The sequence below is a fragment of the Micromonospora arida genome, from assembly GCF_042873195.1.
GTDB classification, from domain to species: Bacteria; Actinomycetota; Actinomycetes; order Mycobacteriales; family Micromonosporaceae; genus Micromonospora; species Micromonospora arida.
This window is the reverse complement of the sequence record NZ_JBIALC010000005.1, coordinates 276,329-391,671: the sequence shown is the minus strand read 5'-3', so window position 1 is coordinate 391,671 and position 115,343 is coordinate 276,329. Positions and strand designations below refer to the sequence as shown.

92 protein-coding genes, 1 pseudogene and 1 riboswitch (2 of these 94 running past the window's edge) are annotated in these 115,343 nt (G+C 71.2%); of the genes and pseudogenes, 42 read left to right on the top strand and 51 right to left on the bottom strand.

From position 1 onward, the window contains the following. From ACFYP0_RS18600 to pseB, 7 genes are all read right to left on the bottom strand, one after another. On the bottom strand, positions 1-132 hold the 5' portion of the coding sequence (locus ACFYP0_RS18600) for an alpha-ketoglutarate-dependent dioxygenase AlkB (protein ID WP_355500862.1). Its footprint begins 504 nt before the window's first position; 132 of the gene's 636 nt are visible here — the first part of the coding sequence; its start codon is at positions 130-132; its stop codon lies beyond the left edge, outside the window. A 163-nt stretch (positions 133-295) separates the two neighbouring features. Continuing rightward, positions 296-1,483, bottom strand: a complete 1,188-nt coding sequence (locus ACFYP0_RS18595) for a PseG/SpsG family protein (protein WP_355500943.1) — start codon at positions 1,481-1,483, stop codon at positions 296-298. Then, positions 1,480-2,244, bottom strand: coding sequence for a glycosyltransferase family protein (locus ACFYP0_RS18590; RefSeq protein ID WP_355500859.1), 765 nt, complete (start codon positions 2,242-2,244; stop codon positions 1,480-1,482). Before ACFYP0_RS18590 ends, ACFYP0_RS18595 begins: the two co-directional genes overlap by 4 nt. Beyond that, a complete protein-coding gene (locus ACFYP0_RS18585) occupies positions 2,241-4,058 on the bottom strand; it encodes a class I SAM-dependent methyltransferase (protein WP_386996860.1) in 1,818 nt (605 codons plus the stop codon). Before ACFYP0_RS18585 ends, ACFYP0_RS18590 begins: the two co-directional genes overlap by 4 nt. Next, positions 4,048-4,896 (bottom strand): hypothetical protein, encoded by an 849-nt coding sequence (locus ACFYP0_RS18580; RefSeq protein WP_355500854.1) that lies wholly within the window; start codon positions 4,894-4,896, stop codon positions 4,048-4,050. The genes ACFYP0_RS18585 and ACFYP0_RS18580 overlap by 11 nt, the downstream gene beginning before the upstream one ends. Positions 4,897-4,906: 10 nt before the next feature. After that, positions 4,907-6,064: a DegT/DnrJ/EryC1/StrS family aminotransferase gene (locus ACFYP0_RS18575; protein ID WP_355500851.1), complete on the bottom strand. Its 1,158-nt coding sequence runs from the start codon at positions 6,062-6,064 to the stop codon at positions 4,907-4,909. Further along, positions 6,061-7,044 (bottom strand): UDP-N-acetylglucosamine 4,6-dehydratase (inverting), encoded by a 984-nt coding sequence (pseB, locus tag ACFYP0_RS18570; protein ID WP_124856169.1) that lies wholly within the window; start codon positions 7,042-7,044, stop codon positions 6,061-6,063. The genes ACFYP0_RS18575 and pseB overlap by 4 nt, the downstream gene beginning before the upstream one ends. 365 nt (positions 7,045-7,409) lie before the next feature. On the opposite strand from pseB, the gene ACFYP0_RS18565 reads away from it, so the two are divergent. Next, the gene (locus ACFYP0_RS18565) at positions 7,410-9,146 is read left to right on the top strand and encodes a hypothetical protein (protein ID WP_355500847.1); all 1,737 of its coding nucleotides are present in this window, start codon (positions 7,410-7,412) and stop codon (positions 9,144-9,146) included. Positions 9,147-9,248: 102 nt separating this feature from the next. On the opposite strand, the gene ACFYP0_RS18560 is transcribed toward ACFYP0_RS18565, so the two are convergent. Continuing rightward, positions 9,249-9,785 (bottom strand): GNAT family N-acetyltransferase, encoded by a 537-nt coding sequence (locus ACFYP0_RS18560; RefSeq protein WP_386996857.1) that lies wholly within the window; start codon positions 9,783-9,785, stop codon positions 9,249-9,251. A 73-nt stretch (positions 9,786-9,858) separates the two neighbouring features. Here ACFYP0_RS18560 and ACFYP0_RS18555 point away from each other — a divergent pair, with 73 nt between their 5' ends. From ACFYP0_RS18555 to ACFYP0_RS18540, 4 genes are read left to right on the top strand one after another with little or no spacing between them, the layout of a single operon-like run. Beyond that, the gene (locus tag ACFYP0_RS18555; RefSeq protein ID WP_091401397.1) at positions 9,859-10,110 is read left to right on the top strand and encodes an acyl carrier protein; all 252 of its coding nucleotides are present in this window, start codon (positions 9,859-9,861) and stop codon (positions 10,108-10,110) included. Further along, a complete protein-coding gene (locus ACFYP0_RS18550; RefSeq protein ID WP_355500840.1) occupies positions 10,107-11,387 on the top strand; it encodes an AMP-binding protein in 1,281 nt (426 codons plus the stop codon). Before ACFYP0_RS18555 ends, ACFYP0_RS18550 begins: the two co-directional genes overlap by 4 nt. Next, positions 11,380-12,135 carry an SDR family NAD(P)-dependent oxidoreductase gene (locus ACFYP0_RS18545; protein WP_356980162.1) on the top strand — a complete coding sequence of 252 codons (756 nt, stop codon included), beginning with the start codon at positions 11,380-11,382 and terminating at the stop codon, positions 12,133-12,135. The genes ACFYP0_RS18550 and ACFYP0_RS18545 overlap by 8 nt, the downstream gene beginning before the upstream one ends. A gap of 52 nt (positions 12,136-12,187) precedes the next feature. Continuing rightward, positions 12,188-12,604, top strand: coding sequence for a hypothetical protein (locus ACFYP0_RS18540; RefSeq protein ID WP_356980164.1), 417 nt, complete (start codon positions 12,188-12,190; stop codon positions 12,602-12,604). 177 nt (positions 12,605-12,781) lie between these two features. Here ACFYP0_RS18540 and pseI read toward each other — a convergent pair whose 3' ends face one another. Together pseI and ACFYP0_RS18530 are read right to left on the bottom strand one after the other, a co-directional pair. After that, on the bottom strand, positions 12,782-13,834 hold the full coding sequence (gene pseI, locus ACFYP0_RS18535; RefSeq protein WP_386996853.1) for a pseudaminic acid synthase: 1,053 nt from the start codon (positions 13,832-13,834) through the stop codon (positions 12,782-12,784). Between the two features lie 133 nt (positions 13,835-13,967). Next, a complete protein-coding gene (locus ACFYP0_RS18530) occupies positions 13,968-15,131 on the bottom strand; it encodes a glycosyltransferase family 2 protein (protein ID WP_386996851.1) in 1,164 nt (387 codons plus the stop codon). Between the two features lie 298 nt (positions 15,132-15,429). On the opposite strand from ACFYP0_RS18530, the gene ACFYP0_RS18525 reads away from it, so the two are divergent. From ACFYP0_RS18525 to ACFYP0_RS18505, 5 genes are all read left to right on the top strand, one after another. After that, positions 15,430-16,665 carry an acyltransferase family protein gene (locus ACFYP0_RS18525; RefSeq protein ID WP_355500827.1) on the top strand — a complete coding sequence of 412 codons (1,236 nt, stop codon included), beginning with the start codon at positions 15,430-15,432 and terminating at the stop codon, positions 16,663-16,665. Between the two features lie 92 nt (positions 16,666-16,757). Then, the gene (locus ACFYP0_RS18520; protein ID WP_355500824.1) at positions 16,758-17,180 is read left to right on the top strand and encodes a hypothetical protein; all 423 of its coding nucleotides are present in this window, start codon (positions 16,758-16,760) and stop codon (positions 17,178-17,180) included. Between the two features lie 133 nt (positions 17,181-17,313). Further along, a complete protein-coding gene (locus ACFYP0_RS18515; protein WP_355500821.1) occupies positions 17,314-18,084 on the top strand; it encodes a hypothetical protein in 771 nt (256 codons plus the stop codon). Positions 18,085-18,368: 284 nt separating this feature from the next. Then, positions 18,369-18,509: riboswitch (cyclic di-AMP (ydaO/yuaA leader) on the top strand. Positions 18,510-18,742: 233 nt separating this feature from the next. Continuing rightward, positions 18,743-19,591, top strand: a complete 849-nt coding sequence (locus ACFYP0_RS18510; protein WP_386996848.1) for a C39 family peptidase — start codon at positions 18,743-18,745, stop codon at positions 19,589-19,591. 125 nt (positions 19,592-19,716) lie between these two features. After that, complete coding sequence (locus ACFYP0_RS18505) at positions 19,717-20,463, top strand: alpha/beta fold hydrolase (RefSeq protein ID WP_355500815.1); 747 nt, start codon at positions 19,717-19,719, stop codon at positions 20,461-20,463. A gap of 4 nt (positions 20,464-20,467) precedes the next feature. Here ACFYP0_RS18505 and ACFYP0_RS18500 read toward each other — a convergent pair whose 3' ends face one another. The 4 genes from ACFYP0_RS18500 to ACFYP0_RS18485 all read right to left on the bottom strand — a co-directional run bounded on the left by ACFYP0_RS18500 (position 20,468) and on the right by ACFYP0_RS18485 (position 25,539). After that, complete coding sequence (locus tag ACFYP0_RS18500) at positions 20,468-22,138, bottom strand: CDP-glycerol glycerophosphotransferase family protein (RefSeq protein ID WP_355500812.1); 1,671 nt, start codon at positions 22,136-22,138, stop codon at positions 20,468-20,470. A 33-nt stretch (positions 22,139-22,171) separates the two neighbouring features. After that, positions 22,172-23,689: a bifunctional cytidylyltransferase/SDR family oxidoreductase gene (locus ACFYP0_RS18495; protein WP_124854626.1), complete on the bottom strand. Its 1,518-nt coding sequence runs from the start codon at positions 23,687-23,689 to the stop codon at positions 22,172-22,174. 145 nt (positions 23,690-23,834) lie between these two features. Next, positions 23,835-24,611: an ABC transporter ATP-binding protein gene (locus ACFYP0_RS18490; protein ID WP_036412239.1), complete on the bottom strand. Its 777-nt coding sequence runs from the start codon at positions 24,609-24,611 to the stop codon at positions 23,835-23,837. A 34-nt stretch (positions 24,612-24,645) separates the two neighbouring features. Then, positions 24,646-25,539 (bottom strand): ABC transporter permease, encoded by an 894-nt coding sequence (locus tag ACFYP0_RS18485; protein ID WP_124854625.1) that lies wholly within the window; start codon positions 25,537-25,539, stop codon positions 24,646-24,648. Positions 25,540-25,719: 180 nt separating this feature from the next. Here ACFYP0_RS18485 and ACFYP0_RS18480 point away from each other — a divergent pair, with 180 nt between their 5' ends. The 3 genes from ACFYP0_RS18480 (at position 25,720) to ACFYP0_RS18470 (ending at position 30,581) form a co-directional block, all read left to right on the top strand. Then, entirely contained in the window at positions 25,720-26,358 is a 639-nt protein-coding gene (locus tag ACFYP0_RS18480; protein ID WP_355500808.1) for a TetR/AcrR family transcriptional regulator, read from the top strand. A gap of 125 nt (positions 26,359-26,483) precedes the next feature. After that, complete coding sequence (locus ACFYP0_RS18475) at positions 26,484-28,595, top strand: DUF6077 domain-containing protein (RefSeq protein WP_355500805.1); 2,112 nt, start codon at positions 26,484-26,486, stop codon at positions 28,593-28,595. A gap of 228 nt (positions 28,596-28,823) precedes the next feature. After that, entirely contained in the window at positions 28,824-30,581 is a 1,758-nt protein-coding gene (locus ACFYP0_RS18470) for a CDP-glycerol glycerophosphotransferase family protein (protein WP_355500802.1), read from the top strand. Between the two features lie 106 nt (positions 30,582-30,687). Here ACFYP0_RS18470 and ACFYP0_RS18465 read toward each other — a convergent pair whose 3' ends face one another. After that, the gene (locus ACFYP0_RS18465) at positions 30,688-31,026 is read right to left on the bottom strand and encodes a DUF952 domain-containing protein (protein ID WP_124854622.1); all 339 of its coding nucleotides are present in this window, start codon (positions 31,024-31,026) and stop codon (positions 30,688-30,690) included. Between the two features lie 113 nt (positions 31,027-31,139). Here ACFYP0_RS18465 and ACFYP0_RS18460 point away from each other — a divergent pair, with 113 nt between their 5' ends. The 3 genes from ACFYP0_RS18460 to ACFYP0_RS18450 all read left to right on the top strand — a co-directional run bounded on the left by ACFYP0_RS18460 (position 31,140) and on the right by ACFYP0_RS18450 (position 33,735). After that, positions 31,140-31,451, top strand: coding sequence for a hypothetical protein (locus tag ACFYP0_RS18460; protein ID WP_355500799.1), 312 nt, complete (start codon positions 31,140-31,142; stop codon positions 31,449-31,451). A gap of 187 nt (positions 31,452-31,638) precedes the next feature. Continuing rightward, a complete protein-coding gene (locus ACFYP0_RS18455; protein ID WP_091401433.1) occupies positions 31,639-32,295 on the top strand; it encodes a response regulator transcription factor in 657 nt (218 codons plus the stop codon). Positions 32,296-32,304: 9 nt separating this feature from the next. After that, positions 32,305-33,735 (top strand): sensor histidine kinase, encoded by a 1,431-nt coding sequence (locus tag ACFYP0_RS18450; RefSeq protein ID WP_355500797.1) that lies wholly within the window; start codon positions 32,305-32,307, stop codon positions 33,733-33,735. A 10-nt stretch (positions 33,736-33,745) separates the two neighbouring features. Here ACFYP0_RS18450 and ACFYP0_RS18445 read toward each other — a convergent pair whose 3' ends face one another. The 4 genes from ACFYP0_RS18445 to ACFYP0_RS18430 all read right to left on the bottom strand — a co-directional run bounded on the left by ACFYP0_RS18445 (position 33,746) and on the right by ACFYP0_RS18430 (position 38,145). After that, entirely contained in the window at positions 33,746-34,702 is a 957-nt protein-coding gene (locus ACFYP0_RS18445) for a TAXI family TRAP transporter solute-binding subunit (protein ID WP_386996842.1), read from the bottom strand. A gap of 65 nt (positions 34,703-34,767) precedes the next feature. After that, positions 34,768-35,520, bottom strand: coding sequence for a hypothetical protein (locus tag ACFYP0_RS18440; protein ID WP_355500795.1), 753 nt, complete (start codon positions 35,518-35,520; stop codon positions 34,768-34,770). A gap of 106 nt (positions 35,521-35,626) precedes the next feature. Next, positions 35,627-36,424, bottom strand: coding sequence for a peroxide stress protein YaaA (gene yaaA, locus ACFYP0_RS18435; protein ID WP_386996840.1), 798 nt, complete (start codon positions 36,422-36,424; stop codon positions 35,627-35,629). 65 nt (positions 36,425-36,489) lie between these two features. Further along, positions 36,490-38,145, bottom strand: a complete 1,656-nt coding sequence (locus ACFYP0_RS18430) for an ArnT family glycosyltransferase (protein WP_386996837.1) — start codon at positions 38,143-38,145, stop codon at positions 36,490-36,492. Positions 38,146-38,318: 173 nt separating this feature from the next. On the opposite strand from ACFYP0_RS18430, the gene ACFYP0_RS18425 reads away from it, so the two are divergent. Then, the gene (locus ACFYP0_RS18425; RefSeq protein ID WP_124854636.1) at positions 38,319-39,359 is read left to right on the top strand and encodes an App1 family protein; all 1,041 of its coding nucleotides are present in this window, start codon (positions 38,319-38,321) and stop codon (positions 39,357-39,359) included. A gap of 143 nt (positions 39,360-39,502) precedes the next feature. Next, on the top strand, positions 39,503-41,527 hold the full coding sequence (locus ACFYP0_RS18420; protein ID WP_355500786.1) for a family 10 glycosylhydrolase: 2,025 nt from the start codon (positions 39,503-39,505) through the stop codon (positions 41,525-41,527). Positions 41,528-41,585: 58 nt separating this feature from the next. On the opposite strand, the gene glgB is transcribed toward ACFYP0_RS18420, so the two are convergent. The 3 genes from glgB to ACFYP0_RS18405 form a co-directional block, all read right to left on the bottom strand. Then, positions 41,586-43,688 carry a 1,4-alpha-glucan branching protein GlgB gene (gene glgB / locus ACFYP0_RS18415; RefSeq protein WP_386996834.1) on the bottom strand — a complete coding sequence of 701 codons (2,103 nt, stop codon included), beginning with the start codon at positions 43,686-43,688 and terminating at the stop codon, positions 41,586-41,588. Further along, positions 43,676-45,886 (bottom strand): alpha-1,4-glucan--maltose-1-phosphate maltosyltransferase, encoded by a 2,211-nt coding sequence (locus tag ACFYP0_RS18410; protein WP_356980179.1) that lies wholly within the window; start codon positions 45,884-45,886, stop codon positions 43,676-43,678. The genes glgB and ACFYP0_RS18410 overlap by 13 nt, the downstream gene beginning before the upstream one ends. Positions 45,887-46,198: 312 nt before the next feature. Next, the gene (locus ACFYP0_RS18405) at positions 46,199-46,426 is read right to left on the bottom strand and encodes a winged helix-turn-helix domain-containing protein (RefSeq protein ID WP_328650023.1); all 228 of its coding nucleotides are present in this window, start codon (positions 46,424-46,426) and stop codon (positions 46,199-46,201) included. A 454-nt stretch (positions 46,427-46,880) separates the two neighbouring features. Between ACFYP0_RS18405 and ACFYP0_RS18400 the strand changes: the two genes are divergently transcribed. Next, positions 46,881-48,182: a helix-turn-helix domain-containing protein gene (locus tag ACFYP0_RS18400; RefSeq protein WP_356980181.1), complete on the top strand. Its 1,302-nt coding sequence runs from the start codon at positions 46,881-46,883 to the stop codon at positions 48,180-48,182. A 182-nt stretch (positions 48,183-48,364) separates the two neighbouring features. Here the strand turns inward: ACFYP0_RS18400 and ACFYP0_RS18395 are convergent, their stop codons facing one another. Further along, a complete protein-coding gene (locus tag ACFYP0_RS18395; RefSeq protein ID WP_355500775.1) occupies positions 48,365-49,615 on the bottom strand; it encodes an HNH endonuclease signature motif containing protein in 1,251 nt (416 codons plus the stop codon). Positions 49,616-49,699: 84 nt separating this feature from the next. Here ACFYP0_RS18395 and ACFYP0_RS18390 point away from each other — a divergent pair, with 84 nt between their 5' ends. The 3 genes from ACFYP0_RS18390 (at position 49,700) to ACFYP0_RS18380 (ending at position 51,539) form a co-directional block, all read left to right on the top strand. Continuing rightward, on the top strand, positions 49,700-50,644 hold the full coding sequence (locus ACFYP0_RS18390) for an inositol-3-phosphate synthase (RefSeq protein WP_356980183.1): 945 nt from the start codon (positions 49,700-49,702) through the stop codon (positions 50,642-50,644). 101 nt (positions 50,645-50,745) lie between these two features. After that, positions 50,746-51,144 (top strand): fluoride efflux transporter FluC, encoded by a 399-nt coding sequence (locus ACFYP0_RS18385; protein ID WP_356980185.1) that lies wholly within the window; start codon positions 50,746-50,748, stop codon positions 51,142-51,144. Continuing rightward, the gene (locus ACFYP0_RS18380) at positions 51,144-51,539 is read left to right on the top strand and encodes a fluoride efflux transporter FluC (RefSeq protein WP_356980187.1); all 396 of its coding nucleotides are present in this window, start codon (positions 51,144-51,146) and stop codon (positions 51,537-51,539) included. The genes ACFYP0_RS18385 and ACFYP0_RS18380 overlap by 1 nt, the downstream gene beginning before the upstream one ends. Positions 51,540-51,596: 57 nt before the next feature. Here ACFYP0_RS18380 and ACFYP0_RS18375 read toward each other — a convergent pair whose 3' ends face one another. Further along, positions 51,597-52,505 (bottom strand): aldo/keto reductase family oxidoreductase, encoded by a 909-nt coding sequence (locus ACFYP0_RS18375; protein ID WP_357010436.1) that lies wholly within the window; start codon positions 52,503-52,505, stop codon positions 51,597-51,599. Positions 52,506-52,643: 138 nt separating this feature from the next. On the opposite strand from ACFYP0_RS18375, the gene ACFYP0_RS18370 reads away from it, so the two are divergent. Next, a complete protein-coding gene (locus tag ACFYP0_RS18370) occupies positions 52,644-53,093 on the top strand; it encodes a winged helix-turn-helix transcriptional regulator (protein WP_355500764.1) in 450 nt (149 codons plus the stop codon). A 9-nt stretch (positions 53,094-53,102) separates the two neighbouring features. Here ACFYP0_RS18370 and glgA read toward each other — a convergent pair whose 3' ends face one another. Then, on the bottom strand, positions 53,103-54,311 hold the full coding sequence (gene glgA, locus ACFYP0_RS18365) for a glycogen synthase (RefSeq protein WP_355500762.1): 1,209 nt from the start codon (positions 54,309-54,311) through the stop codon (positions 53,103-53,105). A 72-nt stretch (positions 54,312-54,383) separates the two neighbouring features. Here glgA and glgC point away from each other — a divergent pair, with 72 nt between their 5' ends. Next, positions 54,384-55,616, top strand: a complete 1,233-nt coding sequence (gene glgC / locus ACFYP0_RS18360; RefSeq protein ID WP_030489244.1) for a glucose-1-phosphate adenylyltransferase — start codon at positions 54,384-54,386, stop codon at positions 55,614-55,616. Positions 55,617-55,647: 31 nt separating this feature from the next. Then, positions 55,648-57,288, top strand: coding sequence for a phosphoglucomutase (alpha-D-glucose-1,6-bisphosphate-dependent) (pgm, locus tag ACFYP0_RS18355; protein WP_355500759.1), 1,641 nt, complete (start codon positions 55,648-55,650; stop codon positions 57,286-57,288). A 112-nt stretch (positions 57,289-57,400) separates the two neighbouring features. On the opposite strand, the gene ACFYP0_RS18350 is transcribed toward pgm, so the two are convergent. Then, the gene (locus tag ACFYP0_RS18350; protein WP_386996898.1) at positions 57,401-58,312 is read right to left on the bottom strand and encodes an NAD(+)/NADH kinase; all 912 of its coding nucleotides are present in this window, start codon (positions 58,310-58,312) and stop codon (positions 57,401-57,403) included. 99 nt (positions 58,313-58,411) lie between these two features. Further along, positions 58,412-61,519, bottom strand: a complete 3,108-nt coding sequence (locus ACFYP0_RS18345; protein ID WP_356980882.1) for a M14 family metallopeptidase — start codon at positions 61,517-61,519, stop codon at positions 58,412-58,414. A 417-nt stretch (positions 61,520-61,936) separates the two neighbouring features. On the opposite strand from ACFYP0_RS18345, the gene ACFYP0_RS18340 reads away from it, so the two are divergent. The 4 genes from ACFYP0_RS18340 (at position 61,937) to ACFYP0_RS18325 (ending at position 65,698) form a co-directional block, all read left to right on the top strand. Beyond that, positions 61,937-62,539 carry an acyltransferase gene (locus ACFYP0_RS18340; RefSeq protein ID WP_355501292.1) on the top strand — a complete coding sequence of 201 codons (603 nt, stop codon included), beginning with the start codon at positions 61,937-61,939 and terminating at the stop codon, positions 62,537-62,539. 117 nt (positions 62,540-62,656) lie between these two features. Further along, a complete protein-coding gene (locus ACFYP0_RS18335; protein ID WP_355501295.1) occupies positions 62,657-63,604 on the top strand; it encodes an NAD-dependent epimerase/dehydratase family protein in 948 nt (315 codons plus the stop codon). Then, positions 63,604-65,118 (top strand): lipopolysaccharide biosynthesis protein, encoded by a 1,515-nt coding sequence (locus ACFYP0_RS18330; RefSeq protein ID WP_356980879.1) that lies wholly within the window; start codon positions 63,604-63,606, stop codon positions 65,116-65,118. The genes ACFYP0_RS18335 and ACFYP0_RS18330 overlap by 1 nt, the downstream gene beginning before the upstream one ends. A gap of 67 nt (positions 65,119-65,185) precedes the next feature. Then, positions 65,186-65,698 (top strand): DapH/DapD/GlmU-related protein, encoded by a 513-nt coding sequence (locus ACFYP0_RS18325; RefSeq protein WP_355501297.1) that lies wholly within the window; start codon positions 65,186-65,188, stop codon positions 65,696-65,698. A 10-nt stretch (positions 65,699-65,708) separates the two neighbouring features. On the opposite strand, the gene ACFYP0_RS18320 is transcribed toward ACFYP0_RS18325, so the two are convergent. Continuing rightward, on the bottom strand, positions 65,709-66,902 hold the full coding sequence (locus ACFYP0_RS18320; protein ID WP_356980875.1) for a glycosyltransferase: 1,194 nt from the start codon (positions 66,900-66,902) through the stop codon (positions 65,709-65,711). Positions 66,903-67,139: 237 nt separating this feature from the next. On the opposite strand from ACFYP0_RS18320, the gene ACFYP0_RS18315 reads away from it, so the two are divergent. Then, positions 67,140-68,273 (top strand): glycosyltransferase family 4 protein, encoded by a 1,134-nt coding sequence (locus ACFYP0_RS18315; protein ID WP_356980873.1) that lies wholly within the window; start codon positions 67,140-67,142, stop codon positions 68,271-68,273. Next, positions 68,270-69,598 carry a glycosyltransferase gene (locus tag ACFYP0_RS18310; RefSeq protein ID WP_355501304.1) on the top strand — a complete coding sequence of 443 codons (1,329 nt, stop codon included), beginning with the start codon at positions 68,270-68,272 and terminating at the stop codon, positions 69,596-69,598. Before ACFYP0_RS18315 ends, ACFYP0_RS18310 begins: the two co-directional genes overlap by 4 nt. Here ACFYP0_RS18310 and ACFYP0_RS18305 read toward each other — a convergent pair. After that, positions 69,569-70,978, bottom strand: a complete 1,410-nt coding sequence (locus ACFYP0_RS18305) for a hypothetical protein (protein ID WP_355501306.1) — start codon at positions 70,976-70,978, stop codon at positions 69,569-69,571. The genes ACFYP0_RS18310 and ACFYP0_RS18305 overlap by 30 nt on opposite strands. Positions 70,979-71,439: 461 nt before the next feature. On the opposite strand from ACFYP0_RS18305, the gene ACFYP0_RS18300 reads away from it, so the two are divergent. The 3 genes from ACFYP0_RS18300 to wecB are packed head-to-tail and all read left to right on the top strand — an operon-like array spanning position 71,440 to position 74,763. Continuing rightward, positions 71,440-72,480, top strand: coding sequence for an SDR family NAD(P)-dependent oxidoreductase (locus ACFYP0_RS18300; protein ID WP_355501308.1), 1,041 nt, complete (start codon positions 71,440-71,442; stop codon positions 72,478-72,480). Then, a complete protein-coding gene (locus ACFYP0_RS18295; protein ID WP_355501311.1) occupies positions 72,474-73,601 on the top strand; it encodes a polysaccharide biosynthesis C-terminal domain-containing protein in 1,128 nt (375 codons plus the stop codon). The genes ACFYP0_RS18300 and ACFYP0_RS18295 overlap by 7 nt, the downstream gene beginning before the upstream one ends. Before the next feature lie 37 nt (positions 73,602-73,638). Continuing rightward, positions 73,639-74,763: a non-hydrolyzing UDP-N-acetylglucosamine 2-epimerase gene (wecB, locus tag ACFYP0_RS18290; RefSeq protein WP_355501314.1), complete on the top strand. Its 1,125-nt coding sequence runs from the start codon at positions 73,639-73,641 to the stop codon at positions 74,761-74,763. Positions 74,764-74,944: 181 nt separating this feature from the next. Here the strand turns inward: wecB and ACFYP0_RS18285 are convergent, their stop codons facing one another. The 7 genes from ACFYP0_RS18285 to ACFYP0_RS18255 all read right to left on the bottom strand — a co-directional run bounded on the left by ACFYP0_RS18285 (position 74,945) and on the right by ACFYP0_RS18255 (position 85,117). After that, positions 74,945-76,819 carry a nucleoside-diphosphate sugar epimerase/dehydratase gene (locus tag ACFYP0_RS18285; RefSeq protein ID WP_355501316.1) on the bottom strand — a complete coding sequence of 625 codons (1,875 nt, stop codon included), beginning with the start codon at positions 76,817-76,819 and terminating at the stop codon, positions 74,945-74,947. Positions 76,820-77,070: 251 nt separating this feature from the next. Further along, positions 77,071-78,321 carry a glycosyltransferase family 4 protein gene (locus ACFYP0_RS18280; RefSeq protein ID WP_355501319.1) on the bottom strand — a complete coding sequence of 417 codons (1,251 nt, stop codon included), beginning with the start codon at positions 78,319-78,321 and terminating at the stop codon, positions 77,071-77,073. 101 nt (positions 78,322-78,422) lie between these two features. Then, positions 78,423-79,526: an NAD-dependent epimerase/dehydratase family protein gene (locus ACFYP0_RS18275; protein WP_355501322.1), complete on the bottom strand. Its 1,104-nt coding sequence runs from the start codon at positions 79,524-79,526 to the stop codon at positions 78,423-78,425. Beyond that, positions 79,495-80,532, bottom strand: coding sequence for an MraY family glycosyltransferase (locus ACFYP0_RS18270; RefSeq protein ID WP_355501325.1), 1,038 nt, complete (start codon positions 80,530-80,532; stop codon positions 79,495-79,497). Before ACFYP0_RS18270 ends, ACFYP0_RS18275 begins: the two co-directional genes overlap by 32 nt. Positions 80,533-80,824: 292 nt before the next feature. Next, positions 80,825-81,292 carry a hypothetical protein gene (locus tag ACFYP0_RS18265; RefSeq protein WP_124854592.1) on the bottom strand — a complete coding sequence of 156 codons (468 nt, stop codon included), beginning with the start codon at positions 81,290-81,292 and terminating at the stop codon, positions 80,825-80,827. A gap of 24 nt (positions 81,293-81,316) precedes the next feature. After that, the gene (locus ACFYP0_RS18260) at positions 81,317-82,201 is read right to left on the bottom strand and encodes an aminoglycoside phosphotransferase family protein (protein ID WP_355501423.1); all 885 of its coding nucleotides are present in this window, start codon (positions 82,199-82,201) and stop codon (positions 81,317-81,319) included. A 456-nt stretch (positions 82,202-82,657) separates the two neighbouring features. Beyond that, on the bottom strand, positions 82,658-85,117 hold the full coding sequence (locus tag ACFYP0_RS18255) for a Tex family protein (RefSeq protein ID WP_356980867.1): 2,460 nt from the start codon (positions 85,115-85,117) through the stop codon (positions 82,658-82,660). Positions 85,118-85,234: 117 nt separating this feature from the next. Here ACFYP0_RS18255 and ACFYP0_RS18250 point away from each other — a divergent pair, with 117 nt between their 5' ends. Continuing rightward, the gene (locus ACFYP0_RS18250) at positions 85,235-86,746 is read left to right on the top strand and encodes a deoxyguanosinetriphosphate triphosphohydrolase family protein (RefSeq protein ID WP_355501331.1); all 1,512 of its coding nucleotides are present in this window, start codon (positions 85,235-85,237) and stop codon (positions 86,744-86,746) included. A gap of 83 nt (positions 86,747-86,829) precedes the next feature. On the opposite strand, the gene ACFYP0_RS18245 is transcribed toward ACFYP0_RS18250, so the two are convergent. The 7 genes from ACFYP0_RS18245 to ACFYP0_RS18215 form a co-directional block, all read right to left on the bottom strand. After that, complete coding sequence (locus ACFYP0_RS18245) at positions 86,830-87,978, bottom strand: MBL fold metallo-hydrolase (RefSeq protein WP_124854310.1); 1,149 nt, start codon at positions 87,976-87,978, stop codon at positions 86,830-86,832. Positions 87,979-88,102: 124 nt separating this feature from the next. Then, the gene (locus ACFYP0_RS18240; protein WP_356980863.1) at positions 88,103-89,107 is read right to left on the bottom strand and encodes a serine hydrolase; all 1,005 of its coding nucleotides are present in this window, start codon (positions 89,105-89,107) and stop codon (positions 88,103-88,105) included. Positions 89,108-89,219: 112 nt separating this feature from the next. Beyond that, positions 89,220-90,149 carry an SDR family NAD(P)-dependent oxidoreductase gene (locus tag ACFYP0_RS18235; RefSeq protein ID WP_355501337.1) on the bottom strand — a complete coding sequence of 310 codons (930 nt, stop codon included), beginning with the start codon at positions 90,147-90,149 and terminating at the stop codon, positions 89,220-89,222. A gap of 13 nt (positions 90,150-90,162) precedes the next feature. Next, positions 90,163-91,347 (bottom strand): zinc-dependent alcohol dehydrogenase, encoded by a 1,185-nt coding sequence (locus ACFYP0_RS18230; RefSeq protein ID WP_355501425.1) that lies wholly within the window; start codon positions 91,345-91,347, stop codon positions 90,163-90,165. Between the two features lie 270 nt (positions 91,348-91,617). After that, positions 91,618-92,382, bottom strand: coding sequence for a succinate dehydrogenase/fumarate reductase iron-sulfur subunit (locus ACFYP0_RS18225; protein WP_124854307.1), 765 nt, complete (start codon positions 92,380-92,382; stop codon positions 91,618-91,620). Then, positions 92,379-94,316, bottom strand: a complete 1,938-nt coding sequence (locus tag ACFYP0_RS18220) for a fumarate reductase/succinate dehydrogenase flavoprotein subunit (RefSeq protein ID WP_124854306.1) — start codon at positions 94,314-94,316, stop codon at positions 92,379-92,381. Before ACFYP0_RS18220 ends, ACFYP0_RS18225 begins: the two co-directional genes overlap by 4 nt. Before the next feature lies 1 nt (position 94,317). After that, positions 94,318-95,001 carry a succinate dehydrogenase cytochrome b subunit gene (locus ACFYP0_RS18215; RefSeq protein ID WP_084597936.1) on the bottom strand — a complete coding sequence of 228 codons (684 nt, stop codon included), beginning with the start codon at positions 94,999-95,001 and terminating at the stop codon, positions 94,318-94,320. 83 nt (positions 95,002-95,084) lie between these two features. On the opposite strand from ACFYP0_RS18215, the gene ACFYP0_RS18210 reads away from it, so the two are divergent. Continuing rightward, entirely contained in the window at positions 95,085-96,017 is a 933-nt protein-coding gene (locus ACFYP0_RS18210; RefSeq protein WP_356980860.1) for a LysR family transcriptional regulator, read from the top strand. A gap of 79 nt (positions 96,018-96,096) precedes the next feature. On the opposite strand, the gene hrpA is transcribed toward ACFYP0_RS18210, so the two are convergent. Continuing rightward, positions 96,097-100,161, bottom strand: coding sequence for an ATP-dependent RNA helicase HrpA (gene hrpA / locus ACFYP0_RS18205; RefSeq protein ID WP_356980858.1), 4,065 nt, complete (start codon positions 100,159-100,161; stop codon positions 96,097-96,099). A 143-nt stretch (positions 100,162-100,304) separates the two neighbouring features. Between hrpA and ACFYP0_RS18200 the strand changes: the two genes are divergently transcribed. Further along, complete coding sequence (locus ACFYP0_RS18200; RefSeq protein ID WP_355501346.1) at positions 100,305-100,697, top strand: cytidine deaminase family protein; 393 nt, start codon at positions 100,305-100,307, stop codon at positions 100,695-100,697. An 11-nt stretch (positions 100,698-100,708) separates the two neighbouring features. Here the strand turns inward: ACFYP0_RS18200 and ACFYP0_RS18195 are convergent, their stop codons facing one another. Further along, on the bottom strand, positions 100,709-101,068 hold the full coding sequence (locus ACFYP0_RS18195) for a YciI family protein (protein ID WP_124854301.1): 360 nt from the start codon (positions 101,066-101,068) through the stop codon (positions 100,709-100,711). Between the two features lie 118 nt (positions 101,069-101,186). On the opposite strand from ACFYP0_RS18195, the gene ACFYP0_RS18190 reads away from it, so the two are divergent. From ACFYP0_RS18190 to ACFYP0_RS18170, 5 genes and pseudogenes are all read left to right on the top strand, one after another. After that, positions 101,187-103,139, top strand: coding sequence for a multicopper oxidase family protein (locus ACFYP0_RS18190; RefSeq protein ID WP_356980856.1), 1,953 nt, complete (start codon positions 101,187-101,189; stop codon positions 103,137-103,139). A 60-nt stretch (positions 103,140-103,199) separates the two neighbouring features. Further along, entirely contained in the window at positions 103,200-104,246 is a 1,047-nt protein-coding gene (locus ACFYP0_RS18185; protein ID WP_356980854.1) for a FecCD family ABC transporter permease, read from the top strand. After that, positions 104,243-105,682, top strand: a complete 1,440-nt coding sequence (locus ACFYP0_RS18180) for an iron chelate uptake ABC transporter family permease subunit (protein ID WP_386996817.1) — start codon at positions 104,243-104,245, stop codon at positions 105,680-105,682. Before ACFYP0_RS18185 ends, ACFYP0_RS18180 begins: the two co-directional genes overlap by 4 nt. 19 nt (positions 105,683-105,701) lie before the next feature. Then, positions 105,702-106,472: pseudogene (locus ACFYP0_RS18175) on the top strand (ABC transporter ATP-binding protein); the annotation flags it as partial. Positions 106,473-106,723: 251 nt separating this feature from the next. Next, positions 106,724-107,671 carry an ABC transporter substrate-binding protein gene (locus ACFYP0_RS18170; protein WP_356980850.1) on the top strand — a complete coding sequence of 316 codons (948 nt, stop codon included), beginning with the start codon at positions 106,724-106,726 and terminating at the stop codon, positions 107,669-107,671. 271 nt (positions 107,672-107,942) lie between these two features. On the opposite strand, the gene ACFYP0_RS18165 is transcribed toward ACFYP0_RS18170, so the two are convergent. The 6 genes from ACFYP0_RS18165 to ACFYP0_RS18140 all read right to left on the bottom strand — a co-directional run. Next, a complete protein-coding gene (locus ACFYP0_RS18165; RefSeq protein WP_355501358.1) occupies positions 107,943-108,845 on the bottom strand; it encodes an endonuclease domain-containing protein in 903 nt (300 codons plus the stop codon). 327 nt (positions 108,846-109,172) lie between these two features. After that, on the bottom strand, positions 109,173-109,817 hold the full coding sequence (locus tag ACFYP0_RS18160; protein ID WP_112678528.1) for a hypothetical protein: 645 nt from the start codon (positions 109,815-109,817) through the stop codon (positions 109,173-109,175). 336 nt (positions 109,818-110,153) lie between these two features. Further along, on the bottom strand, positions 110,154-111,650 hold the full coding sequence (locus ACFYP0_RS18155; RefSeq protein ID WP_355501361.1) for an amidohydrolase family protein: 1,497 nt from the start codon (positions 111,648-111,650) through the stop codon (positions 110,154-110,156). 535 nt (positions 111,651-112,185) lie between these two features. Continuing rightward, positions 112,186-112,476: a hypothetical protein gene (locus ACFYP0_RS18150; RefSeq protein ID WP_355501364.1), complete on the bottom strand. Its 291-nt coding sequence runs from the start codon at positions 112,474-112,476 to the stop codon at positions 112,186-112,188. Positions 112,477-112,610: 134 nt separating this feature from the next. Beyond that, positions 112,611-113,807, bottom strand: a complete 1,197-nt coding sequence (locus ACFYP0_RS18145) for an amidase domain-containing protein (protein WP_356981003.1) — start codon at positions 113,805-113,807, stop codon at positions 112,611-112,613. A gap of 447 nt (positions 113,808-114,254) precedes the next feature. Then, positions 114,255-115,343 carry the 3' end of a DEAD/DEAH box helicase gene (locus ACFYP0_RS18140; RefSeq protein WP_356981001.1) on the bottom strand. It continues 1,425 nt past the right edge of the window, so the window shows 1,089 of its 2,514 coding nt (coding positions 1,426-2,514); its start codon lies beyond the right edge, outside the window; the stop codon is at positions 114,255-114,257.

Genomic DNA, 115,343 nt, shown 5'->3' with positions numbered 1-115,343 from the left:
CCAGCCGGGGAGGTGGTCGACCCAGGCGCCCCGGCTGAGCTGGTGCCGGCGGATCTGGCCGGGCAGCGGCCCCAGGGTCGGCCCGGCGTCGGCCAGGTCGAGCATCGACGGCTGGTAGGCGGCCTGCGTCATACGGCCACCCTAGCAGCATTTTCGTACACCCGTGCTAGCGCGAACGATGCCGGCCCGTTGCCACTCGGCAAGATCGTGCTCGATCCTGGATGTAGTGGCCTCCCGCGCGTTCGAGGGGACTGTTTCCAGGATCGAGCATGACCTTGACCTTGATCTGCCGCGGTCAGCCGGGGACGGTGGCGGCGCGTACGGCGTCGAACACCGCGTCCACCACCCGTGCCCGGCCCTGCCCGTCGACGGTGGACCAGGCGCGCGCGGCCAGCATCGCGCGCCGCTGCGGCGAGCTGAGCAGCCCGTGCAGGGTCCGTGCCGCCGTCGCGCGGGCGGCTCGTCCGGCGACGCCACCGGCGGTCAGCTCCGGCAGCTCACCGAGGCCGGCGGCCAGGCCGTGCCGCACCACCCGGGTGTACGACTCACGTTGGTTGTCGACCACGCAGACCAGTGCGCCGGGTGCGCCGAGGCAGCAGAGTTCCCAGGTGGACGTGCCGGCGGCGCTGACCACCAGGTCCGCTTCGGTGATCAGTGCCGGCAGCGAGGTGGTGGGCGGGACCGGTCGGATGGTCTGCCCCCGACCGGGGGCGACATCGTCGACCTCCGCCTCGATCTCGGGTCGACCGACGATGACCGTGAGGTCCATCGGATGACCGGTGGCCACCAGCACCCGGGTCAGGAGCGGCGCCGCGCCGACCGCGTCGGTGCCGCCGAAGAAGGCCAGCACCCGGGGGCGGCTGACCGCCGTGGCGGGCGGGGCGACCGGTGGCCGGGCGTTGATCACGGTGTCGCGCAGCAGCGCGTACCCGCTCCCGGCGAGAAGCCGACCGGGCAGCTCCGCCCCAAGACCCGACCCCAGCTCCGGCCCGGACTCCAGCCCTGGTAGCTCCGGCGCGGACCTCAGCCCCGGCCGGTCCGGCCCGGACCTCAGCCCCGGCAGGTCCGCCCCGAAACCTGACCCCAGCGCCGGCAGCTCCGCTCCGAAGTTCTGGTCGAGGTAGAGGTCCGCGACCTGGCCCCGGCTGTCGCCGTCGATGATGGCGAGGGTGTAGACGCCGGCGGCGCGCAGGGCGCCGGCTCCGGCCGGGTCCAGTTCGTAGGAGTCGAGGACGAACACGTCCAGGTGGTGTCGGCGGGCCACCTCGACCAGTTCGGCAGCCGAGTCCGGGCCGGGGAGCAGCGGGATGCCCCGCGCGGCCAGCTCAGCGGTTGCCCAGTCGAGCCGTTCGACGGTGCCGAACACTGTGACGTCGGCGCCCCGCGCGAGGAACTCCTCGGCGAGCGCCAGGCAGCGGACGAGGTGGCCGACGCCGCGCCGTGGCCCGGCGTCGCAGCGCAACCCGACCCTCGGGGTGCTCAGGACTCCTCCAGGTGCTTCTGTCGTACGTCGGCGTTGAGCGCCCGCAGCCGGGGCTGACCGTCGAGCCAGTCGGCGAGCTTGGCCAGCGGCACGCTGACGTCACCGAAGTGGTCGATGATCGCGCTGACCAGCGTCCAGTCCTGCTCGGTGTCGAGGGTGAGCCGCAGCGCGGAGCGGTCCGGGGTGAGCGTTACCCCGAGCACCCGGAACAGCTCCGGATGGGTGTACGCGTACGAGGTCACGTGCACCCGGTGGTGGTCGGTGGCGAGCCGGCCCAGCGTGCGCAGCGTCTCCGCTCGGATGATCTCGACGTCCAGCCCTCGGGGCAGGGTCCGGGCGATCGACGTGCTGGCGTAGTCCAGCCCGGGGACCGCGCGGTACACCGACGCGACCAGGGTGATGATCTCCGGGTCGAGCAGGGGGCAGTCGGCGGTGAACCGCATGACGGCGTCCCCCGGGTGCGCCGCGAGTGCGCCCACGAACCGGTCCAGCACGTCGTCGACCGGCCCGCGGTGGCACGGCACGTCGAGCCGCGCGCACTCGGCGGCCACCGCGTCGTCGACCGCGTCGGTGCTGGTGGCGACCACCAGGTCGGCAAGGACGCCGCTGTCGGAGGCGGCGCGTACGACCCGGCCCAGCACGGAGCGTCCGGCGAGCGGGCGGAGCACCTTGCCGGGCAGCCGGGACGAACCCATCCGCGCCTGCACGATGCCGACGATCCGTGGCCCCGCGTCGTCCGCGGGCACCGGTACGCCGGTCACTGCTGCTCCTCCTGCTTGGGGGCCAGCACCGCGGTGGCCCGACGTTTGGCGGCGCGGGCACCCCGCTTGGCCAGCCGGGCCGGGGTGATGGCGAGCCGGCCCACCCGGTAGCTGAGCGACCCGCTGAGCAGGCCGATCGTCGTCTCGGCCCGGCGCAGCGCCCGTTCCCGCGAGGTGAGCAACTCCTCGGTCCACGCGGTCAGCGCCGCCAACCGGGTGAGTTCCTCGCGCTGGCGCAGCCACGCCTCGCGTAGCTGCTGGTAGCTGTGCCCGCCCATCGGCGGGTCGGTCGGCGCGACGGCGTGCAGCTCGGTGGCGAGGCCGACAGTGCCGTCGGCGTCCAGCCCGTGCAGTGCTGCGGCGATGGCCGCCTCGGCCTCGACCGCGTCGCTGACGGTCGCGCGGTCGAGGTCGTGACCGGCGAGTCCGCCGAGCACCACGGTCAGGCCCGCGACGTCGAGAGTGGACGACCACGGGTGGGCGTACCCGCCGGTGAGCAGGCCCGCGGCGAAGCGCCACAGCCCGCGGGCGAGCACCACGTCGGCGGGCAGCGCGGCGGTGGCCCGCCAACTGGGGTCGAGCACCGCGTACCGCTCGCCCTCGACCACCACGTTGTCGGTGGCGGCCAGCGCCGCCGCGCCGGCGATCCGGCCGTCGGCGTCGGCCTGGTCGGCGAGCCAGCCCGCGTACCCGCGCAGCAGCGCGCGCAGGGTGGCCAGGTCGCGGCGCAGGGCCGCGTCGAGCAGCAGGGTACGCAGCAGCCCGCCGGACGGCACCGGTCCGGACAGCGCGTCCGCGTCCCGGTACGCGGCCTCGCGGCTGGCGAACGGCGCGATGGCCGGCGTCGTCGCTTCGGTGGCCGGGATGAGCCCCCAGCACCGACCGGAGGGGGCCTGCAGCACCTCCAGCACGCCGATCCCGGGGCTACCGGTCTGCACGAGGGCCACCGGCAGGTCCCGGTCGACGGTCGGCGTGGTCGGGTCGGCGGGCCGGTGGGCGAGCGTCAACCAGCCCGGTGCGAGGTCGGCGGCGCGCCCGGCGTGCAGTGCGTCCACCGCGAGCCGGGCCGGGTCCTGGAGCACCATGGCGCTGGTGAAACCTCCGGCGCAGGCGCCGTGCAGCACCGCGTCGAACAGGCCGGAGCCCGCGCCCCGGTCGAGGTGGTCGGCGTCCAGCAGCGCCGTCGGGGTGCTGACACCGGGGTACGCGGCCCAGCACGCGGTCGGCCGCAGCCCCGCGGCGCCGAGCCGCTCGCGCAGTTGGTCCCGGTTGGCCGGGTGGGCCCGGTCCAGCACGCCGCCGATCATCCAGGCGGAGTCGTCGCGGCGGGCGTACCAGGGGGTGGTGTCGACCAGCCGGTGCAGGCCCAGGGGGTTGTCCAGGCGCAGCAGCAACGCGCCACCCGGTCGCACCGCGGCGACGAGTCGTGCCAGCACACCGTCCCAGCCGAGCGGGGTGCCCTCCACCGACTCCACCGGGTCCAGCCCGGCAGCGGCGATCACCACGTCGTACGTCTCGTCGTCGGGCAGCCCGGCCGGGCCACCCACCACCACCCGGGCGGCCCGGTGCGCCAGCGCCACCGCGTCCGGGTGGCTGCGCAGCAGGCAGGTCACCTCGGCGTGGGTGAGCTGGTCGAGTAGCGCCGGGTCGTGTGGACCGGCCACCAGGACGCGGGCGCCGGGCGGCACCAACCGGGCGGCCAGCGCGGCGAGCGGCCCACCGCCTGCCAGCCGTTCCTGCGGCAGGTCCGACCAGGCCAGCATCTCGCCGCCCGGCAGGGTGATCCGGTCGGCGGGTGCCGTCTCAGTCGTCACGGTCTTCCTCTTCCTCCTGGAGGTGCGCCCAACCGAGCAGCTCGCGGAGCTCGGCTGGCGTGCAGCGGTGGTCGGTGCCCAGCTCGGCGCGGGCGATCTCGACCGCGGTGGGCAGGTCGACACTGGTGCCGTGCAGCTGCGGCCACTGCCGTCGGATCCGGGCGGTGCCGCCGAAGGTGGGGTCCTCGTTGGACAGGACCATCGGGTCGCCGTAGACCGCGGGCTCGCACCCCGCCGCGATGCCGTAGAAGATCGCGCTGGTCAGCCGGTTGGACGCCACTCGGCGGTGACGGCGCAGCTCGGTGAGCTGTCGGTCGAGGAACTCCGGGTCGGTGTCCTTCCACCAGTGTCCCCGGTAGCCGTGGCAGATCACCCGGAACCCGGCACGTTCGTAGAGCCGGCGCACGTTGCGCATCCGGTACTCGTGCCAGTAGAGGCAGACCGTGACGGGGCCGGGCTCGGTGTCCTGGATGAGGGCGATCAGTTTGCGGTGGTCGCCCTTGACGTGTTGTCCCTCCCAGCCGTGGAACGGGTACCAGATGGTGCCCTCCCGGTCCTCGGCCGGTGGTTCGTCGGGGCGCAGAGCCTGCAGGTAGACGAACGGCGCGCCGATGACGACCACGTTGCGTCGCCCCACCGACCAGGCCCGGCGGCGGGTCTGCTCCGACCAGAGCAGGCTGGGGGTGCGGTCGGCGTACGGGTGGCCGGGGGCCAGGCCGTCACCGATGTTCCAGCCATGCTGTACGTACCCGTTGATCCGGGGTGGGTGCCGGTCGCCGAGGCCGGCGTAGCGGGCCAGCACGTGGGCGTGGCCGTAGAAGTGGTTGGCGTGGTGCATCAGGTTCCCATCAGGCGGCGGAACGCACCGAGCTGCCCCGCACCGCGGCGGTCAGCGCGTCGATGACGCGGTCCTGGTCGGCGTCGCTGAGCCCCGGGTAGAGCGGCAGCGACAGCTGCTGGGAGTAGAACGACTCGGCGACCGGGCAGGATCCGCGCCGGTAGCCCAGGTCGGCGAAGGCCGGGTGCCAGTGCACCGGGATGTAGTTGACCTGGACGCCGATGCCGGCGGCGCGCATCCGGTCGTACACCTCGCGGCGACGCCCGTCGAGCACCCGGATCGGGTAGAGGTGCCAGGCCGGGTCGGCCCACGACCTGCGGTTGGGCGGAAGCACGCCGTCCAGGTCGGCCAGCGCCTCGTCGTAGCGGGCGACCAGGGCGCTGCGGCGGGCGGTGAACGCGCCGAGCCGACGCAGTTGGCTGCGGCCCAGGGCACAGAGCACGTCCGGCAGTCGGTAGTTCAGCCCGAACTCGTGCACCTCCTGGTGCCAGCCGCCCTCGTCCGGGAAACGCAGGTCGTCGTGTTCGCGGACCATGCCGACGCCGCGGAACCGGCGGGCCCGCTTCAGGATCTCCGGGTCCAGCGCCGCGACGGCGCCGCCCTCGGCGGTGGTCAGGTTCTTCGTGGGGAAGAACGAGAACGTGGTCAGGTCGGCGAGCGAACCGACCGGCCGACCGTGGTACGTCCCGCCGATCGAGTGCGCCGCGTCGGCGAGCAGCAGCGCGTCGCTGCCGTCGACCGACTTGCGCAGCGCGTCGTAGTCGGCGGGGTGGCCGGCGTAGTCGACAGCGGCGACGACAGCCGTCCGCGAGGTGACCGCGGCGGCGGCCGCAGCCGGGTCGAGGCAGAACGTCTCGTCGTCGACATCGGCAAAGACGATCTTCGCGCCGAGGGCGACCGCGCTGCTGGCGGTCGCCACGAACGTCATCGGCGAAACGACCACCTCGTCGCCCGGCCCCACCCCGGCCGCCGCGTACGCCACGTGCAGCGCCGCGGTGCCGTTGGAGACGGCGGCGACACCGACTCCGCCGGTCCACCGGGCGAGGTCGGCCTCGAAGGCGTCGACCTGCGGACCGGTGGTGAGCCAGTCGCCGCGCAGCACGTCGGCGACGGCTGCGATGTCGTCCTCGCTGATCGACTGCCGGCCGTACGGGAGCATCCCCGTCATCCGTTGATGCCGAGCATGTCGCGCAACTGCTCGACGGTGAGCCACTCGTCGTTGGTGTCCGACTGGTAGGCGAAGCCGTCCGGCACCGGGTCGCAGTCGGCCGGCGGCTGGTAGCCCCAGGTGGCGATGGTGGGCTGGACGATGAACCGGCCGTCGGCGCGCAGCGTCCGCCGGCTGTCGTCGGGCGCGATCATCTCCTCGTGCAGCTTCTCGCCCGGCCGGATTCCGACCTCGTGGGTGGTGGCGTCCGGGGCCACGGCCTCGACCAGGTCGAGGATGCGCATGCTCGGGATACGCGGCACGAACAGTTCGCCGCCCTGCATCTGGTCGAACGAGTCCATGACGAACTGCACGGCCTGGTCCAGGGTGATCCAGAAGCGGGTCATCCGCTTGTCGGTGATCGGCAGGCTCTTGCCCTCGGCGGCCAGCCGGCGGAACAGCGGGACCACCGAGCCGCGGCTGCCCACCACGTTGCCGTAGCGCACCACGGCGAACCGGGTGGGGTGCTGGGCGGCGTAGTGGTTGGCCGAGACGAACAGCTTGTCGCCGACCAGCTTCGTCGCGCCGTACAGGTTGATCGGGCTGGACGCCTTGTCGGTGGAGAGCGCGATGACCTTCCTGACGCCGGCCTCGATCGCCGCGTCGACGACGTGCTGCGAGCCGGTGATGTTGGTGGCGATGTACTCCGAGGGGTTGTACTCCGCGGTGTCCACCTGCTTCAGCGCGGCGGCGTGCACCACGTGGTCGACCCCGTGCATGGCCCGGGTGAGGCGGTGCCGGTCCCGGATGTCGCCGATGAACCAGCGCAGCCGCGGGTCGTCGCCGAGTTGCTGGCGCAGCTCGTACTGCTTGAGCTCGTCGCGGGAGAACACCACCACGCGGGCGGGGTCGGCCTCGTTGAGGATGTGCCGGAGGAACGTCCTGCCGAAGGAACCAGTTCCCCCGGTGATCAGAATGGACGATCCATTCAACTCACTCAATGTGGTGCTCCCGTGTTCGTGGATGAACGAGCCGCCCTGGGCCGGCCGACCGGGGTGACACGCTAGCCATGGCGGGTTAACTCCCCGGCGCTCGCGGGTGAACCACAACCTCTGCTCCCGTGAATGCCGAACACCGCGTAGGCGAACACTTCCGACCGCCCCGAATGTGGGCTGACCTGGCCGGATCGGGCCGCTACAGTGACCGCGCGAACGACCCGGCGGCCCGGCGCGCAGCCGGGTCCCACGTTCACCCGACATCCACACCGGCTCGGTGCGAGCGGGCCATCCCCGGGCGTCACCGACGCCGGTCGACGGGCCTGTCGGATCAGCGCGGGCCGGTCCGGCCGGCAATTCTGGAGGCGTTCATGGCACCCGGTAGTGACGTGATCGAACGGCCGGTCGTGGTGGCCGGGACGCCGAGTGGCCCGGCCACCCGACGTTGGCTGGTGCCGCTGCTGCTGGTCGTCGGCTGGGTGCTCAGCGTGGCCTGGCGGATGTGGTGGTCCCGGCACATCGTGCTGCCCATCGCGCACACCGACGAGGACAGTTACCTGAACACCGCCCGCGCGTTGGCCGGCGGCCCGGGGGGCTTCAGCAGCGAGAACGACCTGCTGCGCCGGGTCGGCTACCCGATGCTGATCTCGCCGGCGTTCCTCGGGGACCGGGACTTCACCGACAGCTACCGGATCGTCCAGCTGATCAACGCGATGGTGAATTCGACGCTGCTGCCGCTGGCGTACCTGTTCGGTCGCCGCCTGTTCCAGCTGCGCCGCTCGTACGCGCTGCTCGGCGCGGTCGCGGCGGCGACCCTGCCGGCCACCGCCTTCTACGCGGGCATCGCCATGATCGACGCGGTGATGGCGCCGCTTGTCGTCGCCTGGCTGCTCGCCGTGCACCGCTGGATCACCCGGCCCGGCCCGCTCGCCGCCGCCACCGTGGGCCTGCTGGTCGGCGGGTTTCACCTGCTGCACTCCCGCGGCCTGGTGATCGTGGCCGTGCACGCCGGGCTGGTGCTGCTGCTGTTCGTCCGCCGCCGGATCAGCCCGCCTGTGGTGCTCGCGGCGATGCTGCCGGTGCTCGCCATGGCGCTCGTCAACGAGGCCGCCATCCGCTACCTCGGCGGCAAGGTCTATCTGCTCGGCAGCACCCCCGGCGGCGGCACGTTCGAGGCGGTCACCTCCGCCCAGGGGATGGTCCGGGTGAGCGCCGCGGTCACCACCCAGCTCTGGTACCTCGTGGTGATCACGTTCGGAATGGCCGGGGTGGCCTGGGCCGGCGCGGTGCGCGAGCTGTGGCGCCCACGGCACGGCGACGCGGCCCGCTGGACGATGGGCGTGGCGCTGGTGGTGACCGTCGGGGTGGCCGGCGGCGCGTCGGTGATCCTGTCCGGCATCACCGGCAAGCCGCTGGACGCGATCTACGGCCGCTACGTGCAGATGCTGGCGCCGCTCTGGCTGCTGGTCGGGCTGGGGGTGCTGTTCACCGCCGGCTGGCGGGTGGTGCTGCGCCGGGCGGCGGTCGCGGTGGCGCTGCTGATCGGTGGCGGCGCGCTGGTCGCGGCCCGACTCGCGTACGTGGCCAGCCAGGGCCACCGGTTGCGCTACGGCGGGTTCAGCGCACCGGACCTGGCGGCGTTGACCGAGGGCTGGCGGGAGCTGAGACCGGTGGTCGGGTCGCTGGTCGGCATCGCCGGCTGCGTGCTGCTCGTCGCCACGGTCCGGATGCCCCGCCTGCGGCTGCCCGTCCTCGGCGTCGTCGTGGTGGTCAACCTCGTCACCATGCAGGTGATCGACCAACGAATCGTGCGACCGACCGCCGCGAGCACCGCGCCGACGCCCCGGGTTGCCGACGTCGGCGTACGCCCCGGCGAGCGGGTGTGGGCGTCGACCGACGTGCACTACACCCTCCGGTTCAACCTCAGCCACCAGGTGACCTGGGCCGACGTCCGGTGGTTCGGCGACAGGCAGCCGCCGGCCGCGGCGCAGGTCGTGTTCGCCCGCTGGGCACCGGGGCAGGTCGACGACTGGGACGGCGCGGCGTACGGCTTCGTCCGACTCGGCGGCAACCCGGAGCAGCACTGGGCCGCCTGGCGGCGGGCCTGACCCACCGCGCTTCGGTGGACTCCGCTATCCGTGAACGGCGGATGTCCACCGGGAGCACGGCCGATTAATGCTTCCTGTCCATTGCAGGAAATGGTCCGGCAATCAGCGTTGGCGGCGGTCTGCCCGAGCCAGGGAAATCGGGATGACGGTGATTGCCCGGCCGTCGGACAGCTCCTGTCGCGGGGTTCCCTCGACGAATCGGAAACGCCGGTTCATCTGTCGTACGACGGTATTGTGGCCGAGCACCTCCCCATCGAGTCGGTCCAGGTGCAGCCCGTCGAAGGCGTACTCGACGGCCTCCCGCATGACCCCCAGCCAGGCCGGCAGTGTCTCGCCCCGCCCGTCCAGCCCGTCGGCGTCGAGATAGAAGCCCCACGCGCCGGTACGGGGGCCGTCCAATCGCAGGTCGAAGAAGGTGACCACACCGCAGGGCCGGTCGTCGCGGACGTACACCAGCACTCGCCGGGACGGGTCGCCGCGGACCGCCGACCACCATCGGGCGTGCTCCTCGGCGGTGATCTCGTGACTGGTCTTGCTGACCTGTCGATTGGTTTCCTGATTACGCCAGGACAACATCAGATGAACGTCGTCCGTCGTCGCTTCGCGCAGCACGTGCGTCTCGCTTTCCTGGCCGTTCACGTCGGGTTCCGGCACCTTACCCGGGCCTACCGGGAAATCAGATATGCATTCGTTGGGTTGTAGACTGCGGCGCATGAACGAATTGAGTCGCGCGCAGATCCGCGACCTCATGGCTCAGGTGCTGAAGAATCAGGACAAGGAGCTGCCCGCGGACGACGCGGCGCAGTTGCGGGAGATCGGCTTCCGGTCGCTCGACTTCTCCGAGCTGGCCCTGCGGGTGGAGGACGAGACGGGGGAGGAGCTCAACTTCGACGCCCCCGGGCTGCGTCGCATCGCCACCGTCGGGGACGTCCTCGACTTCCTCGTCGAGCTTCAACACCAGTGACCGTCGCGACGTCGCGCCACCTGACCCCCGCCGGCCCGGAGCCAGCCGGTGCCGACAACCGGCTCGTCGTCGGTGGCGGGGCGCTGACCTGGCGTTCGCTGCCGACGCCCACCCTGCCCGACCCGGCGGCGGTGCTCGCCCGCTCGGCCGTGCACGCGCTCACCGCGGCGCGGCAGCACGCAGTGCACGGCACCGAACTGCTGCTCAGCACCGCGAGTCGGGTCGACGCGGTGATGCGCACCGAGCTGCTGACGGCCGGGTTCACCGTCGGCGTCCTCGACGACGACGGCGTCCACCCGAGCGCACCGGCTCGGCCGCGAGCCGCCGAGCCGGGCCGGCTCTGGCTGCTGACCTCGGGGTCCACCGGGCGTCCGAAGCGGGTCGGGCACACCCTCGACACGCTGACCACGGTGCGGGCCGACCAGCCTGAGCGGACCTGGCTCTGCCCGTACGCACCGGGCACGTACGCCTGGTGGCAGGTGGTCACCCTGTCGCTGACCCAGCCCGGCCAGCACCTGGTGGTGGTCGAGCCCGACGAGTTGGACGACTGGCCCACGGTCGCGGCCACCCACGGGGTGGACGCGGCCTCCGGCACTCCGACCTTCTGGCGGCGCACCCTCTACCGCGACGCCGAGGCGCTGGCCCGGGTGCCGCTGCGCCAGATCACGCTCGGCGGGGAACCGGTGGACCAGGCGATCCTGGACCAGCTGCGGGAGGTCTTCCCGACCGCCCGGATCTCCTGGATCTACGCGTCCTCCGAGGCGGGTGCGTCCATTGTGGTGCACGACGGGCGGGCCGGGTTCCCGGTCGACTGGCTGGACCGGGACACCCCTGGCCGGCCGACGCTCTCGGTCCGCGACGACGAGCTGGTGGTCACCTCCCCGTACCACGGGGCCGGTCTCGCCGGCCCGATCCGCACCGGGGACCGGGTGCAGGTGCTCGACGGCCGGGTGCTGATCACCGGCCGACTGGACTCCGACGAGATCAACGTCGGTGGCAGCAAGGTCTCCGCAGGTGTGGTCCGCGGCGTACTCACCGGTCATCCGGCGGTGGCCTGGGCCCGGGTGACCGGCCGCCGCGCCCCGGTGCTCGGGCGGATGGTGGTCGCCGAGGTGGTCCTGGCCGCTGCCGACCCGTCCGCCGCTGACACCGGTGTGCCGGACGAGGCCGCGCTGGTCCGCTGGTGCGCCGACCGGCTCCCCGAGCACGCGGTGCCGCGCCGCATTCGCGTCCTGACCGACATTCCCGTCAAGGAGACCCTGAAGAGCGATGTCTGAGCCAGCCGACACCCAGCTCGTCCCGCCCAGCTCCGTGGTTCTCGTCTCCGGCGGTTCCCGTGGTCTGGGCCTGGCCATCGTCACCGACCTGCTCGACGCGGGCGTACGCGTGGCCGCGTTCGCCCGCACCATCACCCCGGAGTTGGAGAAGCTCGCCGCCGAGCACCCCGATCGGCTGCACGTCGGCTCGGTGGACGTCACCGACCTGCGCGCCGCGCAGAGCTTCGTCCGCGACGTGGAACAGCGCCTCGGCCCGATCGACGGGATCGTCAACAACGCCGCCATGGGGCAGGACTCCCTGCACGCCCACACCGCCGCCGGCGACATCGCCCGGATCATCGAGACCAACCTGACGGCCCCGCTACAGCTGACCCGGCTGGTGATCCGCCGGATGCTCGCCAAGGGGCTGCGCGGGCGGATCGTCAACATCACCTCGATCTGCGGGCAGCGCGGTTTCCCCGGCCTCGTCGCGTACTCGGCCACCAAGGGCGGCATGGACGCCGCCACCCGCTCGCTCGCCCGCGAACTGGGCGGCCGGATGCTGGTCAACTCGGTCGCGCCCGGGTTCTTCGCCTCGGAGATGTCCGCCGTGCTCGGTCCGACCCAGCTCGACCAGATCGTGCGCCGCACCCCGACCGGTCACCTGACCGAGCCGGTGGAGGTCACCCCGGTCGTGCGGATGCTGCTGCGGGAGCACACCAACATCAACGGCCAGGTCATCGTGGTGGACGGTGCCGCCGCCATCTGACCTGCGGCCGGTTCCCCTGCCGGTGCGGCCAGCACGGCACGGCAGGGCGGTCGTGCCGCGTCCGGTGCCGGGGCTGCTCGTCGCCGCCGAGCAGCATCTGCGCATCGGGTCGCCGGCCGCGATGGCCGACGCGGTGACCCGCAGTCACCTCGACGATGGACGGTGCGTCGGCTGGTACGGCCCACCGGCGCCCGGCTGGCGGGTGGCCGTCGACGCGGAGCGCGCCGACGCCCCGGTGCCCCCGGCGCTGGCCCGCCGGTTCGGCACGGCGGACTTCTGGGCCCGCTGGACCCGGGCCGAATGCTGGTGCAAGTTGGCCGATGTGTCGGTGGCGGCCTGGTGGCGGCGCCATGGTCTGGGTACGCCGGCCGACGGGTCGGCGATCTGGCGGACCCTCTGGGTGGACGACCTGGTGGTCACCGTCGGCTTCGCCCCGACCCCCACCCCCAACCCCGCACCAACGGCGTAACCAAACCACCGACGCGCCCCCACCCCACCCCCACCCACGCCGCCGATCTTGCAGTTTGTGTTGGTTGGATGTCCCTAAAGCGCTGTTTGTCGGGACAGAAAGTGCAAGATCGGCGGCGTGGGCGTGGGGCGCGGGGGCGCGTGGGGCGCGTGGGGCGGGGGGTGGGTGGGGCGGGGGTTAGATCTGGTCCCAGCTCAGGGGGGTGCCGCGCGGGACGTCGGTGGCGAAGGTACGGCCCAGGACCCGGTCGATCTCCACGGGCGCCAGCCCGCCGGCCGGCCGGATCGAGCGGACGTTGTGCGCGGTCACCGGATCACCGGCCCGGACGTCCTCGACCACGAAGAGCGACCGGCGGAACCGTAGCCCCTCCCGCTCGGCGGGGGTCGGTCCGATCGCGGTGCCGCCCAGCGCCTCGTACGCGCGACCGGCCTCGGCAACCAGGGCCGTGAGTTCCGCCGGGTTCAGGGAGAAGTCCGAGTCAACGCCGCCGTCGGCCCGGTCCAGCGTCACGTGCTTCTCGATGAAGCAGGCGCCGAGCGCCACCGAGGCGAGGGCCACCCCGATGCCGGGGGTGTGGTCGGAGAGCCCGACCGGCACGTCGAAGGCGCCGGCCAGCACGGGCAACCGGCGCAGGTTGCTGTCGGCCGGCGGCGCCGGGTAGGACGCGGTGCAGGCCAGCAGGACGATGCCCGCCGCGCCGCCGGCCCGGGCGGTGCGTACGGCGGCGTCGATCTCGGCGACCGTCGCCATTCCGGTGGAGATCACCATCGGCTTGCCGGTGCTGGCCACCAGTCGGATCAGCGGCAGGTCGACCAGCTCCGACGAGGCGATCTTGTACGCGGGGGCGTCCAGCGACTCCAACAGCTCCACGGCGGTCGCGTCGAACGGCGACGAGAAGACGGTCAGGCCCCGCTCGCGGGCCCGTTCGAAGATCGGGGCGTGCCACTCGTACGGGGTGTGCGCGCGTTCGTAGAGGCGGTACAGGTTCTCCCCGCCCCACAGCTCGTGCCCGCTGGAGATCCGGAACGCCGGGGTGTCGACGTCGATGGTGATGGTGTCCGGCCGGTACGTCTGGAGCTTGAGCGCGTGCGCCCCGCTCGCGGCCACCGCGTCGACGATGGCCAGCGCACGGTTCAGATCGCCGTTGTGGTTGCCGGACATCTCGGCGACCACGAACGGTCGCTCCCCGGCACCGACCGCGTGCGGTCCGATCTTGATTGTCGCCGTCATTCCGACCTCTGCTCAGGTACGTCCGCACCGGGGTGCGGTGGTGCTGTCGTCGTCCACCCGGCGGGCGGACGACCTGGAAAACGAGGGCGCCGGGAGCCGCCCCGGCTCCCGGCGTGCTGCGGGGTGGGGTCGATCACGGCAGCCGGCCGACGGCCAGCGCGTCGCGCCGCTCCGGCGCGAGCCCACCGTCGCGCGTCGGCCCGGCGCTCGCCCCTCGCCTCGGGTCCTCGTCGGCGGCGAGTGAACCGCCGTCGGCGCCGACCGCCGGGCCGGGTCGACGCAGGCGACCAGCGACCCGGTGGGCCTGGCGCAGCGCCGAGTACGCGACCCAGTCACCGCGCCCGACGAGGCGGTGCTTGAGCCCGGTCACCCCCGGGGGCAGCGGGTAGCCGCCGGTGGGCAGGTAGCGACGGTAGTGCGCGGCGGCCCGGTGGAAGAAGTCGCGCCGCAGGTGTGGGTGCAGCCGGCCGTCGTTGCCCACCACCACCAGGTAGTGGCTGATCATCAGCTCGAACAGCTCGGCCTGCAACCGCTCGTCCGGGTGCTTCCGGGCGACCCAGTCCATCAGCCGCTCGTACTGGGCGAAGGCGTCGAAGTGCCGGCCGCTGCGGGTGGAGGTGATCGCGCCCTGGCGGCCCTGCCGGTACAGGTAGCAGACCCGGTCCAGCACGGAGATCTTCTCGGCCCCGATCAGCAGGGGATGGCTGAACGGGATGTCCTCGTACCAGCCGGGGAAGAACCGCAGCTCCAGCTCGTCCATGAAGTCCCGGCGGACCACCTTGTTCCAGGCGGTGTGCTGTACCCGCAGCAGCTGCGGTTGGTCGGCCAACCGGGTCACGCCGGTGATCCCGCGCAGCAGCGCGCTGCTCGCGTCGACCTCCCGCCGGCCGTCCTCGTGCATCCGCAGGTGGTCGAGCATCAGCACGTCGGGCTGGTGCTGGCGCAGCCGGTCCAGCACCGCCGCGATCGTGCCCGGTGATAACCAGTCGTCGCTGTCGACGAACCAGACGTACCGGCCGGTGGCCACGTCGAGCCCGGCGTTGCGGGCCAGCCCCAGACCCACGTTGCTGCTCAGGTGCACGACGCGCACGCCGTCGCGGCTGACCGCGTACGAGCGGAGCATGTCGCCGCAGCCGTCCGGGGAGGCGTCGTCGACGGCGATCAGCTCGACCGCGTCCGACTCGCCCGCCGGGATGTCGGCCCGGATCGACTCGAGGCACTGGTACAGGTACGCCTCGACGCCGTACACGGGCACGACGATGCTCAGCAGCGGTGCGGGCGTCGGCTCATTGACCACGTCCGCCACCTTCGACGACCCGGGTGGCCGGCCCCGGAACCTGACGTTGCCGCCGATGGTGGACTCTCTGAACTCCCGCCCAGCGGAGGGTTAACGCCGGCCAGCGGGCGGTTTCCGGGTCGGGGATCGCGGGCTCGTGGGGCGGGTGGGATGCGTCCGGTTCACCCGGGAGTGACCCGGTAGGGTGCCTCGGTGCGGCCCTGCCGGGTCGTCGTGGGCGTCGCCGTCGCGCCGTCCGACGCCGCGACGAGGAGGCTACGACCGTGCTGGTGACCCTGCCGAGCGCCGGGATCCCGGCATGACGAGCGTCGCCGCGACGTCGGCTGCCCGGCCCGCACCCGCCCCGCCCCGGCTGCCCTCGCTGACCGGGCTGCGTTGGATCGCCGCGCTGCTGGTCTTCGGCTTTCACGCCGGCACCATGCGGATCATCGCCGAGCCGGACTACAAGGCCGTCATCGACGCGTTGTTCACCCTCGGCCTCTCCGGGGTGCAGTTCTTCTTCATCCTCAGCGGTTTCGTGCTGGTCTGGTCGGCCCGCGAGGGGGACTCCCGGCTCACCTTCTGGCGGCGACGGATCGCCAAGATCTACCCGAACCACCTGGTGCTGTTCGCGGCGACGCTGGCGGTCGCCTGGTGGTTCGCCGACCCGGTCCTGCCGGCGGCGGCGTTGGAGAACCTGCTGTTGTTGCAGGCGTGGGACCCCCGGCCGGGCTGGTTCTACAGCATCAACACCGTCAGCTGGTCGCTGTCCTGCGAGTTCTTCTTCTACCTCTGTCTGCCGCTGGCGCTGCCACTGCTGCGCCGGGCCCGGCCGAAGCTGCTCTGGGCGCTGATCGTCGCGCTACCGCTGCTGATCCTCGCGCTCTGGCCGGCGCAGGAGTTGGTGCCGGAGGTGAGCCGCTGGTGGTTCACCCAGATCTTCCCGCCGGTGCGGTCGCTGGAGTTCTGGTTGGGCGCGGTGGCGGCCGAGTTGATGCGCCGGGGGCTCTGGCGCGGTCCCGGTCTGACAGTGGCCAGCGGGATCTTCCTGGTCACCTGGGTGGCGGCCGCGCAGTGGATCCGTGCCGAGCTGTGGACCACGCTGCTCGCGGTCGCGTACCTGTTGGTGATCACCGCGGCCGCGGACGCGGACGTGCGGGGTCGGCGCTCGCCGTGGCGGTCCCGGCCGGTGGTCTGGCTCGGTGAGGTCTCGTTCGCCTTCTACCTGGTGCACGTGCTGGTGATGACGAGCGTGCTGCGCTGGAGCGGCACCTGGGGGATCGGCTTCGCGGGCTGGCGTGGCCCGGCCGTGGTGCTCGGCTTCCTGGCGGCGAACCTGATCCTTGCCGGGCTGCTGCACCGCTTCGTCGAAACCCCGATGATGCGCCGGCTCGCGCCGCGCCGTGCGGCCCCTCCAGCGCCCCTCCCCCGACAACGCGCGGCCGGCGACGACGACGCACGAGACCCCGCGAGCAGCGCCCGCGGCGAGGTCGACGGACCTGCCGACGAGGTCGGTCGGTCCGACGGTCGATCAACGTACGTCGACCTGCGCTGACAACGTCCACCCTGGTCAACGGGGTCGGCGCGGCGTGATCCGACACGCCCGTGGTCGGTGCGCCCGGGTCGGCGCGACGGTAGCCTGGGGACGTGCTTCCGGTCGCGTTCACCTGTCCGCTGTGGTGGGTGGCGCGCTGGGCGACTCGGGTGCTGACCAGCCTCGCCGTCGTCGCGGCCCTGGCGCTCGGCGCAGGCCCGGCCACGGCCGCCACGCCAACACCCGGCCCGGTGCCGACGTCGAGCGCGGTGCCGGCCTCGGTCGCCGTCGGGTCTCTGGCGGTCTCCTACCGGCACTCCGAGGCGCACAGTGCGGCCCGCCCGGCCCCGGCGATTCCGCCGGAGGCCGCCGAGGGGTCGGTCCCGACATGGTCGGTCGACACGCTGATGGCGTTCCCCGGCGATCAAGGCACCATCGCGGCCGGCGTGCTGCCGGCCCGCACGGCCGAATCCGACCGGCTGTCCCTCGTCGACGCAGCTGGCGGTCGGGCTTCCCGGGCCCCACCCGGGCGCTGAGCCACCGGGACGACCGTCCCGGCACCGCGCCCTGTCGACCCACCCGCTCCCTGACCCGCCGCCCCTTGGCCCGCCATGGCCCGCCGGTCGGCGCGGCTCCCCATCGCACTGCTCTCTCCCCGAGGTGCCGACCATGGAGACCGTCGTCTTCTACCAGTTCGTGACCGAGGTGCCGCAAGCCGCCGCCATCTGGTCGACGCTGTTCCTGCTGACCCTGGGCCTGCTCGCCGTGCTGGCCGCCCGCCCCGAACGGGACCGGCCCACGGACGACCCGCTCCCGGCCGGGCCCACTCCTCGGGAGGTGGCCGCCGCCGAGGCCGTCGACCTGCGCCGCTACGCCGAGGAGGTGGCCGTCGCCGCGGCCGGCGCGGCCACCACCGCCAAACGCTGGCGTGCCGCCTGGCTGACTGCTCAGGAGCAGCTGGAGCAGGCATGGATCGGGTACGACGAGGCGGATGCCGTCGCGCGTCGCTTCGCTGGGGCCGGGGCGCTGCCCACCCCGCAGACCCCGCACACCCCCGCCGAGTACGCCGCCCGGGAACGCTATCTGCACCGGGCGGCGATGGCGGCGTACTGGCGGGGCGACCTGACCATGGCGCAGCTCGGCGACGTGTTCGGGCACCGGCGCGGCTGGGATCCCCGGCGACACCCGGTTGAACAGGAGGTGCTGATCAGCCGGGTGGTCCGGGATGCGCGGCTGGCCGACTACCAGGTGGCCGCCGACCGTGAGCGGGCCGCCTGGCGCGACGCGGAGTTGGCCGCCGAGTCGGCTCGTGCCCTCGCCGAGGAGGCGTACGCGGCGGCGGCCCGGCTCCGCCCGACCCTGGTGCCGGCGCGCCGCACGGTGGCCGGAGCGTTGCGTCCCGCCGTCGTGGCACGGTGGCGCCCGGCCCGGGTGGGTTGAGCCCAATCCGTGATGTGAGGCCGGTCACCCAATTGCGAAATCGGACGTCCGACGCGATCGGCAGGATTGTTCCCGCGATTGTGGCCGCGTTTTTTGCGGCCTGTCCGGTTGTCGCCCGCAGGCGTCGCCGTAACCGGTTGTCCCATCGAGTCACATCATCGGCAATACGCGCAGAAATTGTCGCGCCGATTGGGGTTTACGCAGGTGAACCTGGCTTGGCAGGGCGTTGAGACGCCAGTAGTGTCGTCCCGTCCGGTGCGGTAACCGATCGCAAGACGCGACGCCGCGCCGACCCGCTTAATCGTGATCAACGAACCGGGGACCCACCAGTAAGTCCGGGGTGAATCCGCGAGCCACGGCCCGCGGTAGGGCGTCTTCCCGCCCGAATCCGTCAGCTAACCCGGTAGGCGGTGTCGGAAGGAGTCCCATCCTCGTGCAGCACCTTTCCACCCCTCGGCTGTTCCCTCGCCTCCACGGCGCGGCGGTGCACCCGCTCAATCGTCGCGTGACGGTGAGCTGACCCCCCGGGTCATCGCCTTCCCCGCCCGGCCGCGCCGGGCGTTCCCCTGAGCGGTTCACCATCCGCGGACCACGGTCCGCGCGCTGGCGCCTGCCCGGATACCGGTCCGGCCCCGGTGTGCCGCTCACCCCCCGATCCGTGGAGGACCCCGTGAAGCACACCCTGCAGCGTCAGCTCCGCCGCCTCGCCACCCAGCGCCCGTACCAGATCGTCGTCGCCTCCGCCGCGGCCCTCGCGATCGCCACCACCACCGGCGCCCTGCTCACCACTGCCGACGACGCCCCGGCCGGCCAGCGCACCGCGACAACGGTCGCCGAGATGCGCAGCGACGTCGCCGCCTCCCGCGGCGAGGCGCGGGACGCGTCCCCCTCCGCCAGCGCCGCGCCGACCACGGCCGCCCCGGCCACCAGCGCCGCCTCGCCCGCCGCCAAGGCCAAGAGCAACCCCGACCTCACCCGTAAGCCGACGCCGCCGAAGCCCCCCGCGACGAAGGTGCTCGACTACGACTACGAGGCGCAGAACACCTACTACAACTGCGGCCCGGCGGCCACCCGCAACGCGCTCAGCGCCGCCGGGATCGACCGCACCCAGAGTGAGCTCGGCGCCGAGCTGGGCACCACCGAGATGGGCACCAACTCGGCCCTGGACACCACCCGGGTGCTCAACGCCGAGGTGAAGGGCTCCCCGTACCGGACCCGGATGTTCGCCGGCGCGCCCAGCCCGGCCCAGATGGACCAGCTCCAGGCCGACGTCGTCAAGGCCATCACCGACGGCCGTGGCGTGGTCGCCAACGTCGTCGGCGACGCCACCGACACTGCCGGCGGCTGGCACTCCTACGGTGGCGGTCACTACATCGCCGTCGTGGGTTACAAGGACAACGGCCGCACCGTGCGGATCGCCGACTCGGCGAACCCGGCCGACGCGTCGTACTGGATCACCACGATCAACCTGGCCAACTGGATCGCCAGCCGGGGCTACTCCGCCTGACCCAGGCAACGCTGGACCGCCGCGGGCGCCGTCCCCTACAAGGGGCCGGCGCCCGCGGCGTTTGTCCACGCGGTCCGTCATCGACGGCTCTCGTACCCGACCGTGAACCGTGGGAGACTGCGGCCGTGGTGGAGAAGACGGGTGGTGACGCCGGCCGCAGGCCGGTCCTGCTGCTGCTGCACGGCATGGGAGCGACCGGGGACGTGTGGTTGTCCTGGGCGCCCTACCTTGAGCAGCACTGGCCCGGGCGGTGGCTGGCACCGGACCTCGCCGGCCACGGCTGGGCGTCGCCGCTGCCGTCGTACTCCTTCGCGGGCTTCGCCCAGCAGATCGCGCAGGCCCTCGCCCCCGACGACCGGCTGGTCGTGCTCGGGCACTCGCTGGGTGGGGTGGTCGGCCTGGCGCTGGCCGCCCGCGACGCCGGGACGCCGGTGGACGCGGTGGTCGGGCTGGGCATCAAGGCACTCTGGTCACCCGCCGAGCTGACCCGTGCCGCCGAGGTCGCCGCCCGACCGGTGAGCTGGTTCGCCAGCCGCACCGAGGCGGCTCGCCGCTACCTGCGGGTCTCCGGGCTGGTCGGCCTGGTCTCGCCGGACCACCCGGTGGTGGACGCCGGGCTGCGCCAGGTCGACGGTCGGTGGCGCCTCGCCATGGACCCGACCGCCTTCGCCGTCGGCGAGCCCGACCTGGCCGCGCTGCTGGCGGCGACCGACGTGCCGGTGGTGCTGGCGCGCGGGGAGGACGATCCGATGGTCACCGACGAACAGCTCAAGGAGTACGGCGTACCGGTCGCCACGCTGCCCGGTCTCGGGCACAACGCGCACGTGGAGGACCCGTCGGCGGTGCTGGCGCTGCTCGACCCGTACCGCTGAGCGGTTACGCCGGTGTGGACGCGGTCAGTGCCTCAGCCGGTGCCAGCTCTCGGCGGGCCGCGCTCAGAAACGCCTCGGCGTACGCCTCGGCGGGGAAGTCGCCAAGGTAACGGCGACGGGTGGCCCAGCGCTCGGCAGCCAGCGGGTCGGTGTCCAGCAGGGCGGTCAGCACTTCGTCCACGTTGGACATGTCCCGCCGCAGCACGTAACCCGAACCGGCCAGCGGGAACCGCTCCACGAACCGGTCGCCCTCGTCGCCCATGTCGGTGACCGCGTACGGCTTGCCGGAGTAGAGGAAGTCCGAAATCACGCCGGACACGTCGGAGACCAGCGCGTCGGCGGCGTTGACGCACTCGGTCAGGCTCAGCTCCCGAGCCGCCGCGCCGACCACGTGCTGGCGGCCGGTGCGGGCCCGGTCGGCGACGAGCAGCTCGGTCAGGCGGCCCAGTTGGCGGGCCGATGCCGGGTTCTGCGTGGTGTACGGGTGGGCCCGCAGGATCACCGTCGCGCCGCGCTCCAACAGTCGGCGCAGCAGGCTCTCGGCCACCGGCAGCGAGCAGTAGTCGGCGTCGGCGTGGTGCCCGGTCCAGGTCGGCGTGTAGAGCACCGTCGGGTGCGCCAACCCTCGCGCGGGCTCCGGGCGTACCTCGATCGACTCGACCTGTGGGCGACCCACCACCACGAACTTGTCCGCCGGGATCTGCACTCCGGCGCGGGCGTACCGGTCGATCGCCGCCTGCCCGGCCACGAAGATCCGGTCGAAGATCCCCGACACCGGGTTGGCGCTCGGCGCCTTGTCGCTGTCGCCGTGGTGCAGCTGGATGTGGGTGAGCTGGGTGAAGCGGACACAGTGGCTGTTCTTCGCACCGTGGTTGACGTAGAACGCCGCCCGCAGGCTCGGCACCAACGCCTCGTCCATCGCCCCCAGGGTGGGGCAGTAGACCACCGGCGCGTCGGTGGCCGCCGCGATCGGGGTCAGGAACTCCGGCTCACGCAGCACGACCAGGAACGGCCGGCCGATCCGTTCCAGGTACGGCAGCCACATGGTGACCTGGTATTCCGAGCCGGGAGGCGCGGAGAAGTAGAGCAGGAACTCCGGCTGGTGCCGGCGCAGCGCGGCGGCCACCGACCCGCCACCGGCCCGCGGCCGGAACCGTCGCCGGGCCAGGTCCAGCGCGACCGCACCGGCGCCTGCCCCGACCAGCAGGCTGGCGGCCAGGGCCACACCGGCCGGCAGGGCGAGCGCGGCGGCGAGCGCCAGGGCGGCGAGCAGCCCGAGCAGGGCCGTGCCGAGCCGGTCGGCGATCAGCGGCGTCCAGGCGCGTACCGGCAGATTGGCCGTCCGGATCTCCAGACCGCCGGCGGTGCGCAGCGGCCCCACCAGCAGCACCAGCCCCAGCAGGACCAGCCCGGTGGCGACCAGCGCGAGGTTGAGCCCCTCGTCCAACCGCCGGGAGTAACCGACCAGGATCGCCGCGGCGATCAACGCGGTCTCCGCCACCAGCTCGGCGCCGGGCCGGATCCGCTGCTCGGCGGCCGAGGCGGCCAGCGCGGCGACGGCCAACGCCAGCCCCCAGCCGGTGGCGCCGGTGAGCGCCAGCACGACAAAGGCCAGCACGGCCAACCCGGTGGTCAGGCACCGGGCGGCCAGCTTTCGGACCAGGTCGCCGCGCATGTCGCTCCGTTCGTGGTTCCGCCGCCGTCGGCGTCAGTTCGCGGACGTCGCGCCGGCCGGCGTCTCGACCCGACCCGACCCGGACTGCGCCGGCACGCTCGGCGTGGGCCCGTCACCGGGTGCCCGGCGTACGTCGATCACCTGGCCGGTCAGATCGGAGATCAGCACGTCCAGCGACGACTGGGCGACGGCCTCCGCGGCGAGCAGGGTGTGCTCCGGCTCCTCGCCGAAGGCCCGCGTCCGCATCGGGGTGGCGGTGCGCTCCGGGTTGATGCAGTTGACGCGGACACCGACGTCGGCCCACTCGTCGGCGAGCGCCTGGGTGAGGTTGACCAGGGCGGCCTTGGTGGCCGAGTAGAGCGCGTAGCGGGCCCGGCCCCGGGTGTAGGAGCTGGAGGTGTAGAGCAGCAACTGGCCCTTGGTCTGCTGGAGGTACGGGAGGGCCTGGCGGGCGATGGTCACCGGGCCGACGAAGTTGACCTGGAGCAGCCGGTCCATGGTCTCCTCGTCCATCTCGGCGAGGGCGCCCTTCTCCAGGATGCCGGCGGTGACCACCACGTGGTCGATCCGGCCGGTGGCCTCGAAGGCGGTCGTCAGCGCGGCCTCGACGTCCTCGGCCCGCTCCACGTGGGTGCCCGTGCTGGAACGGCTGAACGGGAAGACCTGGGCGCCGTAGCGCCGGGCCAGCTCGGTCAACTCGTGGCCGATGCCGTAGCTGCCGCCGAACACCACGATGGTCCGGCCGGTCAGCTCCTCGCTGTAGCTGCGGTGGTCGGTCAGTCGGGGCGCCTGCGCGGCGGCGAGCTGGAAGAGCTTGTCCGCCAGGTGCACGTCGACCGGGTGGGTGACCTTGATGTTCTCGTCCGAACCGTCGATCACCTTGATCGGGGTGCCGGGAAGGTAGCGCAGCACCACGCCGCAGTCGTCGGTGGCGGCGAAGTCCGGGTCGTCCTCGGCGATCTGGTACGCCGCCCGGATCGTGGGGGAGCGGAACGCCTGCGGGGTCTGACCCCGGCGCAGCCGGGAGCGCACCGGGATGTCGGTGATGCAGTCGTTGTCGTCGACCTGGATGATCGTGTCCGCGGAGGGGATGGCCACGTCCACGGCGTCGTAGCTCCAGAGCGCGTTGACGCACTCGCGCACGATCCGGCCGCTGAGCAGCGGGCGCACCGCGTCGTGGAAGAGGATGTTGCAGTCTTCCGGGCCGACCGCGTCCAGGGCGATCCGGGTGGTGGCGTTGCGGGTGTCACCGCCCTCGATCACCTTGGTGACCTTGCGCAGGCCGGCCTTCTCGACGATCTGCCGGGCGTCCTCGACGTGGCCGGTGGCCATCAGCACGATGATCTCGTCGATCTCCGGTGCCGCCTCGAAGACCGCCAGGGTGTGCTCGATGATCGGCTTACCGGCGATCTTCAGCAGCTGCTTCGGGATGCCGAGGCCCAGGCGGGTCCCGGTGCCGCCGGCCAGAACCACCGCCACTGTCCGTGAGGGCCGCCATGGCGTCGGGGTCTCCGCTTCGGCGTCCGGGCCAGGGGTCTGGTCCTGCGTCATTGCCGGATCCTCACTCTCAGGGATGCGTTAACGGAAGTTTCCGCCCGAGCGGCGACGGAATGAACCTTAACGCGCGGACCGCGTCGCCCCAACGCGGGCGACGCGGTCCTCAAGTGCATGTCGATGCCGGACGTTCGCTGGAACTCTACTTGCTGTTCGCGTACGCCTCGTAAGCCCGGATGACCTCGTCGGTGGGGCCATCCATCCGGATGACGCCCGATTCCAGCCAGATCGTCCGTTCGCAGGTGTCCCGTACGGAGGAGAGCTGGTGGCTGACCAGGAACACCGTCCCCGCGCCCTCCCGCAGCTCCCGCACCCGCTGCTCGCTGCGCTTGCGGAAGCCCTTGTCGCCGGTGGCGAGCGCCTCGTCGATGAGCAGCACGTCGTGCTTCTTGGCGGCGGCGATGGAGAACCGCAGCCGGGCCGCCATGCCCGACGAGTACGTCCGCATCGGCAGGCTGGCGAAGTCACCCCGCTCGTTGATCCCGGAGAAGTCGATGATCCCGGCGGCCTGCTTGGCCACGTCATCGGGGTGCATGCCCATGGCCAGGCACCCGAGGACGACGTTGCGTTCCCCGGAGAGGTCGTTGAGCAGGGCGGCGTTGACGCCCAGCAGCGACGGCTGACCCTGGGTGTGGATGGCGCCCCGGTTCACCGGCAGCAGACCGGCGATGGCCCGCAGGATGGTGGACTTGCCGGAGCCGTTGCTGCCGATCAGCCCGATCGCCTCGCCCCGGTACGCGGTGAACGAGATGCCCTTGACCGCGTGCACCTCCCGGACGTTCGGCGCATGGGTGCGCTTGACCAGCCGGCGCAGCGCGGCCACCGGCGTGGTGCCGCCAGCGGCGCCCTGGTGCACCCGGTAGATGATGTGCGCGTCGTCCACGACCACGGTCGGGATGCGCTCCTGGGTTCGGGTCATCGTCGCGCTCGCCTCGGTGGGGGCGTCGAAGTGCTCAACCACGGCCGTACTCCTGTTCGCCGCGCCAGAAGTAGATGAACCCGCCGATGCCGGCCACCAGCGCCCAACCGGCGCCGACCAGCCAGAGCTGGGTCAGCGACTCGTTGAGCAGCGGCGCCTCCTCGAGCAGCGCGTACCGCGCCAGCTCGATGTAGACCAGCAGCGGGTTGTACTGCACCACTGTCGTCGCCCAGCCGGGCAGCCGGTCGAAGAGGGTGACGCTGTAGAGGACGCCGGAGCCGTACATCCAGGTTCGCATGATGAACGGCATGACCTGCTTCAGGTCGCTCGACTTGGCGCCCAGTCGGGCCACCAGCAGCACCACGCCGGCGTTGAACACGGCCTGCAGCAGCAGCGCGGGCACCATCAGCAACCACTCCCAGGTGAGCGGCTCGCCGGTGACCAGCACGATGCCGACCAGCACCACCATCGAGGCCAGCAGTTGCTGGAACTGGGTGATCGTGGTGGACAGCGGCAGGCTGGCCCGGGGGAAGTGCAGCGCCCGGATCAGCCCCAGGTTGCTGCTGATCGACTGGGTGCCGGCCAGCACCGCGCTCTGGGTGAAGTTGAAGATGAACAACCCGGTGGTCAGGTAGGCGATGAAGTTCGGGATGCTGTTCTGTGCGAGCACCACCCCGAAGATCAGGTAGTAGACCGCCGCGTTGGTGAGCGGGGTGAGCACCTGCCAGAGCTGACCCAGCTTGGCGTTGCTGTACGAGGCGACGAGCTTGGCATTGGCGTACGCGGCGATGAAGTGCCGGTAGGCCCAGAGTCGGCGGCTGTACTCGACGAGGCTGGGTCGCTCACCGGCGACCCGTAGCCCGTGCCGAGCGGCCAGCTGCGCCTGGGTCAGGCCCGTGTCGGGGTCGACCAGCGCGGTGGTGGCCATGGAAATGGCGCTCCGATCTTTCGTGCAGACGGGGGTTGCTCGCGACGATCGAATCCTAGTGGGAAATTTGCGCGGGGCGCCGCCTCGTCGCTGCGAGGACAGTAGTCCGAAACACGTCGGGACGCAACCGTACCGTCGTTGCGCTACGCTGTCCGGCGTGACCTGCGATAAGAGCCCTCGATGACCACCGAAAAGAGGCGGGCACCGGCCGGCGCGGCGGTGCTGCGCGACGAGATCACCACGGCGATCCGCCGGGCGCTGATGCAGGAGCTCGCCGCGGTCGGCTACGGCCGGCTCTCCATCGAGGCGGTGGCCCGGCGGGCCGGCGTCAGCAAGACGGCAATCTACCGACGGTGGAGCTCGAAGCTCGACCTGGTGCTGGAGGTCGTCGCCGCTGCGGCACACGGCAAGCTCCCCGCACTGGACACCGGCACGCTGCGCGGTGACCTCGCGCTGCTCTTCCAGGTGGTGGCGCACGCACTGCGGCACCCACTGGCGTCGCAGATCATCCCGGACCTGCTGGCGGAGGCCGCCCGCAACCCCAGCATCGACGCGACCCTGCGTCAGGTGCTGCACGCCCGGCAGCAGGAGATCGGCGGTCACCTGGTCACCCGTGCCGTGCAGCGTGGCGAACTGCCCGCCGACACGGAGCTGGACGCCGCCGTCGACCTCATCGTGGGGCCGCTCTACTGGCGGCTCGCCATCGCCCGTCTCCCACTCACCGACGGCTACCTCGACAATCTGGTCGAATCCGTGGCGGCCGGGCTCGGCGCCGCCAGCGTGCTGCCCCGTCCCCGGGCGGCCCCGATCTCCGGCTGACCAGCCCTCCGACACCCGGTCGCCGGCAGCACCGGCCTCCCCGCCCGATTCCGCTACGCTGCCCCCTTGACACCCGGCCGTCACCGTGCCGATGCCCCTCATCCGCCTGACGAGTAAGGACGCCCGTGGCCAACGTCGACAGCATCGCCGTAGCGCCCGCCGAACCGGATCCGACGCCGCGGACCGGGCAGGCATCCCGACCCGTCGGCGCTCGCGCGGCGCTGTCCCGGGTACGCGCGCTGGTGGCCGCCGCCCCGGCGATGCTCACCGACGGCGCGGTGATCGCGTTCGCGCTCTTCACGGTGCTCTACCACCTGGCCTTCCTGGGAGACCTGCGTCCGTCGGTGACCTTCCGGATCTGGCTGGTGGCCTGTGTGGTGCTCGCGGTAGTGGCCGTGCTGCGCGCCCGCCGCCGCGCCCGGACCGGCAGCGCCCCGGCCGACGACGTGCCGGCCGCTGCCGAGGAGCCCGTCAGCGCACGGCCCGCCACCGACCGTCGCCTGCTGATCGGGGTTCTGGTCGCCGCCACTGTGGCCGCCGTGTCCGCCGGGGTGGCCGGGACCAGCGTCAACCTCTCCTGGTGGATCCCGGCGGTGGCCGGCCTGCTCGCCGCCGTCGGTGGCCTCCTGCTGGTGCGCCAGGCCTGGCTGAACGGCCCCGCGCCCGCCCCGGCCGCCCCGGCGCCCACCCCGGCGCAGTCGGCGTACGCGCTGGTCGTCTCGGCCCTGGTCGGCATCTCCTCGTTCTTCATGGCCCGCAACACCCCGGACGACGTCTACTACGTCGGCAAGTCGGTGTGGATCGCCGAGCGCGACCTGATCCCGCTCAACGACTTCCTGTTCTCCGATAACGTCCTGCCGGCGATGGGCTCGCAACCGCCCATCCCGTCGATCGAGGTGTTCGACGGCGCGTTCGCCAACGTCGTCGGCATCCACGCCAGCTCGGCCCTCTGGTACGTGCTACTGCCGATCATGGCGGTGATCGCGGCGCTGGCCCTGTGGCGGCTGACGCACCGGTGGGCCCCGCGCCGTCCGCTGCTCGCCTTCACGGTGGCGATCGCGTACCTCTACCTCGTCGCCGGTGACGACGCCGCACTGGGCACGTTCCACCTGCTGCGGTTGCACGAGGGCAAGGGCATGTTCGTCTCGGCGGTCATCCCGCTGATGTGGCTGTACCTGACCGAGTGGTTCGACAACCGGTCGCGGCGCAGCCTGCTGCTCATCGTGGCACTCTCGATCACCGCGATCGGCCTCACCAACACCGCGGCGATCATCCTGCCGATGCTGGTCGGCGCCGCCGGGTTCGCCATGCTGCTGGTCGGCCGCTGGAAGGCGGCCGTGGTCGCGGCGGTCGCCGCACTCGCGTACCCGATCGGCTCGCTCGTGGTCTCCCGGCTGGTGCTCGGCGGGATGACCGCGACCGGTGCGGACGACGCCTTCTTCGACGCGGCGTACACCTACAAGCGGACACTGCTGTTCGGCGTGGTCGGGGTCATCAGCGGTCTGGCGCTGTGGTGCGGCGCGTTGCTCGCCCGTCGGCGTACGCCGGCCCTGCTCGCCGCCGGCGCCGCCCTTGCGCTGAGCGTGCTGTTCGTGCCCGGAGTGCTGGAGTTGCTGAGCGCGTTGAGCGGCATCTCGGTGGTGCTCTGGCGCGTGCCGTGGCTGCTCGCCCTGCCGACGCTGATCGGTCTGCTCTGCACCGTGCGCGTGCCGGCACCGACCCCGGCGCTGCGCCGGGCGGCGTCCGGGGGCATCGCGGTGCTGCTGGTCGCCTCGTTCGCGCTGTTCGCCACCCCGATGTGGTCGTCGAAGAGCTGGGTCGAGGTGCACCCCCGCCCCACCTGGAAGCTCCCGCAGCAGCGTCAGGCGATCGCGTTCTGGATCAAGGGTCTGGACCGTCCGCAGGGTCTGCTGCTCGCCCCGAAGACGATCATGCGCACCACGCCGATCGTCACCAGCGAGGTCCGGGTCGTCCTGCCCCGCGACTTCTACCTCGTCGAGTACGACCTCAACTCCCAGTTCGCCAAGGATCGACTGCTGCTCTCCGACTTCGCCGACGGCACCGCCAGCCCGACGCCGGCCGAGCTGACGCCGGCACTGGACCGCCTCGACGTGGGCACCATCTGCGTCTACAACGGCAACCAGTACGCCCGCGACACCGCCTCGCGGCTGGGCTACCAGGAGTTCGCCAAGCGCAAGGCACCCGGTGCGATGACCTGCTTCCGGCGGCTCGGCTGAGCGCTTCACCCGCGCCGAGCGCCGACCCCCGTCATGGGGGCGGGCGCGCCCCGGTGCGGAACTTTGCCCGAAATGGTGCCGGATACCCGAGCGACACCGAGCTGTCCCCTCGCGTTAAGGTCGCAGTCACACGCAGCCGGCCGCGACTGAGCCGCTGTGCGACGGGGGAGTGACGTCGGTCCATCACGGGCACTGCCCGCAACGAAACCTTGTAGGGAGCGAACTCGTTTGTTCGGCACGTTGACAGGACGCCTCGGGGTGGCCGCCCAGAGTGCGCTACTGGTACTGGCCTACCTGGTCATGCTCGTCGGTGGCGTATTCGGCTGGGTCGGCCTGTTCGCCGTCGCCGGGTTGGCCGCCATCATCGGCGAGTTCGCCGTCGCCCGCTGGTCACCTCCGTCGCAGTTGCTGTTGGAGAAGGTGGGCCTGCACTGGTCGTACCGACAGCTGACCCGCGACCTGGCCGCCGTGTTGCTGGTCGTCGCCGAGGTGCGGCTCAACGGCGGCGAGCTGACCCTGCTGCTCGTTCTGCCGGCGGCGGTGTGGGTCGTGTCGGTCTTCGCCGGTGCGCTCTCCACCATGATCGAGCGTCGTAACCCGCTCTCCGCCATGGTGCGCAACATCGATCTGGGCCCACTGTCCAGCGCCCCCCAGCCGCCCGTCTGGGCGGCGGCGGTAGCCGGTGACCGGATGCCCCTGCTCAACCTGCTGCTGGTGCCGGCCGGTGTGGCCGCCGCGGTGCAGCACGATCCGACGCCGTTCTTCGTGGCCGGCGCGGTGGCGGTCGTGGCGACCGGTCTGGTGGGCGCCATCATCGCGCTGACCTGGCTGCGGGGTCGGGGCGCGGGGCAGGGTCCGCTGCTACCGGCGGTTCAGCGTTGGCTGGACAGCTACCGGCCGGAGGTGGCGCTCTACTTCGCCGGCCCGGCGAAGGACGTCTACCAGGCGAACATGTGGCTCGCCCCGACCGAGGCGCTCCAGCAGCGCGCGGTCGTGCTCATGCGCAGTCGGGAGGCCTTCCTGGAGCTGGCCGACACCCGGCTGCCGGTGATCTGCGTACCGGCCGGGGTCGACTTCATGAACCTCGACCTGGGCGGCATCCGCGCGGCCCTCTACTCCGCAAACGTCGGCGCGAACATCCACATGCTCCGCGAGCCGGGTACGAAGCACGTCTTCGTCGGGCACGGCGACAGCGACAAGCAGGCCAGCGTCAACCCCTACAGCAAGGTGTACGACGAGGTCTGGGTCGCCGGCCTTGCCGGCCGGGAGCGCTACGCGCGGGCCGGCGTGGGGGTGCTCGACTCGGACATCGTCGAGATCGGCCGGCCGCAGCTCGCCGGGGTGCACACCTTCGGCGCCGAGTCGGTGGACCGGCCGTTCACGGTGCTCTACGCGCCCACCTGGGAGGGTTGGCTCGACGACGACCCGTACCACACCTCGCTGGTGCTGATGGGTGAGCGGATCGTCAAGGGGCTGCTCGCCACGAACCCCCGGGTCCGCCTGATCTACAAGCCGCACCCGCTCACCGGGTCGCGGTCCAGGGCGGCGAAGGTCGTGCACGAGCGGGTCGTCACGGCGATCCGCGCGGCCGGCGGCAACCCGGACGCGTCCTCGCTGGACGGCACCGCGCACCTGGTGGTCACCGGCCGCACGCCGGCGTTGTTCGACTGCTTCAACCAGACCGACCTGCTGATCAGCGACGTCTCCAGTGTGGTGTCCGACTTCGTGCAGAGCCAGCGGCCGTACGTGGTGGCCAACCCGGCCGGCCTGTCCGAGGACGATTTCCGCCGCGAGTACCCGACGGCGCGGGCCGCCTACCTGCTCTCCAAGGACTGCGGCGAGTTGGAGAAGATCGTGTCGGTCACCCGGGCCGGTGACGACCCGATGACCGAGGCCCGCCGGGAGCTGAAGACCTACCTGCTCGGCCCCGCCGAGGAGAACCCGATGGACCGGTTCCAGCAGGAGATCGACCGGCTCTGCCACTGAGCCCCGCCACTACGGCATCGTGCCCGACCCGACACTGTCGGGTCGGGCGCGTCCGTGTCAGCCAGTAGAGCGGCCCTCGGGTCAGCCCAGCAGAGCGGCCCCCGGGTCAGCCCAGCAGAGCGGCCACCGCGTCGGCGGCCGGAAGGTCCGCCGGCAACGCCCGTGCCGCCACCACCGCCGCGACCGGCAGCGGGCCGTACACGTGCGGGAAGAGCTGCCCGCCGCGCGACGGCTCCCACCGCAGCGCGTCGCCCAGTCGCTCCTCCTCGACGCTGAGCACTGTCAACCCGGTCGCACCGGTGAAGTACCGCCGCGCCGTCTCGACCACCTGGTCGGCGCCGGAGAGATGAATGAACCCGTCCTGCCGGTCCACCGCGGAGCCGGTGAAGGCGCCGGTGGCGAGGGCGTCGTCCCATTCGGCGCTCGACAGCAGTTTGTAGATCACCACAGCAGCGTACGGGGCCGTGGCCGGCGCGCCCGCCCGGTTTTCGTCGGTACCGCCGCGCCCGTCGCCTCCCGCCGGGCATGCTCAGGTCAAGGGCCGCGGAGGGATGGGCGATGCAGAGCTACGACGATGACTGGACCGACAGCCAGCGCGCGTTGTACGACGAGTGCTACCAGGCCGGCAGCGATTGGGTCGACGACCCGGACACGTCGTCCGACGACGTGCAGCACGTGATCAACCTGGCCGAGGCGGACGATGACGCCTTCCAGGATGGCGAAATCGACTATCCGGCCCTGGTCGACGCGGTCACCCAGGCCACCGGGGTCAGCGTCACCAGCGTGCCGGCCAGCCACGAGGACCCGGGCTTCCGCGGGTTCACCGACGGCGTTCGGGACGCCACCGCCGACGACACCTTCGGCCTTTAGGGCGTGTGTCGAAGCCCCTGGCCGGCCGCCGCCCGGCCGCCGCCCGGCCGCCGCCTCGGCTCGACCGAGGACTTCGACAAACGCCCGAAGCGGCCGGTAGCCCGCCCAGCGCGGGTGGGCGGCCTCCCGGTCCGCGCGCACTTCTGCCACCATTCGCAGAACAGCGCTGCGAGGGACGGGGGCACGGGTGCGGATCCTGCTGGTGGAGGACGACCGCCGGGTGGCCGCTGCGCTGTCCTCCGCCCTCACCCGCCGAGGGTACGAGGTCGAGCACGCCGCCACCGTCGCCGCCGCGCTCTCCGCCGCGCCCTGTGACCTGGTGCTGCTCGACCTGACCCTGCCCGACGGGGACGGCACGGACCTGTGCCGGGAGCTGCGTCGGCGCAGCAGTCAGCTCGGCATCATCGCGGTGACCGCCCGGGGTGAGGAACGTGACCGGGTGCTCGGTCTGCGCCTGGGAGCGGACGACTACGTGGTCAAGCCGTTCTCGATGGTGGAGTTGCAGGCCCGGATCGAGGCGGTGTTGCGCCGTGCCGCGAACGCCGCGCCCGAGCGGCACCTCATCGAGGCCGGGCCGGTCCGCATCGACGTGGCCGCGCGGACGGTGACCGTCGACGGCCGTGCCGTCACGTTGACCCGCAAGGAGTTCGACGTGCTGCTCTCGCTGGCCCGCCAGCCCGGGGTGGCGGTGCCCCGCGATCGGATCCTGCTCGACGCCTGGGGCACCACCTGGGCCGACCGGCACACCGTCGAGGTGCACGTCGGGTCGCTGCGCGGCAAGCTCGGTGACGCCCGCCTGGTGGAGACCGTACGCGGCGTCGGCTACCGGCTGCGCGACGCGTGAGGAGCTGACGTGCGCCGTCGCCTGGTGATCAGCTATCTGCTGCTGATGGTCCTCGTCCTCATCGCGTTGGAGACCCCACTGGCCGCCACCATGGCCAGCCGTGAGACCGAACGGGTCCGCGCGGACCGGCTCGCCGACGCCACCCGGTTCGCCTCGCTGGCCGGCCCGGCGTTGCGTGACGGCGGGCCCGGCCCGATCGAGTCGGAACTGACCAGCTACGACGACCTGTACGCGATCAGCGCCGCGATCGTCGACCGGGACCGGAACATCCCGGTCTCGTCGCCGAGGTGGCAGGCCAGCCCGGGGACCGCGACGGTGCTGGACGTCGCGCTGTCCGGGCAGCAGACCAGCGCCCCCGAGTCGGTCTGGCCCTGGACGACCGACCCGGTGGTGGTGGCGGTGCCGATCAACGACGGCGGTGAGGTGCTCGGCGCGGTGGTGATCGTGACCCCGGCCGGCCCGATCCGGCGAGCCGTCGTCGTGTGGTGGCTGCTGCTCGCCCTGGCCGGTCTGCTCGCCGTGCTGGCCTGCGTGCTCACCGCGTTCGGGCTGGCCGGTTGGGTGCTGCGCCCGGTCACCGAACTGGACGCGGTCACCCACGAGATCGCCGAGGGCGACCGGGGCGCCCGGGTGCAGCACCGGCTGGGGCCGCCGGAGCTGCGCCGCCTCGCGGCCAGCTTCAACCACATGGCCGACGTGGTCTCCGACGTGATGGACCGGCAGCGTGCCTTCGTCGCGCACGCCAGCCACCAACTACGCAACCCGCTCACCGCGCTGCGGCTGCGGGTGGAGGAGTTGGGGCCCAGCCTCACCGACCCGGACGGTCGGTCCGAGCACCGGCTGGCCCTGGAGGAGACCGACCGGCTCGCGCTGGTGCTCGACGCGCTGCTCACCCTCGCCCGGGCCGAACGCGAGGAGAACGAGCGCGTCACCGTGGACGCCGCCGCGGTGGCCGCCTCGCGGGTGGCCGCGTGGGCGCCGCTGGCCCGGCACCGGTCGGTCGCGTTGCGGCTGGCCACGACCGACGCCCCGGCGTACGCCCAGACCGTGCCGACCGCCGTCGACCAGGCGCTGGACGCGCTCATCGACAACGCGGTGAAGTTCAGCGGGGCGGGCGGAGCGGTGACGGTGACGGTGGCCCGCCGCGACGGCGGGGTGGCGCTGGAGGTTCGCGACTCTGGCCCCGGCATGACCGAGAGTCAGCTCGGGCAGGCGACCGAGCGGTTCTGGCGGGCCCCGGACGCGCAGAACGTGGACGGCGCGGGGCTCGGTCTGACCATCGCCGCCGTGCTGGTGGACGCCTCGGACGGGCGGCTCACCATGCGCCCGGGGGAGTCGCGGGGGCTGATCGCCGCCCTGTGGTTCCCGACGCCGACCCTTCCGGTGGAGCCGGCGGAGGAGGAACCGGCCGCCGACCTGCGGCCCTCCCCTGCGCGGTGAGGCCCGGCCGTCACGGTTTGGTGGCGCGGTACCAGGACGCGGCGCCGGGGTGCAGCGACAGCGGCGCGGTGACGATCGCCGAGCGAGGGCTCATCCGTCCCGCCGCCGGATGGGCGGCGGCCAGCTCGGCCCGGCGGTCCATCAGCAGCCGGGTCACCTCACGGACCAACGGCTCCGGCAGGTTGGCCCGGACGATCAGGTAGTTCGGGTTGGCCACGGTGGTCACCGCGTCCACCCCGTACACGGAGCGGGGGATGTCCCGGGAGACGTAGACCTGGCCGTAGCGTGAGCGCAGCGGCTCGGTCCACTCGCTGAGGTCCACGATCCGGATGGCGCTGGTGTCGGCCAACTCCTCGATGCCCCGGACCGGCAGTCCACCGGAGAAGAAGAACGCATCGATCCGCCCGGAGCGCAGCGCTGCCACCGAGTCGTCCAGTCCGAGCCGTTCCCGACGCACCTCGTCACCACGGAGGCGGGCCACCTCCAGCAGCCGGGTCGCGGTGATCTCGGTGCCCGAGCCGGCCGCGCCGACGGAGACTCGCCGGCCGCGCAGGTCGGCGACCGTGCGGACCGGGCCGCCGCTCGTGGTGACCAGGTGCAGTTGGTCGTCGTACACCCGGGCGATGGCGTCGACCGCTGGGCTTCCCGCCGTGCTGGTGGGCAGCACGTCGGCCTGGGTGAAGCCCAACTCGGCCCCGCCGGAGCCGACGAGCTGGACGTTCTCCGCCGAGGCGGCGGTGATCACCACGCTGGCCCGTACGTCGGGGAGTTCCCGGTTGAGGATGGCCGCCAGGGACTGCCCGAACGCGTAGTAGACGGCGGTGGGACTACCGGTGGCGATCCGGATCGACGTCGGCTCGGTCGGGGCGTCCCGGCAACTGGCGACGGCCAGGTTCGCGATCAGCAGCACCGCCGACAGGGTGGCCAGGCCGGCGCGGCGCGACGAGGTACGACTCACGCGGTGCACTGTGCGCCGTCGGGCGGGCGCGCGCAAGCTCGGGGTCGACGGCGTGCCGGACGGTCGGAACCCGATCAGCAGGCCGCGCGACCCGCCGGCGCCACGCCCGCACCCCGCGCCGACGCCGGGGTCACCCCGCGCGCCGTCGCCGTCCCGGGTTCCACCACCGGGCCGCGCGCCGGCTCCAACGCCGCACTGCGCAGGATCCGCTGCCGGTCCGGGCCGTCGGCCACGCTGACCAGGAAGCAACCGGTGCCGGGGCGGAGCCGGGCCGGCACGTCGAGCACGGCCGCACCCCGGATCAGCACCGCGGCCAGCTCCCGGTCGGTGAGCCGGACACCGAGGATGTGCCGGCGGACGTGCCGCCCGGCGGCCAGCAACGCCGAGCGCCAGGCTGCCTCGGCCAGGCGGGTCACCAACCGTCGGCGGGCCGGTGAGGCGCCGGGCAGCGGCCCGCCGAGCAGCTCGCGTCGCCCCTGCCACCAGCCCGCGTCCAACATCCGGGTGTACGCCCCCTGGTGTTCCCGGGGCACCCACAGCCGGTGCAGCTCGTAGCGGCGGCGCAGGCCGCCGACGGCCACCTCGTGGGTGACCGGGATGTCCAGCCGGTTGAGTAGTTGCCGCATCCGCTGCGCGGCGTCCTCCCGGTTGAACTCCACCCCGGCGGTGTGCTCGGCCCGGACCGCGCTGGGCCGGGCGGCGGTCGGTGGCGGCGTGCAACGCAGCAGGCAGGCAGCCTCGAACGCGTCGCCCAGTGTCAGCCAGCCCAGCGGGGATGGGGTGGTCGGGGTGTGGGGCCGGTCGAGCAGGGCGGGTTCGTGGGTCAACGGAGGCTCCCTTGTCGGAGTCTGGGTTGCCCTACCGTGGCCCCTGGCACGCCGTTACGGAACTCCTCCGGCCCAGCCTTGAGCAAATCTTGCGGCTGCGGTGCCGCTAAAGGTCGGTGACCACCAGATCCACCTGGCGCACCCGGCTCGCGGCGGTGGCCTGCTCCAGCACTGTGTGCTTCAACTCCCGCAGGGTGCCCACCAGCTCCGCAGCGGTGCGCGGCCGGGCGCCGGCGACGAGCAGGTCCCGGACCAGACGCCCCTTGGTCGCCTTGTTGAAGTGGCTGACCACCGAGCGGACCGGCACGCCGTCGACCTCCCGCTCGTGCAGAACCCGCACGGTGACAGTGCGCTCGGCCAGCTCACCGCGCGGCGTCCAGGTGGCGGCGTACGCGCCGGAGCGCAGGTCCAGCACCGGGCCGCGCCCGGCGGCGCCGTCCACCGCCGGCGTCAGCTCCCTGCGCCAGTACGTCGACAGCGCTCCGACGTCGGGCAGGCGGGCGCCGATCGGGCAGCGGTACGGCGGGATCCGGTCGGCCAGTCGAACCGCGCCCCACAACCCGGAGCTGATCAGGATCGACCGGCGGGCCGCCCGTTGCGCCGTGGCCGGCAACGAGGCCAGGTCCAACGCCTCGTAGAGCACCCCGGTGTAGAGCCGCTCGGCCGGCGCGGTGGCCGCCTCCCGCAGTCGGGCGTTGCGCCGCAGCTCGCCCCGCTGGCCTTCGCTGAGGCCGAGCGCCGCCCGTGCGGCCTCCTCGTCCGGCCCGGCGCTCAGCGCCACCAGGGCGTCCAGCACCCGCTCGCGGGCCGGGTTCAGCTCGGGCAGCGAGAGCCGGTCCGGGGCCCAGCGCCGTCCGGTGCCGGCGTCGGCCTTCCCCTCCGAGGGCGGCAACAGGATGAGCATGGGTCTCCTCGACGGGCGAAACGGCGGCGCCCCACGCGCCGGCCCGGCCAGCGTACGACCAGCCCCTACCGCCAGGGCCGCACCGGGGTGTCGGGGTGGTACACGCGATAGCCGCCGACCTCCCGCACCGGCGCGGCGTCGGCCCGGTCGGCGAGCAACCGGCGCAACCGCCGGTCCATCGGTGAGTCGACTTCCACCACGTAACCCGGCCGCTCGGCCCGCCCCACCTGCCGCCAGTACGGTCGGTAGCGGTTCTGCCCCGGCGACAGGTTTCCGTCGAGCACCCCGCAGACCACCGACTCATCCGTGTTGAAGATCAATCGGTTGCAGGTCCAGTAGTCCCCGTACACCTCGTGGGGTCCGTCGGCGCGCAGCGCGGCGGCCAACTCCCGGGCCTGGCGCTCCTCGGTCCGCGACGCCGCGGTGCCGGTGGCCGCGAACAGCACGGTGGTCACCAGGGCGGTCACGGTCAGCGCGGCCAGCACGGCGGCGGACAGCGCGCCGGTGAACCGCCCCAGCACGCTGTTGGTGCCCCGCCAGGCGGTCAGCGCCGCCACCCAGAGCGGCCAGAGCACCGCTGGCAGCGACAGTTGCAGCAGCGACAGGTACCGGGCGTTGTCCAGCGGGCTGGTCGCGGCGAGCGGACTGCGCACGTACGACAGCAGCGTCAACGCCGCGCCGGCGATCAGCGCGAGCTGCACGACCGGCCCGACCCGTTCCCCGCGCAGCCCTTCGGCCCCGCGTCCGACCCGCTCCCCACGCGGCGCTCCGGCGGCGCGACGGTACGCGAGCACCGCGAGTGCCGCGCCGGCCAGCAGCAGCACCGGGTACAGCACGCCGAACCACTGTTGCCAGCGTCCGCAGCCGTCCACCGGGCAGAGCCCGTGCGCCAGCGGCACTCCCTCCAGCAGGCCGCCCCGGATCCGGTCGGACAACGGCGGCTGAGGCCCGGCCTTGGTGCTGACCTCCCGGAACACCGACAGCGAGTCCTCACCGGGCCCGGCCCGCAGGTTGTCCACGATCATCGGGGCCACGCCGACGACCGCCCCCGCCACCAGCAGCAGACCGGACCAGCCGAGCAACTCCCGCCGTACCGCCCAGACCAGGGCCAACCCGGCCACCGCGAGGTACGGCAGGATCAGCCAGTCCGACCAGACGGCCAGGCCGACGAGCAGCCCGAACAGGCCGATCGCGAGCCGTCGGCGGTGGACCGTGCCGGTCGCCAACCCCACGGTGATCAGCAGCATCAGCAGCACCGCCGCCTTCACCTCCGGCCGCCCACCGACGACGGTGAGCTGGTCGCGCACCACCCGCTCCGGCCCGAGCGCGAGCAGACCCACCACGAAGGCGGCGAACCACGGGGTGCCGAGCCGGCGGGTCAACCGGTGGATCAGGTAGAGGAAGATCGCGTACAGCGCGAGCATCGGCAGGCGCAGCACCGGCCAGCTCGGCCCGGCCACCGCCACCAGGGGGGCGGCCAGGTACGACTCCAACATCCCCATGTAGTGCTGGCCGTAGAGGAAGACCGGGCGTTCCCGGCCCTGCCCGATGTGCAGCGCGGCGAGGCCGAAGGTCGCCTCGTCGCTGTTCGACACCGGCACCGTGAACAGCGTCAGGACCAGCCGGTAGACGACACCGGCGAGCCCGAACAGCAGCGCGACGAGCGCCGGCCGATCGAGTCGCGGGCGCCATCGCCCACGGTGCTGCTCTGGATGCGACACGACCAGCGCCCCCGTCGTCGTCCCGACCGGAGTGTTTCACGTTCGGCCGGGTCACCGAGGTGGATCAGCGCAGCCGGGGTGGGGCCGGATCGGCTCTGCGGCAGCCGGGCGGAGCGGCGCGGCCGGGGTCGGCTCGCGTGGCCGTGGCTGTCGACGTGTGGCAGGGTTGGCGGGTGCCACCCACTCCCGCCGGCCAACTGGCCGTTCCGAACCTGCACCGGGCTGCGCGCATCGAGGACGCCGTGCACCAGCTCGTCGAGCGTCGGCTGCGGCGCACCGGCTGGCGGGTCAACATCGTCGCGTACACCGGCTACGGCGCGCCGGGTTGGGTGCGGGTGATGTGTCGGGTGCTGCTGGGCCGTCCGGACACCCGCCAGCGGGGTCGGCTGGACAAGGTCCGCGGCTGGCGCAGCTTCACGACGCTGCCCAACAAGCACGTCACGGTGACCATCGAGGCCGGCGGGGTGCGCCACGAGACGCAGGCCGACCGCAGCGGCTTCGTCGACACCCTGGTCGAGGCGGATCTCCCGCCCGGTTGGGGTACGGTCCGGCTCAGTGTCCCGGACGCCGAGCCGGTCGACGCCCCGGTGCGCATCCTCGACCCGGAGGTCAAGTTCGGCATCATCTCCGACATCGACGACACGGTGATGGTGACCGCGCTGCCCCGGCCGCTTCTCGCCGCATGGAACACGTTCGTGCTCGACGAGCATGCCCGCAACGCCGTTCCCGGTATGGCGGTGCTCTACGAGCGGCTCGTCACCGCGCACCCCGGCGCCCCGGTCTTCTACCTCTCCACGGGCGCCTGGAACGTGGCACCGACGCTGACCCGGTTTCTGTCCCGGCACCTCTACCCGGCCGGGCCGTTGCTGTTGACCGACTGGGGTCCGACCGCCGACCGGTGGTTCCGCAGCGGGCGGGAGCACAAGCGGGTCACCCTGGCCCGGATGGCCAAGGAATTTCCCGACGTGAAGTGGCTGCTGGTCGGCGACGACGGGCAGCACGACCAGGAGATCTACCGCGAATTCGCCGCCGCCCACCCGCAGAACGTGGCCGGGGTGGCGATCCGTCGGCTCTCGCCCACGCAGTCGGTGCTGGCCGGCAGCCTGCCCGCCCCGGCGGGCTCGTCGTCGGCGGGACCGGTGGGGCAGAAGTGGCTGTCCGCCCCGGACGGCGCCGGCCTGTGGCAGCTGCTGCGCGACGCTGGCCTGGTCTGATCCTGTGACGCCCGCTGCCGGCAGCGTCTCGCGCCAAGAGCGGCCCGTGGGCGTCGCGTCCCGAACGGTTAGTGGCTGACCTCGAAGAGTGAAATCTGTGAAGGATACTTGCGTGGCAGTCCTGCAGCACTGAACATATTTTCGTGCGTAGAGACTTTCATCGATCCCTTCCCGGGCTGGCGCTGGTAGCGGCGCTGACGCTCGGCGCGGCCCTCCCCACGGCCGCCCCTCCCTCCCCAACCACGTCGCCGGGCACCGTGCCGGTGGCCGCCCAGACAGCCTGCGTGACAGATCCGGCCACCCCGAAACGGCAGTTCCGGGGCATGTGGATCGCCAGCGTGGCCAACATCGACTGGCCCAGCCGCACCGGGCTCACCGCCGCCGCCCAACAGGCGGAGTACCGGGGTTGGCTCGACCTGGCCAAGCAGCGTCGGATGAACGCCGTCGTCGTGCAGGTCCGTCCCGCCGCCGACGCCTTCTGGCCGTCGACGTACGAGCCGTGGTCGCAGTGGCTCACCGGAACCCAGGGAGGCAATCCCGGCTACGACCCGATGGCCTTCATGGTGGCCGAGGCGCACGCCCGCAACCTGGAGTTCCACGCCTGGTTCAACCCGTACCGGGTCGCGACCCACACCGACCTCACCAAGCTGGCCGCCAGCCACCCGGCCCGCAAGAACCCGGGCTGGGCGGTCGCCTACAACGGCCAGCTCTACTACAACCCCGGCATCCCCGCCGTCCGGGCCTTCGTGCAGACCGCGATGATGGACGCCGTCAGCCGCTACGACATCGACGCGGTGCACTGGGACGACTACTTCTACCCGTACCCGGGCAGCGGTGGGGGTTTCCCCGACCAGGCCACGTACGCCCAGTACGGCGCCGGCTTCAGCACCATCGCCGACTGGCGGCGCAACAACGTCAACCTGCTGGTGCAGGAGATGAGTGCCAAGATTCGGGCCGCGAAGCCGTGGGTGAAGCTCGGCGTGAGCCCGTTCGGCATCTGGCGCAACGCCGGCACCGACCCGCTCGGCTCGCGCACCACCGGCCTCCAGTCGTACGACGCGATCTACGCCGACACCCGACGTTGGGTGAAGCAGGGCTGGATCGACTACATCGCCCCGCAGATCTACTGGCAGATCGGCCACCCCGCGGCCGACTACGCGGAACTGGTCCGCTGGTGGTCGGAGACCGTCAACGGCACCACCGTGCAGTTGCTCGTCGGGCAGGCCACCTACCGCGCCGGGGCCTCCGGGCAGGATGCCGCCTGGCAGGACCCGGCCGAACTCACCGACCACCTGACCCTCAACCGCGCCTACCCCCGGATCCTTGGCGACATCCACTTCAGCGCCAAGGACGTACGCGCCGACCGCATCGGTGCCGTCTCCCGGGTGACGACCGACCACTACCGCCGGCCCGCCCTGGCACCGGCCGGGGTGGGCGGTGCCGCGCCCGCCGCGCCGAACCTCACCTCGGCGGTACGCGGCACCGGCGGGGTGACGCTGAACTGGCAGCGTGGCGCCGCCGGCAGCACGGCCTCGTACGCCGTGTACCGACTGCCCGGCGACGGCTCGGTCGACCCCTGCGACCTGGCCGATGCCCGCAACCTGCTCGGCACGGTGCGTGCCTCAGGGAGCACCGGGACGTTCACCGACGCCACCGCCGCGGCCGGCTCGACCTACCGGTACCTGGTGACCGCTCTGGACCGGCTGCACCACGAGAGCCCGGCCAGCAACGCGCGGGTGGTCACCGGCACCGGCGGCACGTTCAGCGTGATCGTGGACAACACCACCACTGGTGGCTTCACCGCCGCCGCCACCTGGGGCACCTCGTCGTACCTCACCGCGCGGTACGGCACGAACTACCGGTTCGCCGAGCCGCAGGCGGTCAGTGACCCGGCCTGGTTCAGCGCCACGCTGCCCGCCGCCGGCTCGTACCGGGTCGAGGTCTGGTACCCGGCCGACCCCGGCTACAACAGCGCCACGCCGCACCTGGTGGCCACCGCGAACGGGACCGTGACGGCCTCCGTCGACCAGCGCAGCGGCGGCGGCCAGTGGCGGGTGCTGGGCACCTACGACTTCGCCGCGGGGACGCGCCAGGTCGTCGGGGTCAGCCGCTGGACCAGCACCCAGGGGTACGTCGTAGCCGACGCCGTCCGGCTCACCCGCCTCTGAGCCGCGTCTGTTCCCCCGGAGCGTCTCGACGCTTCGGGGGAACGGTCCCGCTCACCCGTCAGCCCTGGCGGAGCCAGACGGCACCGAGCGGCGGCACCTGGAGGGCCGCCGAGGCGACCATTCCGTGCCACGGCACGTTCTCGGCCCGTACCTCGCCCAGGTTGCCCACCCCCGACCCGCCGTAGTGGTGGGCGTCGGTGTTGAGCACCTCCTGCCAGGTGCCGCCGGCCGGCAGGCCGATCCGGTAGTCGTGCAGCGGCGACGCGGAGAAGTTCGCCACGCACACCAGCGTCGAGCCGTCCGGGGCGATCCGGACGAACGACACGGTGTTGTTGGCGACGTCGTCGCCGGCGATCCAGCGGAACCCGGCCGGCTCGGTGTCCTGTGCCCAGAGCGCCGGGGTGTCCCGGTAGACCCGGTTGAGGTCACCGACGAGTCGTTGCACACCCGCGCGGGCCGGGTCGTGCAGCAGGTACCAGTCGAGGCCGCGCTCCTCGCTCCACTCCCGGTCGTCGGCCATTTCGGAGCCCATGAAGAGCAGTTGCTTGCCGGGGTGCGCCCACATGTACGCCAACAGCGCGCGGACGTTCGCCAGCCGCTGCCAGGTGTCGCCGGGCATCTTGCCGGCCAGTGAGCCCTTGCCGTGCACCACCTCGTCGTGGCTGATCGGCAGCACGTAGTTCTCGCTCCAGGCGTACGCCAGGGAGAAGGTGAGCTGGTGGTGGTGGTGCTGGCGGTAGATCGGGTCCTTCGAGGTGTAGAGCAGGGTGTCGTGCATCCAGCCCATGTTCCACTTGAACCCGAAGCCCAGCCCGCCGTCGGCGGTGGGGCGGGTGACGCCCGGCCAGGCGGTCGACTCCTCGGCGATCATGACGACGCCGGCGTGGTGCTTGTAGACGGTCGCGTTCACCTCCTGCATGAGCGCGATGGCCTCCAGGTTCTCCCGGCCGCCGTACTTGTTCGGGGCCCACTCGCCGTGGTTGCGGGAGTAGTCCAGGTAGAGCATCGAGGCGACCGCGTCGACCCGCAGCCCGTCGACGTGGAACTGGTCGCACCAGTAGAGCGCGTTGGCGACCAGGAAGTTGCGCACCTCGTTGCGGCCGAAGTCGAAGACGTACGTGCCCCAGTCGGGGTGCTCGCCGCGCCGCGGGTCGGGGTGCTCGTAGAGCGGCGTGCCGTCGAACCGCGCGAGGGCCCACTCGTCCTTCGGGAAGTGCGCGGGCACCCAGTCCAGGAGTACGCCGATGCCGGCGGCGTGCAGCCGGTCGACGAGGTGGCGGAACTCGTCCGGGTCGCCGAACCGGGAGGTCGGCGCGTAGTAGCCGGTCACCTGGTAGCCCCAGGAGCCGCCGAACGGGTGCTCCATCACCGGCAGGAACTCCACGTGCGTGAAGCCCAGCTCGGTGACGTACGCGGTGAGTTGTTCGGCCAGTTCGCGGTAGCTCAGGCCGGGCCGCCACGAGCCGAGGTGCACCTCGTAGACGCTCATCGGTTCCTGGTGCGGCTGCCGTTCGGCCCGCCGGGCCAGCCAGTCCGCGTCGTCCCACCGGTACGTCGAGTGGTGCACCACCGAGGCGGTGGCCGGCGGCACCTCGGCGTACGCCGCGAGGGGATCGGCCTTGTCCCGCCACTGCCCGTCGGCACCCAGCACCCGGTACTTGTAGCGGGCTCCGGCCCGGGCGTTGGGGACGAACAGCTCCCACACCCCGCTGGAGCCGAGCGACCGCATCGGCCAGCCGTCGTCGGCGCCCCAGCCGGTGAAGTCGCCAACCACCCGCACGCCCTGGGCGTTGGGCGCCCAGACGCTGAACGCCACGCCCTCGTCGAAGACCCGGGCGCCGAGCGCCTCCCACAGTCGCTCGTGCCGGCCCTCGCGGATCAGGTGCAGGTCCAGCTCACCGAGGGTCGGCGGGTAGCGGTACGGGTCGTCGTGCGCGGTGCCGTCGACCTCCACCCGGTAGTCGAGCACGACGCCGTCGACCTGCGCCTCGAAGACACCCACGTCGTGCACCCGCTTCATCGGGTACCGCTCGTCGCCGACGAGCAGCGCGACGTCGCCGGCGCCCCGGCGCATCGTGCGGATCGTGGTGGAGGACTCGGCGGGGTGCGCGCCGAGCAGCGCGTGCGGGTCGTGCGTCGCGCCGGAGATCAGCTGGTCCATCGGTCGTCCTTCGGGGCGGGAGCGGTCGGCGCGGAACGGGACGAGCGGGCGGCGGCCGAACGGGCGGCGGACAGCCGGGACGCCACCGTGGCCGGAGTCGTGGTGGCCGGAGTCACCGTGGCCGGGGTCGTCGTGGCCGGAGTCGTGGTGGCCGGGGTCGTCGGCGCGGTGCCGCTGGAGAGGTCGTCCGGCACCTCGGCGACGGTGAGGCCGGCCGGCTCGGCGCCCGCCGGCTGCGGCTGGGTCGGCGGGGTCGGGCGACGCACTGTCAACACGTGCGCGGGTTGCAGGTACGGGTCGAGCCGTACCGCGTTGCGCTGACCCCAGTCGTAGCTGGTGCCGGTCAGCTCGTCGTGCACCGTGAACCGTTCGTGCCAGTCGAAGCCGAGCTCCGGCATGTCGAGCGTCGTGTTGCCCCATTGCACGGTGCGCGGGTCGAACGAGCAGATCACGATGACCGTGTTGCCGGTCTCCGGGTCGTGCTTGGACCAGCAGAGCAGCGCCGGGTTGTCGATCTCGTGGAAGCGCAGGTTGCGGAGCTGGTGCAGGGCAGGGTTGTCCCGGCGTACCCGGTTGAGGGTGGTCAGGAACGGTGCCAGCGAACGGCCCTGCGCCTCCGCGGCGGCCCAGTCCCGGGGGCGCAGCTCGTACTTCTCGTTGTCCAGGTACTCCTCGGCGCCCGGCCGGGCCACGTGCTCGAACAGCTCGAAACCGGCGTACATGCCCCAGGAGGGGGAGAGCAGCGCGGCCAGCACCGCCCGGATCTTGAACATCGGCGGGCCGCCGTGCTGCAACGACTCGTGCAGGATGTCCGGGGTGTTCGGCCAGAAGTTCGGCCGCATGTAGTCGGCCGCCTCGATCAGCTCCTCGCAGTACGCCCGCATCTCGGCCGCCGTCGTGCGCCAGGTGAAATAGGTGTACGACTGCGTGAAGCCGATCTTGCCGAGGCCGTGCATGATCGCCGGCCGGGTGAATGCCTCGGCCAGGAACAGCACGTCCGGATCGGCCGCCTTCACCTCGGCGATCAGCCAGTGCCAGAAGTCGAACGGCTTGGTGTGCGGGTTGTCCACCCGGAAGATCCGGATGCCCTCGCCGACCCAGTGCAGCACCACCCGCAGCACCTCGGCCCGGATGCCCTCCGGGTCGTTGTCGAAGTTGACCGGGTAGATGTCCTGGTACTTCTTCGGCGGGTTCTCCGCGTACGCGATGCTGCCGTCGGCCCGGGTGGTGAACCACTCCGGGTGCTCGGTGACCCACGGGTGGTCCGGCGCGCACTGCAACGCCAGGTCCATCGCCACTTCCAGGCCCTGTGCCGCCGCCGCCTGGATGAAGGCCCGGAAGTCCGCCGGCGTACCCAGATCGGGGTGGATCGTGTCGTGGCCGCCCTCGGCGGCGCCGATCGCCCACGGCGAGCCCACGTCGGTCGGCCCGGCGGTGAGCGCGTTGTTCGGGCCCTTACGGTTGACCCGGCCGATCGGGTGGATCGGCGGCAGGTAGAGCACGTCGAAGCCCATCGCGGCCACCCCCGGCAGCCGCTCGGTGGCGGTCGCGAAGGTGCCGGACCGACCGCCTACCGCCCCTTCGGAGCGGGGGAAGAACTCGTACCAGGCCGAGTAGAGCGCCCGCTTGCGGTCAACCCAGATCGTGTACGTGTCACCGGCGGTGACCAGCTCCCGGACCGGGTGCTCCCAGAGCAGGTCGGCCAGCGCCAGCGCCGGGTCGACCCGCTGCGCCAGCGGCAGGTCGGTGTCGACCAGCGCGGTGAGCGCGTCGGCGACCCGGGGCCGGTCGGCGGTCGGGACGAGATTCCGGGCGGCGGCGAGCACCCGCGCACCCTCGGCCAGGTCGTTGGCCAGGTCCTCCGGCCCCTGCCCGGCGGCGATCTTCTTGGTCACCGCGTTCTGCCAGGTCAGGTACGGGTCCTGGAAGGCCTCCACGGAGAAGGTCCACGAGCCGACGGCGTCCGGCGTGATGGTGGCGTGCCAGCGGTCCTGGCCGGGCTCGCCGGGGCGCATCCGGGTGAACGGCCGGCTCGCGCCGGCCGGACCAGCCCACACCACGTTGCAGCCCAGCGCGTCGTGCCCCTCCCGGTAGGCGCGCGCCGACACCGGAACCGGCTCGTCGACCACCGCCTTGGCCGGGTATCGCCCGCACGAGACGACGGGGGAGACGTCTTCGATCGGGAACCGTCCAGTCACCCCGCCAACCTACTGCGCGAGATCCGTTCGCGCGCGGCCAAGCCCCGGACGCTGGCGGGTACGGGAAACTGGGCGGCGCGAAGCGGTCACGGTGGCCGACCCGCAGGCCGCAAGATCGCGCAACATCCTGGTTGTAGTGGTATCAGCGCGCCGGCGATGCCACTACATCCTGGTTCGAGCGTGACCTTGACGGCGGTGTGCACCCCGAGCCCGGGTTCCGGTCTCGGGCGGCGCTCGTCGTCAAGATTCGCGCAGTATCAGAGACGTTGTGGATCTCCGTCTGGCATGACCGTCGCGCGTGACCCCGCAGAGTCAGGCGGGCGGGTTCGGTGCCACGAACGAGCCCTTGCCCTGGTGCACCTCGATCCAGCCCCGCTCATCCAAGATCCAGAGAGCCCGCTTGATCGGGTTGTCGGACGAGTTGTACTGGCGGGCGAGTTCAGCGATGGTCGGCAACTTGTCGCCGGGCTTGAGGGTGCCGCTTCGGATTGACGTTGTGACGTCATCGACGACCTGCTCGTAGACAGGCTTGCGGGGCATGGTGGGACCACCTCTCGTCAGCCTGTACAGGGTCTCACCACTCGCGACACGGTCTGGACCCTGTGTTGACTCTGGCTACTTAGGGTCCTAAGTTGTGTTCTAGGTCCTCTCGTCAGCAGCGGAGTTCCTCAGCAGACGGGGTGAGTCCCCGTGCCTACCGCCCCTGACCCGCATCCCCATCACTTGCAGCACCCACCACCTCCATCAGCCACCATTCCGTCGCGCCGCTAGGAGGCACAGTTGGACGAGCGTTTGCCGGACGGGTCGTTGCCGCCCGCGTACCCCACTGCCGGTGCGCGGCCTCCGCAGCCGGACGGGGATCGGGTGCCCTGTTCGCCAATTCCGGAGCGGGCGCCGCTCACCCGGCGGCAGTACGCCTACGGACTCGTGATCGCTGTGGTCGTACTCGTGCTGTTTGTGGTTGGGGTCCTGCGGTGAGCGCGACGGGCCGGCGGTGAACGAGCTGCCGGTGGGTCGCCGGGTCGCACAGTGGCGGGTACGGCGGAACATGACGCAGCAGCAGTTCGCCGACCGGCTCGGCAAGTCGAAGAGTTGGGTGGACAAGGTCGAGCGTGGGGTACGCCGGCTGGAGCGTGTGTCCAACCTGCGGGAGGTCGCCGAGACGCTGCGAATCGACGTGGAGGTGCTGCTGGCGGCCCGGCCCGTGCGGCCGACTCCGGTCGCCGCCGGGGTGGACGGGGTCCGGACGGCGCTGGCCCGGTACCACCTACCGGACGCGGACCGCCCGCCGCTGGTCGAGGAGTTGCGGGCCCGGCTGGAGCATGCCGAGCAGAGCTACCGGCACGCCCGGTACCCGGCGTTGCTGGCCCTGCTGCCCGGCCTACTCGACGCCGCCCGCGAAGCGAACGCCGCCCGCCCCGGCGCGACGGACGCGCTGCTGGTGTCGGTGTACGCACTCATCGCGCTGGTACTGGTCAAGGTCGACCAGGGGGAGTTGGCCTGGCTGGCCGCCGACCGTGGAATGACCGTCGCCCTCGCGACCCAGGATCCGCAGGTGGCCGGCATCGCCACCGTGTCACTGAGTCAGGCCCTGCGGTCTCGTGGTCGGCGGCGGTCCGCCCTGGACGCCGCGCTCGTCGCAGCTGACCGCATCGGCGCGCACGGTAGCTCCTCGGCGAACGTGGCGCTGCGCGGGACGCTGCTCCTTCAGGCCGCCCTCGCCGCCGCAGGCGGGGGAGACGAACGCCTCACCCGCCAGTCACTCGCCCAGGCGGCCGCGATCGCGCAGGACGTCGGGCCGGACGGTGGCTGGGGTGGCAGCGGAGCCAGCACCGGCGGGGCTTCGAGTGGCGCTGGCCCCGGTGGCTCGGGTGGCGCTGGCCCCGGTGGCGAGGACTCAGGTGATGGGAGGTCTGGCAGTGCGGGCTGTGGCGGTACGGCCCTCGGTGTCGGGGGTTTCGGCCGGTCGGCGGTCGAGGCGGCCCAGGTGGTTGCCGACGCGGCCCTCGGCGATGTCACCACGGCGACGGCCCGGCATGAGCGGCTGGTAGCCGGCGGCGAGTGGCGGTGGCTGCCACCCGAGCACCGGGCCGCGTACCTGCTTGATGTAGCCCGCGCGTACGCCCTCGCCGGTGACATGCGCCGCGCGGGCCAGGCGGTCCTCGACGCGGAACGCATCGCCCACAGTGAGGTGCACGAACGGCCGGCGGCCCGGAAGCTGGTCGCGGTCGTGTGGCGGTCCGCCGATGCGCCGGTCGGCCTGGCCCAGCTCGCCGCAACCCTCCGCGTCACCTGACGCACGTCCCGTCGATTGGGCTGCGCGCGTTGTCCGTGCCGCGTTTATTCAGCGCAGCAGGCACGTGATGCGGGCGCCCCACGAACGGGCCAGCTCGACAACACAATCCAGCAGCGGGCAGCGGGCAGCGGGCAGCGGGCAGCGGGCAGCGGGCAGCGGGCAGCGGGCAGCTCCGTCTTCGGCTATGTGCGTGGGTGGTACTGGTTGCGGCGGGGGACCTGTTCGGGGTCGAGCCAGGCCGGTGGGATGAACTCCGGATGCCCGTCGCCGCCAAGCCGGACGGCCCAGTCGCCGTGGTGAAGGTGCCGGTGGTGGTGGCCGCAGAGGAGCACGGCGTTGTCGAGGCTGGTGTCGCCGCCGTCGGCCCAGTGCCGGATGTGGTGGCCGTCGCACCAACGTGGTGGGCGGTCGCAGCCGGGGAACGCGCAGCCGCGGTCGCGCAGCACCAGGGCGCGGCGCAGCGGGCCGGTGATGAGTCGGCGTTGCCGGCCGACGTCGAGTGGTTGACCGCTGCCGCCGAGCACGGCCGGCAGGATGCTCGCGTCGCAGGCCAGGCGGCGCACGGCCTCGGGGGTGAGGTGCGGGCCGATGTCGAGAGCGCCGGCGCCCAACTGCCGCGCCAACCCGTCGTAGCTGGTGGTGACGACGACCTGGGCGAGGTCGCCGCCGTTCTCGGGTAGCTCACCGCTGCGAAGGGCGAGCCGGCACACGTCGGCCAGGGCGTCGTGGCGGCGTTGCCCCGGGGTGCGGGTGTCGTCGGGCCCGGTGGGCGTGGTGAGCGGGTCGATGGCGGCGCGCAACACGGCGGCGGCTTCGGTGTCGAGGATGCCGGCGAGGCGTAGCCGACCGTCGGTCTGCTCGCTGATGGTGATGTGCCGGTCTCGGGCGGCCCGCGACTCCTGCGCTCGCAGCGCCGCCTCGGCGGCGGCGTCGGCGACGTCCGGGGCGACGTGGTCGAGGATCCGGGTGCCGAGCCTGCGCAGCAGGGCGGCGTCGAACTGCGTCGCCCAGCCGACGAGGACACCGACGGCCTTGTCGGCGGCCTCCGCGCCGGCGGCGGCGTGAACGGTCTCGACCGTCTCGGCGATGACCCGGACCTGCCCCACGTCGACCGCCCCACCGGCCAATGCGTCCCGCACCCCGGCCGGGGCTGCGTCGAGCGTCGCGGCCAGCTCGACCAGGCGGCGGGCAGCACCGACCCCGAGTCGCAACCGGTCGCGGAGCCACACCGCCGTCGAGGACGCGCCCTGCGCCGTCGCGGTGCCGCGACCGTCCAACTCGCGCACGAGACTCAGCTTGACCGCTGCCAGGCGCTGCTCCAGGCGATGCGTGGCATCCAAAGCTGCTACGAGATCGTGCTCGCTGACAGCCCAGGCGGCCGTGTCGAAGCAGGCCGCCACCGCAGCCTCCGCCTGCTCCAACGCATCGATCACGAGCAAAGACTAGAACAGGTGTACGACACCTTCCGGTGTTGGCGGGGGCACATCACCGAGCCGAGGGTGACGTAGCCTCCGGCCATGATCGAACGGGTGAAAGTCGCGGTTGTCGGGGTCGGTAACAACACGTCGGCACTGGTGCAGGGGCTTGCTCTCTACCGCCAGAGCGGCAGCCTGGTCGGGATCCGCCGGCCGATGATCGACGGGCTCGGGGTGGGGGACATCGACGTCGTGGCGGCCTTCGCCACCTCCGAGGAGAAGATCGGTCGGGACCTGACCGAGGCGATCTTCCTGGCGCCCAACAACTTCCCCCGGCTGGACTGCGACCTGCCCAGAGCGGGTGTGCCGGTCACGAAGGGCCTCGTCGACGCGAGCGAGGTGCAGCGGGTGGCGACGGCGCTGGCCGGTGCGGAGGTGCTGCTCTACTCGGCGCCGAGTGGCCGGCCGGAGATCGCCCAGGCGTACGCCGCGGCAGCTCACACGGCCGGTGTCGCCTTCATCAACACCACCTCCGACCCGGTCGCCCGTGATCCGCAGGTGATGAGCAGCTTCGAAGCTGCCGGTCTGCCGCTGCTCGGAGATGACCTGGCCAGCCAGTTCGGCACCTCGGTGCTGCACAACGCGCTGCTGCGGCTACTGAAGGAGCGGGGCCTCACCCTGGTCAGCTCCTACCAGGTCAATCTCGGCGGCACCGAGGACTTCCGCAACCTGGTCGAGAACCCCAACACCAAGAAGCAGTCCAAGCTCAACGCTTTGTCGGGGGCTGACAGCGTTGAGGTGGCTCCGCTCGGCTACCTGCCGCATCTCGCGTCGCAGAAGGTGGCTCACCTCAACCTTGAGGCGCAGGGTTGGGGTGAGACAGCGGTGAGTCTCGACGTGAAGCTGAAGGTGCACGATCCGAGCGGTGCCGCCGGCGTCAACATCGACCTCATTCGCATCGCGGCCAGCGCGCTACGGAACGGACGTGGTGGTCATTGCGCCGACGCGACGTCGTTGCTGAAATCTCCGCCTGGAACGGCGATCTGAGCACGTGCAGACCGCGTCAGGACGGGGTGGGGGTCGACCGTACGAGTGAGGCTTTTGCCAGCCGGCGAGGTGGCGGCGGACGACGGTGAGTGAATGGGCGAATGACAATCCTCGCGATCGTCGTCGGCGGTGGCATCGGTGCCACCCTGCGTTACCTGTTGGGGTTGGGCCTCGCGCCGTCCACGCCACCTGATTTCCCCTGGGTCACCTTCATGATCAACATGGTGGGCGCCTTCGCTCTCGGCGCGGTGATGACGCTGCTCGCGGCGCACCGGCTGCCCGGCCCGTGGGGCAAGCCGTTCCTCTCGACCGGACTCATCGGCGGGTTCACGACCTGGTCGCACTTCATCGTCGAGAGCGATCAGCTGATCGGGGCGCGACGCAGCGGAGTGGGCATCATCTACCTCGTCCTGTCCATCATCGTCGGAGTGATCGCGGCGGCGCTCGGTGCCCGCCTCGCGGAACTGCGGGTGGGGCGTCCGGCGGGACGGAGCGCCTGATGTGGGTGGGAATCGGGGTGTTCCTGGCCGGCGGGCTCGGGGCACTGAGCCGCGCCGGGGTCGACGCGCTGGTGAAGCCGTGGTGGAGCCGGCGGGTCACCGGCTCCAGCAAGGCCTTCCCGGCGAGCACCTTCCTGATCAATGTCTCCGGTGCCTTCGTGCTCGGCATCGTCACCGGCTACGCGGTAAAACACACCGCCGGAGGCGCGCAGGACTTCAACGCGATCGTCGGCGTCGGCTTCCTGGGCGCCTACACCACCTTCTCTACCGAGGAATGGCACACCCTGGGACTGCTGCGCAAGAACGCCTCTGTCGAGGCCTTCAACGTGCTCGGCAGCCTCTGCGCCAGCCTCGTACTGGCGGCGCTCGGCCTGTGGATCGGCAGCCTGCTCTAGCCCGCGCCAACCTGACCACCGCAGCGCGCCCGGGCGATGGACGACACCGACACGTCGTCAGTTGCCGATCTTGTCCAGGTCGACGAGGTCCTCGCCGGAGAGCGACAGGCCCGCGCCGGCGACGTTCTCGCGCAGGTGCGCGACTGACGACGTACCCGGAATGAGCAGGATGTTCGGCGAGCGCCGCAGCAGCCAGGCCAGGGCGACCGACATCGGCGTGGTGGCCAACCTGGCCGCCACGGCGGACAGGGCCGCGGACTGTAGCGGGCTGAAGCCGCCGAGCGGGAAGTAGGGCACATAGGCGACGCCCTGTTCGGCGAGCGTGTCGATCAGCTCGTCGTCCTGGCGGAAGGCCAGGTTGTACATGTTCTGCACGCACACGATCGGCGCGATCGCCTGCGCCTCGGCGACCTGCTGCGCCGTCGCGGTGCTCACACCCAGGTGCCGGATCAGGCCCTGCCGCTGAAGGTCGACGAGCGTCTCGAACGGTTCGGCGAGCGAGCCGGGTTGCGGGCCCTCGGCGTTACCGAGCCGTAGGTTGACCAGGTCGAGCACCTCGACACCGAGGTTCTCCAGGTTCTCGTGGACTGCCCGGCGGAGGTCGTCGGGATTCCGGGCGGGGGGCCAACCGCCCTGCTGGTCGCGGGTGGCGCCGACCTTGGTGACGATGTGCAGCGATTCGGGGTACGGGTGCAGAGCCTCCCGGATCAGCTTGTTGGTGATGTGTGGCCCGTAGGCGTCGCTGGTGTCGATGTGGGTGATGCCGAGCTCGACGACCTCGCGCAGGACGGCGAGCGCGCCGTCGGGGTCGGCGGGCGGCCCCATGACCCAGGGGCCGGCGAGTTGCATGGCGCCGTAGCCGAAGCGGGTGACGCTCAGGTCGCCCAGCATCCAGGTGCCCCCGGGAAGGGAAGGGGTGCCGCCGGAAAAGGTGCGGGCGTCGTCGGGAAGGGAGGTGGAGCGCATGGTCAGACCTCGGATTTCAGGTGGAGTGCGGCGCGATCGGCACCCCTCAGGTGCCTGCTTCACTATGGTCAGGTAACTTCCTGACAGGAAGTAGGCACTTTCAAGTGCGTAACACACCGACCGGTGGGAGCGGCGCGGATGGTGACGACGACGGCGGCCCAACAGAGAGCACAGACCAAGGCGGAGTACGACGCCTTCCTGGCCGGGTGCCCCAGCCGCAAACTGCTCGACCGGATCTCCGACAAGTGGGTCACGTTGATCCTGGCCGCGCTGGGCAGCGACGGCTCCCACCGGTTCGGCGCCGACTGCGCCGGCGAACCCCGCCCGCTGCGCTACTCCGAGCTGTCGCGCCTACTGGCCGGCGTCAGTCAGAAGATGCTCACCCAGACGCTGCGCGCCCTGGAACGCGACGGCCTGATCACCCGCACGGCGACACCGACCGTGCCCGTCACCGTCACCTACGAGCTGACCGCTCTCGGCCTCTCGCTGCACCAGATGATGCGCGGCCTCAAGGGCTGGGCCGAGACGCACATGGACGAGGTGCTCGGCAACCGCGCGACGTACGACACCCGCGCCTCGGCAGATTGACAGGGCGGGTCAGCCCGCCGCGCGGACCGAGCGGTACACGTCCAGGGTCTGCCGGGCGATGGCGTCCCAGGAGAAGTGCTCCACCGCGCGCCGCCGGCCGGCCAGGCCGAACCGCTCGGTGCGCGCCGGGTCCGCGAGCAGCGTGTTGATCGCGGCCGCCAGGTCGGCCACGAAGCGGTCCGGGTCCAGTGGGGTGCCGGAGCCGTCGGTGGCCTGCTCGATGGGCACCAGCAGACCGGTCTCGCCGTCGGCCACCACCTCGGGGATGCCGCCGGTGGCGGTCGCCACCACCGCCGTCTCGCAGGCCATCGCCTCCAGGTTGACGATGCCCATCGGCTCGTAGACCGACGGGCAGGCGAAGACCGTGGCGTGCGTGAGCACCTGGATCACGTCGGGCTTGGGCAGCATCTCGGCCACCCAGACCACGCCGGAGCGGTTGGCCCGCAGCTCGGCGACCAGCGCCTCCACCTCGGCGGCGATCTCGGCCGTGTCCGGCGCGCCGGCGAGCAGGACGAGCTGCGTGTCCGCCGGCAACTCCCGGGCGGCCCGCAGCAGGTACGGGAGACCCTTCTGCCGGGTGATCCTGCCCACGTAGACCACGCTGGGGCGGGAGGGGTCGACGCCGAGCCGGTCGAGCACGTCGGTGCCCTGATCCGGGGCGTACTGGATGGTGTCGATGCCGTTGTAGACCACCCGGACCCGGTCGGGGTTGATCTGCGGGTACGCGGTGAGCACGTCGTTGCGCATCCCGCCGCTGACCGCGATCACCGCGTCGGCGGCCTCCATCGCGGTGCGCTCGATCCAGGAGGAGAGCGCGTAACCGCCGCCGAGCTGTTCGGCCTTCCACGGCCGCAGCGGCTCCAGGCTGTGCGCGGTCACCACGTGCGGCACCCCGTGCAGCAGCTTCGCGGTGTGGCCGGCCAGGTTCGCGTACCAGGTGTGGCTGTGCACCACGTCGGTGCCGGCCGCGCCGGCGGCCATCTCCAGGTCCACGCCCATCGTGCGCAGCGCGGCGTTCGCGCCGGTCAGGCCCGGCGGTTCGGCGTACGCGGTGACCCCCGGCTCGGTGCGCGGCAGGCCGAAGCAGTGCACCCGTACGTCGGCGAGGCGGCGCAACTCCCGAGCCAGGTACTCGACGTGCACGCCCGCGCCGCCGTAGACCTCCGGTGGGTACTCGCGGGTGAGCAGATCGACGCGCAGCGGGGTGGGTGCGTTCATGACCCCGCACCCTAGTGCAGAAGACTCCCCGTACGAGTGGTGAAGTGGGACGCGGGTGGATAGCGTCGGGGCATGGCTGCCAAGGTGCTCGCGATCGTCCTGGCGGGTGGGGAGGGCAAGCGCCTGATGCCACTCACCACGGATCGGGCCAAGCCGGCCGTCCCGTTCGGCGGGATGTACCGCATGGTCGACTTCGTCCTCTCCAACCTGGCCAACGCCGGCTATCTCAAGATCGTCGTGCTGACCCAGTACAAGTCCCACTCCCTCGACCGACACATCACCAAGACCTGGCGGATGTCCACGCTGCTCGGCAACTACGTCACCCCGGTGCCCGCGCAGCAGCGTCGTGGCCCGTGGTGGTTCGCCGGCTCGGCCGACGCCATCTACCAGAGCTTCAACCTGATAAACGACGAGCAGCCCGACTACGTGATCGTCTTCGGCGCCGACCACATCTACCGGATGGACCCGCGGCAGATGGTCGAGGACCACATCGCCTCCGGCGCGGCGGTGACCGTCGCCGGCATCCGCCAGCCGCTGTCGACCGCCGACCAGTTCGGCGTCATTGAGGTCGGCGAGGACGGCAAGCGGATCCGGGCGTTCCGCGAGAAGCCCACCGACGCGGTCGGTCTGCCCGACGCACCGGACGAGATCTACGCCTCGATGGGCAACTACGTCTTCACCACCCGGGCGCTCTGTGAGGCGGTCGAGCGCGACGCCGAAGACAAGTCCAGCAAGCACGACATGGGCGGCAGCATCATCCCGATGCTCGTCGAACGCGGCGAGGCCAACGTCTACGACTTCCGCGACAACGAGGTGCCGGGCAGCACCGACCGTGATCGCGGCTACTGGCGGGACGTGGGGACGCTCGACTCGTTCTACGACGCGCACATGGATCTGATCAACGTGCACCCCGTCTTCAACATGTACAACTTCGACTGGCCGATCTACACCGAGCAACCGCCGTGGCCGCCGGCGAAGTTCGTCCACCAGTGGGGTGAGCGGGTCGGCCGCGCGGTCGGCTCGATGGTCTCCCCGGGTGTGGTGATCTCCGGCTCGCTGGTGGAGAACTCGATCGTCTCGCCGAAGGTGCGGGTGCACTCCTGGGCGCACGTCGAGGGCTCGGTGCTCATGGAGGGTGTGGAGATCGGCCGGCACGCCGTGGTCCGGCGGGCCATCCTGGACAAGAACGTGTTCGTCCCGGAGGGCGTCGAGATCGGCGTCGACCTGGAGAAGGACCGGCAGCGCTACACCGTTTCCGACAACGGCATCGTGGTGATCGGCAAGGGCCAGAAGGTCGTGCCGTGACCGACAGGCACTCCCCGAGGAGGATCCCGCAGTGACCCACCCCCGTGCCGGCCAGCCCGCCGAGCCCGCCGACCTGGTCGACGTGCCGCGCCTGGTGACCGCCTACTACGCCGAGCATCCGGATCCCGCGGACCCGGCCCAGCAGGTCTCCTTCGGCACCTCCGGCCACCGCGGCTCCAGCCTGCGCAACGCGTTCAACTCCGACCACATCCTCGCGATCACCCAGGCGCTCTGTGACTACCGGCGCGAGCAGGGGCTGGACGGGCCGCTCTTCCTCGCCCGGGACACCCACGCGCTCTCCGCGCCGGCCGCGGTGGACGCCCTGGAGGTGCTCGCCGCCAACGGGGTCACCGTGCTGGTGGACAGCCGCGACGGCTACACCCCGACCCCGGCGCTGTCGCACGCGATCCTCACGCACAACCGCGGGCGGACCAGCGGGCTCGCCGACGGCATCGTGATCACCCCGTCGCACAACCCGCCCGACGACGGCGGTTTCAAGTACAACCCCACCAACGGTGGGCCGGCCGACACCGACGTGACCCGGTGGATCCAGGACCGGGCCAACGCCATCCTCGCCGCAGGGCTCAAGGAGGTCCGCCGGATCACCTACGCGCGGGCGCGGGCCGCCGACACCACCGGGGAGTACGACTTCCTCGCCAACTACGTCGACGACCTGCCGGCCGCGATCGACATCGACGCCATCCGCGACGCGGGGATCCGCATCGGCGCGGACCCGCTGGGCGGGGCGAGCGTGGCGTACTGGGGTGAGATCGCCGACCGGCACCGCCTGGACCTGACCGTAATCAACCCGACGGTCGACCCGACCTGGCGGTTCATGACCCTGGACGGCGACGGCAAGATCCGGATGGACTGCTCCTCGCCGAACGCGATGGCGTCGCTGATCGCCGCGCGGGCCGACTACCAGATCTCCACGGGCAACGACGCCGACGCCGACCGGCACGGCATCGTCACCCCGGACGCCGGGCTGATGAACCCCAACCACTACCTGGCGGTGGCGATCGGTCACCTCTTCCGTACCCGCACCGAGTGGGGGCCGGCCGCCGCGGTGGGCAAGACCCTGGTCTCCTCGTCGATGATCGACCGGGTCGCCGCCGACCTGGGTCGCCCGCTGCTGGAGGTGCCGGTCGGCTTCAAGTGGTTCGTACCCGGCCTGCTGGACGGCGCGGTCGGCTTCGGTGGCGAGGAGAGCGCCGGGGCGTCGTTCCTGCGGCGCGACGGCTCGACCTGGACCACCGACAAGGACGGCCTGCTGCTCTGCCTGCTCGCCGCCGAGATCCAGGCCACCACCGGCCGCAGCCCGAGCGAGCACTGGGCCGAGTTGGCCGAGCGTTTCGGCGCGCCCGCGTACGCCCGGATCGACGCCCCGGCCACCCGGGAGCAGAAGGCCGTGCTCGGCAAGCTCTCCCCGGAGCAGGTCACCGCCACCGAGCTGGCCGGTGAGCCGATCACCGCGACGCTGACCACCGCCCCCGGTAACGGCGCGGCGATCGGCGGCCTCAAGGTCAGCACCGAGTCCGGCTGGTTCGCCGCGAGGCCCTCCGGCACCGAGGACGTCTACAAGATCTACGCCGAGTCCTTCCAGGGCCCCGACCACCTCAAGAAGATCCAAGAGGAAGCCAAAGCCCTGGTAGACCAAGCCCTGACCCAGTAACCCGCCCCCGAACGCCCGCCTTGATCATGAGGTTGTTGCCCTCCGCCTCGGCGTGTCGCAGCAACAACCTCATGATCGACGGCGACAGGACGGGCGAGCGGGGTGGGTGTGGTCAGCAGGGTGGGGGGATTTCCTGTTGGGCTCGTCGGCGTAGTTCCTCGGGGAGCAGCTCACGGAGCTGCTCGGGGAGGAACGGCAGGTCGAGCAGGGTCATCTTCAACTGGTTGCGCTCCTGGTAGCGCAGCGGGTCGAAGCGGACCACCAGGCCGGCCTTGCGGCGGTACGTGATGTCCACGGCCCCCTCCGTCGCCGCGTCGCGGAACACCAGCCCGTCCATCTCCACCACGACCGGCGACGAGTCGGGTCGGAGCTCCAACCGGATGTTCTCGTCCGGCGAGAGCACCACCGACCGGGAGATGCCGGCCATCGGCGCTGACGGCGTGATCACCACCGAGTCGGCGGCGGGGGAGATCAGTGGGCCGCCCGCGGCGTAGCTGTAGGCCGTCGAGCCGATCGGGGTGCTGACCACAACGGCGTCACTGCGGTAGTAGCCGTACTGCTGGCCGTCGATGGCGAGGGTGACGCTGACGAAGCCGGAGCCGGGCTGGCGCACCAGCGCGATGTCGTTGAACGCCACGACGTCGTCACCGCACACGTCGCAGGCCAGGCAGGCGTGCGACTCGATGGTGAAGTCCTTCGACAGCAGCCGGCTCAACGCGTCGGGCAGCTCCGGCGGCTCGATCTCGACGAGAAACCCCAGATGACCCAGGTGTACGCCGAGCACCGGCTTCGGGTCGCGGATGGCGGAGCGCAGCGCACCCAACATGGTGCCGTCGCCGCCGATGCTGATCAAGGCGTCGGCGCGGGTCGCCACCTCGTCCGCCGGCACCGGCACGATGCAGGACGAGACGCGGTGCTGGTCCTCCTCGCGCACCATCAGCGTCTTGTGGTGACGCTTCGCCCACCGTTCGATGATGCCGACCACCTCGGTGACATCCCGGGTGGGGTGCAGCACAAGTCCCAGCCCCGACACCCGTACAGCTCACCACATCGGCGGCGACCGTACCCGCCGTACACCGAAGGTGCGCCGACGGTCCGCGGACCGTCGGCGCACCTCGCCGCGTCAGGGGCGGGGCTGCCCGGTGAGGTGGGTCAGCGAGCGGGCGACCAGGTCGTCGCGGTCCGCCGGAGGCAGACCCTCCAACCCGAAGCCCAGGTACACCGTGTCCCCGGTGACCACCACCGAGCCCTCCTCGAACGCCTGCTGGCTGCGCGACCAGTCGTTGGCGTTGCCAGCGGAGCCGGGCGGTGGGCCGGCCACCGTCCAGCCACCCAGGTCGGCCGACTCGAACGAGGTCTCCGCCACGGTCGACCCGTCGACCAGCACCCGGGCGTCGTCCAGGAAGACGCCGAGACCCTGGGTGCCCCAGTCCGAGGCGTACGTGATCGACACCTCGACCTGCTTACCGGCGTAGCCCGACAGGTCGACCACGAACTCCTTCCAACCGCCCGACGACCCGCTCGCCGCGTTCCAGCTGCCGGTGCTCCCGGTGGGGGAGCAGTCCGCGCCCTGGTAGTGCGCAAGGAACGGATGCAACTGCTCCACCCAACCCTCGACGCAGCTGTCCCCGGTGACCGTGCTGGTCTTGCCGTTGGCGTCCGGCAGGGTCGTCCAGTCGTCGCTACCCACCTCGTGCGCCTCGACGAACATGAAGTCCCAGTCCTGCTCGATCTCGTAGGAGGTGAAGAAGCGCAACTCTCCGCTGCTCGCCCCGGTGAGATCCACCGTGCGCGTGAGCCGCTTGTACGACTCGTCGGTCTGCCCGCTGTACAGGTACCACTCACCCGTACGCGGATCGAACGGCGCGCCGCCCGGTCGGGTCCAGCCCACCGGCGCGGAACTGGCGAACTGCGGGAACTCGTCCGGCGGCAGGAAGCTCGACGTGGTCAGGAACGACGCGGTGTGCGCCTGGTTCTCCGCCGAGCCGGAGGCGTTCAGCTGCCCGTCGAAGCCGGTGAACGCCGCGTCGGTCCCGACGACCGGGAACGGCTCCCCGTCCGGGCTGGTTCCGCCGTCGCTCACGTAGGTGTGCGCGCCCAGCCAGTACTGCTGGAAGTCGTTCAACAGCGGCAGACAGCTGGCGGCCTCGGCGTCGGTGCACTCCGGTGGCGCGTCCGGGTGATAGACGTACGACCCGTTGGCGCCCTGTGCGAACAACGCGTACTGGCCGCTGACCAGCAGTTTGCCGCCCTCGTTCAGGTAGTCCCGAACGGCCAGCTCGGTTTCCAGTGCCGCCCTGGCCGTCGTGCCGGCCACCTGACCGGGGGAGCGCATGATCACGTCGTCGCCGGTTTCCCAGACCACCGCCTGGTAGTGCGACAGCACGCCGAGCGGGTGCGGCGCCCTGCGGCCCATCGCGTCGAAGTCGTACACGTCGCTGCTGCGCCCGGCGGCGCTCAGCGATGCCGCGACCTCGTCGGCGTACTTCGCGGTGGTGCCGGTCTGCGCCGGGCTGAGGCCGGTGACATCCTCCGCGGCGAGGACCAGCACGTCCCCTCCGACGTCGGTGTGCACCCGATAGGTGAAGTGTTCGCTGGCGACCACCCCGGACCGGGGTTTGTTGCCGGTGAACCAGACCTCCACCCGGTCGCCCGGCTTCGTGCCGCCCACCCTGCCGCGAAGCTCCGCGTAGTAGTCGTCGTGCGTGCCGCCGTACCGCTCACCGCCGCGCCACTCCCGGACCTCGACGGTCTTCGGCCGCCCGCCGTTGACCGTGTAGTGCATCTTGACGTTCTTCAGCGCCCGCCGGGTGATCGCGGCGACCTGCTGGGTGCGCCCGTACGAGGTGTCGAAGGCGTCCACCACGAAGTCCGGGGTGCTCCGTCCGACGACCGAGACCGGCTCGTCCGGGTCCGCCGCCGACTTGGCCACGGCCAGCGCGAAGGGCAGGTTCTTGCCCACCTCCCCAGCGATCAACTCCTCGTCGTCGGGGAAGATGAAGCCGCTGACGCAGTCCTCCGGGCGCCACTCGTCGTCGGGGTCGACCGCCGAGGCGGCCTCACACGTGGACATCTCCGGGGTGAAGCCCAGCGTGCCGTACCGAACGGTGGCGTGGCTGTCGGTGTCACCGTTCGTGGTGTACAGCTCGGCGGAGATGTCCGGGTCGTAGCCGGGCACCGCCGGGTGCGCGTCGTCACCGGCCATCGCCTTGTAGATCTCGTCGTCCGGGGTGGGAGTGCTCACCTGCCAACCGAGGCCGTAGAGCAGCAGCTCGGCCGCCGAGTGGTAGTTGACGAAGAACTCGAACCCGACCCGCTTGAAGAGCCGGTCCAGCGCCTTGGTCTCCGGCTCCGAGTTGGGGCCCGGGCCCCGGTAGGTCTCGCTGTTCGGCTCCGGTGACGAACCCTCGTTGTCGTACCCCCACTTGTAGCTGAAGTTGCGGTTGAGGTCGACGCCGTCGCCGGAGCCGACCTGCCCGTCGCCGTTGTTGTCCCGCAGGTTCTTGCGCCACAGTCGGTTGCCGGGGGTGAACGTGAAGTCGTAGCCGTCCGGGTTGGCCACCGGCAGGAACCACAGCTCGGTCGTGTCCAGCAGTCGGGTGATCTCCCGGTCGGTGCCGTAGCTGTCCAGCACGTGATGCATCAGCCGGCGGGTCATCTCCGGCGTGATCCACTCGCGGGCGTGCTGCGCGCCGGCGTAGAGCACGGCGGGCCGCTTCCCGTCCGCGACGGTCCGCGCGTTCTTGGTGACCTTCACGGCGACGATCGGCTGCCCCTGCTGGCTGCGACCGATCGTCTCCACCTTGGTCAGCTTGGGATACCGGGCCGCGGTGGCGTTCAGCTCGTCTCGCAGGCCGCCCGGCTCACCATAGGGACGGAAACTCGTCCAGCCGGCCGCGGCCTGCTCCCGCAGCGCCTGCGACGCGTCCTTGCCTCGCACCTTCTTCACCGACAGCGGTACGCCCTTGTCGGTCAACCGCTTCGCCTGCCGTCGGCTGAGGACCGTCTCGACCGTCGTCCGGCCGGCCGAGTCCGTCTTCGCGTCGTGGCCGAGGTCGACCCCCGCCGCGCGCAGCTGCTCCCGCTGTTTCGCGTCGACAGTGCCGACGTACACCTCCAGGCCGTCGCGGACGCCCGGGTCGGACGGCGGCCGCGCGCTGGCCGGTGGGGTCAGTGCCAGTGCGCCGAGCAGGGTGACCACGCCGGCGATCGCCAGTCGTCTCGGTCTCATCGCGCCTCCTTGGGTGAAGGACCTGTAGGCGCGAGCCTTCGGTGCGGCGTTATCGATGTCAATAGTTCGATGGGCGCAAGGTCGCTGCCCGTGTCGACGCGGCTGCCACACGTGACGGCTGCGGGCGATGCGGGTTGTCCGCCGCAAGATGCCTGCGCGGTGACCGAAGTCTGCCGGTCGTCGGGAAACGCTCATTACCACATCAAACCGACAAATAGCCCGTACGCTCGCTCGTGTCCGAAGTGGTGTCGCCGCAATCAGGCGAGGGAAGGGTTCGATGCGTCAGATCCACAATGTGGTCCAGCGGGAAGCGGTCGTTACTGGGCGGTGTAGCGCCTGATGCGCGTGTCGTCGCACCGCCCCGCGCGTGTGGTCGTGGGGGTCGCCCGTCTTCTGGACCTGATCTGGGTCAGCGGCATGCGGGTTCGCAGGGCCGTCCGCGGCCTGGCGAGCGCCGGCCGCTTCGCCGCCCGGGGTGACAACTTCACCTTCGACCCGGACGGCATCTACACCTACGAGACGATCGAGGTCGGCCGCAACGTCGACCTCGGTCACCGTCCGGTCATCATGGCCGCTCGATCCCGGATCCGGATCGGCGACAACGTCATGTTCGGGCCCGAGGTCACCATCCGGGGCGGCAATCATCGGATCGACCGGGTCGGCGCCCCGATGATCTCCGTCGAGAAGGCTCCCTCGGACGCGGCTCTGGACCGGGGAGTGACGATCGGCGACGACGTGTGGGTGGGCACCCGTGCCGTCATCCTGCACGGAGTGACGATCGGTCGGGGTGCGGTGATCGGGGCAGGCGCTGTGGTGACGCGTCCGGTGCCGCCCTACGCGGTCGCCGCCGGCAACCCGGCGCGAGTGATCCGGCTGCGCTGGCCGGTGGAGACGATCATCTCGCACGAACAGCAGCTCTACCCGCCGGAACGCCGGCTGGCCCCGGGGGAGCTGGCGGCGTTGTCGGACCTTCCGGGGTCTGAAGCCCGGCCAGTCTCGTCCGCAGCTGCCGGTCGCTGATGTCGCTCAGCCGGCCCGTCAGCATCAACTCGTAGTCGCACAATGACGAAGCGTGACGGCCGCTGTCGAGAGTCGTTGGACCGGATGACCACTCAACGGGGCGTGAAGGCGGGACGAATGCGACTACTCATCACCGGCGGCGCGGGATTCATCGGCTCGAATCTGGCCCGCGCGGCGGTCCTGCGGCGCACCGTCTCCGACATCCGGATCCTCGACGATCTCGCAACGGGGCAGATGAGCAACCTCGATGGTCTCGACGTCGACACCACTCCGGGTTCGATGCTCGACGACGAGGCGCTGGACCGGGCGATGACCGGCCGGGACGCGGTGGTGCACCTGGCGGCGCTGCCCAGCGTGCCGCGTTCGCTACGTGATCCGATCGCGTCACACCACGCCAACGCCACCGGCACACTGCGGGTGCTGGAGGCCGCTCGCCGGCATGAAGTGAACCACGTCATCGTCGCTTCGTCCTCCTCGGTCTACGGCGCGAACCCGGTGCTGCCCAAGACCGAACTCGCCTGGACCCGCCCGCTCAGTCCGTACGCGGTGAGCAAACTGGCCACCGAGGCCTACGCACTTGCTTACCAGGCGTCCTTCGGCCTGCCTACGCTCGCGTTCCGTTTCTTCAACGTCTACGGCCCGGCCCAGCGGCACGATCACGGCTACGCGGCTGTCATCCCCCGCTTCGTCTACGCGGCACTGCGCGGTGAGCCCGTCGAACTCCACGGGGACGGTCGGCAGTCACGCGACTTCACCTATGTCGAGACTGTCTGCGCGGTACTGCTCGACGCGGTGGAGCGTTCGGTCTCCCATCCGCAGCCGGTCAATCTCGCATTTGGCGCCCGGGCGGAGCTGCACACCGTGGTGTCCGAACTGGAGCGCATCATCGGCCGCCCGATCACCCGGCGGCACGTGGCGCCGCGCCCTGGGGACGTCCGGCATTCCGAGGCCGACAACAGGGTGCTCCGCTCGCTCTTTCCCGACGTGGTGCCGACCCCTCGCATCGACGGTCTACGGGCCACCGTGGAGTGGTTCGAGGCGCATGTGTTGAAGCAGCAGGCCTGATGGTCGACCGGCCTCCGGCCGCCGGTGCGGCCCCGACCGTCCTGGTCGGCGGCACCACCGCTGAAACCCCTCCAGAGGTACCGGCCGCGACGGCGGGGCCGGAGTTACACGAGGGCGACACGTCGATGGCGCGGCGGTCGCGTGGTCGCGCGCTGGTCGCCGGCATCGCCTCTTCGCTCGCCGGCAAGGCTGTCGGCCTGGTCGCGCCACTGCTGATCACCCCGATAGCCTTCGGCTATCTCGGGGCCGAGCGGTACGGCATGTGGATGGCCATCACCTCACTGACCGCGATGGCGCTGTTCGCCGACTTCGGACTCGGAAACGGCCTACTCACCAGGCTCTCTCGGTTGTACGCCACCGGTGAACGGCGCGCGGCAGCCCGGGAAATCGCTAGTGCCTACGCCGTACTTGGTGCACTGGCGATGGCCCTGCTGCTGGTGTTGCTGGTCACTGTCCGGCTGGTTCCCTGGTCGGCGCTGCTGAACGTCGCGGACCCTGTGGTGGCTCGGGATGCCCGAGCTGTGGTGTTGCTCTGCTTCGGCGCATTCCTGGTCAACATTCCGTTGGCACTCATCCAGCGGGTGCAGTACGCCCACCAGCAGATTGCGCAGAGCAACCTCTGGCAGGCCGCTGGCAGTCTTGGTTCGGCGGGCCTGGTGGTGGCAGCTGTCGCCACGGACGCCAGTCCGGCTCTGGTGATCGCGGCCGCGGTGCTCGCCGTGCCCCTGATGAACCTGGCGAACTCGATCTGCTACTTCGGTTGGCAGCAACCCGCCTTCCGACCACGCGTCAAGGATGTGCGTGCGCCGGTAGCGCGTGGACTGCTCAGGCTGGGTTCCCGCTTCTTCGGGCTCTCCTTGTTGAGTTCCATCGCCCTCAACCTCGACGGCTTCCTGGTCGGTCGGGTGCTCGGTCTGCACGCGGCCGCCAACTACGCGGTGATATTGCGGATGTTCGCGGTACTGGCCCTGTTCGTGACCCTGGTCAACCTGCCGCTGTGGCCAGCCAACGGCGAGGCGCTCGCTCGGGGCGATGTGGGATGGGTCCGGCGCAACACCCGACGGATGGTCTACCTGTCTGCCGCGGCGGTGACTCTGCCCGCGCTGTGCCTCGTCCTGAGCGGCAACGACATTCTGCAGTTCTGGGTACGGTCGGACGACCTCGAACAGGTGCCGACACCGCTCTTCGCCGCGCTCGCCGTGTGGTCGATTCTCGTTGCCGTCGCGGCTCCGCTGTTCATGGTGCAGAACAGCATCGGACTGCTGGGGCCGCAGTTCGTCGGTTGGGCGGCCTGCCTGGTCGTCGCCGTGCCGCTGAAGATCCTCCTGGCGGGCCGGGGTGGCCTGTCGGGTGTCGCGCTCGCCTCGGCGCTGTCGTACGGGGTCACCGTACTTCCAGCCGCCGTCGTCGGGTATCGCAAGGCGTTGGCCAGCGTTCCAGCGAAAAGGTCGAATTCGATCGAGATGGAGCATGATGTTGAGTACAGTCCGCGGCATCGTCGCAGCCCTGCGTGATCGGCGAGCGGCGGCCCGTGATCCGGAAGAGTTCGCGCGTTCGATCGGGGTGAACATGCGCGGACGGGTGCGCTTCTACGGCGTCAACCGGAGCATGTTCGGCTCTGAGCCATGGCTGATCACCTTGGGCGACAATGTCTACATCACGGCCGGAGTGCAGTTCCTCACTCACGACGGCGGAACTCTCATTCTGCGCAGAGAGCATCCCGATCTTGAGTGGACCGCTCCGATCAGCGTCGGTGACGACGTCTACATAGGCGTCCGGTCCATCATCATGCCGGGTGTGCGGATCGGGAATCGGTGCATCATCGGGGCTGGCTCGGTCGTGACCCGTGACGTTCCGGACGGCAGCGTCGCCGCAGGCGTACCCGCCCGCGTTCTCCGAAGCACGGACGAGTACCTCGCCGCGATGAAGGCCAAGTCACTCGGCTGTGGCCACCTGCCGGCTCAGGAGAAGGCTGCCGTGATCCGCGAGATCTACGGCGTATCGGGCCCGCGCGACCACCGGACGGTGCCGGCGACACCGAGGGGCGGCAACGGGACGCGCAGACCGCCGGCTCCAGCCGAGCCGACGGTCTGATCGTGCTGTGTTACTCACCGCTCCGTCGTGGAGCGACGGCCGGTTGGCCGCCCGCGTGGTCCTGGCCGCTCCGGACAGTGGCGCGACCGGTCACGAACGCGCTGACCGTCGGTGCCCAGGCGCGATAGTCGAACGCTGAGGCCCGTTCACGGGCGGAGTGGCTCATCTGCCACCACTGTGCGTCATCCAGGGCGAGTGCCCGGCGGAGTCCCTCCCGGACGTCATCGGCGCCCGGCCCCGCCAGCACGATGCCTTCTCGGCCATCGCTGATGTACGTCGCCAGATCGCTGGTGTGGTTGAGTAGAACCGGGCAGCCGGCGGCCAGGCTCTCTGGAACCTTCGACGGAAAGCCCGCCTCCGCGTAGCCCCCAGGGGGCCGGATCAGCACCGAGAAGTGCGCCGCGCGCAGTTCGGCGAGAACCCGGTCGCGCGACACCCGGCCCAGAAAGACGAGTTGGTCGCCGAGGTCCGCCACCGCCTTGTCGTCCAGGTCGGACACGGCGGTGGCCTGCTCCTGGGTCATTCCGGCTATTGTCAGCCGCACCCGTCGACGATCCGTCTCCGGCAGCCGACGGATGCCCTCCAGCACGCCCGCGAGATGGTCCTTGGACCCCGCGGTGCCGGCGTACAGCAACCGCAGACCGCCCTGCAGTGACGACGGCGCCGGCTGGTCGTAGTCGGCGCAGTCGACCTGGGGCGGAACGACCAGGGTGGCGCGATTCGGCCGTGCGAAGCGTCGTTGCAGTGTCGTGGAGATCGCGATGACCCGATCCGCCAAGCGCGCAGCGAGAAACGAGTGCCACCGGTGCCGGATGAAGTAGGGCGTCAGTCGCCCGTGGCGAAACTGTGCCGGGTCGTGCCGTTCGAGCACGTCAACCGTCAACGGGCAGCGCAGCGTCAGCCGCAGCACGGTCCAGGTGCTCAGGTTCCACAACCCCAGTGGAATGCAGACCCCGGTGAGATCGCCGGTGGGTATCCCCGCTTGTCGCAGGGCCCTGAGCACGCGCAGGGGGCGGCTCTGTCGGTGCGCCCATCGACGGAATCGGCCGCCTCCGCCGGCAGCGGAGAGCGTGATCAGCCGCAGCTCGGGTGGCAGGGCGACCGATTCCGGCTGGCGGTCGTTCCCGGGCCAGTCATTGATGATCAGGGTTGACGCACCTGGAGGGGTGGCGGAGCGGGCCAACTGGAGCAGTCGGTTCGACATCGCGTCACCGTGCGGGAACCGATACGCCGCCAGCATGACGACTCGTGGAACGGGCTCCATCGGGGCAATGGTCGGCTGAGCTGCAGAGGTGAGGGTCTCGTAGCTTTTCATGCTTTCCATTCGTATAAAGCGTGTCTCAGGCTTTTAGCGACTAATGCCGGTGTTACTGTACGCACCGAGACGGTTACGGAGGTCGGGGCGCGCCGCCGATGGCCCCTGGTCGACGATGGAGTGTCAGTGAAACCAGCCAGGCGGATCGACCAGAGCCCGAACGCGCGGCCCGTGCGGGCACGGCCGATCGTTGTGCAGCATTCGGCCGGCACGCCTGGTGCCAACGGGCCACTGACCGCCGTGCGGCGGGTGCTTGACTCGGCGTTGAGTGAGCAGTACGAGTTCGTCCGCATGCATCAGGTCGGCGGCAACGGTGGCCTCAACGTGCCCCTGTTGCGTCAATGGACCCAACTCCTGCGCCGGGTACGTCCCGATCTGGTGCACGTGCGCGGCCTGCAGAACGAGGGACTTCACGGGGTGCTCGCCGCCCGGATGGCCGGCTGCCCACGGATCCTGGTCACCGTGCACGGCACCGTGCGGGACCTGAAACACGGCGGCCGCACGTGGCGTCGCGCGATGCTGGCCCACGGTGCTGAGCCGTCCACTCTGCGGATGGCCAGCCACTTCGCCACCGTGTGTGAATATGCAGCGGGCCGGAGTTTCCTGCGGGCGTACGAGGACAAGTTCGTCGGCGTGATTCCCAACGGGGTTCCACTACCCGCCCATGTGGATGCAGATGCGAGGAACAGCCGACGCGCCAACCTCGGCCTGGCCCACGACGACCTGGTCATGATCGCGGTAGCGCGGCTGAACTGGGATAAGGGATTCGGGGTCCTGGCGGACGCGCTGCGCCGACTGCCGCCTCAGACTGGCCCCCGGGTCCTGCTGGTCGCCGGCGACGGGCCGGACCGGGTCGGGATCACCCAGGCCCTGGCCGGCGTGCCCGGTACCGAGGTACGGCTGCTCGGCAATCGGCTCGACGTGCCGGACCTTCTCTCGGTCGCTGATGTTTTCGTCTTCCCCACCCTGCACGAGAACCTGTCCAACGCCTTGTTGGAGGCAATGGCGCACGCGCTGCCCGTCGTGGCCTCGGCCGTTGGTGGCAACGTCGAGGTGCTCCGTCAGGGCGGTGGTCACCTCGTCAGGGCCGGAGATCCGGAGGCGTTCGCCGGAGCCCTCGGGCCGTTGCTCTCCGACGCTGCCGAACGTCGACACGTGGGGGAGACGGGCCGCAAGGTGGTGCAGGACGCATACAGCCTGCCGGTCATGCTCAGGTCTCTCGATGGCGTCTATCGGCGCATCCTGGAAGGAGCCGTGTGACCGACGAGCCGCATCCCCACGTACTGCTGCTGGGTTTTACCGTTGCGGACGACCTCTTCCAGCACATCGTGGCCCGAGACGTCGTCCTGCCTACCCAGACTCACACGTTCGCCTGGGCCCTGGTCGAGAGCGTTCGCGCGGCAGGATGTCCGGTACGACTGCTCTCCGCGGCCCCCGCGTCGACCTTTCCACGGAATCGGCAGATCCGCTTCAGGTCAGGGCGGTTCGAGCAGGCCGGCGTGCAGGGAGAGTTGCTGGGCTTCGTCAATCTGCTCGGCCTGAAACACGTGACGCGGTTCCTGGCGGCCGTACGTGCAGGTTCGCGCGCGTTACGCCAGCACGGCGACGACGTCCTGCTCATCCACGGCGTCCACACGCCTTTCCTGTGGTTCGGTGCCCTGGTCGCATGGCGAGGCTCCGCACGGGTTGTACCCGTCCTGACCGATCCCCCCGGGGTGGTACTCCCCGATGACGGCCGGATCGTCCGGGCGCTGCGCCGGCTGGATCACTCGTTGGTCCGCATGGCGCTGCGTCGGTGTTCCGGCGTCGTGGTGCTCACCGCCGCGCTTGCCGAGGATTTCGCGCCTTCGCTTCCGCGTCTTGTCATGGAGGGAATCTGCAACCCGCCGGCTGCCCAGGCAGCACCGTCTGACCCCGCTGGTTCGCTCGACACGGACGGGCCGTTGGTGGCGAGTCGAGCGCCGGTAGCTGGCTTCCGGGACGTGGTGTATGCCGGCGGCCTCACTCGGGCCTACGGCGTCGACCGCCTGGTCGAGGCGTTCCGCGGCATGGACGATCCCGATCTGCGTCTGTTCCTGTTCGGTAGGGGAGAACTGGAGGAGTGGCTGCGGACGCAGGCGAAGGCAGACCCCCGTATAGCCCCACCCGAGCTGCTTGACCGCGGTGGGTTGGTGCGGCGCCTCGCTCGCGCCTCGGTTCTGGTGAATCCGAGGCCGGTGGATCAATCGTTCGTCCGGTACTCGTTTCCGTCGAAGCTCATCGAGTACCTGTCCACCGGCATTCCGGTTGTGACCACCAGGCTGCCCGGCATCCCGGCCGACTACGATCCGTATCTCTGCTTTGCTGAGTCCGACACGGCCAAGGGTCTGCGCGACGCCCTGCTCCGGGTGCTCGCCATGTCTCCTGCGGACAGGGGCGCTCTCGGCAGCGCCGGAGCCGCATTCGTACGACAGACGCGGGGGCCTGCGGCACAGGGCGAGCGGATTCGGTCCTTCCTGGTCGAACTGATGACCGCTACCCACCGTCATGGCCGCGTGTCGACGGGGAAGGGTGAGCTACCGCAGCACCCGCTCGGGCGGCGCTGAGCCCTTCACGCTCCGGGTGAGTGCGGTCCACAGGTAAAGGAACAGCAGAGTGGCGAGACCGATCACCGCCGGGCGCGACATGCCGAGTTGGTTGTTCGCGGGAATGTAGGCGACGAGCAGACACATCTGAACGAAGATCAAGGTCGGCAGGATGCCGCCCGCGAGGTTCACCTCGCGCCAGAGCCGGGCGAAGAACCAACCCAGGAAGGCCATGAAGAGCACGGTTCCCGGGAAGGTGAGATCTGAGGCCAACCAGGGATAGATCGTCGACCAGTACATGCCTGCGGGCCATCCCGTCCGGCCCTCGGTGCGGACCGGGTAGGCCGGGTACTGGTCGGCCTCGATGCCGAGGTACTGGCTGCCGTACGAGGTGATCGCCGGAGTGCTGCCCAGCCCGTGGGACCAAACGAACGGCGTTTCGAGGTTGTACGCGAGGCCGAGATAGCCATGGGTTGGGTAGATCACCAGCGCGGCGAGACCCGTCGCGACCTGTTCACCGGCAACCCGCTCAACTGTCGGATTGGCACGGACGCGGTCGTGGGTGCCGAACTGGTCGACCCGATCGGCCTGACTGCTCATCATGTAGGCGCAGAAGAGCGCGAACACGACTGCCGCCAGCACTGTCGCACGCCGCCGCTTCACCCTCTGTGCGGCGCGGTCGCGATTTCGCGACGAGGCGATGAGCAGCCCGGCAGCAATCATCAGGACGAAGTCCCCGAGGCCCTTGAGTGTGCCGATGTAGAGAAAGAAGAGACTGTAGACCCCGATGCCGGCCAGCCCGACCAGTCGCAGACCACCCGACAGCCGTCGCCAGTGGACGACCAGCAGTGGGACAAGCGCGGTGCCGAGAACGCCGAGCAGGGTCAGTACCTGGATGACCGGGTTCGTCCGTCCGTTATCCTCCTGCTGCTGGTAGACAGTGAATTTGTTGAGGTACGCACCTGCGGGGTCTTGCAGGCTGGCGATGATGCTGCCCGGGCCGGTCGCCCCGTATTCGAACAACAGGGCCAGGCCGAAGAGCACGTAGTAGATGCCGCCAGCCAGGACCAGCCGACGCGCCCGCAGCACGTCGGTGGATCGCGTCGTGCTGGCCCTCGGCCGAAAATCGCTGCGGAAGAGCTGGGCGACATAACCGACGGCAAAGGCGCCGGTAGCGCTCATCACGAACAGCCACAGCGTGCCGGGGTTTGGTACCTCCTGCGCCAATGCCCCGGCCCAGAAGAGGCCGAATGTCCCCAGCATCCAACCGCCAGCCAGCAGCAGTGGCAGCCAGGCTCGTAAGGAGCCACGGAACAGGGCCAGCGGATTGTGGTTTGGTCCTGGCAACGCCGACGGCGGCGCGAATCGCCGTTTGGTGAGGTCTGGTGTTGTCGTGCTCATCCAGCTGTGCTCCCGCGTCAGTGGTCCGCTCCGCCGGGTGCCTCCCGGTAGTGGTCGTTCCGCTCGTCGCCGCTGTGCGCCGCCAGGCTCGCCGTCCGTGGGCACACGCAAAGACCAACGACGTGTCGCCTCTGGGGTAGGCCAGGTCGCAAACGGGGGCGTACCGGATGGGGCGTCGCCAGTGCGTAAGGGTGTTATAGCAAGGGTCGGTCCGTTACTTCGGATGTTTCATGAATTGGACGTCAGTTGGGCCGCCAGTAAAGGGGCGGTCGTTTCTTCTTTGTCATACTTTACGACGACTTAGCGGAGACGCGCGTATCTGTTGAGCCGACATGTCGTTGTCCCCGGTGCTGCAACCGGCCGAGACGGCCCTTGCTCCGGACGGATGCGTGGGCGATGCCCCGGCTCCTTTGTCGAGTCGTCGGGTAGCGGACCGGCGAATCGACGACACGGGAGGACCAATGACTTTCGCGACCACCGGACGCCGCGTGCTCATCACCGGCGGTACGGGTTCCTTCGGCCAGACCATGGTTCGCCGGCTCCTCGCACGCGGCGTCGGCGAGGTGCGGGTGCTCAGCCGCGACGAGGCCAAGCAGGACGCGATGCGTCGGCTGCTGGGTGACGAGCGGGTCCGCTACTACGTCGGGGACATCCGGGACTACGACTCGGTGCTCAAGGCGAGCCGGGGTATCGACTACATCTTCCACGCGGCCGCTCTCAAGCAGGTGCCGTCGTGTGAGTTCTTCCCACTTGAGGCGGTACGGACGAACGTGCTGGGCAGCAGCAATGTCGTCGAGGCCGCCGAGCGTAACGGTGTCGGCTCGGTGGTGGTCCTCAGCACCGACAAGGCCGTCTACCCGGTGAACGCGATGGGCATGAGCAAGGCGATGATGGAGAAGGTCGCCCAGGCGCACGCCCGGAACAACCCGAACAGCGCCACCACGGTCTCCTGCGTGCGGTACGGCAATGTCATGTACTCGCGTGGCTCGGTGATCCCGCTCTTCATCGAGCAGATCAAGGCGGGCCGGGCGCCCACCGTGACCGACCCGGGAATGACCCGGTTCGTCATGTCGTTGGCCGACTCCGTCGAGCTGGTCGAGCATGCGTTCCAGCACGCCCGTACCGGTGACATCTTCATTCGTAAGGCGGCGGCCTGCACCGTCGGCGACCTGGCCGAGGCGGTGTGTCAGCTCTTCGACGTGCCCGCCAAGCTCGATGTGATCGGCGTACGGCACGGTGAGAAGCAGGCCGAGACGCTGGCTAGCCGGGAGGAACTCATCCAGGCCGAGGACTTCGGGGACTTTCTCCGGGTGCCGCTGGACGGTCGCGACCTCAACTACGCGCTCTACGTTTCCGAGGGAGAGTTCGGCGACGGGCTGACCGAAGACTTCAACTCGTCGAACGCGCCGCAGCTCGGCGTACCCGAGATTGTCGAGTTGCTCAAGACGCTGCCCGAGGTGCGGGCGGAGCTGGCCCTGCGGGACCCGGTGTTGGCGTGCTGAGGCTCGCCGTCACGGGTGGCGGCGGCTTTCTCGGCTGGCACGTCCGGGTGCTGCTGCGCGTGCTCGGCTGGCCGGAGCCGACAGTGCTCAGCCGCGCCGATCTGGCCGACCCCGGCGTGACCGCGGCGAAGATCGCCGGCCACGACCGTCTGCTGCATCTGGCCGGCGTCAACCGTGGAGAGCCGGCCGAGGTCGCCGCCGGCAACATCCAGCTCGCCACCCAGCTCGCCGACGGGCTCAAGCACTGCGCGGACCCGCCGGCGCGGGTGGTCTACGCCAACTCGGTGCAGTCCGGCAACGGCACACCGTACGGCGACGCCAAGGCCGCTGCCGCCCGGGTGCTGGCGGACACCGGCGTCGACCTCGACGACGTGTTGCTGCCGAACCTGTACGGCGAGCACGGTCGGCCTTACTACAACTCGGCGGTGGCGACCTTCTGCCGGCTGCTCGCCGAGGGTGGGCGGCCCGAGGTGCACGCCGATCGCGAGCTGAGCCTGGTGCACGTCACCGACGCCGCGGCGCGTCTCATCGGGGTGCCAGGCGGCGGATCGTGGGATCCGGCCATGCCGGCGCTGCGCATCGGCGTCCAGGCTCTCGCGGACCGACTCACCGGGATGGCCGCGACGTACCGGACCGGGGAGATCCCGTCCCTGCTGAGCCGGCACGACGTACGGCTGTTCAACACGTACCGGTCGCACTGCTTCCCGGCGCATTACCCGATCACACTGCCCCGGCGGGCCGATGCCCGTGGCGAACTGGTCGAGACGGTGAAGGCACACGGCGGGGCGGGGCAGACGTTCTGCTCCACCACCCGTCCGGGGATCACCCGGGGTGAACACTTCCACCTGGCGAAGGTGGAACGGTTCGTGGTGCTGCGCGGCTCGGCCGAGATCAGCCTGCGCCGGGTCGGCGACTCCGAGGTGCTGCGGTTCCCGGTGAGCGGTGCCGAGCCGGCCCTCATCGACATGCCCACGATGTGGGTGCACAAGCTGGTGAACACCGGCACGGACGAACTGGTGACGATGTTCTGGACCAACGAGCTCTTCGACCCGGACCGGCCGGACACCTGGGCCGAGACGGTGGAGGCGGCCGCGTCGGCGCCACTGACGGTCAGCGCGTGAGGTCGACCGCTCACGTGACAGCAGAGAGAGGACGGGCATGACCCGGATCATGACGGTGGTCGGCACCCGACCCGAGATCATCAGGCTCTCCCGGGTGATCGCTCGACTCGACGACACGGTGGATCACACGCTGGTGCACACCGGGCAGAACTGGGACAGCACCCTGTCCGACGTGTTCTTCAAGGAGTTGCGCCTGCGGGAGCCGGATCGGTTCCTCCGCGTCGACACCTCATCACTGGGCCGGGTCCTCGGCGGGGTGCTTGTCGGCATGGAGGCGGCGATCGCCGAGGTGCGGCCGGACGCGCTGCTGGTGCTCGGTGACACCAACAGCTGCATCGCCGCACTGATGGCCCGCCGGATGCGGGTGCCGGTCTACCACATGGAGGCCGGCAACCGGTGCTTCGACCTGAACGTGCCGGAGGAGACCAACCGGCGCCTGGTCGACCATGTGGCCGACTTCAACCTCGTCTACACCGAACACGCACGGCGAAACCTGCTCGCCGAAGGGTTGCACCCGCGCCGGATCCTGCACACCGGCTCGCCGATGCGGGAGGTGTTGGAGCACTACCGGACGCCGATCGCCAGCTCGACCATCCTGAGTCAACTGGAACTCGCCCAGGGCCGCTACTTCCTCGTCAGCGCGCACCGGGAGGAGAACGTCGATCGCCCCGACCGGCTCCAGCGGCTGCTGGACTGCCTTGTCGCGGTTCGCGACCGGTGGGGCTTCCCGGTGCTGGTCTCCACCCACCCGCGCACCCGTAAGCGGCTGGAGGCACTGGCCCCGGATGCCACCGGACTCGACGGCATCGCCTTCCACGACCCGTTCGGGCTGCTCGACTACGTACATCTGCAGACGAAGGCCTACTGCACCCTCTCGGACAGCGGCACGATCAGCGAGGAGGCCGCCATCCTGGGCTTCCCCGCGGTGACGCTGCGCGAGTCGATCGAACGCCCCGAGGCGCTCGACGCCGGCGGCATCATCATGACCGGCCTGGACCCGCAGGGCGTGGTCGAGGCTGTCGAGGTGATGGTGGCGCAGGTCGCCGCGGAGGGGGTGCCCTGCCCGGTCGACTACCAGGTGCGCGACACCTCCCGACGCGTGGTCGACTTCATCCTCTCCACCGTGCGCCGACACCACGACTGGGCGGGCATCCGCCGCTGACCAGCAGCACCGACACCAGGGCCGGCCACCACGAACCTGTGGTCGCCGGCCCTGGTGTCGGTGCGCCTGGTCCCGGCCCGCGCGCACGGGGTGCGGTGACCGCGGGGCCCTTCAGCCAACGGAACGGGGTGACGCCGCCGCGGCGTCACCCCGTGCACCGCCGCCGCTGCGGCGGGGTCGATCAGTGCGATTGCAGGGGTACGCCCAGCGGACCCTTCGCCATCGGACCGACCGGCTGGGCGCAGAGCAGCGCGAGATGCTCGACGATCTTCGCCGTGTCGTCGTACGGGTCGAGCCCGCTGACCTCTATCGGGTCGAGCGCCGGGACGGCCACGTGCGACACCAGCGGATGGAACGGCCGGGTGTCCACCTCGCCGGTGCCGAGGAGGTCTTCGTGCAGCTTCTCGCCGGGGCGAAGGCCGGTGTAGACGATCGGAACGGAACTGGACGCCTGGTCGGCCATCTGTCGGGCCAGGTCGGTGATACGGACCGGGTCACCCATGTCGAGCACCAGCGCCTCGCCGTCCTGACCGATCTCGGCGGCCTGGAGCACCAGGTGGACCGCCTCCTGGACGGTCATCAGGTAGCGGGTGACGTCGGGGTGGGTGACGGTCAGCGGCCGTCCGTCCTCGATCTGCCGTTGGAACGCGGTCACCACCGAGCCGCGGCTGCTCAGCACATTGCCGAACCGGACGCTGAGGAAGGTCCCCGGGAACCGGGACCCGGCGTGTGCGGTCAGTCGCTCGGTGATCCGTTTCGAGTAGCCGAGGACGCTGATCGGGTTGGCCGCCTTGTCGGTGGAGATGTTGACGAACTTCGCCACATCCTGGCAGGCGTCCAGCACCGACAGGGTGCCCCAGACGTTCGTCTTGACCGCCTCGCCCGGGTGCCGCTCCAGCAGGGTCAGGTGCTTGAGCGCCGCCGCGTGGAAGATGACCTCCGGTCGGCGCTCCCGGATGATCCGCCGAATGCCCTCGTCGTCCCGCAGGTCGGCGAGGATCAGCTCGGGGCCGTCCAACATGGCCCGCCCGACGAGCGACATCTGGAGGCTGTGCAGCGCCGACTCGTCCCGGTCCAGCATCATCAGCTCACCAGGGTTGGCCTTCATCACCTGGCGGCAGAGTTCGGAGCCGATGGACCCGCCGGCGCCGGTGACGAGGATCCGCCGCCCGGTCAGGCTGTTGGTGCTCAGCGGCAGGTCACCGACCACCTGACGGCGGCCGAGCAGATCGTCGATCTGCACGTCCCGGACGTCGGTGACGGTGATCCGGTGGTCGACCAGGTCCCGCACCGGGGGCAGCACCTTGAACACCGCGCCGGCGTCAAGGGTCGCCCCACGGATCTGGCGGATCAGCGCGGCGTCCGCGTTGGCCACCGAGAAGATGACGGCGGTGGCACCGGTACGCCGGACCGAGGTGGCGACATCGTTCCGTCCGCCCAGGACGCGGACCCGACCGATGCGCAGGTCGCGCTTGTCCGGGTCGTCGTCGAGGGCGCCGACCGGTAGGTACCGACCGCGCGGGTCGCTGAGCATGGCCCGGAGCAGCCCCTGGCCGGCATCTCCCATCCCGAACAGCAGCACCGGCGTCGACGACCGGACATCCGGCCGCATGGCGAGGTCGCGGCGGTGCCGGTACGCGAACCGGGCGCCGAGCATGAACAGCAGGGCGAGCGCGCCGCCGACCAGAGGGGTGCTCGCCGGAACCGGTCGCTCGCTGGACGGCAGCAGGCCGAGCAGCACGATCCCAGCCGTCGTGATGGTGGTGCCGGCGAGGCCTTGGACCTCCTGCAGGCTGCCCAGCGGGTGTCGTCCGGAGTAGAGCCGACGCAACGCCGCCACTGCCACGTGTATGACCGCAGCGGCCGTCCCGACCGCTGCGGCTCGGCCGAACTGGCCGGGAGGAAGCTGGAACTCGGATCGGGTCCAAGCGGCCGCGACTGAGCCGCCGACCCAGGCGGTGGTGTCGGCCGCGAGAAATCCGATGGCCCGGCGGCGAGCCCTGGCTCGCCGCGTCCGCTGGTCCAGCCGCTCCGTGTGCTCCGTGTCCTGGGGCATGTACTGGCTCCCTGTCCCGTCTTCCGACTACTTCCGCCGCCCGGCAGAAGGAGCTTTGCGCTCCTTGTCCTTGTTACAGGGCGAAGCGGCACTGTTGGCCGTTTTCGGGTTATCTGAGCCGAAGATCCGGCTATCCTTTTGGCCGCCCAGTGAGCCTGGCCGCTGTCACGGTCAGAGCCGCCGCCGTCCGGTTTCGCCCACCGGTGCTGCGGCGTGAGCTGCCGGGTTCGGCGGCGCCACCGGCGCGCCGGTCACCGATCGGACGGGACGTGGTCCCGGACCGCCTTCTCCAGGTGCCTGGCGAGGGCAACGCTGCCGACCCGTTCCGAGAGTCGTTCCAGGTAGAACTGCCGGCCGCTGCGGCCCAGCTCTTCACGTTTCTCGGCGCCCAACTCGTACATCCGACGGATCGCGTCGGCCAGGGCGTAAGGGTCGCCGGGGGGAGCGACGAATCCGGCGCCGGACTCGTCGACGAGCCGGGCCGCGTCACCCGCCAGGGCGGCGACGATGGGACGGCCGCACGCGAGGGTGCTCTGCACCTTGCTGGGCATGATCGAGCGGAGGAAGGGCTGATCGCGCAAAGAGATCAACTGGACGTCCGCGAGTGGCATCAGCTCGACCATCCGCTCGATCGGCTGCTGGCCGAGGAAGACCACCCGGCCGGGTGCGTACCGTGCGGCCGATTCGCGTAGCCGCCGCTCTTCCACGCCGCTGCCCGCGAACACGAGCGTCAGGTCCGGGATGTCGGCGAGGTACTCCAGTGCGTCGACGGCGACATCGAGCCCTTGGAGGTTCCCCATGCTTCCCGCGTACATGACGACGAAGCCCTGCAGCCCGAGGGAGGCAGCCATCTGCGGATCGGGTGTTCTCGGGCGGAAGACCCGCTCGTCGACCCAGTTGTAGACAACCGACAGTTTGTCTCGCGGGACTCCGCGGCTGTTCAGGATGTCGGCCATACCCGGCGCGATGACGGCAACCGACGATGCGTTCCGATGCGCCGAGTCGCAGAACCGGTTGAGCAACCGGATTATCAGGTCGGTGCGACGGCCAGGGCGGACGTAGTCGCTCTCCGCCAGGGTGTCCGGCCAGAGGTCCTCCATGAGGATCACGTACGGGCGTCCGTGCAGCCAACGGGCCATCATCGCGGGCAGCGCCACAGTCGCCGGCGAGGAGTAGACCAGCCACACGTCGACTTTGCGGAGCAGGTCCAACCGGGCCGCTGCCGAGGCCGCGAAGCTGAGATAGTTGGCAGCCCGTCTGACTGCTGACCGGTCGTGGCTGGGCACCAGCGGCACCCGGTGCACCGAGACTCCGTTCATCTTCTCGAACCGGTACGGACGGATCCGGTACCCCGGAGACAGTCGGCCGGACGGATAGTTCGGGAAGCCGGTGAGCACGTGCACCTCGTGCCCAAGTGCGACGAGCGACCGACTGATGATCCCCGGCAGAACGGCAGAGCCACCCTCCGGGTCGTACCACTGCGTGATGATCCCGATTCTCACCGCGGTGTCACCGCAGCCGGAGCAGCCAAGGAACCGATCAGGCCAGCCGAGCCCGACACGAGGGCGAGAGTCATGGAGAACCTTCCTGTTTGGGGGCGGAGCTACTTCGTCAGATACCGGTCGGCCCCGGCCGCTCCGCTGGTGTCCTGCGGTTGCGAGTCACCTGTTCTCGGTCGCGCGAGGGCCTCGGCGCTCGGTGACGAGGCGGGTGTCGGCCCGGTCCCGGCGGTTCTCAGCCGCTCCCATGCCTCGGGGCGCAGCTGCGGTGCCAGCCCCTGGTCGGCGAGCCAGCCCGGCACCTGTCGCTTGCCGAACAGGAGCATCTCCACGCGACGGGCATGCGCGTTGGCGTTCAGACTCGTCCGCCCGTACGCGGTGAAGCAGCGCGTCGCGTACCGCGCCACCCGCGGTGGAAGGTGCAGTGGCTCGCGACCACCGAGAAGGCGGAGCAGGAGCCCGGTCGTCATGCCGTTGTAGGGCTGGAGAACGATGGGCGGTACTGATCCGTCGACGAGCCCGAGATGGGTGATCGCCGCGGCGACATCGTCGATGAGGACCTGGGGCGTTGGTGCGGTGCCGTCCCCGGCGACGCAGCTCGCGCGCGACTGTGCGAGCCGGATGAGGGCACGGGTGTTCGGCCGATCCACGTCGTGTACCCAGGTCGACCGGTAGATGACAGTGTCGATGCAGTCCTCGCGCCGCAGCAGGCGTTCACCGATTGCCTTGGAACGCGAGTACGGCGAGAACGGCATCGTCCGTGCTGTCTCGTCGAGCGCCATCTGCCCCTGCGCTGCCGCGGAACTGACGTGGACCAGTCGCCTGGCGTTGACCAGAGCGCTGGCTCGGGCGACCAGTGTGGGTAGCAGGGTGTTTCCGCCGTACAACTCCGCGCTGTCCGGGGCGGACCCGTTCGGTAGTCCGGCCGTGTTGATCACGATCTGGGCGCCGTCGAGCTGCGCGGCGAGTGCGTCGACGACATCCTCGTAGAGATCTGCGGGCACCGAATCTGCGCGAAGAGCGTGGGTGAGCGGCCACGACAAGCGCGGCGCGGCGACGGGCTGGACCTTGACGCCCCGGTTGCCCAACTCGGCGACGACCGCTCGACCGACGAAGCCGCTGCTGCCGAGCACCGCGACCTTGTCGATCGGCAGGCTCCTCGGGAGGCCGGCGAGGTCACCGGCTCGTTGAGCTGACAGTTCTGGCATGGATCGTCCTTCCTTCCGACGAAGGCTGTCGTCGCTGGGCGGCGAGCCACCCCGGGGCAGCGAGGTAGGCGGCGAGGATCGCGAGGGCCGTGGCGTCCAGTGCGGCGCGGGTGATCGGTCCGCTGAAGGACGCGGCAACCAGGCAGCCGGCCACCGCCGCCCCGGCGACGGCCGTCGCCACGGTGACCCGCTGGTGTGACCACCCGCCGTCGGTCAGCCGCTGGTAGGCATGGTGGCGGTGCGGGTGGTACCAGGCCTCGCCGTTACGGATACGGCACAGGAGCGTCCAGCCCGTGTCGGCGAGATAGAGGGCGAGTGGCGCCACGGCCGCTTCGGGCGGGGTGCCGCGAACGACGGCGTACGCGGCGATCGTGGCGAGCGCGCCGCCGAGGGCGTACGACCCGACGTCACCGAGAAAGACCTTGGCGACCCAGGCGTTCCAGGGGAGGAATGTCAGGGATGCGGCGGCGATCAGACTGCCGGCCGCGGTCAGCAGCGGGAGGTCCGTGAGCACTCCCAGTACGGCGTACACCACTCCGCCGAGGATCGCGTGCACGGCCGAGATGCCGTTGATGCCGTCCATGAAGTTGAAGGCGTTCACATACGAGGTCAGCCAGGCCGCCAAGGCGAGTACCAGAAGCACGTGGACGTACAACGCCTGCCCACCGGGCACCAGGACCAGGGCCGTGCCCACCCCGGCGAGCAACTGCAGAAGCAGCCGGCTGCGGATCGGGACACCCCGGAGGTCTTCCAGGAGCCCGATCGCCGCGAAGAAGAGCAGCGGTACGGCGATGGATCGTGCGTGCTCGTTCAGGAGAAGTGCGAGCCCTGCCGCGGCGGCCACTCCCACGCCACCGCCGCGCGGGATCGGTGTGCTGTGCGAGGAACGCTCCGACGGTATGTCGAGAACCGCGGCTGCTCTCAGCAGGCGAAGGATCAGTGGCTGCAGCAGGGTGCCGACGGCGAGTGCGAGCACGATTCCGCCAGCGAGCGGAACACTCAGCATGGCGTGGTTCCTGCCGAAAAGAAGTGAGGATCCTCTTTAATATGTACGAGATTCACCACTTGCGCCTTTAGGTTGAACCGGTGATATAAGGATGAATCAATAATAGAAGTCGCTTCTATGAGTAAACGACCGTTCCCGGTATTCGGTGTGGAGCACGCAGCTGAAACTGCTCACGTTGCCGTGGAAGACGTCCGGCAGCCCGGTGCGGGCGCTGACCTCTTGGTCACCCTGCCGGCGGCGGCGGACGTGACGGTGGCCGCCTACCGAGTGCGGGACGAGGCGGCCGGCCTGCTCACCCTCGTGGTGCGGCAGGCATGGTGGTGGAGCCTGGCCCGCCGGGGCCGTCGTTCAGCAACCGGGTGAGCAGGGTCCGCAGCGGGATCGACTCACCGTCGCGACCCCCCGCTCCGACGACCAACGGCGCCGGGCTGGGCTGCGGGTCGACGCCGAACAGTCGGGCCCGCAGACCGCCCGGCACGGTCAGCAGGTGGAACCGGCCAGCCACGTCCACCGCGCGGGTTTCGGCCCGATCGACGTACCAGCCGGTCAGCCCCGTGCGGTAGCGCCCACGCCCGTCGTATCCCCGGGCGACCAGGCGCGTGGTGGGCAGCCCTCGCCGGGTCGCCTCGGCCACGAACCAGGCCACCAGCTCCGCCGCCTCCGCGTGCTCGGCGGCCCGCCGCCGCGCGTCCGCGTCGGCGTGCGCCCGCACCGCCTGCCGCTGCTGATCCCGCCACTCCCGGGCGTCTCGCTCACCCACGACGCCGACGGTACGCGAGCCGACTCAGACGAGCACGGCCCGCAGCGTCTGCCGGGCGATGCCGGCCATCACCGGATTGGTCTCGACGTAGTACGGCAGCGCGTTGATCGCCTGCTCCAGGGCCCAGCCGCGCCCCCGCTCCCACGTCGCGTCGTCCACGCCCAACGCCTGCCGGTACGTCTCGCGGGAACCCGCGTCGAACAGGTTCCACGCCGGCATCAGGTCCACCGCGGGGTCGCCCACGCCGACCGCGCCCAGATCGATGACGGCGGCCAGCCGGCCGTGGCGGACCAGAAGGTTGCCCGGCATCAGGTCGCCGTGGATCCACACGTCGGCGGGGTCGTCGCGGCGCGCGTCCCGGCACCGCTCCCACACCTCGCTGAGCGCGGTGGTGTCGGTGAGCGCGCCGCTGACCGCGAGCGCGGCCCGCACGCCGGCGTCCTCGGCTGCCAGCCGCCCGCCGCGCCCGTTACCGGACCAGATCCGCCCGCCGGTGTCGATGCCGCGCAGTGCCGTCACCACGCCGGCCAGGTCCCGCGCGAAGACGTCGAGGTCGGCGATCCGGTCGGGCTGGGCCGTCTGCCCCGGAATGAACTGGTACGCCGTCCACGGCCCGGGGTACCCGTCGCCCGGCTCGCCGAGGCCGAGCGGTTCGGGCACCGCGACCGGCAGGTGCCCGCCGAGCAGCACGGCGTGCTCCTGCTCGCGCCGCAGCTCGGCGCGCAGCTCGGGATCGGTCGAGGGGAGCAGCGGAAACCGCAGCACGATGTCCGGGCCGAGCCGGAACAGGGCGTTCACCGTGCCGGTCGAGGGGAGCGGCCGGACCGGCAGGCCCCGCCACCGCGGAAACTGCTCGGCCACCAGCGCGGACACCACGTCCACGCTCACGTCCACCTGATCGGCGTGCATCCTCACCGCGAGATCATCACCCCGAACCTCACGGCCACGCGAGCGGATTTCCCCGAGACCGCGCCGTCCGCTCCTACGGCCCTTCGCCTCCCGCTCCGGCTCCAACCCGCACTGCGCGCTTGCCGGAGGGCCGCGCGAACTGCTTCCCGGGCCGGTCCGCTTCCCGGGCCGGTCCGCTTGCCGCGCCGGTCCGCTTCCCGGGCCGGTCCGCTTCCCGGGCCGGTCCGCTTCCCGGGCCGGTCCGCTTCCCGGGCCGGTCCGCTTCCCGGGCCGGTCCGCTTCCGGCGCCGCCACTCGCCGCCGGAGCTAACCGGACGGCTCACCTCGATGGCCCGATGACTCCACGGCCCGATGGATCCAGATCTTGGACAGTTTCCGTTTCATACGAACGGAAGTTGTCCAAGATCTGCTGTGGCATGGGCGTTTCGGTCGCTCGCTCACGCCGGTTGACCGGGGTCAGGCCAATCCGGCGCGCCGCAGGGCTTCCGCCATCGCGTCGTTGGCCGGTGCCGGCGCGCCCTGCCGCTGCTGCCCGCCGCGACCGCCCTGCGGACCACCGGCTGCGCCCCGACCGCCCTGCGGATCACCGGCTGCGCCCCGACCGCCCTGCGGCGCGCGCTGCGCCGGGCCTCGACCGTCCTGACCGCTCCGGCTGCCGCCGCCACCACCGGCGGCGGGCTCGTCGTCCAGGCGCAGGGTCAGCGAGATCCGCTTTCGGGGTACGTCCACGTCGAGCACCCGGACCTTGACCACGTCGCCGGACTTCACCACCTCGCGGGGGTCCTTCACGAAGGTCCGGGACATCGCCGAGACGTGCACCAGACCGTCCTGGTGCACCCCGACGTCGACGAACGCGCCGAACGCGGCCACGTTGGTCACCACGCCCTCCAGCACCATCCCCGTCGTCAGGTCGCTGATCTTCTCCACCCCCTCGACGAAGGTGGCGGTGCGGAACTCCGGGCGGGGGTCCCGGCCCGGCTTCTCCAACTCGGCGAGAATGTCGGTGACGGTGGGGAGGCCGAACCGGTCGTCGACGAAGTCGGTGGCCCGCAGCCCGCGCAGGATGCCGCTCTTGCCGATCACCGAGCGCAGGTCCTGCCCGGTGGTGGAGAGGATGCGGCGTACCACCGGGTACGCCTCGGGGTGCACGCTGGAGGAGTCCAGCGGGTCGTCGCCACCGGGGATGCGCAGGAAGCCGGCGCACTGCTCGAACGCCTTTGGCCCGAGCCGGGCCACCTTCTTCAGTTCGGTACGCGTACGGAACGGCCCGTTGGCGTCCCGGTGCAGCACGATGTTCTCGGCCAGGCCGGCGCCGATCCCGGAGACCCGGGTCAGCAGAGGTGCGGAGGCGGTGTTGACGTCCACCCCGACCGCGTTCACGCAGTCCTCCACGACCGCGTCCAGCGACCGGGACAGCTTCACCTCGGACAGGTCGTGCTGGTACTGGCCGACGCCGATCGAGCGCGGGTCGATCTTGACCAGCTCCGCGAGGGGGTCCTGGAGGCGGCGGGCGATGGAGACCGCGCCGCGCAGCGACACGTCCATCCCGGGCAGCTCCTGCGAGGCGTACGCCGAGGCGGAGTAGACCGACGCGCCGGCCTCGGAGACCATCACCTTGGTCAGGTTGAGCTGCGGATGCCGGGCGATCAGATCACCGGCGAGCTTGTCGGTCTCGCGGGACGCCGTGCCGTTGCCGATCGCGATCAGCTCCACCCCGTGCGCCCCGGCCAGCCGGGCGAGGGTCTCCACCGACGCGTCCCACTGCCGGCGCGGCTCGTGCGGATAGATGGTGTCGGTGGCGACCACCTTGCCGGTGGCGTCCACAACGGCCACCTTCACGCCGGTCCGCAGGCCCGGGTCCAGGCCCATCGTGGGCCGGGTGCCGGCCGGCGCGGCGAGCAGCAGGTCCCGCAGGTTGGTGGCGAAGACCCGGACGGCTTCCTCCTCGGCCGCCTGCCACAGCCGCATCCGCAGGTCTGCGCCGAGGTGGATGAGGATCCGGGTACGCCACGCCCAGCGGACCGTGTCGGTCAGCCAACGGTCGGCCGGGCGGCCCGCGTCGGACACCCCGAACCGGCCGGCGATGGCCGCCTCGTACCGGGTCGGGCCGGTCGGTACGGCGTCCGCCTCGCCCGCCTCCTCCGACTCCATGGTCAGGTCGAGCACGCCCTCCTTCTCGCCCCGGAACATCGCCAGGATCCGGTGCGAGGGCAGCTTCGGGTACGGCTCGGAGAAGTCGAAGTAGTCGGCGAACTTCGCGCCGGCCGCCTCCTGGCCCTCGCGTACCCGGGAAACCAGCCGGCCCCGCGACCACATCTGCTCGCGCAGCGTGCCGATCAGGTCGGCGTCCTCCGCGAAGGTCTCGATGAGGATGGCCCGGGCGCCCTCCAGCGCGGCGGCGGCGTCGGCGACGCCCTTCTCCTCATCGACGAACCCGGCGGCGGTGGCACGGGGGTCCTGACCCGGGTCGGCCAGCAGCGTCTCGGCCAACGGCGCCAACCCGGCCTCGCGGGCGATCTGCGCGCGGGTCCGCCGCTTCGGCTTGTACGGGAGGTAGATGTCCTCCAGCCGGGACTTCGAGTCGGCGGCCATGATCTGCGCTTCCAGTGCCTCGTCCAACTTGCCCTGGCCGCGGATCGACTCCAGCACCGCGGCCCGCCGCTCGTCCAGCTCGCGCAGGTAGCGCAGCCGCTCCTCCAGGGTGCGCAGCTGGGTGTCGTCGAGCAGGCCGGTGGCCTCCTTGCGGTAGCGGGCGATGAACGGCACTGTGGCGCCGCCGTCGAGCAGCTCCACGGCCGCCCGCACCTGACGCTCGGCCACGCCGAGCTCGTCGGCGATCCGCTGATGAACAGACTGGGTCACGATCTCGATCCGCCTTCGACTCGATCCGCCTTCAAAGAGCGGGTACGCCTGCATTCTGCCGGGCGTGCCCCGGCGCTGTCGCCGCGCCCGGCCGGGGCGGGGGAGCGAACGACCGCGCCCGGCCGGGGTGACCGGCGGCGGTCCCGTCGGGCCTGCGCTAGCGTGGCGATCATGGAATCTGCTGCGGAGCCGCGCGCCCGGCGGCTCTTCGGCGGCAGCGCCCGAGCCCTCGGCGACCTCACGGCCAACCCGTTCCGTGCCGACCGGGACCGGATCGTCGGCTCGCCGTTCTTCGCCCGCCTCGGTGGTGTCACCCAGGTGATCAGCCCGGTCGGCTCCGGGCTGCTGGTGCACAACCGGCTCACCCACAGCCTGAAGGTCGCCCAGGTGGCCCGAGCGGTCGCCGAACGGTTGAGCGCCGACGAACGGTGGCGTGACCTGCTGGACAAGCTCGGCGGCTGCGACCCCGACGTGGTGGAGGCGGCGGCGCTCGCCCACGACCTCGGCCACCCACCGTTCGGGCACCTGGGGGAGCGGGTGCTGGACCGGCTGGCCCGCCAGCGTCTCGGCCTTCCCGACGGTTTCGAGGGCAACGCGCAGTCGTACCGCATCGTCACCAGCACCGAGATCCGCGGCGCGGCCACCACCGGGTTGGACCTGACCGCGGCGGTCCGCGCGGCCATGCTGAAATACCCGTGGACCCGCCTGGACCACCCCGACCCGCACCCGCGCACCATGGACCCGCCGCCGCGTGGCGCCACCCCTCCGCCGGACGACCCGGAGAGCGGCTCGTCGAAGTTCGGCGCGTACCGGACCGAGCTGGACGACCTGCGGCAGGCCCGGGCGCCGTTCGCCGGTCGCATCCCGGACTGGCAGCAGACCGTGGAGGCGTCCGTGATGGACACCGCCGACGACATCGCGTACGCCATCCACGACGTGGAGGACTTCTACCGGGTAGGGGTGCTCCAGCAGGGTTCGGTCTCGGCGGAGTTGATGGCCTGGCAGCGCGAGAGCGGGCAGCTGCGGGCGATCACCGACGCGGCGCTGGCCACGGCCGCCCGGCGACCCGGGGCGGCGATCGAGCGGCTACGCCGGCAACTGCACCGCAAGGACGCCTGGATCGCCGACGACGACGCGTTCGCCGCAGCCGTGGAGCACGTCCGCGAGGAGTTGGTGGACGGGCTGCTCGCGATGCCGTTCGACGGCTCGATCGAGGCCGAGCAGTACGTGGCCCGGTTCTCCGCCCGCTGGTCCACCCGCTTCGTCGAGGCGATCACGGTCACCGAACAGCCGTCGGTGCGCTCCGGGCACGTGCTGCTGGGCTGCGCGCAGTGGCACGAGGTGCAGGTGCTCAAGTTCGTCCACCACTGGTTCGTGCTGGCCCGCCCGGATCTCGCCCTGCACCAGCGCGGCCAGGCCCGGCTGCTGGGCACCCTGGTCGAGGCGCTCTGGGAGTGGCTGCTCGACCCGGAGGAGGAGTCCCGGCTGCCCCGGCGGCTGCACGACCTGGTCGAGCTGGCCGAGGCGGAGCTGCACCCGCGTACCCCGGACCGGATCGGGCGTGCCCGGGGCCGAGCCATCGTGGACTTCGTCGCGCAACTCACCGACGGTCAGGCGGTGGCCATGCTGGACGCGCTCTCCGGCCGGTCCGGCGCGCTCTGGACCGACGCCTTCGTGCTCTGACCCGACGTCAGGCGACGCTGCGACGGCCTGCCTCAGGCGATGCCTGCCTGGCCTGACTCAGGCGACGGCCTGCCTGGCCTGACTCAGGCGACGGCCTGCCACCAGCCGTCGACGGCGGGCGGGTCGTCGACCACCACCCGCTCGCCCGGCCGGGGGACGGCGAGCCGCACGTCGCGGGCCTTCGCTTCGGCCCACAGCCGGTCGACCGGCTCGGACCAGTCGTGCAGGGCCAGGTTGAACGTCGCCCAGTGCACCGGCACGAACAGCCCACCGCGCAGGTCGAGGTGGGCGCTGACCGCCTCCTCCGGGAACATGTGGATCGTCGGCCAGGCCCGGTCGTACGCGCCGATCTGCATCAGCGTCACGTCGAACGGCCCGTGCTCGGCGCCGATCTCGGCGTACCCGTCGAAGTAGCCGGAGTCGCCGGTGTAGAAGACCTTGCGGTGCGCCCCGGCCACCACCCACGAACTCCAGAGCGTGCCGTCGCGGCGCAGCCCTCGGCCGGAGAAGTGCTGGGCGGCGGTGGCGGTGATCTCCAAGCCGGCCACCTGGTGCGACTCGGACCAGTCCAGCTCGATGATCCGTTCGGCGGGTACGCCCCAGCGGTCCAGGTGTGCGCCCACGCCGAGCGGCACCAGGAACGGCGCGGACTGCCCGGCGAGCAGCGCCCGCACGGTGGCCATGTCGAGGTGGTCGTAGTGGTCGTGCGAGATCAGGATGGCGTCCAGCGGGGGCAGCTCGTCGATGCCCACCGGTGGCTCGTGCAGCCGGCGCGGGCCGACCAGGCCCGAGGGGGAGCACCGCTCGCTCCAGACCGGGTCGAGCAGCACCCGCCGGCCCTCGATCTCGATCAGGGTCGAGGCGTGGCCGTACCAGACGATGTTGAGCTCGTCGGTGGTGTCGGTGGCCTCCGGCCCGCCGGCGCTGGGGCGCAGCAGCGGGACGGCCACGGTCGGACGCCGCTTCTGCTTGCCGAAGATCAGCTCGCGGACCAGGTTGCGCCCCGGCTCGGCGATCATCGTGCGGGTGCCGGCCCGGTTGTGGAAGGTGCCCTCGCGGAACTGCGGCGAGCGGGCCGCCCGTTCGGCCCGCGCCCCGCTGAGCCGGCCACCCAGCGCCGCCGGCACATCCCGGGCGACCCACGCCAGGCCGGCCAGCGCGGCCAGGCCAGCGGCGCCCCGCATCCGCCGCCCGAGCGACCGTTCGACGTCCGTGTTCTGCGCTCGTGCCATTGCCGTCCCTCCGACGTGTCCGCCCTACACGGTAGTCACCCGGACCGACCCGTGCCTCGGTGGTCGCCACGCCGGGTCGGTCGCCGGCAGCGGCGACCGACCCGGGACGGACTCAGTGGGTGCCCTAGCCGCCGTTGCTGGGGCGTCGGGCGGTGATCCGGAACGTCCTGCCCACACCCGCGATCCGGTCCACCGCGGCCAGGAACTTCGGGCCCATGGCGGCCCGGGCCTGCACCGCCGGGTGGGTCGCGCCGAAGTCCTCCGGGTTGGCCTGCCCGTCGGCGAAGAGGGCGTAGGTGAGCACCGCCGCGCCGGAGCGGTCGAAGATCACGCCGGCCTCGTGCCGGGCGTCGGCGTACCAGCCGGCCTTGGTGGCGATCCGGGCCCGCTCGTCGGAGGACATGGTGCGCCGAATGCCGTCGGTGAACGCCACCGGGGAGCGCAGGATGCCCAACAGGTACGTCGTCGAGGCGGGGGAGAGCAGCGTGCCGGCGACCAGGGCGCGCAGCAGGTCGTGCGTCTCCCGGGGGGTGCTGGTGCCGAGGAAGAACCGGTTCGGGTTGGCCACCGGCTGGACCTGGGTGTTCGGGAAACCCTTGGCGACCAGGATGGAGTTGATCTCGGCGGCCGGGGCGACCAGCCCGCACAGCCGCACTGCCGTGTCGTCCGAGACGGTCAGCAGGTTGGCCAGCACATGCCCGATGGTCACCAGGCTCGGGTACGCGCCGTCCAGGCTGAAGATGCCGTCACCGCCCGGTACGACGATCGTCGAGCTCACCTCGACCTGCTGGTCCAGGGTGAGCAGCCCACGGTCGACCTTGTCGAGCACCGCCGTGGCGACGGCGATCTTGTTGACGCTGTACGCCTCGATCCGCCGGTCCGCGTCAGCCTCGACCGCTACCACCGGCGCACCGGCCGGGTCGGCGACGCTGACGTACGCCTGCCAGTTGCCGCCGGCCTCGGCGCTGTGCTTGGTGAAGACGGAGGCGACCCGGCGGGCGGCCCGAGCGGGGGTGGTCGGCGACGCCTCGGTGCTCTCGGCGGCGCTGGCCGGGGCGGCAGCGCCCAGCACCGTGCCGGCGGTGGCCACAGTGCCCAACCCGAGTGCCGTTCTGCGGTTCAGTCGCATGGTCAATCGTCTCCCCGATCGTGGTGTGCCAGAGCGCTTGCTGGCCCACCACCCTAGGCGAGTTGATCGATGCACGATGCCCCCGAATTTGTCCCGAACAGTCCCGAACAGGTCAACCGAACCGTCGACGCAGCGCGGCGCCCACCGCCACCACCGGCCCGGACACGAGTTGCCGCAGGTCTGGCAGGTGGCCGCCGCGTACCGCCTCGCCGGCCGGGTTCGCGGCGAAGACCGAGCCGTCGTGCGCGGCGACCGACCGTCCACTCAGGCCCGCCGCCCGCATCAACGGCCCGACGAGGACGTCGTAGATCCCCGGCAGTACGGTGAAGCCGGCCCGCAGCACCACGTTGAGCCGGCCCACCGACACCTCCCGGCGGGGCCGGTCCACACAGTCCACGATGGCCCGGGCCACCCGCTGCGGGCCGGCGACCGGCGGCGGAGGTCGCCCGATCCGGCCCAGGTAGTTGGCCGCCTGCTGGTACACCGGTGTGTCCACGCTGCCCGGGTTGACCAGACACAGCCGGATCTCCGGGCTGTCGCGCAACTCCTGCTGCACCGTCCGGGCCAGACCCTGCAACCCCCACTTGCTCGCCACGTACGCGCTCATGTACGGCGCGGTGATGTGTCCGAGCACCGAACCGGTGAGGATCACCGTGCCGGCCCCGGTGGCCCGGAAGTGCCGCAGTGCCACCCGCACCGAGCCGGCCGCGCCGAGCAGATCGGTCCGTACCACCTGGTCGAAGACCCGTTCCGGCAACTCGTCGAAGCGACCGTAGGCCATCACCGCCGCCGTGTGCACCCACACGTCGACGCGGCCGAAGCGGTCGATCGCGGCGCCCGCGAGCGCGTCCAGCGCGTCCGGCTCGGTCACGTCGGTCGGCACGGTCAGCACGTCGACGTCGGCGCACTCCTTGCGTACCTCGGCCAGGGTCGTGGTGGCGCGAGCGGCGAGGACCAGGCGGTCGCCGCGCTCGGCGAACGCCCGGGCCGTCGCCCGGCCGATCCCGCTGCTCGCGCCAACGATCACGACCACCCGGCTCACGGCACTCTCGCACTCATGGTTCGAGCACGACCTTGATGCAGCCGTCCTCCTTCTTCTGGAACATCTCGTACGCCTGCGGCGCCCGGGCCAGCGGCAACCGGTGGGTACGCAGGTCCTCCACGCCCAGCGGGTCGTCGTCGCCGGAGAGCAGCGGCAGGATCTCGTCGGTCCACCGGCGCACGTGGCACTGCCCCATCCGCAACTGGATACCCCGGTCGAACATCTCCATCAGCGGCATCGGGTCCGCCTCGCCGCCGTACACCCCGGACAGCGACACGGTGCCGCCACGGCGAACCGCCTTGAGCGCGGCGTGCAGGACGGACAGCCGGTCCACGCCCGCCCGGTCGGTCATCGTCTGGGCCAGTTTGTCCGGCAACAGCCCGGCGGCGGTCTGGGCCAACTTCCCCGCCGGCGAACCGTGCGCCTCCATCCCGACCGCGTCGATCACCGCGTCCGGGCCGCGGCCGTCGACCAGATCGATCAACGCGCCCGGCACGTCGGACAGCTGGCTCACGTCGAGCACCTCGATGCCGTGCCGGCGGGCCAACTCCAGCCGCTCGGGAACCAGGTCCAGCCCGATCACCCGGCCCGCGCCGAGGTGGCGGCCGATCCGCGCGCAGAACTGCCCGACCGGACCCAGGCCGAAGACGGCCAGGGTGCCGCCTTGTGGGGTGTCCGCGTACTTCACCGCCTGCCAGGCGGTGGGCAGAATGTCGGACAGGTAGAGGTAGCGCTCGTCCGCGCCGGTCTGCGGGATCTTGATCGGCCCGAACTGGGCCTGCGGGACGCGCAGGTACTCGGCCTGCCCGCCCGGCACCGAACCGTAGAGCGAGGTGTAGCCGAACAGGGACGCGCCCTTGCCCTCGCTGGTGACCTGGGTGGTCTCGCACTGCGCGTAGAGCTGGCGCGAGCACATCCAGCAACTGCCGCAGGCGATGTTGAACGGCACCACCACCCGGTCGCCCGGCTTGAGCCCGTTCACCTCCGACCCGACCTCCTCGACGACGCCCATCGGCTCGTGACCCAGGACGTCACCCGGCTTCAGGTACGGCCCGAGCACCTCGTAGAGGTGCAGGTCGGAACCGCAGATCGCGGTCGAGGTGATCTTCACGATCGCGTCGGTCGGCTCCTCGATCCGAGGGTCCGGCACCTCCTCGACCCGTACGTCCCGCTTGCCCTGCCAGGTGAGCGCCTTCATGTCCCTCATCCCCTTCACGCTGCCGTCTCGAAAGACTGCTACCCGCGCTCGGGCACTTGAACCGGCGGCCTGTCCCTGGCGTGTCTCTCGGGCTGGCCTCGGGCTTGGCGGTGGTTGCGGTGCGAGTCTGGGGGCGGCCGTCCCCGGTGCAGGGATCAAGCCTGACCGCCCGGAGCCGCGGACGGTCGCCCCAGCCCCCCACCGCGAGCAGAGACCGCCGTACCCCCGGGGAAAGCGGGATACGGCGGTCTGGCGTGGTACGGCGGACCCTCAGGAACCGGGGGTGTTGTTGGCTCCCTTGGCGGTGGCCGCGAGGTAGTCGCGGTTGAGCCGGCCGATGGTGTTCAGCGGGATGCCCTTCGGGCAGGCCGGGGTGCATTCACCCGCGTTGGTGCAGCCGCCGAAGCCGGCCTCGTCGTGCGCGTCGACCATGCCGATCACCCGGGTGTAGCGCTCGGGCTGGCCCTGTGGCAGCAGCGAGAGCTGGGTGAGCTTGGCGGCGGTGAAGAGCATGCCGGAGCCGTTCGGGCAGGCTGCCACGCAGGCGCCGCAGCCGATGCAGGCCGCCGACTCGAAGGCGGCGTCGGCGTTGGCCTTGGCCACCGGGGTGGAGTGGGCTTCGGGTGCGCTGCCGGTCGGCGCGGTGACGTAGCCGCCAGCCGCGATGATCTTGTCGAAGGCGCCCCGGTTGACGACCAGGTCCTTGACCACCGGGAAGGCGCTGGCCCGCCATGGCTCGATGTCGATCGTCTCGCCGTCCTTGAACTGCCGCATGTGCAGTTGGCACGCGGTGGTGCCGCGTTGCGGCCCGTGCGCGTCGCCGTTGATCATCAGGCCGCACATGCCGCAGATGCCCTCGCGGCAGTCGTGGTCGAACGCCACCGGGTCCTCGCCCGCGAGGATCAGCCGCTCGTTGAGCACGTCGAGCATCTCCAGGAACGACATGTCCGGGGACACGTCGTCGACCGGGTAGGTCACCATCCGACCCTTGTCCTCAGGGCCCTTCTGGCGCCAGATGCGCAGGGTCAGGTTCACTTGTAGCTCCGCTGCGTGGGGTGGACGTATTCGAACTTCAGGTCTTCCTTGTGCAGCACCGAGGGCTCGCCGTCGGCGGTGAACTCCCAGGCTGCCACGTACGCGAACCGGTCGTCGTCGCGCTGCGCCTCACCGTCGGGGGTCTGGTGCTCGGCCCGGAAGTGGCCGCCGCAGGACTCCTCGCGGTGCAGGGCGTCGATGCACATCAGCTCGGCCAGTTCGAAGAAGTCGGCCACCCGGCCGGCCTTCTCCAGCGACTGGTTGAGTTCCTCGCCGGTGCCGGACACCTTGACCCGCTGCCAGAACTGCTCGCGCAGGGCACGGATCTCGTCGATCGCCTTGCGCAGCCCGGCCTCGCTGCGCTCCATGCCGCAGTGTTCCCACATGATCTGGCCCAGTTCGCGGTGGAACGAGTCCACGGTCCGGTCGCCGTCGACAGCGAGCAGCCGCTGGACGCGGTCCTCGACGTCGGTGCGCGCCTCGACGGCCGCCGGGTGGCTGGCGTCGACCTTCTCCAGCGGACCGGAGGCCAGGTAGTTGGCGATGGTGGTGGGCAGCACGAAGTAGCCGTCGGCGAGGCCCTGCATCAGCGCCGAGGCGCCGAGCCGGTTCGCGCCGTGGTCGGAGAAGTTCGCCTCGCCGATCACGAACAGGCCGGGGATGTTCGACTGGAGGTCGTAGTCGACCCACAGGCCACCCATCGTGTAGTGCACGGCGGGGTAGATGCGCATCGGCACCTCGTACGGGTCCTCGCCGGTGATCCGCTCGTACATCTCGAAGAGGTTGCCGTACTTGGCCTCGATGGCCTTGCGGCCGAGCCGGCCGATCGCGTCGGCGAAGTCGAGGTAGACACCGAGCTTGGTCGGCCCGACGCCCCGACCCTCGTCGCACACGTTCTTCGCGGCGCGGGAGGCGATGTCGCGGGGGACCAGGTTGCCGAAGGAGGGGTAGATCCGCTCCAGGTAGTAGTCCCGCTCGTCCTCCGGGATGTCCTTCGGGCTGCGGTCGTCACCCTTGGTCTTCGGCACCCAGACCCGGCCGTCGTTGCGCAGCGACTCGCTCATCAGGGTCAGCTTCGACTGGTGGTCGCCGGAGACCGGGATGCAGGTCGGGTGGATCTGCGTGTAGCAGGGGTTGGCGAAGTACGCGCCCTTGCGGTGTGCCCGCCAGGTGGCGGTGACGTTGCAGCCCTTGGCGTTGGTGGAGAGGTAGAAGACGTTGCCGTAGCCGCCGGACGCGAGGACGACGGCGTCGGCCATCTCGGTGCTGATCTCGCCGGTGATCATGTCCCGGACGACGATGCCCCGGGCCTTGCCGTCCACCAGGACCAGCTCCAGCATCTCGTGCCGGGTGTTCATCTCCACGTTGCCCAGGCCGATCTGCCGCTCGAGGGCCTGGTACGCGCCGAGCAGCAGCTGCTGGCCCGTCTGGCCCCGGGCGTAGAAGGTGCGCTGCACCTGGGCGCCACCGAAGGAGCGGGTGTCCAGCAGGCCGCCGTACTCGCGGGCGAACGGCACCCCCTGGGCGACGCACTGGTCGATGATGTTGACGGACACCTCGGCGAGCCGGTGCACGTTCGATTCCCGGGAGCGGAAGTCGCCGCCCTTGACGGTGTCGTAGAAGAGCCGGTGCACGGAGTCGCCGTCGTTGCGGTAGTTCTTCGCCGCGTTGATGCCGCCCTGTGCCGCGATGGAGTGCGCACGCCGCGGGCTGTCCTGGTAGCAGTAGGACTTGACGTGGTAGCCCTGCTCGGCCAGGGTCGCGGCGGCGGAGCCGCCGGCCAGGCCGGTGCCGACCACGATCACCGTCATCTTGCGGCGGTTGGCGGGGTTGACCAGCTTGGCCTCGAAGCGCCGGGTCTCCCAACGCTTCTCGACCGGGCCGGCGGGAGCCTTGGTGTCGGCGATCGGGTCGCCCTCGGTGAAGAGTTCCATGTCAGGACACCAATCCGGTGAGTACGGCGAACGGGACCACCAGGTACCCGGCGCAGAGCAGCACGGCGAAGATCAGAGCCGCGGTACGAGCCCTGCGCTCGCCACGGGGCGTCTGCTGGCCGAGGCTGCGGAACGCGCTGAACGCGCCGTGGCGCAGGTGGAAGCCCACCGCGAGGATGGCGAGCGTGTAGAAGAGCGTGACGTACCAGCGCTCCGGGGCGAAGTCGGCGACGACGTTGCCGTACGGCTTGCTGGCGTCGCCGACCGGGTTCAGCGTGCCGGTGGTCAGGTCCAGCAGGTGGTAGATCACGAAGAGCAGGATGATCACGCCACCCCAGCGCATCGTGCGGGCCGCGTAGCTGCCGTTGACCTTCTTGCGGTGGGCGTACTTGACCGGGCGGGCGGCGCGGGCCCGCCGGGCCAGCACGGTGGCGGCCACGATGTGGGCGACGACCGCCACGACCAGCACGGTGCGCAGGATCCACAGGAACCAGACGCCGGGCAGCAGTGGCTTGCCGATGTCGCGCAGCCAGTGCGCGTAGTGGTCGAACGAGGTCTCCCCCGTGAACACCTTCAGGTTGCCGAGCATGTGGGCGATGAGGAACAGCGCCAGCAGGATGCCCGTCACCGCCATGACGGCCTTGAGGCCGACGTTCGAGCGGATGGGCGACCGAGTTTTCGTCATTACCACGCAACCGACGCTAGGAGCACTTCGATCAGTCGTCCAATGCATCAAACTCGCAGTGTTGATAGCCGTAGGCTATGTAGATGCAGCTCCATCAGCTCCGGTACTTCGTCGCGGTGGCCGAAGTACGACATTTCACCCAAGCCGCCGATCTCGTAGGCATCACTCAGCCTTCTCTCAGTAAGCAAATTCACGCTCTGGAGACCGACCTCGGGGCGCCCCTGTTCGAGCGGGTAAGGGGCAACATCGCGCTCACGGCGGCCGGTGAGGTGCTGCTGCCGTTGGCCACCCGGATCCTCGCCGACGTGGACACCGCCACCCGCGAGGTACAGGAACTGGTGGGGTTGCGCCGTGGCCGGGTCCGGCTCGGCGCCACCCCGAGCCTGGCCACCTCGCTCGCCCCGCCGGTGCTGCGCCGCTTCCGCGACGCGCACCCCACGGTGGACCTCAAGGTCGAGGAGGGTGGCTCCCAGGACCTGGTGCGCGACCTGCTCCGCGGCGACCTCGACCTGGCCCTCATCATCATGCCGGCGCAGGGGGCCGACCCCGGGCTGCGGGTCGACCCGATCCTGCGGGAGAGCCTGGTGGTGGCCTCGGTGGGGGAGGTGGCGACCGCGTCGCTGACCGGGGAGCTGCGGATCACCGACCTGCGGGACCAGCCGATGGTGATGTTCCGGGAGGGGTACGACCTGCGCGACGCGACCATCCAGGCGTGTCGGGAGGCGGGCTTCGAACCCACCTTCGCTGTGGACGGCGGCGAGATGGACGCGGTGCTCAGCTTCGTCGAGGCGGGGCTGGGCATCGCGCTGGTGCCGGGCATCGTCCTGGCCCGTCGCCCGGGCGTGCGGATCACCCCCCTCGCTCCGCCCGGGGTGCGGCGGACCATCGCGGTGGCCCGCCGACGCGACATCGTGCCCACCCACGCGGGACGGGAACTCCGGCGGATACTGCTGGACTACATCCAGTCGGCGATCGACCGGGGCGAGCTGCCCCCGGGCGTCGAGCCACTGACCTGACCCGCCGGGGCCCGGCACCGCGAAGAGGCCGGACGGGGGCCGCCGCCGCGAAGAGGTCGGCAGCGGCCCAGCCGTCGGCTCAGCGGCCCTCGGCGTCGTCCATCGCCCGGTAGATCCGCTGCTCAGAGACGGGGTACGGGGTGCCCAGCGCCTGGGCGAAGACGTTCACCCGCAACTCTTCGATCATCCAGCGGATCTGCCGGACGGCCGTCTCCTGGCGGCGGGCCGGCGACAGGTTGGCGAGCAGGTCGGCGTACTCCTTCTGCACCACAGCGATCCGGTCCTGCTGCTGGCGGTCCCGCTGCGGGTTGCCGCCCAGCCGCTCCAGCCGACGCTCGATGGCGGTGAGGTAGCGCAGCAGGTCGGGCAGGCGCGCGTACCCGGTCTCGGTGATGAAACCGGCGTGCACCAGCCCGGCGAGCTGGCTGCGGATGTCGGCCAGCGCCGCCACCACGGCGAGGTTGCGGGTCGCACCGAGCCGCTGCTCGACGGCGTACGCGGCGGCGAGGACCTTGCGGACCCGGTCCATCACCTCGACGACGGTGTCGACCAGGTCGGCGCGGACCTTCTCGCGCAGGGCCGCGAAGCCGTCGGCGTCCCACGCCGGCCCGCCGGCCACACCGATCAGCCGGTCGATGGCGGCGCCCGCCGCATCCTCGATCAGCTCCTGCACGCCGCCGTGCGGGTTGCGGCTCAACGCCAGCTTCGCCTCGTTGTCCAGCCGCCCCTGCAGGAACCGCGCCGGGGACGGCACGGTCAGCCGCAGCAGCCGGCGGATGCCGGCCCAGTGCGCCGCCTCCGCCTCGGCGGGGGAGTCGAACACCTTCACCCCGACCGTGGCGCCCTCGTCGACCAGCGCCGGGTACGCGGTAACCGCGTAACCGGCGCGGACCTGCTCGATGGTGCGGGGCAGCGTGCCGATGCTCCACTCGCGCAGGCCCGTCCGGGCCACCTCCGGTGCGGCGGCCGCCACCACCTGGCGTACCTCCTGGCGGAGTTGGCGTTGCAGGGCCGGCAGGTCCTTGCCCTCGGCGACCGGCTTCTCGTCGTCGCCGAGGACCCGGAAGGTCACCCGCAGGTGCGCCGGGAGCTTGCCCGGCTCCCAGGCGTCGCGGGGCACGGTCACCCCGGTCATCCGGCGCAGCTGCCGGGTGAGCGCGTCCAGCAGCGACTCCTCGCCGGGAGTGATCGCCGCCAGGGCGGCCCTGGCGTAGTCCGGCACCGGGACGAAGTTGCGGCGGATCGCCTTGGGCAGCGAGCGGATCAGCGCGATCACCGTCTCCTCGCGCAGCCCCGGCACCTGCCAGTCGAAGGTCTCCGCCGGCACCTGGTTGAGCAGCGGCAGCGGAATGTCCACCGTGACGCCGTCGTCCGGCGTGCCCGGCTCGAACCGGTAGGTCAGTGGCAGGCGCACTCCGTCGGCCTGCCACTCGTCCGGGTAGTCGTCCTCGTCCACCCCCGGTCGGCCGTCGTTGATCAGCAGGTCACGGGTGAAGGTGAGCAGGTCGGGTTGCTCGCGGCGGGTCTTCTTCCACCAGCTGTCGAAGTGCCGGCCGGAGGACACGTCGGCCGGGATCCGCTGGTCGTAGAAGCCGAAGATGGTCTCGTCGTCGACCAGGATGTCCCGGCGTCGGGCCCGGCTCTCCAACTCCTCGATTTCGGCGAGCAGCCGCTTGTTGTCCGCCCAGAACTGGTGGTGGGTCTGCCAGTCGCCCTCGACGAGGGCGTGCCGGATGAACAGCTCCCGGCTCAGCGTCGGGTCGATCCGCCCAAAGTTGACCTTGCGGGAGCTGACCAGCGGGACGCCGTACAGGGTGACCTTCTCGTAGGCCATCACCGCGGCCTGCTTCTTCTCCCAGTGCGGTTCGCTGTAGCTGCGCTTGACCAGGTGTTGCGCCAGCGGCTCGACCCACTCCGGCTCGACCCGGCCGGCGATGCGCCCCCACAGCCGGGAGGTCTCCACCAACTCGGCGGCCATCACCCAGCGCGGCGGCTTCTTGAACAACGCCGACCCGGGGAAGAGCGCGAACTTCGCTCCCCGCGCCCCCAGGTACTCGTGTTTCTGGGCGTCCTTCAGGCCGATGTGCGACAACAGGCCGGGCAGCAGCGACTGGTGCACCTTCGGGGTGTCGATCTCCTCCGGCAGGTCCGCGCCACCCCGGCGGCCCCGGCCGGCGTCCGCGTCGTCCGAGGTGTCGCGCGCCGGCCGCCCGCCACGCCGGTCGCCGTCGGACGGGGTACGCAGCACCTGGCGCAGTTGGCTGACGATGTCCTGCCACTCGCGGATGCGCAGGTAGTTCAGGTACTCCGCCTTGCACATCCGGCGGAATGCGCTGGAGGACAGCTCCCGCTGCTGCTCGCGCAGGTAGCGCCACAGGTTGAGGTACGCGACGAAGTCCGACTCCTTGTCGGCGAACCGGGCGTGCGCCTGGTCGGCCTGAGCCTGCTTCTCCGCCGGCCGCTCCCGGGGGTCCTGGATGGAGAGCGCGGCGGCGATCACCAGCACCTCGGTGGCGCAACCGTTGCGTTCGCCCTCGACCACCATCCGGGCCAGGCGCGGGTCGACCGGCAACTGGGCCAGCCGCCGGCCGAGCGAGGTGAGTCGCTTCGCCGGGTCGGCCTCGGTCGGGTCCAACGCGCCCAGCTCGTGCAGCAGGTTGACGCCGTCGGTGATGTTGCGCTTGTCCGGTGGGTCGATGAACGGGAACGCGGCGAGGTCGCCGAGCCCGATCGCGGTCATCTGGAGGATGACCGACGCCAGGTTGGTCCGCAGGATCTCCGGGTCGGTGAACTCGGGCCGGGAGAGGAAGTCCTGCTCGTCGTAGAGGCGGATGCAGATGCCGTCCGAGGTACGGCCACACCGGCCCTTGCGCTGGTTGGCCGACGCCTGGGAGATCGGCTCGATCGGCAGCCGCTGCACCTTGAGCCGGCTGGAGTAGCGGGAGATGCGGGCGGTGCCCGGGTCCACCACGTACTTGATGCCGGGCACGGTCAGCGAGGTCTCCGCGACGTTGGTGGCGAGCACCACCCGGCGCGAGGAGTGCGCGGCGAAGACCCGGTGCTGCTCGGCGGAGGAGAGCCGCGCGTACAACGGCAGGATCTCGGTGCCGAGGAGCGTTCGCTTCTTCTGCACCAGCTTGCCCAGCGCGTCGGCGGTGTCCCGGATCTCCCGCTCACCGCTGAGGAAGACCAGGATGTCGCCGGGGCCCTCGGCGGCCAACTCCTCGACGGCGTCACCGATCGCCTGGATCTGGTCGCGGACGGTCTCCTCGTCGCCGTCGCCGTCCTCCTCGCCCTCGGCGAGCTCGACGAGGGGCCGGTAGCGCACCTCCACCGGGTAGGTACGCCCCGAGACCTCGACCACCGGCGCGGGCACGCCCTCCGGCTCGTCGGCCGTGGGTGGCCCGGCGAAGTGCCGGGCGAACCGGTCGGTCTCGATGGTCGCCGAGGTGATGATCACCTTGAGGTCGGGTCGTCGGGGCAGCAGCTCCCGCAGGTACCCGAGGATGAAGTCGATGTTGAGGCTGCGCTCGTGCGCCTCGTCGATGATCAGCGTGTCGTACTGGCGCAACATCCGGTCGGTCTGCAACTCGGCCAGCAGGATGCCGTCGGTCATCAGCTTCACCAGGCTGCGCTCGCTGACCTGGTCGGTGAAGCGCACCTTGTAGCCGACCACGTCGCCCAACTCGGTGCCCAGCTCGTCGGCGATCCGGTCGGCCACCGTCCGGGCGGCCAACCGCCGGGGCTGGGTGTGCCCGATCAGGCCGTGCACCCCGCGCCCCAACTCCAGACAGATCTTGGGGATCTGGGTGGTCTTGCCGGAGCCGGTCTCGCCCGCCACGATCACCACCTGGTGATCGCGGATGGCAGCGGCGATGTCGTCCTTGCGCTCACTGACCGGCAAGCCCACCGGGTACGTGATCACGGGCACCGCCGCCTGCCGGGCGGCGAGCCGCTGCTCGGCCCGGACCAGGTCGGCGGTGATCTCGGTCAGCGCCGCCTCCCGACGCTGCGGGTCGCGCAGCTTGCGGGCACCATCCAGTCGCCGCTGGAGCCGGCGCTGGTCGCGGAACATCAGAGGTGTGAGGCGGCGGTGCAACTCGCGAACGGGGTCGGACGCGACGGAGGCGGTTGGATTCTGCATGTCGTGCCCAAGGATAGGCAGCCCGGCGGCGCACCGCCCCTGGGTTACCGAGCGGCCGGCTCCCCGACGGCCACCTCCGGTCCCTTGACGGCCACGAGCGGGCCCTAGAGTTGGCGGCCGACGTCGAGCGCTGGGGGAGCCGGATGGAGATGCGCGACACCGACCGCGCGTTGGTGCAGGCCGCAACGGCGGTCTCCAAGCTGCGCTGCCGTAGCCAGCACCACACGGTCGCGTCGGCGGCCCGGACCGCGGACGGGCGGGTCTTCACCGGCGTGAACGTCCAGCACGCCACCGGAGGGGCCTGCGCGGAACTTGTCGTGATCGGCACGGCCGCCACGCAGGGCGTCACCGCGCTGGAGACGATCGTCACGGTCGCCGACCGTGGCCGCGAGGTCGTCGCGCCCTGTGACCGGTGCCAGCAGGTGCTGCGGGACTACTTCCCGGAACTGCGGGTGGTCGTCGGCCCGATGGACGCCCTGCGGGTGGTCCCGCTCGATGAGGTGCCGGCGGAGACCGGCAGCGGCTCGGCCGGCTGACCGGGCCCGGGTCAGTCCCCGGAGGCTGCCTCCAGCATCGACTGCGGCACCGGCACGCCCTCGAAGCGCAGGGTGCCCTCCGGTAGCAGCCACGACGTGACCCGCGCGACCAGGCGACCGGCCCGCACGGCGGGGTCGTTGGCGAACAGCGCGCGTGCCTCGTCCGGGGCGATGGACAGCACCACGAAACCCCGTAGCTGCTCGTCGTCTGGGTGCAGGAACGGGCCGGCCGCGAGCACGAGCCCCTGCTGCACGAGGCCCGCCTGATGGGCCAGGTGCGTGTCCCGCAACCGGTCGATCGCGTCCTGCGGCAGCTCCGGCGGATCCGACGGCCGGGTCAGCAGGACGACCGTGTGCTGGTCGAATCGCATGCTCCCACCCTATGAGGCGAATGTCCCTCTTCTGGGTGTCATCCGCCATCTGTCCGTCCTGTGGTCGTCCGCGAATCTCATTCTCATATCGAGGTTCGGAGCGATTGGGAGGTGCGGCATGGTCACCAGACGTCGGCTGCTCGCGGCCGGTGCCACCGGCGGCGCGGCGGCGCTGATGCCGGCGGGCTGGGCGGCCTCGGGCCGGGCGCTCGCCGCGGCAGCGTCGCTGGACGCCCGTGACATCCCGAAGTACGTCACGCCGCTGCGGATCCCCCCGGCCATGCCGACGGCGGCGACCGATCCCGAGTGCGACACGTACGAGATCGCGGTGCGACAGTTCCGCCAGCAGATCCTGCCGCCCTCGTGGCCGCGCACCACAGTGTGGGGTTACGGCTCCACCGCCCACCCTGGCAGCTTCGGCTACCCGGCGCCCACCATCATGGCCCGGGTGGGCCGACCGGTCCGGGTGACCTGGGTCAACCAGCTCGTCGACGACCGGGGCGACCACCTGCCGCACCTGCTGCCGGTCGACCCCACCCTGCACTGGGCCAACCCGGCCGGTGGCATCGAGTACCGGGACCGTCATGGGCAGTGGGACGGCAGCCCGCAGGGGTATCGCGGGCCGGTGCCCCAGGTGGTGCATCTGCACGGCGCGCACAGCTCCCAGGAGAGCGATGGGCACTCCGAGGCGTGGTATTTGCCGGTCGCCCGCGACCTGCCGCCCGGCTTCGCCGTGTCCGGCAGCGCGTACCGGGAGTTCCGGGCCCGGTTCGCCGAGCGGTCCGGCCTGCGCTGGGCGCCGGGCTCGGCCACCTTCGAGTACGCGAACGACCAGCGGCCGTGCACCCTCTGGTACCACGACCACACGCTCGGGCTCACCCGGGAGAACGTCTACGCCGGGCCCGCCGGGTTCTACCTGCTCGGCGGCGACGACCTGGCGGACGGCGTACTGCCCGGCCCGACGCCGACCCGGGATGATCCGCCGAACGCCTCGTACCACGACATCCCGCTGATGATCCAGGACCGCAGCTTCACCGCGGACGGCGAGTTGCACTACCCGACTCGGTACTCCGGCGGCGAGGGGCCGCCGACCTGGGTGCCCGGGTTCTCCGGCTCCACCATGGTGGTCAACGGCCGTACCTGGCCCACGCTGACCGTGCAGCGCCGGCGCTACCGGTTCCGGCTGCTCAACGGCTGCAACAGCCGATTCCTCCTGCTCAGCGTGACCGCGAACGCCACCGCCCGGCCGGCCCGGCCGGTGCTGCCGGTCTGGCAGATCGGCAGCGACGGCGGCTTCCTGCCGGAGCCGGTGCCGCACGAACGCGTGTCACTCGGCCCCGCCCAGCGGGTCGACGCGATCGTCGACTTCACCGACGTTCCGGCCGGCACCGAGCTGTATCTCGTCAACGAAGGGCCGGACGGGATGTACGGCGGCGGTCGCCCCGGGGTGGACTTCCCGCCGGCCGACCCGCAGACCACCGGGCAGGTGCTGCGGTTCGTGGTCACCGACGCGACCGGCGCGGACCCGAGCGTCCCACCGGAGCAGCTACGGCTCCCGTCACACCCTCGGCTCGGAGCGGCTCAACGGGTACGCCGGTTGTCGCTCAACGAGCGCAGGTCCGGCGGGTCGACGGTCATGCTGCTCGGCGTCCTCGACGAGGGTGGTCGGGGTCTGCCGTTGCGCTGGAGCGACCCGGCGACCGAGCAGCCCACCCTCGGCGACACCGAGGTGTGGGAGGTGCGCAACTTCACCCACCACGTGCACCCGGTCCACCTGCACCAGGTCCAGTTCGAGCTGCTCGGGCGGGGGCACTCCGGCAGGGCGCAGCCGGGCCCCGGGGATCGGGGGTGGATGGACACGGTGCTCGCGTACCCGTGGGAGGTGACCCGCATCAAGGCGCACTTCGACCTCCCGGGTCGGTATGCCTGGCACTGCCACCTTCTGGAGCACGAGGACAACGAGATGATGCGACCGCTGAACGTGCTGCCGCGCGGTGGCGCGGCGGCCGGGGACGGTGGCTCGTCGGACGGGGCGGGGAGACCCGGGACGGCATCGACAGACGCCGGTTAGGCCCCTTTCTGCAGCTCGGCTAAGGTTAGGCGAACCTAAGCATGAACGTGCAGGAGACTCGTGACGACCCTCGCCGCCCGGCCGACCCCGGCCCGTAACCGGTCCGGCACCCGTACCGGCCGCCGGGTGGCCGTCACCGTCGGGGCCGCGCTGGTGCTGCTGCTCACCGTGCTGGCCAGCTTCGCGCTCGGCAGCCGGCAACTCGGCGTCGACCAGGTCTGGCACGCGCTCGTTGCGCCGGACGGCAGCGACGCCAGCACCATCGTCCGTGAGCTGCGGATGCCCCGGACCGCGCTCGGCCTCGCGGTCGGGCTCGCGCTCGCCGTGGCCGGGGTGCTGTTCCAGGCGCTCACCCGCAACCCCCTCGCCGAGCCGCGCATCCTCGGCATCAGCGCGGGCGCGTCGTTCGGTGTGGTGCTCGCGATCTCCGTCTTCGGCGTCGGCACGCTCGCCGGGTACGTCTGGTTCGGCATCGCCGGGGCCCTGATCGCCGGGCTGCTGGTCTTCGCCATCGCCACCCGCGCCCGCGAGGGCGCCAGCCCGGTCACCCTCGCGCTGGTCGGCGCGGCGCTCGACGCCAGCCTGGCCTCCGGGGTGTACGCGCTGCTCAGCATCGACGCCCGCACCTTCGAGGAGTACCGCTTCTGGGTCGTCGGCGGGCTGGCCGGACGGGACCTGTCGGTCGCCGCGCAGGTGCTGCCGTTCGTCCTCGTCGGGTTGGTGCTGGCCGCGCTGGTGGCCCGGGGCCTGGACGCGCTGGCCCTCGGCGACGACGTGGCCCGTGGTCTCGGCCACCGGATCGGTCTGGTCCGCCTCGGTGGTGGCCTCGCCGCCGTGCTGCTGACCGGTGCCGCGGTGGCCGCCGCCGGACCTGTCGCGTTCGTCGGGCTGGCCGTGCCGCACCTGGCCCGCGCCCTGGTCGGCGCGGACCACCGCTGGACCCTCGCCGTCTCCGCCCTGCTCGGGCCGGCGCTGCTGCTCGCCGCCGACATCGTCGGTCGGCTCGTCGCCCCGCCGGGTGAGATCCCGGCCGGGATCGTCACCGCGCTGATCGGCGCGCCACTGCTGGCCGTGCTGGTCCGCCGCGCCCGGGTGGTGACCGCGTGACCACCACCCAGCGCCTCCCGGACCCCACCGACCCGCCCCGCCCGTCGAGCCCGGACGGCTCTCCTGACCCGGCTGCCCGCGCTGGCTCGGTGCCGGCTGCGGTGTCCGGCGCTGGCTCGGCGCCGGCTGCGCTGTCCGGCCCGGCTGCGCTGTCCGGCCCGGCTGCGCTGTCCGGCCCGGTTGCGGAGTCCGGCCCGGCGGGTGCGGCCGGCCCGGTTGCGGAGTCCGGCCCGGCGGGTGCGGCCGGCCCGGTTGCGGAGTCCGGCCCGGCGGGTGCGGCCGGCTCCAGTGCGGTGTCCGGCCCGGCGGGTGCGGCCGGCTCCAGTGCGGTGTCCGGCCCGGCGGGTGCGGCCGGCTCCAGTGCGGTGTCCGGCCCGGCTGGGCTCGCCGAGCCGGCCGGGCAGGCCCGGCTCGCGGGGCGGTCGCTGCTGCGGGTCGGCCCGGTCAGCCTGCTGATCCGCCGTCGCGCGGTACTGGTGGCCGCCGTGCTGACCGTGCTGCTCCTGCTGGCCGTCGTGCTCAGCCTCTCGCTGGGCACCCCGTACGTCGCCCCGGCCGACGTGCTGCGCGCCCTCTCCGGAGCTGGCACCCCGTACGACCTCGTCGTCTTTGATCTTCGGTTGCCGCGGGTCGTGCTGGCGGCCGTGGCCGGCGCCGCCTTCGGCGTGGCCGGCACGCTGATCCAGAGCGTGGCCCGCAACCCACTCGCCAGCCCGGACGTCATCGGCATCACCCAGGGCGCCGGCCTCGCCGCGACCGTGGCCCTGACCAGCGGAATGGCCGCGGTGCTGGTGGCGCCCACCGCGCTGGTGGGCGGGCTGCTCGCGGCGGTGCTGCTGTTCGCTCTCGGTGCCCGGCACGGGCTGGCCGCGCAGCGGTTCGTGCTCGCCGGGGTGGCGGTCGCGTTCGGCTTCCGGGCGCTCACCGAGGTGGTCATGCTCACCGCCGACCCCATCGACGGACTGCGCGCGCAGATCTGGCTGATCGGCACCCTGGCCGGCAAGGGTTGGACCGAGGCCGCCTGGATCGCCGGCACGCTGCTGGTGCTGCTGCCGGTGCTGGCCTGGGCCGGCTGGGCGCTGAACAGCACCGCCCTGGACGACGACACCGCCCGGGGCGTCGGGCTGCGCCCGGTGGCCCGTCGGATCGGCCTCGCCGGCACCGGCGTACTCGTCGCCGCAATGGTCACCGCCCAGGTCGGCGCCGTCGACTTCGTGGCGCTGGTCGCCCCGCAGGTGGCCCGTCGCCTGGTACGCGCCGAACGACCACCGCTGGTCTGCGCGGCGCTGCTCGGCGCCCTCCTGCTGGTGCTGGCCGACCTGGCCGGCCGGCGCCTGTTCGCACCCACCCAACTACCCGCCGGTGTGCTGACCGCCGCGATCGGCGGCCCGTACCTGATCTTCCTGCTGCTGCGTGGCCGGCGGCGGTCGTCGTGACGCCTCAAGGAGTCGTGTGATGCTCTCCACCCGCGACCTGGTCGCCGGCTACGACGAGCGGACCGTGCTCGACGGGCTCGACCTCGACCTGCCCACCGACGCGTTCACCGTGATCGTCGGACCCAACGCGTGCGGCAAGTCCACCCTGCTGCGCACGATGGCCCGGCTGCTCACCCCCCGCCGCGGCACGGTGCTGCTGGACGGCACCGCCATCCGCGAGCTGCCGACCCGGGAGGTCGCCCGCCGCCTCGGCGTCCTGCCGCAGAGCCCGCTGGTGCCCGAGGGCGTCACCGTGGCGGACCTGGTCGGGCGCGGCCGACAGCCCTACCAGCGGTGGTGGCGGCAGTGGTCGTCGGAGGACGGCGCGGCGGTGGACCAGGCAATGGCCCTCGCCGACGTCACCGATCTGGCCGACCGGCCGGTGGACAGCCTCTCCGGCGGTCAGCGGCAACGAGTGTGGATCGCCATGACCCTCGCCCAGGACACCGACGCCCTGCTGCTGGACGAGCCGACCACCTTCCTCGACCTGGCCCACCAGGTGGAGGTGCTGGACCTCCTGCACCGGCTGCGCTCCGAGCGGGGCCGCACAGTGGTCGCCGTCCTGCACGACCTGAACCAGGCCGCCCGCTACGCCGACCACCTGGTCGCCATGCGCGCCGGCACGGTGGTCGCCGCCGGCCCGCCCCGGGAGATCCTCACCGCCGACCTGGTCCGCGACGTCTTCGGGCTGGCCTGCGTGGTCGTGCCCTGCCCGGTGACCGGCGCGCCGCTGGTGGTGCCCGCGTACACCGGTGGCAACGCTCCCGCTCCCGCTCCCGCTGCCGCGTCGGGCGGCCCGGTCGCTTCGCCCGGTGGTGCGGGCGGCCCGGTCGCCGCGTCCGGTGGTGCGGGCGCCGCTTCCGGTGGTGCGGGCGGCCCGGTCGCCGCGTCCGGTGGCGCGAAGGACCCCGATTCGTCGACGGCGTCCGTACCGGACGCCCGACCCGCCACCGGCGACGCGGCCAACCCGCTCGCCGGTTCGCACCCCTCGAAAGGACTCTGATGCGTCGTCTCGTCGCAGCTCTCGCCGCGGCCGTCGCCCTCGGCGCCGGCCTCACCGCCTGCGGTGAGAGCGACCCGGTCGCCGGCTCCACCACCGGGGACACCCGGGAGATCACCCACGCCATGGGCACCACCAAGGTCCCGGCCGAGCCCAAGCGCGTCGTCGTGCTGGACACCGACAAGATCGACACGGCGCTCTCGCTGGGCATCACGCCCGTCGGCGCGGCCACCGCCGGTGAGGCGAAGAGCTGGCCCACGTACTTCGGCGCGGACAAGCTCGCCGGCATCAAGGAGGTCGGGGTGCTCACCGAGCCCGACCTGGAGGCCATCAACGCCCTGAAGCCGGACCTCATCCTCGGCAGCAAGTTCCGCCAGGAGAAGTTCTACGACGAGCTGGCCGCCATCGCGCCGACCGTGTTCACCGACAAGGTGGGCATCACCTGGAAGGACAACCTCCTCCTCGACGGCAAGGCGCTCGGCCGCGAGCAGCAGGCCAAGGACCTGCTCGGCGCGTACGAGAAGCGGGCCAAGGACTTCGGCGCGACGCTCGGCGACGCCGCCGCGCGCAAGGTCTCCATCGTGCGGTTCCTGCCCGGCAACATCCGGGTGTACGGCCCGGACTCGTTCTCCGGCATCGTCATCGGCGACACCGGCCTGGGCCGCCCCGACCGGCAGCTGCTCGCCAGCAAGGAGGACAAGCGCTTCGACCTGGTCAGCCCCGAGCGGATCAACGAGGTCGACGGTGACGTCATCTTCGTGACCGCGTACGGCGACAAGGCCGCCGCCGAGCAGACCAAGGTCGCCGGCGGGACGCTGTGGAAGGGTCTCGGCGCGGTCAAGGCCGGCAAGGCGTACCCCGTCTCCGACGAGGTCTGGATGACCGGCATCGGCGTCGGCGCCGCCAACAAGATCCTCGACGACCTGACCAAGTACCTCCCCGCCGCCTGACACCCCGCCGGGCGCTGCCGCGCGAAGGCGCTCCCCCCGCGCCCTCGTGCGGGGCACGCCCCGGGCACTCGTGCGAGGCGCGCCCCGCGCCCCGCGCACCCCGCGCACCCCGCGCATCCCGCGCAGCCCCGCGCACCCCGCGCACTCGTGCGAGGCACGCCCCGCGCGCCCCGCGCACTCGTGCGCCGGCACATGATCGTGCTTGATCCAGGAAATAGTGGCCTCCCAAGACGGGGGAGGCCACTATTTCCATGTTCGAGCGCGATCATCGTCACCGGGGGGAGCGCGAGCGTGCTCGTAGGGCGGCTCGGACCTCGGCGAGGAACCCGTCGAAGTCGTCCCGGAGGCGCTTGGCGGTCAGGTGCAGCACGATCCAGTCGCCGCCGAGCAGTCGGTTGAGGCGTTGGCGGTCCCGATGGAACTGCTCGGGGTCGTCGTGCCAGAGTCCGTCGTACTCCACCGCGACCTTGAACTGCGGCCAGGCCAGGTCCAGGCGGGCCACGAACCGGCCCTGATCGGCCACGACCCACTGCGTCTCCGGCCTCGGCAGGCCGGCGAGCACCAGCCCGACCCGGGTGCGGGACTCCTGGGGGGACTCCGCACCCGCGTCGGCCAGGTCGACCGCGCGTAGCAGCGATCGCCAGCCGCGTCGACCGGCCCGGCTCAGCGCGTACTCGCGCAGGGCTGGTGCGGTCGTCAGCCTGTTGGCCAGCATGGCGTCGATGACAACCACCGCCTCGGTCACATCGAGCCAACGGGCCAGGTCCCAGCAGGTACGCGCCGGGCTGGTCACCGTGACCCCGGCCCGGTCCACGGTGTCGCCGGAATCGATCTCTCCGTGGTGGACCCGGATGCCGGCGGTCGGGCCGATCCGGGTGGCGGCGGGAACGAGAACGTCGACCGGCTCGCTCGCGCCGGGCTTCGCGCAGCCGTACAGGCCGGCGGCAGCGCGCCCTGCGATGGCCGCACCGGGTGGTACCAGCCAGCGTCCGATGGCGGTGCATCTCATGGTGTGGGTGACTGCGATCTGGGCATCGGCGTAGACGTCGCGGAAGAGCGGTCGCCACGCCGAGCTGCGTAGCTCGTTGCGGGTCAGTAGGCCTCGCGAGATGGCGGTCGAGCCACGGAAGATCCGACCCCGCAACTGCGGCGGCCGACGAGGAACTTTCGGCATGGCCTCAGGCTGGCCGAACCTCTTCGCGTCACGCTGCCCCTGTGGATAACCACAGTCACCACACCGGCGCCGATGCGCGTCGTTATCCCCATGATCGCGCTGGAACATGGATGTAGTGGCCTCCCGAGAAGCGGAGGCCACTACATCCAGGATCGAGCGCGATCTTGCCGGGCAGGCGCGTGGAGCGCGTGGGGCCTGAGTGCGTGGAGCGTGGAGCGTGGAGCGCGTGGCGCGTGGAGCGCGTGGCGCATGGGGCGCCTGGGGCGGGTGGGGCGGGTGGGTGGTGGAGGGCGTGGAGCGTCGAGGGTGCGGAGAGCGGGGGTGGGGTTAGGCGGCGGTGGACCAGATGGCGCGGAAGGCGGCGGCTTCGCCGGAGAGCCATCGTTCGATCTGGTCGGGCTTGGCGTCGGTGGGCATGCGGTGGGCCAGGCCGCGGCGGACGTCGACCAGGACCGGCTCGGCGTGCGGCAGCACCGCGTCCATGTGGCGGGCCATCAGGTGCAGGGTGGCGAGCACCGACTCCTCGCTCGGTGGGGCCTCGTCGAAGTGCAGGCGGACCGCTTCGGCGCGGCCGTCTGCGTGGCGTACCCCGAAGTGGGGGTTGATCTTGACGGGTAGGTCGCCCAGCATGGCCAGGGCGTCGCGGGTCTGGGCGAGATCGACGGCGGCTGGCTCGCCCAGGGAGTGCAGCCACGTCGTGGCGCCGGGGGTGAGCGCCTGGTAGAGCGGGCGCCATCGTGGCTTGACGATGTCGGCCACCCCGGCCAGGTGCGTGCCGCCGGTGTGGAAGGCGATGTCGGCCTTGAGCGCCTTGACGAACTGGCCGTGCGGGTTGAAGCCGGACCGGCTGGCGCGCTGCTTGCGCAGCCCGCCCACGAAGGTCGCCTTGGTGGGGCCGGTGCGGTCGACGTAGCGGGTGAAACCGAGCAGTGTGGCGTAGGGGGTGAGGGGCGTGGAGGCGGGCGCGGTCACGGGCGTCCTCCCAGGTCAGGAACTCGATTAGTACATACATTCTAATCGACGGGTCTGACGTTGCCCAGTGAAAGTAGGGGTACTGTCCTGTCTGCAGGCACCTGGCACGGTTCGGGATAACTGGCAGAATTGGTGGCACGAGCGTCCGGGCCAAGTGACACACTGTGTCCGTCTTGCTGCACCTCTGGCGGCCTACGGTCTCTTCACAAGGCCGGACGGCGGCCTGAGTTCATGCCTCACTGGCCGCCATGGCGCGCTCGACGGCAACCTCGACGGGTGGACCCCAACTCATCGAACGAAGTCCATGATCGCTGCACCTCGTCCACGGACAAGAACCTAGCCGCACGGGCAGGCCGCAGCCGGCAGTGCGCCGGTGCGGGGCCTGCGTTGGAACGCTTCCTCGATCTCGGTGAGCAGACGCTGCCGGGCCGCTGCGTCGATCAGCTCACCGCGGACGAACACACTGTCGATCCGGCTCACGTTGCTGATGTCGTGCATCGGGTCCGCGTCGAGCAGGACCAGATCGGCGATCTGGCCACGCGCGATTGCGCCCCGATCGCGCTGACCGAGGCTGCGGGCCGGCTCCAGCGTCGCCGCCCGCAACGCCTGCGCCGGGGTCAGACCGGCCCGGACCAGCAGACGCAGTTCGTCGTGCACGCTGAAGCCCGGCAACAGGTAGGCGGTGCCGAGGTCGCTGCCGGTCAGCAGTGGCACGCCGGCCCGGGCCAGCTCGCCGGCCAGCCGCAGGCGCCGCTCGAACAGCTCCTCGCGTTCGGCGCTCTCGCGGGGAGTGCGGCCCTTCAGATAAAAGTTCTCGGTCGCCCACTGCCAATACCCGAGCGTGTCCGCGCTGGCGTACCGGAAGCGTGGGTCGTTGTGCTGCACCTGCTGCGGCACATCGCAGGTCAGGTGTAGGACGAGGGTGGGCGTCACGTGAGTGTTGTTACGGGCCAGCCGCTCGAACACCCTGGCGGCTCGGTCCCGGCTGTAGCTGCGGGCTGCCGCGTACTCGACCGGGTGCAGGCCGGTGAACCATCCGGCGTAGTCGCCACCGGCCACCTTGATGCGGGAGATCTCCCGGCGCAGTCGCCGTTCGTCGTGGGAGGTGTCGTACCAGAATTCGAAGAGATGCTCGATGCTGTGCAGCCCGGCGTCGCTCGCCTCGGTGACCGGCACGAAGTCAGGGACGTGCCCTAGGAACGGCAGGTCGATGCGGCGAGCCTCGGCGGCGATCGCATGGAAGGACTCGCGGCTGAGCCGGGTGTAGGTCTTGAGGAAGTCAGCGCCGGATTCCTGGCGTACCGCGGCTCTGGCCTGGTCGGCGTCGGCCACCGCGACATAGGGAGGGCCGAGCCCTTCCCACAGTGAGGGTGCGCCGTCCAGTATCGCGCTGCCGATCAGGAACTGTGGCCCCAGCCGGGTGCCCGAGGAGATGTCGGCACGCCAGCCGCGGACAGCGTTGCTCGATGACATCTGCCGCACGGTTGTGACGCCGTTGACCACGTACATCTCCGGGTCGTACGGGTCGATTTCGGTGGCATGGGTATGCATGTCGGCGAGGCCCGGGATGAGGAACTTACCGCGGCCGTCGATGACCCGCGCGCGCTCCGGCACCGGCATCCTGCGGAGGTCGCCCACATCAAGGACGCGGTTCCCGCGGATCAGAACATTTTGCGTACGCCGAATGCCGTTGACGGCGTCGATCGTCGTCACTCCGGTCACAGCTGTAATGTCCGTCGACGCCGCTTCTGCCACCGCCGAGGCGCGGGTCGCGCCGAACAGACCTGCTGCGGTCCCGGCCAGCACCGTACGCCGGGAGATCGTCGTTGCCATGGAACCCTCCTGTAGGTCGAGGTTTGCTAATCCTCATCGAGGCGGAATCTCGGTGTCGGTAGTGCTGGCACCCCGGACCGGGGTAGGAAAATCCCCGAGGCGGTGCGTACCGCTGCTCGTTGCGAGTTGGCCGGCGTGCCCGTTGACTGGCCTGTCCCTTACCGAGTCGGAGGTAGTCCCGGGCGGCGGTCAGCCCAGGGCGTTCGGTGGAGCGGGTGGAAGGCTCATTCATGAATGTGCCGAGGCCGCGTGACGTTGATCCGGTATCGACACCATCGACTCAGGCCGCTGCCCCCAGGTGAGGGCGATCCGCCGTGAGGTGGCACCGTCCGGAGCGAGGCGGTTCAGCGTCGTAGGCGAGTATCAAATCTGTGGCGATCATGGAGCAGTTCGTGCTGGGCAAGTCCGGAGATCCGCACGTCTGCGAGGACTCAATCGTCGTGACCGAGAAGGACCCCTGGCGCGTGGCGGAGCTTGCCGGCACCAAGGCGATCTTGGGTGGCCACATCCAGCCGGTGTGGTGGCGGGGGAGAGGTCACCCCGGGCTCTCGGTCGAGGCTCCAGCAGGCGGTGCGTCGAGCGGCGCCATGATCCAGCGGCCGCCGGTCCACTCCACGTTGTGTCGCCAGGTCGTGCGACCGGACGGGCCATCGACGACCATTGACAGCGCGTACGCCCTCGGGGTCAGGGCGCTCCACGACACCTCGGACAGCGTCCAGCCTCTGCCGCCGTACGCCGTGATCCGCTCGGCCGAATCCCCTGGGTGCGCATCGTTGCCGAGGTGCTGGCGTAGCCCGGGCTCGTCCTTCGCCTGCAGCAGCGACACGTACGTCTCCGCATAGCCGCGGAGGGTCGCTGGGTCCGGATTCGACGACTCGTCCGGACCACCGCATCCGCCGAAGACGGCGGCAAGGAGAGTCAGAGCAACAATCCTCGCCGCCGTTCGGGAAATCAAAAGTGTCATGTACGTCCTGCGTAGTAGTTGGCGCTGCCCCAGTCGGCCAGCACCTGGTTCATGGATCGCCGGTAACGGTTAGTCGTGTGGTACGTCAGATAAGGCGTCCCGCCGCTAACATAGGACACCATCATGGTGTGATCCTTGCTGCCGTCCCTGGAACCGTCGACTTGTAGTACGTCGCCGATCCCCATGTACCAGACGTTGCTGAGGCTGGTGACGCGCCCGCTGTAGCTGTAGGCGAAGCTTGCCCAGGAGTTGACGTTGATCCAGGACCATGTCTCGTTCGCCGAGTTGTACCACCAATTTGCCGAGTCCCGGTACCACCCAAGGTCATCGGACCATCCACCTGCGCGCAGCGCCTGGCTCGCGAAGTTGGTGCAGTCACCGCCGACGTCGCTGAACGAGCGGTAGGCAGTGTTGTAGCTGGACCAGTAACGCTCCAGATAGGTCGCCATCGCGCCGTAATTGTATGCCAGCGCAACCATCCCGGAGCCCTTTGTCGGACCCATGACGGCGGGCCTGGCTGTCGCCGCTGGCGTTTCAGTCCCCATCGGGACCCTCGCAGCCGGGGCCGCTGGCGGCGAGCCTGCCTTCTGCGCGTCCCCATGGACGAACGTTTCGGCCGTCCGGAGTGGCAGCAGGCCAGTCGGTTCGAGCTGCCGGTCCTCGGTCAGTTGCCAGCGGCCCGCTGCGTCCTGGCGGAAGACGAAGGTGTGACGGGCGGTGTACCCGGTCGTCGGCGGCTCGTCGCCGCGGATCTTCGCGTAGGAGAGCATCGTCGTCTCGTTGGCGTCGATGGTGACGACATCACCTGATCGGCCGATCCGTTCCACGGCCAGCGACGTGTCCGCACCGGTGAATCCCTCGCCCACGGAACGTAGCCAGCTCCGGTGCGCGCGGATCGCCGTGGCCATGGTCTCTTCCCGCGCGGTCTGGCGGGCGTCGACGGCGACCATGCCGTCGGCGAGCGCGGCCGGCGCCATCGTCGCCGTGGAAGTCCCCACGATCGCGGTCGCCCGGTGCTCCAGCGACTGCTCTGCGGCACCAGCCAGGATGTCGGCGGTGGCGACATCGACCTGCGTGTCGATCGAGCCGGTGGTCGCGCCGGCGGCTGGCACGTGGAGCGCCGCCTCGGCCGTCACAAGGGTCAGTGTGCTGACCAATAACGCCGAAGCGCGCATGGCTTTCGATCTTCTCATCGGATCTCCCCGCTGTAGAGAATTGGATCGAAATCCATCGTGATAGAAGATGGTGGATCTGTAAACACAATTGTCATGGCGTCCCAGACTCTGACATGCAGCCGCCTGAAAAGCTGCTATCTGCCACCTTCGGATTGGTCATCACACGAGCGGTCCGCTATGCGAACATGGCCGACTGGTGTTCGAAGGTACGTTTCTTCGGCAGGGCGCGAGCGGACCTGGATTAGGTACTGCCATTACCGCTGAATTCGCCAACAATGCGAGCGCTCGTGACGTCGCGGGGAATTGACCTATTAGATGGTGAAAAAAGCTTCCGGATCGCCTGCACTATCCCAAGTGCTGGTCATGAAGCTGAGTTGCCGATCGTGGCGCGTCAGGCGGGTGGTTCGTCGGGACACCGTCGCGGTGCCCCGACGAACACGGTTGCTCAACTCCGTCGAGACCTTCCTAGAGCTGGCCGACGTCGGTGATCCGCACGACCGCCGCACCGACCTCGTCCGAGGCCACCAGGTCGATCTCGGCGCTGATGCCCCAGTCGTGGTCGCCGTCCGGGTCGTCGAAGATCTGCCGTACGGTCCACCGCTCCCGGCCCTGCTCGATCATCAGCAGCGCCGGACCGCGGGCGTCCGGCCCGACCCCGATCGAGTCGTACGCCTCGAAGTACGGCGCCAGGGCGTCGGCCCACGCGTCGTAGTCCCAGCCGTCCTCGGCGTCCAACTCGGCGAGCAGGTCCCAGCGGCGTAGCGCGGCCAACTCGACGCGTCGGAACAGCGCGTTGCGCACCAGCACCCGGAACGCCCGCGCGTTGCGGGTCACCGCCGGCGGCCGATCGGTCAGGGCGGCGTGCGCCTGGGTCACCTCGGCCACGTCGGACGGGTTGCGCAACCGCTCCCACTCGTCGATGAGACTGGAGTCGACCTGGCGGACCAGCTCGCCCAACCACTCGATGAGGTCGATCAGCTCCTCGGTCTTGGCGTCCTCGGGCACGGTCTGGCGCAGCGTCTTGTACGCGTCGGCCAGGTAGCGCAGGACGAGACCTTCCGAGCGGGTCAGCCCGTAGAACTGCACGTACTCGGTGAAGGTCATGGCCCGCTCGTACATGTCGCGGACGACGGCCTTGGGGGAGAGCTGGTGGTCGGCGACCCAGGGGTGCCCCTGCCGGTACATCTCGTACGCGGCCTCCAGCAGCTCGGCCAGGGGCTTCGGGTGGGTCACCTCGTCGAGCAGCTCCATGCGGGCCTCGTACTCGATGCCCTCGGCCTTCATGGCGGCGACCGCCTCGCCGCGCGCCTTGAACTGCTGCGCGGAGAGGATCTGCCGGGGGTCGTCGAGGATCGACTCGATCACGCTCAGCACGTCGAGGGCGTACGACGGGGACTCGGCGTCGAGCAGCTCGATGGTGGCCAGGGCCAGGGGGGAGAGCGGCTGGTTGAGGGCGAAGTCGAGCTGGAGGTCGACGGTGAGCCGGATCCGCCGGCCGGTCTCGTCCGGCTCGGGCAGCTCCTCGACGACACCGCCGGCCCGCAGGGCCCGGTA

Coding starts and splice junctions, on each gene's coding strand:
- ACFYP0_RS18195 (WP_124854301.1), bottom strand. CDS start 101,068: ATGCGATTCGACCAGCACACGGTCGTCCTGCTGACCCGGCCGTCGGAT.
- ACFYP0_RS18200 (WP_355501346.1), top strand. CDS start 100,305: ATGGAGATGCGCGACACCGACCGCGCGTTGGTGCAGGCCGCAACGGCG.
- ACFYP0_RS18255 (WP_356980867.1), bottom strand. CDS start 85,117: ATGCAGGCGTACCCGCTCTTTGAAGGCGGATCGAGTCGAAGGCGGATC.
- ACFYP0_RS18460 (WP_355500799.1), top strand. CDS start 31,140: ATGCAGAGCTACGACGATGACTGGACCGACAGCCAGCGCGCGTTGTAC.
- ACFYP0_RS18340 (WP_355501292.1), top strand. CDS start 61,937: ATGCGGGTTCGCAGGGCCGTCCGCGGCCTGGCGAGCGCCGGCCGCTTC.
- ACFYP0_RS18480 (WP_355500808.1), top strand. CDS start 25,720: ATGACCACCGAAAAGAGGCGGGCACCGGCCGGCGCGGCGGTGCTGCGC.
- ACFYP0_RS18230 (WP_355501425.1), bottom strand. CDS start 91,347: ATGAAGGCGCTCACCTGGCAGGGCAAGCGGGACGTACGGGTCGAGGAG.
- ACFYP0_RS18500 (WP_355500812.1), bottom strand. CDS start 22,138: ATGCGCGGCGACCTGGTCCGAAAGCTGGCCGCCCGGTGCCTGACCACC.
- ACFYP0_RS18220 (WP_124854306.1), bottom strand. CDS start 94,316: ATGGAACTCTTCACCGAGGGCGACCCGATCGCCGACACCAAGGCTCCC.
- ACFYP0_RS18370 (WP_355500764.1), top strand. CDS start 52,644: ATGGTGACGACGACGGCGGCCCAACAGAGAGCACAGACCAAGGCGGAG.
- ACFYP0_RS18165 (WP_355501358.1), bottom strand. CDS start 108,845: ATGCCGAAAGTTCCTCGTCGGCCGCCGCAGTTGCGGGGTCGGATCTTC.
- ACFYP0_RS18405 (WP_328650023.1), bottom strand. CDS start 46,426: ATGCCCCGCAAGCCTGTCTACGAGCAGGTCGTCGATGACGTCACAACG.
- ACFYP0_RS18375 (WP_357010436.1), bottom strand. CDS start 52,505: ATGCGCTCCACCTCCCTTCCCGACGACGCCCGCACCTTTTCCGGCGGC.
- ACFYP0_RS18155 (WP_355501361.1), bottom strand. CDS start 111,650: ATGGCAACGACGATCTCCCGGCGTACGGTGCTGGCCGGGACCGCAGCA.
- ACFYP0_RS18525 (WP_355500827.1), top strand. CDS start 15,430: ATGACGAGCGTCGCCGCGACGTCGGCTGCCCGGCCCGCACCCGCCCCG.
- ACFYP0_RS18300 (WP_355501308.1), top strand. CDS start 71,440: ATGACTTTCGCGACCACCGGACGCCGCGTGCTCATCACCGGCGGTACG.
- ACFYP0_RS18390 (WP_356980183.1), top strand. CDS start 49,700: ATGATCGAACGGGTGAAAGTCGCGGTTGTCGGGGTCGGTAACAACACG.
- pseI (WP_386996853.1), bottom strand. CDS start 13,834: ATGACGGCGACAATCAAGATCGGACCGCACGCGGTCGGTGCCGGGGAG.
- wecB (WP_355501314.1), top strand. CDS start 73,639: ATGACCCGGATCATGACGGTGGTCGGCACCCGACCCGAGATCATCAGG.
- hrpA (WP_356980858.1), bottom strand. CDS start 100,161: ATGCAGAATCCAACCGCCTCCGTCGCGTCCGACCCCGTTCGCGAGTTG.
- ACFYP0_RS18210 (WP_356980860.1), top strand. CDS start 95,085: ATGCAGCTCCATCAGCTCCGGTACTTCGTCGCGGTGGCCGAAGTACGA.
- ACFYP0_RS18275 (WP_355501322.1), bottom strand. CDS start 79,526: ATGCCAGAACTGTCAGCTCAACGAGCCGGTGACCTCGCCGGCCTCCCG.
- ACFYP0_RS18515 (WP_355500821.1), top strand. CDS start 17,314: ATGGAGACCGTCGTCTTCTACCAGTTCGTGACCGAGGTGCCGCAAGCC.
- ACFYP0_RS18320 (WP_356980875.1), bottom strand. CDS start 66,902: ATGTCGAACCGACTGCTCCAGTTGGCCCGCTCCGCCACCCCTCCAGGT.
- ACFYP0_RS18385 (WP_356980185.1), top strand. CDS start 50,746: ATGACAATCCTCGCGATCGTCGTCGGCGGTGGCATCGGTGCCACCCTG.
- ACFYP0_RS18250 (WP_355501331.1), top strand. CDS start 85,235: ATGGAATCTGCTGCGGAGCCGCGCGCCCGGCGGCTCTTCGGCGGCAGC.
- ACFYP0_RS18335 (WP_355501295.1), top strand. CDS start 62,657: ATGCGACTACTCATCACCGGCGGCGCGGGATTCATCGGCTCGAATCTG.
- ACFYP0_RS18145 (WP_356981003.1), bottom strand. CDS start 113,807: ATGAGAAGATCGAAAGCCATGCGCGCTTCGGCGTTATTGGTCAGCACA.
- ACFYP0_RS18545 (WP_356980162.1), top strand. CDS start 11,380: ATGTCTGAGCCAGCCGACACCCAGCTCGTCCCGCCCAGCTCCGTGGTT.
- ACFYP0_RS18555 (WP_091401397.1), top strand. CDS start 9,859: ATGAACGAATTGAGTCGCGCGCAGATCCGCGACCTCATGGCTCAGGTG.
- ACFYP0_RS18345 (WP_356980882.1), bottom strand. CDS start 61,519: ATGAGACCGAGACGACTGGCGATCGCCGGCGTGGTCACCCTGCTCGGC.
- ACFYP0_RS18260 (WP_355501423.1), bottom strand. CDS start 82,201: ATGCACGCCGATCAGGTGGACGTGAGCGTGGACGTGGTGTCCGCGCTG.
- ACFYP0_RS18245 (WP_124854310.1), bottom strand. CDS start 87,978: ATGGCACGAGCGCAGAACACGGACGTCGAACGGTCGCTCGGGCGGCGG.
- ACFYP0_RS18580 (WP_355500854.1), bottom strand. CDS start 4,896: ATGCACCACGCCAACCACTTCTACGGCCACGCCCACGTGCTGGCCCGC.
- ACFYP0_RS18495 (WP_124854626.1), bottom strand. CDS start 23,689: ATGACGCAGGACCAGACCCCTGGCCCGGACGCCGAAGCGGAGACCCCG.
- ACFYP0_RS18575 (WP_355500851.1), bottom strand. CDS start 6,064: ATGACGGGGATGCTCCCGTACGGCCGGCAGTCGATCAGCGAGGACGAC.
- ACFYP0_RS18330 (WP_356980879.1), top strand. CDS start 63,604: ATGGTCGACCGGCCTCCGGCCGCCGGTGCGGCCCCGACCGTCCTGGTC.
- ACFYP0_RS18270 (WP_355501325.1), bottom strand. CDS start 80,532: ATGCTGAGTGTTCCGCTCGCTGGCGGAATCGTGCTCGCACTCGCCGTC.
- glgA (WP_355500762.1), bottom strand. CDS start 54,311: ATGAACGCACCCACCCCGCTGCGCGTCGATCTGCTCACCCGCGAGTAC.
- ACFYP0_RS18190 (WP_356980856.1), top strand. CDS start 101,187: ATGGTCACCAGACGTCGGCTGCTCGCGGCCGGTGCCACCGGCGGCGCG.
- ACFYP0_RS18215 (WP_084597936.1), bottom strand. CDS start 95,001: ATGACGAAAACTCGGTCGCCCATCCGCTCGAACGTCGGCCTCAAGGCC.
- yaaA (WP_386996840.1), bottom strand. CDS start 36,424: ATGCTCATCCTGTTGCCGCCCTCGGAGGGGAAGGCCGACGCCGGCACC.
- ACFYP0_RS18565 (WP_355500847.1), top strand. CDS start 7,410: ATGGCACCCGGTAGTGACGTGATCGAACGGCCGGTCGTGGTGGCCGGG.
- ACFYP0_RS18170 (WP_356980850.1), top strand. CDS start 106,724: ATGCGTCGTCTCGTCGCAGCTCTCGCCGCGGCCGTCGCCCTCGGCGCC.
- ACFYP0_RS18240 (WP_356980863.1), bottom strand. CDS start 89,107: ATGCGACTGAACCGCAGAACGGCACTCGGGTTGGGCACTGTGGCCACC.
- glgC (WP_030489244.1), top strand. CDS start 54,384: ATGGCTGCCAAGGTGCTCGCGATCGTCCTGGCGGGTGGGGAGGGCAAG.
- ACFYP0_RS18485 (WP_124854625.1), bottom strand. CDS start 25,539: ATGGCCACCACCGCGCTGGTCGACCCCGACACGGGCCTGACCCAGGCG.
- ACFYP0_RS18490 (WP_036412239.1), bottom strand. CDS start 24,611: ATGACCCGAACCCAGGAGCGCATCCCGACCGTGGTCGTGGACGACGCG.
- glgB (WP_386996834.1), bottom strand. CDS start 43,688: ATGGACCAGCTGATCTCCGGCGCGACGCACGACCCGCACGCGCTGCTC.
- ACFYP0_RS18285 (WP_355501316.1), bottom strand. CDS start 76,819: ATGCCCCAGGACACGGAGCACACGGAGCGGCTGGACCAGCGGACGCGG.
- ACFYP0_RS18305 (WP_355501306.1), bottom strand. CDS start 70,978: ATGAGCACGACAACACCAGACCTCACCAAACGGCGATTCGCGCCGCCG.
- ACFYP0_RS18380 (WP_356980187.1), top strand. CDS start 51,144: ATGTGGGTGGGAATCGGGGTGTTCCTGGCCGGCGGGCTCGGGGCACTG.